Annotated in this window: 106 protein-coding genes, 2 tRNA genes, 1 other RNA gene and 3 pseudogenes (2 of these 112 cut by a window edge); 37 read left to right on the forward strand and 75 right to left on the reverse strand. The window is 62.9% G+C overall.

The genetic code is table 11. The features are described from left to right. The 3 genes from glcF to G8E03_RS13015 all read right to left on the reverse strand — a co-directional run. Positions 1-1045, reverse strand: the 5' portion of a protein-coding gene (glcF, locus tag G8E03_RS13005) for a glycolate oxidase subunit GlcF (RefSeq protein WP_166192676.1). The gene continues 245 nt to the left of window position 1, outside the view; the window shows 1045 of its 1290 coding nt (coding positions 1-1045); it begins with the start codon at positions 1043-1045; its stop codon lies beyond the left edge, outside the window. 12 nt (positions 1046-1057) lie between these two features. Then, positions 1058-2164, reverse strand: a complete 1107-nt coding sequence (gene glcE / locus G8E03_RS13010) for a glycolate oxidase subunit GlcE (protein WP_166194239.1) — start codon at positions 2162-2164, stop codon at positions 1058-1060. A gap of 91 nt (positions 2165-2255) precedes the next feature. Continuing rightward, positions 2256-3731, reverse strand: a complete 1476-nt coding sequence (locus G8E03_RS13015) for an FAD-linked oxidase C-terminal domain-containing protein (RefSeq protein WP_166192678.1) — start codon at positions 3729-3731, stop codon at positions 2256-2258. 188 nt (positions 3732-3919) lie between these two features. Here G8E03_RS13015 and G8E03_RS13020 point away from each other — a divergent pair, with 188 nt between their 5' ends. After that, a complete protein-coding gene (locus G8E03_RS13020) occupies positions 3920-4615 on the forward strand; it encodes a DUF599 domain-containing protein (protein WP_166192681.1) in 696 nt (231 codons plus the stop codon). Here the strand turns inward: G8E03_RS13020 and G8E03_RS13025 are convergent. Genes G8E03_RS13025 through G8E03_RS13040 form a run of 4 tightly spaced genes read right to left on the reverse strand, consistent with a single transcriptional unit; the run spans position 4612 to position 11360 of the window. Continuing rightward, positions 4612-6699 (reverse strand): hypothetical protein, encoded by a 2088-nt coding sequence (locus tag G8E03_RS13025; protein WP_166192684.1) that lies wholly within the window; start codon positions 6697-6699, stop codon positions 4612-4614. The genes G8E03_RS13020 and G8E03_RS13025 overlap by 4 nt on opposite strands. Then, complete coding sequence (locus tag G8E03_RS13030) at positions 6696-9482, reverse strand: DUF4159 domain-containing protein (RefSeq protein ID WP_166192687.1); 2787 nt, start codon at positions 9480-9482, stop codon at positions 6696-6698. Before G8E03_RS13030 ends, G8E03_RS13025 begins: the two co-directional genes overlap by 4 nt. Position 9483: 1 nt before the next feature. Continuing rightward, positions 9484-10359: a DUF58 domain-containing protein gene (locus tag G8E03_RS13035; RefSeq protein WP_166192690.1), complete on the reverse strand. Its 876-nt coding sequence runs from the start codon at positions 10357-10359 to the stop codon at positions 9484-9486. 2 nt (positions 10360-10361) lie between these two features. Continuing rightward, positions 10362-11360, reverse strand: a complete 999-nt coding sequence (locus G8E03_RS13040) for an AAA family ATPase (protein WP_166192693.1) — start codon at positions 11358-11360, stop codon at positions 10362-10364. An 80-nt stretch (positions 11361-11440) separates the two neighbouring features. Between G8E03_RS13040 and G8E03_RS13045 the strand changes: the two genes are divergently transcribed. Together G8E03_RS13045 and G8E03_RS13050 are read left to right on the forward strand one after the other, a co-directional pair. Beyond that, complete coding sequence (locus G8E03_RS13045) at positions 11441-12034, forward strand: DUF1285 domain-containing protein (RefSeq protein WP_166192696.1); 594 nt, start codon at positions 11441-11443, stop codon at positions 12032-12034. A 16-nt stretch (positions 12035-12050) separates the two neighbouring features. Further along, complete coding sequence (locus G8E03_RS13050) at positions 12051-12560, forward strand: hypothetical protein (RefSeq protein WP_166192699.1); 510 nt, start codon at positions 12051-12053, stop codon at positions 12558-12560. Positions 12561-12617: 57 nt separating this feature from the next. Here the strand turns inward: G8E03_RS13050 and G8E03_RS13055 are convergent, their stop codons facing one another. Genes G8E03_RS13055 through gpmI form a run of 4 tightly spaced genes read right to left on the reverse strand, consistent with a single transcriptional unit; the run spans position 12618 to position 17097 of the window. Further along, entirely contained in the window at positions 12618-13106 is a 489-nt protein-coding gene (locus G8E03_RS13055) for an RNA pyrophosphohydrolase (protein ID WP_166194242.1), read from the reverse strand. 2 nt (positions 13107-13108) lie between these two features. Further along, a complete protein-coding gene (locus G8E03_RS13060; protein WP_166192702.1) occupies positions 13109-14428 on the reverse strand; it encodes a S41 family peptidase in 1320 nt (439 codons plus the stop codon). A gap of 39 nt (positions 14429-14467) precedes the next feature. After that, positions 14468-15580 carry a murein hydrolase activator EnvC family protein gene (locus G8E03_RS13065; protein ID WP_166192704.1) on the reverse strand — a complete coding sequence of 371 codons (1113 nt, stop codon included), beginning with the start codon at positions 15578-15580 and terminating at the stop codon, positions 14468-14470. Continuing rightward, positions 15580-17097 (reverse strand): 2,3-bisphosphoglycerate-independent phosphoglycerate mutase, encoded by a 1518-nt coding sequence (gene gpmI / locus G8E03_RS13070; protein ID WP_166192707.1) that lies wholly within the window; start codon positions 17095-17097, stop codon positions 15580-15582. The genes G8E03_RS13065 and gpmI overlap by 1 nt, the downstream gene beginning before the upstream one ends. Positions 17098-17276: 179 nt before the next feature. On the opposite strand from gpmI, the gene purD reads away from it, so the two are divergent. Next, complete coding sequence (gene purD, locus G8E03_RS13075) at positions 17277-18536, forward strand: phosphoribosylamine--glycine ligase (RefSeq protein ID WP_166192710.1); 1260 nt, start codon at positions 17277-17279, stop codon at positions 18534-18536. 79 nt (positions 18537-18615) lie between these two features. On the opposite strand, the gene G8E03_RS13080 is transcribed toward purD, so the two are convergent. Then, positions 18616-18939 (reverse strand): 2Fe-2S iron-sulfur cluster-binding protein, encoded by a 324-nt coding sequence (locus G8E03_RS13080; RefSeq protein WP_166192713.1) that lies wholly within the window; start codon positions 18937-18939, stop codon positions 18616-18618. A gap of 195 nt (positions 18940-19134) precedes the next feature. On the opposite strand from G8E03_RS13080, the gene G8E03_RS13085 reads away from it, so the two are divergent. Continuing rightward, positions 19135-19884, forward strand: a complete 750-nt coding sequence (locus G8E03_RS13085) for a calcium-binding protein (protein ID WP_166192716.1) — start codon at positions 19135-19137, stop codon at positions 19882-19884. Between the two features lie 38 nt (positions 19885-19922). On the opposite strand, the gene G8E03_RS13090 is transcribed toward G8E03_RS13085, so the two are convergent. The 10 genes from G8E03_RS13090 to rnpB form a co-directional block, all read right to left on the reverse strand. Beyond that, on the reverse strand, positions 19923-21407 hold the full coding sequence (locus G8E03_RS13090; protein WP_166192719.1) for a DegQ family serine endoprotease: 1485 nt from the start codon (positions 21405-21407) through the stop codon (positions 19923-19925). Between the two features lie 102 nt (positions 21408-21509). Next, positions 21510-22922: a UDP-N-acetylmuramoyl-L-alanine--D-glutamate ligase gene (gene murD, locus G8E03_RS13095; protein WP_166192722.1), complete on the reverse strand. Its 1413-nt coding sequence runs from the start codon at positions 22920-22922 to the stop codon at positions 21510-21512. 45 nt (positions 22923-22967) lie between these two features. Beyond that, positions 22968-24053 carry a phospho-N-acetylmuramoyl-pentapeptide-transferase gene (gene mraY, locus G8E03_RS13100; RefSeq protein WP_166192725.1) on the reverse strand — a complete coding sequence of 362 codons (1086 nt, stop codon included), beginning with the start codon at positions 24051-24053 and terminating at the stop codon, positions 22968-22970. Next, the gene (locus G8E03_RS13105; RefSeq protein WP_166192728.1) at positions 24053-25507 is read right to left on the reverse strand and encodes a UDP-N-acetylmuramoyl-tripeptide--D-alanyl-D-alanine ligase; all 1455 of its coding nucleotides are present in this window, start codon (positions 25505-25507) and stop codon (positions 24053-24055) included. Before G8E03_RS13105 ends, mraY begins: the two co-directional genes overlap by 1 nt. A 67-nt stretch (positions 25508-25574) precedes the next feature. Next, positions 25575-27038 (reverse strand): UDP-N-acetylmuramoyl-L-alanyl-D-glutamate--2,6-diaminopimelate ligase, encoded by a 1464-nt coding sequence (locus G8E03_RS13110; protein ID WP_166194245.1) that lies wholly within the window; start codon positions 27036-27038, stop codon positions 25575-25577. Positions 27039-27155: 117 nt separating this feature from the next. Further along, a complete protein-coding gene (locus G8E03_RS13115) occupies positions 27156-28940 on the reverse strand; it encodes a peptidoglycan D,D-transpeptidase FtsI family protein (RefSeq protein WP_166192731.1) in 1785 nt (594 codons plus the stop codon). Then, entirely contained in the window at positions 28937-29314 is a 378-nt protein-coding gene (gene ftsL / locus G8E03_RS13120; RefSeq protein ID WP_166192734.1) for a cell division protein FtsL, read from the reverse strand. The genes G8E03_RS13115 and ftsL overlap by 4 nt, the downstream gene beginning before the upstream one ends. Next, positions 29311-30315 carry a 16S rRNA (cytosine(1402)-N(4))-methyltransferase RsmH gene (gene rsmH / locus G8E03_RS13125; RefSeq protein ID WP_166192736.1) on the reverse strand — a complete coding sequence of 335 codons (1005 nt, stop codon included), beginning with the start codon at positions 30313-30315 and terminating at the stop codon, positions 29311-29313. Before rsmH ends, ftsL begins: the two co-directional genes overlap by 4 nt. After that, on the reverse strand, positions 30312-30818 hold the full coding sequence (locus G8E03_RS13130) for a division/cell wall cluster transcriptional repressor MraZ (RefSeq protein ID WP_166192739.1): 507 nt from the start codon (positions 30816-30818) through the stop codon (positions 30312-30314). Before G8E03_RS13130 ends, rsmH begins: the two co-directional genes overlap by 4 nt. A 472-nt stretch (positions 30819-31290) precedes the next feature. Continuing rightward, an RNA gene (gene rnpB, locus G8E03_RS13135) (RNase P RNA component class A) lies at positions 31291-31668 on the reverse strand. 157 nt (positions 31669-31825) lie between these two features. Between rnpB and G8E03_RS13140 the strand changes: the two genes are divergently transcribed. Next, positions 31826-32602 carry a sulfite exporter TauE/SafE family protein gene (locus G8E03_RS13140; RefSeq protein WP_166192742.1) on the forward strand — a complete coding sequence of 259 codons (777 nt, stop codon included), beginning with the start codon at positions 31826-31828 and terminating at the stop codon, positions 32600-32602. A gap of 82 nt (positions 32603-32684) precedes the next feature. Here the strand turns inward: G8E03_RS13140 and putA are convergent, their stop codons facing one another. Then, a complete protein-coding gene (gene putA / locus G8E03_RS13145; protein ID WP_166192745.1) occupies positions 32685-36170 on the reverse strand; it encodes a bifunctional proline dehydrogenase/L-glutamate gamma-semialdehyde dehydrogenase PutA in 3486 nt (1161 codons plus the stop codon). A gap of 133 nt (positions 36171-36303) precedes the next feature. Here putA and G8E03_RS13150 point away from each other — a divergent pair, with 133 nt between their 5' ends. The 4 genes from G8E03_RS13150 (at position 36304) to G8E03_RS13165 (ending at position 41888) form a co-directional block, all read left to right on the forward strand. After that, on the forward strand, positions 36304-36762 hold the full coding sequence (locus G8E03_RS13150) for an Lrp/AsnC family transcriptional regulator (protein ID WP_205793135.1): 459 nt from the start codon (positions 36304-36306) through the stop codon (positions 36760-36762). Between the two features lie 121 nt (positions 36763-36883). After that, positions 36884-39271, forward strand: coding sequence for a heavy metal translocating P-type ATPase (locus G8E03_RS13155; RefSeq protein ID WP_166192751.1), 2388 nt, complete (start codon positions 36884-36886; stop codon positions 39269-39271). Beyond that, positions 39268-39717: a Cu(I)-responsive transcriptional regulator gene (cueR, locus tag G8E03_RS13160; RefSeq protein WP_166192754.1), complete on the forward strand. Its 450-nt coding sequence runs from the start codon at positions 39268-39270 to the stop codon at positions 39715-39717. The genes G8E03_RS13155 and cueR overlap by 4 nt, the downstream gene beginning before the upstream one ends. A gap of 218 nt (positions 39718-39935) precedes the next feature. Next, the gene (locus G8E03_RS13165; protein ID WP_166194248.1) at positions 39936-41888 is read left to right on the forward strand and encodes a DEAD/DEAH box helicase; all 1953 of its coding nucleotides are present in this window, start codon (positions 39936-39938) and stop codon (positions 41886-41888) included. 50 nt (positions 41889-41938) lie between these two features. Here the strand turns inward: G8E03_RS13165 and G8E03_RS13170 are convergent, their stop codons facing one another. The 5 genes from G8E03_RS13170 to G8E03_RS13190 are packed head-to-tail and all read right to left on the reverse strand — an operon-like array spanning position 41939 to position 46493. Beyond that, positions 41939-42238, reverse strand: coding sequence for a DUF4387 family protein (locus G8E03_RS13170; RefSeq protein ID WP_166192757.1), 300 nt, complete (start codon positions 42236-42238; stop codon positions 41939-41941). Further along, a complete protein-coding gene (locus G8E03_RS13175) occupies positions 42235-43581 on the reverse strand; it encodes an acyclic terpene utilization AtuA family protein (RefSeq protein WP_240910360.1) in 1347 nt (448 codons plus the stop codon). The genes G8E03_RS13170 and G8E03_RS13175 overlap by 4 nt, the downstream gene beginning before the upstream one ends. Further along, entirely contained in the window at positions 43581-45086 is a 1506-nt protein-coding gene (locus G8E03_RS13180) for a tripartite tricarboxylate transporter permease (protein WP_166192760.1), read from the reverse strand. Before G8E03_RS13180 ends, G8E03_RS13175 begins: the two co-directional genes overlap by 1 nt. 1 nt (position 45087) lies before the next feature. After that, positions 45088-45525: a tripartite tricarboxylate transporter TctB family protein gene (locus tag G8E03_RS13185; RefSeq protein ID WP_166192763.1), complete on the reverse strand. Its 438-nt coding sequence runs from the start codon at positions 45523-45525 to the stop codon at positions 45088-45090. After that, positions 45525-46493, reverse strand: a complete 969-nt coding sequence (locus G8E03_RS13190; protein WP_166192765.1) for a Bug family tripartite tricarboxylate transporter substrate binding protein — start codon at positions 46491-46493, stop codon at positions 45525-45527. The genes G8E03_RS13185 and G8E03_RS13190 overlap by 1 nt, the downstream gene beginning before the upstream one ends. 98 nt (positions 46494-46591) lie before the next feature. Between G8E03_RS13190 and G8E03_RS13195 the strand changes: the two genes are divergently transcribed. Genes G8E03_RS13195 through G8E03_RS13205 form a run of 3 tightly spaced genes read left to right on the forward strand, consistent with a single transcriptional unit; the run spans position 46592 to position 49655 of the window. Then, entirely contained in the window at positions 46592-47257 is a 666-nt protein-coding gene (locus G8E03_RS13195) for a response regulator transcription factor (protein WP_166192768.1), read from the forward strand. Then, positions 47254-48636: a sensor histidine kinase gene (locus tag G8E03_RS13200; RefSeq protein ID WP_240910361.1), complete on the forward strand. Its 1383-nt coding sequence runs from the start codon at positions 47254-47256 to the stop codon at positions 48634-48636. The genes G8E03_RS13195 and G8E03_RS13200 overlap by 4 nt, the downstream gene beginning before the upstream one ends. Next, positions 48606-49655 carry an ABC transporter substrate-binding protein gene (locus G8E03_RS13205; RefSeq protein WP_240910362.1) on the forward strand — a complete coding sequence of 350 codons (1050 nt, stop codon included), beginning with the start codon at positions 48606-48608 and terminating at the stop codon, positions 49653-49655. Before G8E03_RS13200 ends, G8E03_RS13205 begins: the two co-directional genes overlap by 31 nt. Before the next feature lie 42 nt (positions 49656-49697). On the opposite strand, the gene G8E03_RS13210 is transcribed toward G8E03_RS13205, so the two are convergent. The 10 genes from G8E03_RS13210 to G8E03_RS13255 all read right to left on the reverse strand — a co-directional run bounded on the left by G8E03_RS13210 (position 49698) and on the right by G8E03_RS13255 (position 58953). Continuing rightward, positions 49698-50153 carry a deoxycytidylate deaminase gene (locus G8E03_RS13210; RefSeq protein ID WP_166192771.1) on the reverse strand — a complete coding sequence of 152 codons (456 nt, stop codon included), beginning with the start codon at positions 50151-50153 and terminating at the stop codon, positions 49698-49700. Positions 50154-50155: 2 nt separating this feature from the next. After that, positions 50156-51619 (reverse strand): aldehyde dehydrogenase family protein, encoded by a 1464-nt coding sequence (locus G8E03_RS13215; RefSeq protein WP_240910363.1) that lies wholly within the window; start codon positions 51617-51619, stop codon positions 50156-50158. Positions 51620-51643: 24 nt separating this feature from the next. Beyond that, complete coding sequence (locus tag G8E03_RS13220) at positions 51644-52528, reverse strand: dihydrodipicolinate synthase family protein (protein ID WP_166192774.1); 885 nt, start codon at positions 52526-52528, stop codon at positions 51644-51646. A gap of 8 nt (positions 52529-52536) precedes the next feature. Beyond that, entirely contained in the window at positions 52537-52884 is a 348-nt protein-coding gene (locus tag G8E03_RS13225; RefSeq protein ID WP_166192777.1) for a 4Fe-4S dicluster domain-containing protein, read from the reverse strand. A gap of 10 nt (positions 52885-52894) precedes the next feature. Next, the gene (locus G8E03_RS13230) at positions 52895-53671 is read right to left on the reverse strand and encodes an enoyl-CoA hydratase-related protein (RefSeq protein ID WP_166192780.1); all 777 of its coding nucleotides are present in this window, start codon (positions 53669-53671) and stop codon (positions 52895-52897) included. Next, on the reverse strand, positions 53668-54834 hold the full coding sequence (locus G8E03_RS13235; protein WP_166192783.1) for a CaiB/BaiF CoA transferase family protein: 1167 nt from the start codon (positions 54832-54834) through the stop codon (positions 53668-53670). The genes G8E03_RS13230 and G8E03_RS13235 overlap by 4 nt, the downstream gene beginning before the upstream one ends. Before the next feature lie 9 nt (positions 54835-54843). Continuing rightward, positions 54844-56208 carry an FAD-dependent oxidoreductase gene (locus G8E03_RS13240; protein ID WP_166192786.1) on the reverse strand — a complete coding sequence of 455 codons (1365 nt, stop codon included), beginning with the start codon at positions 56206-56208 and terminating at the stop codon, positions 54844-54846. 78 nt (positions 56209-56286) lie between these two features. Beyond that, positions 56287-57093: an ABC transporter permease gene (locus G8E03_RS13245; protein ID WP_240910364.1), complete on the reverse strand. Its 807-nt coding sequence runs from the start codon at positions 57091-57093 to the stop codon at positions 56287-56289. Beyond that, the gene (locus G8E03_RS13250) at positions 57093-57902 is read right to left on the reverse strand and encodes an ABC transporter ATP-binding protein (RefSeq protein ID WP_166192792.1); all 810 of its coding nucleotides are present in this window, start codon (positions 57900-57902) and stop codon (positions 57093-57095) included. The genes G8E03_RS13245 and G8E03_RS13250 overlap by 1 nt, the downstream gene beginning before the upstream one ends. Before the next feature lie 7 nt (positions 57903-57909). Next, a complete protein-coding gene (locus G8E03_RS13255) occupies positions 57910-58953 on the reverse strand; it encodes an ABC transporter substrate-binding protein (protein ID WP_166192795.1) in 1044 nt (347 codons plus the stop codon). Between the two features lie 147 nt (positions 58954-59100). On the opposite strand from G8E03_RS13255, the gene G8E03_RS13260 reads away from it, so the two are divergent. Beyond that, a complete protein-coding gene (locus G8E03_RS13260; RefSeq protein WP_166192798.1) occupies positions 59101-60006 on the forward strand; it encodes a LysR family transcriptional regulator in 906 nt (301 codons plus the stop codon). 42 nt (positions 60007-60048) lie between these two features. Here the strand turns inward: G8E03_RS13260 and G8E03_RS13265 are convergent. From G8E03_RS13265 to G8E03_RS13320, 12 genes are all read right to left on the reverse strand, one after another. Next, positions 60049-60123: transfer RNA gene (locus G8E03_RS13265), tRNA-Phe, on the reverse strand. An 82-nt stretch (positions 60124-60205) separates the two neighbouring features. After that, positions 60206-60385 (reverse strand): DNA gyrase inhibitor YacG, encoded by a 180-nt coding sequence (locus tag G8E03_RS13270; protein WP_166192801.1) that lies wholly within the window; start codon positions 60383-60385, stop codon positions 60206-60208. Continuing rightward, positions 60382-61425: a ribonuclease E/G gene (locus G8E03_RS13275; protein WP_166192804.1), complete on the reverse strand. Its 1044-nt coding sequence runs from the start codon at positions 61423-61425 to the stop codon at positions 60382-60384. Before G8E03_RS13275 ends, G8E03_RS13270 begins: the two co-directional genes overlap by 4 nt. After that, positions 61422-62003: a Maf family protein gene (locus G8E03_RS13280; RefSeq protein ID WP_166192807.1), complete on the reverse strand. Its 582-nt coding sequence runs from the start codon at positions 62001-62003 to the stop codon at positions 61422-61424. The genes G8E03_RS13275 and G8E03_RS13280 overlap by 4 nt, the downstream gene beginning before the upstream one ends. 10 nt (positions 62004-62013) lie before the next feature. Continuing rightward, on the reverse strand, positions 62014-62232 hold the full coding sequence (gene infA, locus G8E03_RS13285) for a translation initiation factor IF-1 (RefSeq protein WP_097927999.1): 219 nt from the start codon (positions 62230-62232) through the stop codon (positions 62014-62016). An 83-nt stretch (positions 62233-62315) separates the two neighbouring features. Next, complete coding sequence (locus G8E03_RS13290) at positions 62316-62930, reverse strand: LysE family translocator (RefSeq protein WP_166192810.1); 615 nt, start codon at positions 62928-62930, stop codon at positions 62316-62318. 194 nt (positions 62931-63124) lie between these two features. After that, the gene (locus G8E03_RS13295) at positions 63125-63571 is read right to left on the reverse strand and encodes an arsenate-mycothiol transferase ArsC (RefSeq protein WP_166192813.1); all 447 of its coding nucleotides are present in this window, start codon (positions 63569-63571) and stop codon (positions 63125-63127) included. Beyond that, complete coding sequence (locus G8E03_RS13300; RefSeq protein ID WP_166192816.1) at positions 63571-64035, reverse strand: UPF0262 family protein; 465 nt, start codon at positions 64033-64035, stop codon at positions 63571-63573. The genes G8E03_RS13295 and G8E03_RS13300 overlap by 1 nt, the downstream gene beginning before the upstream one ends. Then, positions 64032-65333: a histidinol dehydrogenase gene (gene hisD, locus G8E03_RS13305; RefSeq protein WP_166192819.1), complete on the reverse strand. Its 1302-nt coding sequence runs from the start codon at positions 65331-65333 to the stop codon at positions 64032-64034. Before hisD ends, G8E03_RS13300 begins: the two co-directional genes overlap by 4 nt. A gap of 86 nt (positions 65334-65419) precedes the next feature. Then, complete coding sequence (locus G8E03_RS13310; RefSeq protein ID WP_166192822.1) at positions 65420-65896, reverse strand: DUF2948 family protein; 477 nt, start codon at positions 65894-65896, stop codon at positions 65420-65422. Further along, positions 65893-67158 (reverse strand): UDP-N-acetylglucosamine 1-carboxyvinyltransferase, encoded by a 1266-nt coding sequence (gene murA, locus G8E03_RS13315; RefSeq protein ID WP_166192825.1) that lies wholly within the window; start codon positions 67156-67158, stop codon positions 65893-65895. The genes G8E03_RS13310 and murA overlap by 4 nt, the downstream gene beginning before the upstream one ends. Positions 67159-67171: 13 nt before the next feature. Beyond that, positions 67172-67348 (reverse strand): hypothetical protein, encoded by a 177-nt coding sequence (locus G8E03_RS13320; RefSeq protein WP_166192828.1) that lies wholly within the window; start codon positions 67346-67348, stop codon positions 67172-67174. 82 nt (positions 67349-67430) lie between these two features. Between G8E03_RS13320 and G8E03_RS13325 the strand changes: the two genes are divergently transcribed. Further along, a tRNA-Thr gene (locus G8E03_RS13325) sits at positions 67431-67505 on the forward strand. A gap of 547 nt (positions 67506-68052) precedes the next feature. On the opposite strand, the pseudogene G8E03_RS13330 reads toward G8E03_RS13325, so the two are convergent. The 6 genes and pseudogenes from G8E03_RS13330 to G8E03_RS17600 all read right to left on the reverse strand — a co-directional run. Then, a pseudogene (locus G8E03_RS13330) lies at positions 68053-69048 on the reverse strand (recombinase family protein); the annotation flags it as partial. Positions 69049-69065: 17 nt separating this feature from the next. Beyond that, positions 69066-69392: a hypothetical protein gene (locus G8E03_RS13335; RefSeq protein ID WP_166192831.1), complete on the reverse strand. Its 327-nt coding sequence runs from the start codon at positions 69390-69392 to the stop codon at positions 69066-69068. Between the two features lie 92 nt (positions 69393-69484). Then, the gene (locus tag G8E03_RS13340; protein WP_166192834.1) at positions 69485-69763 is read right to left on the reverse strand and encodes a hypothetical protein; all 279 of its coding nucleotides are present in this window, start codon (positions 69761-69763) and stop codon (positions 69485-69487) included. Beyond that, positions 69763-70119, reverse strand: coding sequence for a hypothetical protein (locus G8E03_RS13345; RefSeq protein WP_166192837.1), 357 nt, complete (start codon positions 70117-70119; stop codon positions 69763-69765). The genes G8E03_RS13340 and G8E03_RS13345 overlap by 1 nt, the downstream gene beginning before the upstream one ends. Beyond that, entirely contained in the window at positions 70116-71798 is a 1683-nt protein-coding gene (locus G8E03_RS13350; RefSeq protein WP_166192840.1) for a type IV secretory system conjugative DNA transfer family protein, read from the reverse strand. Before G8E03_RS13350 ends, G8E03_RS13345 begins: the two co-directional genes overlap by 4 nt. Positions 71799-71866: 68 nt before the next feature. Beyond that, entirely contained in the window at positions 71867-71995 is a 129-nt protein-coding gene (locus G8E03_RS17600; protein ID WP_283811444.1) for a hypothetical protein, read from the reverse strand. An 80-nt stretch (positions 71996-72075) separates the two neighbouring features. Between G8E03_RS17600 and G8E03_RS13355 the strand changes: the two genes are divergently transcribed. Next, entirely contained in the window at positions 72076-72357 is a 282-nt protein-coding gene (locus G8E03_RS13355) for a hypothetical protein (RefSeq protein WP_166192843.1), read from the forward strand. 133 nt (positions 72358-72490) lie between these two features. Here G8E03_RS13355 and G8E03_RS13360 read toward each other — a convergent pair. After that, a pseudogene (locus G8E03_RS13360) lies at positions 72491-73831 on the reverse strand (IS3 family transposase). A gap of 334 nt (positions 73832-74165) precedes the next feature. Between G8E03_RS13360 and G8E03_RS13365 the strand changes: the two are divergent. From G8E03_RS13365 to G8E03_RS13380, 4 genes and pseudogenes are all read left to right on the forward strand, one after another. Beyond that, positions 74166-75067: pseudogene (locus G8E03_RS13365) on the forward strand (ArdC family protein). Between the two features lie 32 nt (positions 75068-75099). After that, the gene (locus G8E03_RS13370) at positions 75100-75363 is read left to right on the forward strand and encodes a hypothetical protein (protein WP_166192846.1); all 264 of its coding nucleotides are present in this window, start codon (positions 75100-75102) and stop codon (positions 75361-75363) included. A gap of 726 nt (positions 75364-76089) precedes the next feature. Then, positions 76090-76170, forward strand: coding sequence for a hypothetical protein (locus tag G8E03_RS17715; protein WP_430693247.1), 81 nt, complete (start codon positions 76090-76092; stop codon positions 76168-76170). Further along, on the forward strand, positions 76167-77105 hold the full coding sequence (locus G8E03_RS13380; protein WP_166192852.1) for a hypothetical protein: 939 nt from the start codon (positions 76167-76169) through the stop codon (positions 77103-77105). Before G8E03_RS17715 ends, G8E03_RS13380 begins: the two co-directional genes overlap by 4 nt. A gap of 55 nt (positions 77106-77160) precedes the next feature. Here G8E03_RS13380 and G8E03_RS13385 read toward each other — a convergent pair whose 3' ends face one another. Continuing rightward, entirely contained in the window at positions 77161-77340 is a 180-nt protein-coding gene (locus tag G8E03_RS13385; protein ID WP_166192855.1) for a hypothetical protein, read from the reverse strand. Between the two features lie 187 nt (positions 77341-77527). Between G8E03_RS13385 and G8E03_RS13390 the strand changes: the two genes are divergently transcribed. Beyond that, positions 77528-77857: a hypothetical protein gene (locus G8E03_RS13390; protein ID WP_166192858.1), complete on the forward strand. Its 330-nt coding sequence runs from the start codon at positions 77528-77530 to the stop codon at positions 77855-77857. A 29-nt stretch (positions 77858-77886) separates the two neighbouring features. Next, on the forward strand, positions 77887-78117 hold the full coding sequence (locus G8E03_RS13395) for a hypothetical protein (protein ID WP_166192862.1): 231 nt from the start codon (positions 77887-77889) through the stop codon (positions 78115-78117). A 31-nt stretch (positions 78118-78148) separates the two neighbouring features. On the opposite strand, the gene G8E03_RS13400 is transcribed toward G8E03_RS13395, so the two are convergent. The 10 genes from G8E03_RS13400 to G8E03_RS13445 all read right to left on the reverse strand — a co-directional run bounded on the left by G8E03_RS13400 (position 78149) and on the right by G8E03_RS13445 (position 91574). Continuing rightward, entirely contained in the window at positions 78149-79471 is a 1323-nt protein-coding gene (locus G8E03_RS13400; protein WP_166192867.1) for a relaxase/mobilization nuclease domain-containing protein, read from the reverse strand. Next, complete coding sequence (locus tag G8E03_RS13405; RefSeq protein ID WP_166192870.1) at positions 79468-79890, reverse strand: hypothetical protein; 423 nt, start codon at positions 79888-79890, stop codon at positions 79468-79470. The genes G8E03_RS13400 and G8E03_RS13405 overlap by 4 nt, the downstream gene beginning before the upstream one ends. A 307-nt stretch (positions 79891-80197) precedes the next feature. Continuing rightward, the gene (locus G8E03_RS13410) at positions 80198-82093 is read right to left on the reverse strand and encodes an acyl-CoA synthetase (protein ID WP_166192873.1); all 1896 of its coding nucleotides are present in this window, start codon (positions 82091-82093) and stop codon (positions 80198-80200) included. 212 nt (positions 82094-82305) lie between these two features. Next, positions 82306-84084 (reverse strand): ABC transporter transmembrane domain-containing protein, encoded by a 1779-nt coding sequence (locus G8E03_RS13415; protein ID WP_166192876.1) that lies wholly within the window; start codon positions 84082-84084, stop codon positions 82306-82308. 70 nt (positions 84085-84154) lie between these two features. After that, positions 84155-85912, reverse strand: a complete 1758-nt coding sequence (locus tag G8E03_RS13420; protein ID WP_166192879.1) for a DNA polymerase III subunit gamma/tau — start codon at positions 85910-85912, stop codon at positions 84155-84157. A 179-nt stretch (positions 85913-86091) separates the two neighbouring features. Then, positions 86092-87015 carry a DMT family transporter gene (locus G8E03_RS13425; RefSeq protein WP_166192882.1) on the reverse strand — a complete coding sequence of 308 codons (924 nt, stop codon included), beginning with the start codon at positions 87013-87015 and terminating at the stop codon, positions 86092-86094. A gap of 159 nt (positions 87016-87174) precedes the next feature. After that, a complete protein-coding gene (gene metG, locus G8E03_RS13430) occupies positions 87175-88839 on the reverse strand; it encodes a methionine--tRNA ligase (RefSeq protein WP_166192884.1) in 1665 nt (554 codons plus the stop codon). 151 nt (positions 88840-88990) lie between these two features. Next, a complete protein-coding gene (locus G8E03_RS13435; RefSeq protein WP_166192887.1) occupies positions 88991-89665 on the reverse strand; it encodes an HdaA/DnaA family protein in 675 nt (224 codons plus the stop codon). Then, positions 89662-90732 carry an AI-2E family transporter gene (locus G8E03_RS13440; RefSeq protein ID WP_166192890.1) on the reverse strand — a complete coding sequence of 357 codons (1071 nt, stop codon included), beginning with the start codon at positions 90730-90732 and terminating at the stop codon, positions 89662-89664. Before G8E03_RS13440 ends, G8E03_RS13435 begins: the two co-directional genes overlap by 4 nt. Positions 90733-90881: 149 nt before the next feature. Continuing rightward, positions 90882-91574, reverse strand: coding sequence for a metal-dependent hydrolase (locus G8E03_RS13445; protein ID WP_166192893.1), 693 nt, complete (start codon positions 91572-91574; stop codon positions 90882-90884). Between the two features lie 53 nt (positions 91575-91627). Between G8E03_RS13445 and G8E03_RS13450 the strand changes: the two genes are divergently transcribed. The 3 genes from G8E03_RS13450 (at position 91628) to rpoD (ending at position 96365) form a co-directional block, all read left to right on the forward strand. Beyond that, entirely contained in the window at positions 91628-92284 is a 657-nt protein-coding gene (locus tag G8E03_RS13450; RefSeq protein WP_166192896.1) for a ceramidase domain-containing protein, read from the forward strand. A gap of 73 nt (positions 92285-92357) precedes the next feature. Beyond that, positions 92358-94304 (forward strand): DNA primase, encoded by a 1947-nt coding sequence (gene dnaG / locus G8E03_RS13455; protein ID WP_166192899.1) that lies wholly within the window; start codon positions 92358-92360, stop codon positions 94302-94304. Positions 94305-94406: 102 nt separating this feature from the next. Beyond that, positions 94407-96365: an RNA polymerase sigma factor RpoD gene (gene rpoD, locus G8E03_RS13460; protein ID WP_166192902.1), complete on the forward strand. Its 1959-nt coding sequence runs from the start codon at positions 94407-94409 to the stop codon at positions 96363-96365. Between the two features lie 178 nt (positions 96366-96543). On the opposite strand, the gene G8E03_RS13465 is transcribed toward rpoD, so the two are convergent. Beyond that, the gene (locus tag G8E03_RS13465; protein WP_166192905.1) at positions 96544-97218 is read right to left on the reverse strand and encodes an SDR family oxidoreductase; all 675 of its coding nucleotides are present in this window, start codon (positions 97216-97218) and stop codon (positions 96544-96546) included. Between the two features lie 85 nt (positions 97219-97303). Here G8E03_RS13465 and G8E03_RS13470 point away from each other — a divergent pair, with 85 nt between their 5' ends. The 4 genes from G8E03_RS13470 (at position 97304) to ribD (ending at position 100137) form a co-directional block, all read left to right on the forward strand. After that, on the forward strand, positions 97304-97720 hold the full coding sequence (locus G8E03_RS13470; RefSeq protein WP_166192908.1) for a secondary thiamine-phosphate synthase enzyme YjbQ: 417 nt from the start codon (positions 97304-97306) through the stop codon (positions 97718-97720). A 196-nt stretch (positions 97721-97916) separates the two neighbouring features. Continuing rightward, entirely contained in the window at positions 97917-98390 is a 474-nt protein-coding gene (locus G8E03_RS13475) for a hypothetical protein (RefSeq protein WP_166192911.1), read from the forward strand. 177 nt (positions 98391-98567) lie between these two features. Further along, positions 98568-99044 (forward strand): transcriptional regulator NrdR, encoded by a 477-nt coding sequence (nrdR, locus tag G8E03_RS13480; protein ID WP_166192914.1) that lies wholly within the window; start codon positions 98568-98570, stop codon positions 99042-99044. Further along, positions 99037-100137 carry a bifunctional diaminohydroxyphosphoribosylaminopyrimidine deaminase/5-amino-6-(5-phosphoribosylamino)uracil reductase RibD gene (gene ribD, locus G8E03_RS13485; RefSeq protein ID WP_166192917.1) on the forward strand — a complete coding sequence of 367 codons (1101 nt, stop codon included), beginning with the start codon at positions 99037-99039 and terminating at the stop codon, positions 100135-100137. Before nrdR ends, ribD begins: the two co-directional genes overlap by 8 nt. Here the strand turns inward: ribD and G8E03_RS13490 are convergent. The 3 genes from G8E03_RS13490 to G8E03_RS13500 form a co-directional block, all read right to left on the reverse strand. Then, positions 100115-101992 (reverse strand): capsule polysaccharide biogenesis protein, encoded by a 1878-nt coding sequence (locus tag G8E03_RS13490; protein ID WP_166192920.1) that lies wholly within the window; start codon positions 101990-101992, stop codon positions 100115-100117. The two genes, ribD and G8E03_RS13490, sit on opposite strands and share 23 nt — an antisense overlap. Before the next feature lie 14 nt (positions 101993-102006). After that, positions 102007-103143 carry a polysaccharide biosynthesis/export family protein gene (locus G8E03_RS13495; protein ID WP_166192923.1) on the reverse strand — a complete coding sequence of 379 codons (1137 nt, stop codon included), beginning with the start codon at positions 103141-103143 and terminating at the stop codon, positions 102007-102009. A gap of 88 nt (positions 103144-103231) precedes the next feature. Then, complete coding sequence (locus G8E03_RS13500; protein WP_166192926.1) at positions 103232-104518, reverse strand: capsule polysaccharide biogenesis protein; 1287 nt, start codon at positions 104516-104518, stop codon at positions 103232-103234. Between the two features lie 140 nt (positions 104519-104658). On the opposite strand from G8E03_RS13500, the gene G8E03_RS13505 reads away from it, so the two are divergent. Genes G8E03_RS13505 through G8E03_RS13525 form a run of 5 tightly spaced genes read left to right on the forward strand, consistent with a single transcriptional unit; the run spans position 104659 to position 108116 of the window. Further along, positions 104659-105267 carry a riboflavin synthase gene (locus G8E03_RS13505; RefSeq protein WP_166192929.1) on the forward strand — a complete coding sequence of 203 codons (609 nt, stop codon included), beginning with the start codon at positions 104659-104661 and terminating at the stop codon, positions 105265-105267. Positions 105268-105277: 10 nt separating this feature from the next. Then, positions 105278-106378 carry a 3,4-dihydroxy-2-butanone-4-phosphate synthase gene (gene ribB, locus G8E03_RS13510; RefSeq protein ID WP_166192932.1) on the forward strand — a complete coding sequence of 367 codons (1101 nt, stop codon included), beginning with the start codon at positions 105278-105280 and terminating at the stop codon, positions 106376-106378. A 1-nt stretch (position 106379) separates the two neighbouring features. Continuing rightward, positions 106380-106922 (forward strand): 6,7-dimethyl-8-ribityllumazine synthase, encoded by a 543-nt coding sequence (locus G8E03_RS13515; RefSeq protein WP_166192935.1) that lies wholly within the window; start codon positions 106380-106382, stop codon positions 106920-106922. A 1-nt stretch (position 106923) separates the two neighbouring features. Beyond that, positions 106924-107409, forward strand: a complete 486-nt coding sequence (gene nusB / locus G8E03_RS13520; RefSeq protein ID WP_166192938.1) for a transcription antitermination factor NusB — start codon at positions 106924-106926, stop codon at positions 107407-107409. Then, positions 107406-108116 carry a hypothetical protein gene (locus G8E03_RS13525; RefSeq protein WP_166192941.1) on the forward strand — a complete coding sequence of 237 codons (711 nt, stop codon included), beginning with the start codon at positions 107406-107408 and terminating at the stop codon, positions 108114-108116. The genes nusB and G8E03_RS13525 overlap by 4 nt, the downstream gene beginning before the upstream one ends. Here the strand turns inward: G8E03_RS13525 and G8E03_RS13530 are convergent. The 3 genes from G8E03_RS13530 to parC are packed head-to-tail and all read right to left on the reverse strand — an operon-like array spanning position 108113 to position 112747. Continuing rightward, positions 108113-109222, reverse strand: a complete 1110-nt coding sequence (locus G8E03_RS13530; protein WP_166192944.1) for a M48 family metallopeptidase — start codon at positions 109220-109222, stop codon at positions 108113-108115. The two genes, G8E03_RS13525 and G8E03_RS13530, sit on opposite strands and share 4 nt — an antisense overlap. Beyond that, positions 109222-110418, reverse strand: coding sequence for a DUF898 family protein (locus G8E03_RS13535; RefSeq protein ID WP_166192947.1), 1197 nt, complete (start codon positions 110416-110418; stop codon positions 109222-109224). The genes G8E03_RS13530 and G8E03_RS13535 overlap by 1 nt, the downstream gene beginning before the upstream one ends. Positions 110419-110434: 16 nt before the next feature. Further along, the gene (gene parC, locus G8E03_RS13540; RefSeq protein WP_166192950.1) at positions 110435-112747 is read right to left on the reverse strand and encodes a DNA topoisomerase IV subunit A; all 2313 of its coding nucleotides are present in this window, start codon (positions 112745-112747) and stop codon (positions 110435-110437) included. A gap of 135 nt (positions 112748-112882) precedes the next feature. Between parC and G8E03_RS13545 the strand changes: the two genes are divergently transcribed. The 3 genes from G8E03_RS13545 to G8E03_RS13555 form a co-directional block, all read left to right on the forward strand. Further along, positions 112883-113089: a twin transmembrane helix small protein gene (locus tag G8E03_RS13545; protein ID WP_166192953.1), complete on the forward strand. Its 207-nt coding sequence runs from the start codon at positions 112883-112885 to the stop codon at positions 113087-113089. Next, on the forward strand, positions 113089-113661 hold the full coding sequence (locus G8E03_RS13550; RefSeq protein ID WP_166192956.1) for a cob(I)yrinic acid a,c-diamide adenosyltransferase: 573 nt from the start codon (positions 113089-113091) through the stop codon (positions 113659-113661). The genes G8E03_RS13545 and G8E03_RS13550 overlap by 1 nt, the downstream gene beginning before the upstream one ends. 180 nt (positions 113662-113841) lie before the next feature. Then, positions 113842-113887 carry the beginning of an electron transfer flavoprotein subunit beta/FixA family protein gene (locus G8E03_RS13555; protein ID WP_166192958.1) on the forward strand. Its footprint extends 716 nt past the window's final position, so 46 of the gene's 762 nt are visible here — the first part of the coding sequence; its start codon is at positions 113842-113844; its stop codon lies off the right edge, out of view.

Consider the following 113887-nt stretch of genomic DNA (forward strand, 5'->3'; position numbering starts at 1 on the left):
CGCGCGGCTCCACCACGGCAAAGCCCGCCTTTTTCAAAAGCTTCTTCGGCGTGTCCTTGATCTGCTGCCCATGTTGCAGCGAGCAGGCGGAATGATAGGTGACGCGCAGCGGTTCGGCGCGGGCGTTCAGGTCCAGTCCCTCCAGCACCTCCGAGATGTCGCGCGCGATGGCCGACACCCGCGCCGCATTCGCGGCCAGCGGATCGTTTCGGAACATGTGCCCATAATCCTTGACCGTCGTGCCACAGCCGGAGGTGTTGATGACGATGGCGTCCAGGCCCTCGCCGTCCATCTCCGCCACCCAGGCCTTGATGTTCGCGGCGGCGGAGGCATGGCTCTGTCCCTCGCGGCCCATGTGGTGGGTCAGCGCGCCACAGCATCCGGCACCGCGCGCTACGACAACCTCGACCCCGTGCCGGCGCAGGATACGGATCGTCGCGTCGTTGATATCGGTGTTCAGCGCCTTTTGCGCGCACCCCGTCATCAGTGCCACTCGCTTGATCCGGGGCCCCTGCGCGGCGAAGGTCTGCGGCCGATCGTTGGGCGAGGGCGAGGGAATGTCGCGCGGTGCCATGTCCAGCATCGCCCGCAAGCGCGGGTCCGGCATGAAGCGTCGAAATGGTCGCCCCAGTCGCGCCAGCCCCAGTGCCGCGCGAAACCGCCCCGAATGGGGCAGCACCTGCGCCAACGTCCAGCGCAATGCCCGGTCCATGAAGGGGCGTCGGTAGTTCTTTTCGATATAGGCGCGGCCATGATCGACCAGATGCATGTAATGCACCCCCGAGGGGCACGTGGTCATGCAGGCAAGGCAGCTGAGGCAGCGGTCGATATGTTTGACCGTCTTCGCGTCCGGGGTGCGCTCATTCTCCAGCATGTCCTTGATTAGGTAGATGCGTCCGCGCGGGCTGTCCAATTCATCCCCCAGCACCTGATAGGTCGGGCATGTCGCGGTGCAAAAGCCGCAATGAACGCAACTGCGCAGAATCTCGTTCGAGCGTGCGATGGCCGGATCGGTGAGCTGCTCGGGGGTGAAGCTGGTCTGCATGTGACGCGATCCCTAGATCATCTTGCCGGAATTGAGGATGCCGCGCGGGTCGAATTGCGTGCGCAGACCCTGGCTGAGCCGTGCCACCGGCATCGGTTCGGGCTGGAACGCCCGCTTGTCGGTGCCGCGAATCAATGTCGCGTGGCCGGGATATTCAGCGATGCGGTCGCGCAGCACGGTGCCCTGCGGCATGCGCAGCCACACCAGCCCGCCCTGCCAGTCGTAAAGGGCCGGATGCCCCCCCGCCGCCGCGACGACACGCGGTCCGTCGGATGGCTTTACGCAGATCCGCCAGATATCGCCCTGCCCGTCGCATAGCGGCCTTGCGTCCCGAATATCCGCCCATATCGCGGCGCTGTCATCCTCGACGATTTGCGCGGCACCCCGGCTCGACAAATCCTGTGACAGTGCCTGCGCACGGTAGCTGACGGATTGTTCCAGCCCTTCGATCCGAACCAAAGTGCGCCCCGAGGCCGGATCATGCGCGGCACCTGAAACGTCGTAGGGGGACCGCATGGCCGCCGCCAGCAGGGCCACCGCCGCCCCGTCGTCCAGACCCGACCAGACCAGCGTGGCGACCGATTGCGGTCTGGGCAGAACCTTGAACGAAACCTCGCTCAGCACCCCGAGCGTGCCGTGACTGCCCGCCATCAGCTTGACCAGATCGTAGCCGGTGACGTTCTTCATCACCCGGCCCCCATTCTTGACCACATGCCCCTCGCCGGTGACGAAGCGCACGCCGATAAGGCTGTCGCGACAGGCGCCGACCTTCAACCGGCGCGGACCGGAGGCGTTCGTTGCCACCACGCCGCCGATGGTCGGTGTGCCCGTGATGCCTAGGATGCCACGATGGTCCATCGGTTCGAAGGGCAGCATCTGCCCCTCCGCCGCCAGCGCGGCCTCGACCTCGGCCAAAGGCGTTCCGGCCCGCGCGACCAGCGTCAGCGCCCCCGGATCGTAGAGAGTGATGCCGCTGAGGCCGGATGTCTGCATCACCGCGTCCGACCGAACCGGATTGCCATAGGGGCGCGTGCCGCCGCCCCGGATGGCCAGCCGGGTCCGCTGCGCGTGGGCGGCGCGCACCATCTCGGCCAGCTGCTGTTCCGTATCGGGGGTCAGAACCGTGTCGTTCACGTCGTTCATGTCAAACTCCTGTCCCCGACCGCCCCGGTCCCGGAATCGCCAGAAAGGGTGTGGAAAGCATCGCGCATCAAGCGATCGCCGCGTCCTGCGTCTGGCGCTGCGGAACATCCCGCGCCGCGCGCCGCGCCTCGGTCACGTCCAGCGGAAACACCTTAGCCGGGTTCAGCAACCAACCGGGGTCGAAAACATCCTTCACCCGGACCTGCATTTCCAGATCGGCGGCGTCGAACTGCACGTGCATCAGGTCGCGTTTCTCGATCCCCACACCATGTTCGCCGGTCAGGCAGCCGCCGACCTCAACGCAGAGCTTCAGGATCTCGGCCCCCAGCGCCTCGCAGGTGTTCAGATCGCCGGGTTTGTTGGCATCGAACAGGATCAGCGGATGCATGTTGCCGTCGCCCGCGTGAAAGACATTGGCCACGTCCAGCCCGAACTCGGCTGACAATTCGCGGATGCGGCGCAGGACGAAGGGCAGTTCGCTGACCGGAATGGTCCCGTCCAGGCACATGTAATCGTTGATCTGCCCCATCGCGCCGAACGCGGCCTTGCGCCCGGCCCAGATCGCGGCGGATTCCGCCTCGGACTTGCTTTCGCGCATCTCGACCGGATCGTGCGTGGCGGCGATGGCCTTGATCTTCGCCAGTTGATCGTCGATTTCGGCGTCCGAGCCTTCGACCTCGACGATCAGCAGGGCCTCGCAATCGGGGTAGCCGGCCTTGGCGAACCGTTCGCAGGCCGCGATGCAGGGGCGGTCCATGAATTCGATGGCGACGGGCAAAAGGCCCGCGCGGATGATGTCGCTGACGCAGGCGCCCGCCACCTCGTTCGCGTCGAAGGCCAGCAGGATCGGGCGCGCGCCCTCCGCCTTCGCGATGATGCGCAGGGTCGCCTCCGTCACCACGCCCAACTGACCTTCCGAGCCGCAGATCAGGCCCAGCAGGTCGTAGCCGCCGGAATCCATGTGGGCACCGCCAATCTCAACGATCTCCCCCTCCATCGTGACCATTGTCACCCCCAGCAGATTGTTGGTCGTGACCCCGTATTTCAGGCAATGCGCCCCGCCGGAATTCATCGCGATATTGCCCGCGATGGCGCAGGCCAGCTGGCTGGAGGGATCGGGCGCGTAAAAGAACCCATCCTGTTCGACCGCGCCGGTCACGCTCAGATTGGTCCGTCCGGTCTGCACGCGAATGAAGCGGTTGTCGTAATCCGTCTCGATCACCTCGGTCAGCCGGGCCACGCCCAGAATGACCGCATCCGCCGTTGGCAAGGCCCCGCCCGCCAGTGAGGTGCCCGATCCGCGCGGCACGACCGGCACGGCCTCCTCATGACAGATGCGCAGGACCGCCGCGACCTGCGCTGTCGTGGCGGGCAGAACGGCGGCCATTGGCGGGCACTTATATGCGGTCAGCGCATCGCATTCATAGGCGCGAACCTCATTGTCGGAATGGATCACGGCCCCATCCGGCAGAACCTGCTTCAGACGCGCGACCAGATGCGCCTTGCGCGCGATAATGGCCTGATTTGGGTCCGGCATCTGCATGTTACATTCCCCCGTTCCGCGAATTGGTCCAGATGTATGACCAATTCCAGCACACGACCAGCCATTTCCGGCCTATGCCCGGCCCATTTGCGGCCCAATTCCGGTGCAGGCCAGCTTTGCGCGCATCGCCGCTTTCCGACGCGCTTTGCGCAGCTTACTGTCAAACCGATGTGAAGGAAGGTCAGACAATGCAAATCGACGTGAATATCCTGCTGAACAGCTTCGATCTGCTCGACCTTGTGGCACTGGCGCTCTTCTGGTCATGCTGGCTGACAACGACGTTCCTGATCGAGAGGGACAATGCGAAGCGCCCCTCCGTTCACGTTCTGATGAAGCGTCACCGGTATCGCTGGATGGAGGAGATGGCCGCCCGCGACGTGCGCATCTTCGACAGCGCGATCCTTGCCAGTATCCAGCAGAGCACCGCGTTCTTCGGCTCCACCACCTTGCTGGTGATCGGGGGGATCGTCGCGATTCTGGGTAAGCCCGAAACCTTGCTCTCTGCGGGTGAGGGCCTGATGCCGGATTGGTCCAGCCAGACCTTGCAACTGGAATTGCTGATGGTTCTGGGGATCGCGTTCTATGCGTTCCTGAAATTCGTGTGGTCCAACCGGCTGTTCAGCTATTGCGCCGTGGTCATGGCGTCCATGCCCAATGACGGCACCGTGCCCGAGGCCGGGCGTATCGCGATCCGCGCCGCGCGCCTCAATTCCTACGCGGCCCGCAGCTTCAACCGGGGTTTGCGGGGAATCTACTATGCGTTGACAGCCATGGCCTGGGTGCTGGGCGCGGAGGCGTTGATCGTGGCGACCGTGGTGACGACGGCTGTCCTGATCCGGCGGGAGTTCTTCTCCCGCTCACGCAAGGCGCTGATCGCCAGCTAGCGGCTCTCGATCCGCCATGCGCCCAGGATCAACGTGGCTGTCAGCAAGAGCATCAGCCATGCCGGGGCAAGGGGGGTCAGGCTGACATTCTCAACCGTGTAGGCATCGCGGTCGGCCAGCCCCAGCCAGCCGCGCCCGGCGGCGTTGCGCCCCTCACGCACCCGCCGCAGATCGGGAACACCGTCCGACACGCGGATCGCACCGCCATCGGTCGCGTCGATCAACGGTTTCAGAACCTCGTCGGTGGACAGGGCGTTCTCGAACTCCCGGGGTGCGGCATTGCCAACCGCCGCGACGCCGGTGACATCGCCATCGCGCAATCGCCAGAGCCCTTGAACTGGGTCCTCGACCCGGACCTCCCAGCGACCGGGCCCGACCTCGACCATTTGCGGCGTTATGATTGTTTCGTCCGGGGCCGTCAGTTCCAATGTCGGCGCTACGTCACCCAAAGTGCGCCGCGTGACCAACAGATCGCCGCTCACCTCATCGCCCAACAGGACTTCTTCCTCCAGTTCAGGCTCCTGCATCAGCCAGTGAGCCAGCCGCCGCAGCAATTCCACCTGCGGACCGCCCCCCTCGTATCCGCGCGCCCACAACCATGCGTGGTCCGAGGCGAGCATCGCGATCCGCCCCTGCCCCGGCCTGTCCAGGATCAGCAGGGGCCTGCCGTCCGGACCCTCCATCACCGTATCGCCTGCGGTCTGTTCCAGGTCGATCAACCTGAACCAACGGCCCCAGCCGGGCACACCATCGACCGCCGGGCGCGGGGCGTAATCCTCCAATCCCGCCGTGACGGGATGGCGGGCACCAAGCTCGGATATACGGGGCAGATAGCCCTCCTCGATCACCCGCGCGGTGGGATCGGCCGGCAGCACCCGCGCCAGCGGCGTACGCCACAGGCTCTCCACCCCGGCAAAGGCAGGACCCGATGCGACGAGGACCGCGCCGCCGTCCTCCACATACCGGGCGATATTGTCCAGATAGGACGGCGGCAGAACGCCCCGACGTCGGTAGCGGTCAAAGATGATCAGATCGAATTCGTCGATCTTCTCCATGAACAATTCGCGCGTGGGAAAGGCGATCAGGCTCATCTCGAACACCGGTACGCCGTCCTGTTTCGAGGGGGGGCGCAGAATGGTGAAATGCACCAGATCGACCGCCGCGTCGGATTTAAGCAGGTTGCGCCAGGTTCGCCCCCCTGCGTGCGGCTCACCCGAGACGAGCAGAACCCGCAGCCGGTCGCGAATGCCGTTGATCTCTATCAGGGCGGTATTGTTGCGTGGCGTTAACTCGCCGGTCCCCTCCGCGACCGAGGCTTGCAGCACGTTCATGCCGCCCCGCGCGATCGGCACGTCGAAGGTAATGTCCTCACCTACCGGGACGGACAGGCGCAGCACATCCTCACCATCCAGGCTGATCGACAGGGTCACCGCATCGCGGTCGCGCGGAACGAAACCCAGTTCGTCGACGCGCAAGGTCATCTGCACCTTTTCCCCCACGATGCCAAAGGCAGGCCCGGCCACCACCGACAGCTTGCGATCCCATTCGCGCGGTTCACCAGTCAATACCAAATGCAACGGCGCGTCCAGTCCGGGCGCGTCGGCCATGTCGTGAACCTGTCCATCGCTAAGCAGGATCGCCCCCGCGATCCGGTCAGGCGCGACCCCGGCGACCGCGTCGGACAGCGCGCGCATGGCCAGGGTTCCGCGCCCTTCATCCGCGCCGCTTGCGTCGCCCACCTCGACCCGCCGCCATTCCAGCGGCGCATCCGGGTCCAAGGACAGCGCATCGAGCGAGGCCGAAAGCTCCGCCTCCGCCCGCGCGATCTGGTCGGGCCGCACGCCGAGGCTCTGACTGTCCGAGCGATCCACCAGCAGGAACGCGATATCGGTCAGCGGCGCACGGTCCTCCTCCTTCAGGCTCGGCCCGCTCAGCGCCAGTAACAGGACCAGCCCGCCCAACCCGCGCAGCGCCCATCCTGTAAGCCGCATCCACGCCGCGTAAAGGCACAGCGCGGTCAGCCCGCCCGCCAGCGCCACGATCACCACCATAGGAACCAGAGGGGAAAACACCACGCCGCTCATTGTCCCAACCTTTCCAGCAAGGCAGGCACGTGCACCTGATCCGACTTGTAGTTCCCGGTCATCACATACATCACCAGATTGACGCCGAAGCGCAGGGCCATTTCGCGCTGACGCTCCCCCGTCACGCCGCGCCCCACGGGGCGGATGAAATTGCCCAGATCGTCCACCGCCCAGGCGCTGGCCCAGTCATTGCCGCCAATGATAACCGGGCTGACGCCATCATTGAGGTTGCGAAACGGCACGCCGTCCACATCCTCGGGGGCGAAGGATGCCTCCGCCCAGACGGGTGCGCCGACATAACGGCCCGGAAAATCATCGAGCAGATAGAACGCCCGCGTCATCACGTGATCCGGCGGAATCCGCTCCAATGGTGGCAGGTCCAGTTGCCCGGCAAGACGGCGCAACTGCGCATTTCCGGGCCCCTCGGCCCCGACGGCCAGATGGGTGTCGCGGGTGTCGAACAGGATCATACCACCAGTGCGCAAATAGGTGTTGATGCGAGCGACCGCCTCCGGCCCCGGCGGGGCCTGCGCGTCGGTCACGGGCCAGTACAGCATAGGATAGAAGGCCAGTTCGTCCCGTTCGATATCCACGGCGACCGGCTCCGCCGGTTCGATGGCCGTACGCCGGGCCAGAACCAGCGACAGGCCCGACAGTCCGGCACGACTGATCCTGTCCACCTCGGCATCGCCGGTGCGCACATAGGCCAGAACCGTTTCGGACGTGGCATAGATCGCACGGGGATCGTCGCGCACGGCCTGCGTCTCAACTGCCTGCGTATCCACATTCTGCGCCTGCACATCCTGCGCACCCATGACGAACAGAACGGCCAATCCGCCAAGACCCGCCCGCGCGGCCGGTCGCAGCCGCCCGCCCAACGCCAGCGTCGCCAGAATATCCAGCATCACTGCCAGCATCGCCCCGCTCAGGAACAGGCCCGTCAGGTCCCGCTCCGCGCGAACGGTATAGCCGCGCGTCGCGGTGCCCGCAGGCAGATCCAGACGCTGCAGCGCTGTCGCATCGCGCATGACGTTATAGGCATGCCCCCGCACACCGGCGCGGTACAGCCCCGGTGGCGCGTCCGGCCCCGGCGCCTGCGCCAACCGGGCACCTGCGACACCTGCGATCCGGTCGGCGTCCATAACCTCACCCGTGCCGTCGAGGACCCGTTCAGGGGTCCAGATCGCTCCTTCGAGTGCGGCCTCGCCCCGCTCCCCGGATTGGGCAACCCGCGCGATCCGGTCGAGCATCTGTAGAAACAGACCTGACAACGGCAGGCTGGACCAGCGCGGTGTCGCCGTCACGTGGAACAGGATCACCCGGCCGCGCCCCTCGTCGCGCGCGGTGACCAGAGGGGTGCCGTCCTCCAGCGCCACAAGCGTGCGATCGGCCAGATCGGGATCGGGCTGCGCCATGACCTGTGAAACGACGTCCACATCCTCGGGCAAGTCCAGACCGTCGAACAGGGTTCCTTGCGGAAAGGGCCGCAACCGCTTGGGGTCGCCCCATGACATCGCACCGCCCAGCGACCGCCCCCCCTCGCGCAGGCGCACGGGCAGAAGGCTGTCCCTGACCATTTGCCCGGTGGCACTGGCCGCCATGCGGGGTCCGGCGAAGCGGACCAGCAGACCGCCCTCGCGCACCCAATCCTCCAGACCTGACCGCTCCTCCGCCGAGAAATTCGCCACATCGGCCAGCATGACGATATCGGGGCTCGCATCCAGCACCTCGGCCAGGGGTGGCTCGACAAGTTCGGCCACAGGCTGGAGCGCGGTGCGCAGATAATGCAGCGGAGCGGTCAGAGATTGCGCCTCACCGCTGCGCCCCCCTGCGACGAGGGCGATGCGTCGGCGCTGCAATGCGTCATCCGTCAGGACGGTCGCCCCCGCGGACTTGTAAGGCGCGGAAAGCGACAGCCTGCTGACCCGATTGCGCAGTTCCAGCGGCAGGTCTATCGCCACGCGCGTTACCTCATCCCCCGGCGCCAGAGTCTGCCCGACCTGATCCAGCACACGCTCGATACCCGCCGCATCGGTTCCGATCACCTGAACGGATACCTCCTGCGCGGGGGCACCGGGCGCCCGCAGGATATGCGTCACCAATTGACCGTCCTCGAACATCGCAGGGGCCAGCGCCAACGCCAGATCCTCCGGCAGGACAACCTCCACCGGGCCACGAGCGGAGAGGGCTTCGACCAGATTGTCCGCATCCCCCAAACCGTCGCTGATCCAGATGCTTGCGCCGATATCGCCCATCTCATCCAGCCGCGCAGCGAAGGCGGCGCGATCCGGGGCCCAGCCCGCAGGCCGCATGGTGTCGAGGACACCGGCCCAATCCGCAGCGGCCCTAGGCGCCAGATCAGGCGCGGCATCGGAGAGGGAGATCAGGTGCACCGCCCGACCGGCACGATCCGCGCGATCCAGGATCTGGCGAACCTCGCCCTGCCGGGCGCTCCAATCCGGGGCGCTGGCCCAGCCGCCATCCATCACGATCAGCAACGGCCCGTCCGCCCGCTCCGGTGCGGGGGCGGGGTTCAGCAAAGGCCCGGCCAACCCCAATATGGCCAGCGCCAGAACCGCCATGCGCAGCGCCAGCAGCCACCACGGCGTGCGCGCGGGTGTCCGCTCCGTATCCTTCAGTCCGAACAGCAACGATATGCCGGGAAACGCTCGGCGCACCGGCGCGGGCGGTGTCGCCCGCAGCAACCACCACAGCGCCGGCAGGGCGAGCAGAGCCGCCAGCAACGCGGGCGTCACGAATCCGATTGCGCCAAGGCTCATCATATCAGCGCCGCTCCCCCTCGATCACGCGGTGCAGCCACAACAGCGCTCGGCTGGCCGGTTCCTGCACACGGTGAGTGGCAAAGGACCACCCCGCACTGCGGGATCGCGCGCGCAGCATGTCACGCCGCGCCGCCAGTTTTGCCCGGTATCCATCGCGTAGGGCGCGCGCGCGCTCCGCCTCGAACGACAGGGCACCGGACATCGAGCGGAACTCCGTCCGTCCGTCGAAGGGAAACGTCTCCTCGCTCTCATCCGTGATCTGCAACAGAACGACGCGCTGCCCCTGCGCCGCCAATATGTCCAGCGCGGGCATTAGCAGAGCATCCGGTGCCAGAAAATCCGACAGGGCGACCAGCAGGCCTCGCCGTCCGTCAGGCATGGCGGGGACGCAATAATCCTCATGCGGCGTCATACCGCTCAACAACCCGGCGATGCGGTCCACCTGCCCCCGCCCCGCACCCGGCGGCAAATCGGGGGCGGCCAGGCCGACACGCTCCCCCCCGCGCACCAGCAGCAGCGATAGGGCACAGGCCAGGACGGCGGCTCGGGTGCGCTTGCTTTCCCCGTGTTCGGGATAGTCCATAGAGAGCGCCGGATCGACGTTCAGCGTCACGGTCTGCGCCGCCGACCACTCCGTCTGGCGGACGAATGCGGTATCGGACCGGCCCGAACGGCGCCAGTCAATCGCACCCGCGGCATCACCGGGGATCGCCTGCCTGTATTGCCAGAACTCCTCGCCCATGCCGGCCCGCCGGCGGCCATGTTCGCCCAGCACGACTGTCGCGGCCAACCGTTCGGCCCGCGCCAACAGGGGCGGCAGGGCACCTGCCGCGCGTCGTGCTGCGCCTTGCAGATTATCTGATGGACCAGATCGCATCGTCACGCTGCGGCAGCGGTGCCAAGCTCCCGCTCGACCAGACGGGCGATCAGATCGGGCAACTGCACACCCTCCGCCCGAGCGGCGTAGTTCAGTGCCATGCGGTGCGTCAGAACCGGCCCGGCGAGGGCCGCGACATCCGACAGATCGGGCGCGAGGCGATTGTCGAGCAAGGCCCGCGCCCGCACCCCCAGCATCAGCGCCTGCGCCGCCCGTGGCCCCGGCCCCCACGCGACCGCGTCGGTCAGATCGCTTGCGGCACCGGAATCCGGTCGCGCCGCGCGCACCAGATCGAGGATCGATTCAACCACCGCTTCGCCCACCGGCATCCGGCGCAGCATCGACTGCATCGCCATCAGGTCGCGCGTGTTCAAGACCGGCTCCAGCACGGCGCTTTCAGCGCCGGTGGTCGCCAGCAGGATTGCGCGTTCATCGTCACGGTCGGGATAGCCCACGTCGATCTGGAACAGGAACCGATCCAGCTGCGCCTCGGGCAGGGGATAGGTGCCCTCCTGCTCGATCGGGTTCTGGGTGGCCAGCACATGGAACGGGGCGGGCAGGTCTCGGCGCATCCCGGCCACGCTGACGTGATGTTCCTGCATCGCCTGCAACAGGGCGGATTGCGTGCGCGGGCCGGCGCGGTTGATCTCATCCGCCATCAGAAGCTGACAGAAAACCGGCCCCTTGATGAAACGGAACGCGCGGCCGCCATCGGGCGCCGTCTCCAGCACCTCCGCGCCCAGAATGTCCGAGGGCATCAGATCCGGCGTGAACTGCACCCGGTTTGCGTCCAGCCCCAGCACGGTGCCCAGCGTTTCGACCAGCAGCGTCTTGGCCAGGCCCGGCGCGCCGACCAACAGGCCGTGCCCGCCTGAAAGGATCGCCGCCAGCGCCAGATCCACCACATCCGCCTGACCGATGACCCGCCGCGCGACCATCTCTCGCACCTGCGACAGACGCGCTCCCGCCTGCTCGATCTCGATCAGAAGTGAATCGCTCATACTGCATCCCCTGTTTTGCACGGAATAAGACCTACTATGTATAGAACACGTAATCTGACTGCACCGAAAGGCACGGACCCGTGAACAGTGAAAAAGCCGAAACAGCCAAACCCAGCGCCGATGGCATCATCAGCGCCGTAAAGCGCGCCGCGCCGCGCGGAATTCCGCCGGTCGAAAAATGGGATCCGCCCTTTTGCGGCGATCTGGACATGCGCATCGCGCGGGACGGAACGTGGTTCTACCTCGGCACGCCCATCGGACGCAAACCGCTGGTCAAGCTGTTCTCCTCGATCCTGAAGAAGGAGGGCGACGACTATTTCCTCGTCACCCCGGTCGAGAAGGTCGGCATCACGGTCGAGGACGCGCCCTTCGTCGCCGTCGATTTCAGCGTTGAGGGGGAGGGCAAGGACACCTCCATCACCTTTTCTACCCATGTCGGCGACACGGCGACCGCAGGACCCGACCATGCGATGCGAATCGTTCGTGACCCCGAAACCGGCGAACCGTCGCCCTATATCAACATCCGCCGCAATCTGGATGCGCTGATAGATCGCAAGAGTTTCTATCGCCTCGTCGATATCGGGGTTGCGCATCAGGTCGAAGGCGAAGACTGGTTCGGGGTCTGGTCCGAAGGCGTGTTCTTCCCCTTCATACCGGTGTCGGAACTGAAATAGATTTTACAGGTGTATCATGCGTTCTTTCGTCGTGCTTATGGCAGCCGCCGCGCTTGCGGGGTGCGCTGTACCGCGCCAGAACACCGCGACCCCCAGCCGTGAGGTTGCGGGCACAGTGTTGCTGGCCCGATCCGGCCTGATCGTGGAGGATTCGCGCGACAGCCTGCTGGCGTTCGGCACGGCTTTGCCGTCAGTCGAAATGCGCGTGACCCCGATCCTGGGTCCGGTCGTGACCCGCACGACCCGTGTGGATTGCGGCCCCGCGCCGGTGTCCCTGATCGCGTTCGAGGATATCACCCTCATCGCGCGCGACGGGCAGCTTGCCGGCTGGATGACCGATGAGGACGGCTTGCGCACAGATGCGGGCATCGGTCTGGGCAGTACCGAAATCTCCCTCACCGCCGCTTACAAGACAGAATACACCCTGGATGCGCTGGATCGGGAGTTCGACGCGGAGGGATTTCACGGCACCGTCCGGAACGGTCTGGTCAGCAGCATGTGGGCCGGAACGTCCTGCCCGTCATGATGGCGATGAGCGGTGGGGGGCATATGCCCCCCACCCTCGCAACGCCACCATCCCTCTTCAGCGGTCGAGATATTCGGAAAATTCGTTCAGAACGGTCTTGTAGACAGGGCGTTTGAACGGAACGATCGCGGCGATCATCTCCTCTGGCGTCATCCAGCGCCAGTCGGAGAATTCAGGATGATCGACCGCGATGTCTATCACATCCCCCCCCGCGTCCAGCCGGATCAGATACCAGATCTGTTTCTGCCCGCGAAACCGGCCGCCCCAGCGGTTGGGAATCACATCGCGCGGCAGATCGTAGAAATGCCAGTCGGCTGTCCGGGCCAGAACCGTGACATGCTGCGGTTGAACGCCGGTTTCCTCCTCCAACTCGCGCAGGGCGGCGGCCTGAGGCTCCTCACCGTCGTCGATGCCGCCCTGGGGGGCCTGCCATGCGCCGGCGGCGCCGTGCATACGTGCGCCCGCGAATAGCCGTCCCGCACCGTCCGTCAGCATGACGCCGACGCACGGGCGATACGGCAGAGCCGCGATATCATCGTCGCTCAACATCACCGATCCGAATACACGGACAACCCCTTGAGGATGTCGAGTGCATAGGCGAGCTGGAAATCGTCATCGCGCAACAATGCGTCCGCTTCGAGACGCGCGCGTTCCTCCTCCAGCTGTTGCAGTTCCTCGGGCGTCAGGCTGTCATTGCGGATCGAGCCGCGCAGGTCAGCCTCGGACCGGCGGGGGATCACGCCGTCTTCCTCAACCTCGCTGGCCAGACGTTGTCCGACGATGACGTCCGGCTCGATGCCCAGCGCCTGAATGCTGCGCCCCGACGGGGTGTAATAGCGCGCCGTGGTCAGACGCATCGCGCCGTTCCCCTGCAACGGCATGATCGTCTGGACGGACCCTTTGCCGAAGCTCTTCTCACCCACGATGATCGCCCGCCGGTGATCCTGCAACGCCCCTGCCACGATTTCGGAGGCGGAGGCCGAACCGCCGTTGATCAGCACGACCATCGGCAGGCCCTGCGCCAGATCGCCCGCACTCGCATTGTAGCGGTCGCTGTCCGCCGCGGTGCGCCCGCGGGTGGAAACGATCTCACCCTGCTCCAGAAACGCGTCGGAAACATAAACCGCCTGATCCAGCAAGCCGCCGGGATTGTTGCGCAGATCCAGAACGACACCGCGCACGTTGTCGATGCCGCCCAGTTCCTCGACCTGTGCTGCCATCTCCGCCTCCAGATTGGCGAAGGTCTGCTGGTTGAAGGTGGTGACGCGCAGAACGATCGCCCCCGACTCTACCCTGCCGCGCACGGCGCGGATCTGGATGGTGTCGCGGATAATGCTGACCTCAAATGGTTCGACGCCTTCACGCACGACGGTGATGACGATCTCCGATCCGACGGGGCCGCGCATCAGATCCACCGCCTCGTTCAGGTTCAGGCCGAGCACGCTTTCACCATCGACATGGGTGATGAAGTCGCCCGCCTCGATCCCGGCCTCCGCCGCCGGGGTGTCGTCGATGGGAGAGACCACCTTGACGAAACCGTCCTCCTGCGTGACCTCGATGCCCAGACCGCCAAATTCACCGCGCGTCTGTTCGCGCATGTCGGTGAAATCATCCGGCGGCAGATAGCTGGAATGCGGGTCGAGAGAGGTCAGCATCCCGTTGATCGCACTTTCGATCAGCTCACGGTCATCCACTTCCTCGACGTAATCGGCCCGAACCCGTTCGAAGATATTTCCGAACAGATCGAGATACTCGTAGGTCGAGCGCGGTCTGGTGTCATCTTGCGCCAGCAGGGGAGCGGCCAGTTGCGTTGTCGCCAGTACACCTGCCAGCGTCCCCGCGACCCCCGCTACGAACATCTTGTTCATGGATTTCTTCCCCAATGTCTTTTTTCTCAATTTTCTCACTCAATCGAAACCGAACCACGGGGTCGGATCGACGGGTACGCCCTCATGGCGCAATTCCACATATAGAACCTGGCGCTGATTTGGGCCGGATTCGGTGGCAGGTTCAACCCCAAAGCCCGCGACCCCTCCGCGCGATTGCGTGAGGGTGCCGACAGGTTCACCCGCCAGGATGACCTCTCCGGCCTGTCTTTGCACGTCGTTCAACCCGGCGAGGATCATCAGCCAACCCTCCGCCGGTTCCAGCACAGCGATCTGGCCGTATTCCAGAAACGGGCCGGTATATCGCAGGGAGGCGGTCCACGGCGCCGTGACCTGACGGACGCCCTCAACCCCCAGAACGATGCCGGGGCGCACGGTTCCATCGGCATCGCGCGCGCCATATGCCCGCAGGACATGGCCCGGCGCGGGCAAGGGCAAGGTTCCGCGCGCCTCCTCAAACCGTTGCGGCGATCCCGTGGCCATGGCCGCGCTCTCACGCGCGAGCAGCCGGGCGAAGGCCTGAAGGTTCTGGCTGTCCGCACGCAAACGCGCAACCAGCGCGGGTTTCGGCTCAGGCGGAACGGTTCTGGCGTTCAGCGCGTCACGCAGCGCGATCCGCGCCTGTTGCACGCCCGCCAGCCCGTCCCGCATCAGGTCTTCCGCCCGATCCTGCTCGTTGGCGACGATATCGAGTTCGATCATCATGGCCCGCAGCTCGTCCGCCTCCGCCTGCAGGTGGGGCACGATGGCGGCCATCATCTGGGCTGCCCGCGCGGCCCCCTCCGGTCCCGAAGGATGCAGCAACAGCAGCGGCGCAGGTGCCCGGCTGACCCGATGCAGCCCCCCCAGCAGGCGCGCCAACCGATCCCGATCCTGCGCCATGCGCGCGCTCAGAACATCCGCGCGCAATGCCAGATCGCGGCTGGCAGCCCGCTGCGCGGCCAGTCCCGTCTCGTATCCCTGAACCACCTGCCCCAGCACAGAGAGCCTCCGCTCACCGCGCGGCGCGGATGCCAGCCCCTCAGCCGCGTCGCCGATCAGACGCGCCGCCCGCTCCGTCTGCTGCACGGCATCCGTCTGTGCCAGGGCACCGGTGGCCACCACCACGCCCAACAAGGCCGCGACGATCCGCATCAGGCGATCAGGCTCCGCCCCGTCATCTCCTGCGGTTTCTCAAGGTTCATCAGGTCCAGCAGGCTGGGCGCGAGGTCGGCCAGACGGCCGCTCGACAAGGTCGCGCCCTTGGGACCGCCGACCAGGATAACCGGCACGGGGTTGAGCGTATGCGCCGTGTGCGGCTCACCAGTGGTGGGATCCACCATCACCTCGCAATTGCCATGATCCGCCGTGACGATCATCGCACCGCCCGCGCGTTCCAACGCATCCACGACACGGCCCAGCCCGGTATCCACCGCCGCGCAAGCCGCCATCGCCGCCTGCAAATCGCCGGTATGTCCCACCATGTCGGGATTGGCATAGTTCACGACGATCAGATCGTATGTGCCGCTTTCAATGGCGGCGACCAGCTTGTCCGTCACCTCAACCGAACTCATCTCCGGCTGCATGTCATAGGTCCGCACGTTCGGAGATCTGGGCATGGTGCGATCCTCACCCTCGCTGGGAACCTCAACCCCACCGTTGAGGAAAAACGTCACATGCGGATATTTCTCGGTCTCCGCGATACGGAACTGATGTTTTCCCTGTGCGGCAACCCACGCGCCCAGCGTGTTGGGAATGTCTTCGGACGGGAACATCACGTCCAGATGCGCGTTCAGGTCCTCGGAATATTCGACCATGCCACATGCCGCTGCCAGATCGAACTTGTCCCGCTCGAACCCGTCGAAATCCGGCGCGACGAAGGCGGACAGGATCTCGCGTGCACGATCCGCACGGAAGTTCAGGAACAGCACGCCGTCCCCATCCGCCATGCCGGAATATCCGCCAAGCGCGGCGGCGGCGATGAACTCATCCGTCTCCCCCCGATCATAGGCAGCGGCAATGGCGGTGTCGGCATTGGCCATCGCATCGCCGGTGCCCTTTGCGATCAGTTCATAGGCCGCCTGAACCCGGTCCCAGCGATTGTCGCGGTCCATCGCATAGAACCGCCCGATCAGAGTTGCGATCTGCACGCCCTGCGGCAGATCACGCTCCAGCGCATAAACTTGCTCACGCGCTGATTTCGGGGCCACATCGCGCCCATCCGTGAACAGATGCAGCTTTACCGGCACACCCGCTGCGGCCACCACCTTGGCCGCTTGCAGGATGTGACGCTGGTGCGCGTGAACCCCGCCCGGGGAGGCCAGCCCCATCAGATGCGCGGTTCCGCCGCTGTCCTTGAGCTTGCGTATGAATCCCGTCAACGCCGCGTTGGTGTCAAAGGAACCGTCCTCGATCGCCTTGTCGATCCTGGGCAGATCCATCCAGACGACGCGACCTGCACCGATATTGGTGTGGCCAACCTCGGAATTTCCCATCTGTCCGTCCGGCAGGCCGACGTCCCGCCCATGCGCGGCCAGCGTCGCGTTGGGACACTCGGCCATCAGCCGATCGAAGACCGGCGTCTCGGCCAGGGCCACGGCGTTCGCTTCGGTCTGCTCGCTTATTCCCCAGCCATCGAGGATACACAGGATCACGGGGCGCGGTGTGGACATGGGGCAACTCCTAAATGCTGCACATGACATAGGACGCTACCCATATGTCGGGCAAGCCTGTGGCTCACTTTCGCCAAATATCCCCGCCTACACCCCCGGCGGTGGCATCCTTTATCCAGACTTGCGAAAACAGGCCTCCTTGGCCTAGATGCGCGAAACCGAACACAGGGGCGCATTGCATGAACATCCTCATCCTCGGCGGCGGCGGGCGTGAACACGCGCTGGCATGGGCCATATCGCAGAATCCCAAATGCGACCGGCTGTTCTGCGCGCCCGGCAATGCCGGAATAGCCGAGATTGCGGAATGCGTCCGCATAGATCCTGAGGATTCCGCCGACGTCATCGCCTTCGCCGGGGAACACGCCATCGATTTCGTGGTGATCGGGCCGGAGGCCCCGCTTGCCGCCGGTGTGGCCGACGAATTGCGCGATGCGGGCTATCTGACCTTCGGTCCGTCCAAGGCCGCGGCGCAGGTCGAGGCGTCCAAGGCCTTCACCAAGGAGCTGTGCGACGCAGCCGGCGCCCCCACCGCCGCTTATGCCCGCTTTACCGATGCCGCCCCGGCGAAGGAGTACATCGCCGCCCAGGGGGCACCGATCGTCATCAAGGCGGACGGCCTCGCCGCAGGCAAGGGCGTGACCGTCGCGATGGATGAGGCCACCGCGCTCACCGCCATCGACGACTGTTTTTCAGGTGCCTTCGGCGCGGCGGGCGCGGAAGTCGTGATCGAGGAATTCATGGATGGTGAGGAAGTCTCGCTGTTCGTACTGACCGACGGCACCGCCATGCTGCCGCTCGCCTCGGCGCAGGATCACAAACGGGCCTTCGATGGCGACGAGGGGCCCAATACCGGCGGCATGGGCGCATATTCCCCTGCCCCCGTGCTAACGCAGGAATTGCTGGATCAGGCGATGTCGCGCATCGTCGCCCCGTGTCTGGCCGAACTGCGCGACCGGAGCACACCGTTTTCAGGCGTGCTCTATGCGGGATTGATGATCCAGAACGGTCAGGCGCGGCTGGTGGAATACAACGCCCGTTTCGGGGACCCGGAATGCCAGTTGCTGATGGCGCGCATGGGTGCACAGGCGCTGGACCTGCTGATCGCCACGGCAGAAGGCAACCTTGCCGAAGCTAAGGTCGCCTGGGCGGACGATCACGCCATTACCGTCGTGCTTGCCGCGCGAGGGTATCCCGGCAGCTATGCCAAGGGTGAGGATATCGGTCTGCCCGACCTGACCGGCCAGCCGCTGGTGCAGATATTCCATGCCGGAACGAAGGATGTGGAGGGGCAGCTCGTCTCAAACGGCGGGCGCGTGCTGGCCGTCACCGCGCGGGGGGACACCCTGCGCGCAGCTCGCGATCTGGCCTATTCCGTGGTGGAACGTATCGACTGGCCCGGCGGATTTTACCGAACCGATATCGGCTGGCGCGCGCTCTGAGCGCACGGAAATAGCTGAAAGACCGGGAAGACCTGCGCCACGAACCTGCGGCGCAGCCATGTGGCCCCTGACGTGCGTGTCAGATCTGCTTTTCAGGCATCCGAACGACCAACCCGTCCAGCGCGTCCGTCACCTTGATCTGGCACGTCAGCCGCGAGGTCGCGGGATCGGGCTGCCATGCGAAATCGAGCATGTCTTCCTCCATCGGATCCTTGGCCGGCAGTTTCTCGGCCCAGGCGCCATCCACGTAGACATGACAGGTCGAACACGCGCACGCGCCGCCGCAATCCGCCTCGATGCCGGGGATGTTGTTGTCGCGCGCGCCCTCCATAACGGTCAGACCGTTGGCCACGTCCACGACGTGCTCGGTGCCGCTATGCTCGATATAAGTGATCTTGGCCATGTCGGTTTCCTCAAGAAATTCTATCCGTGTCGCACGGTTTCTAGCGCCAAGCGTGAAGCGGCCACAACGCATAACTTTGCGTCGCGTCAGATCGGCGTCCCCACCGCCGTTAACCACTTTTTCAGCAATTATTAGGATTTTATACAAATATGGATCATATGTATCGAAACAGTTTAGTAAAATTGGAGCGGTTTCATGGAGTGGACGATCGACCTACCCGACAGCGATGCGGAACAAGCAGTTCAGCAGAGCCGTACCGTTCTGACCTCCGATATTCTGGTGGGGCACGTCATGGACACGCCGTTGCAGGGCAATCGCGAAATCGGTGAGGGCGATGATACGGTTGAGGCCCTGGCCACCGCCGACAGCTTCGACTTCGCATTTGAAACGCCTGAGATTGACATCACCGCACCGGCGGACTTCACCCCCATCCCCATGGACCGTACCCGCTTGGATGAAGCGCCGGTGAACTCCGTTCGACAGGAGACACCGACGCCGGACGGAACCCCCTGGAATGTTGATGTTTTCGAGGAGGGCCGTCAGGTCATGACGCCTGCAAACGATCTGATGCAGCAGGCCACGGGCAACCGTATCGACGGCACCGAACTGTTCGGAACGCGCCATGGCGACATTCTGACCGGTACAATGGGTGACGACGTCCTGAACGCTGCGAAGGGGGATGACGTGATGACCGGCAGCGCCGGTGCGGATGTGTTCGTCTTCAGCCAGAGCAGTACCGGCAGGGATCGGATCACCGATTTCACCACGGGTGAGGATCACCTCTACTTCGCGGCGGAAACGATCTTCGATCTGGGCGAAATCACCATGACGCAGGAAGGTGACGATGCGTTGCTGAGCTGGCATCGCGGCAATTCCGAGCTGCTGTTGGAGCAGGTCAATCTTGCCGATCTGAACGCGGACAGCTTCATCCTCGCCGCCGCGTAATCACCGCCCCGCGATGCGGGACGGTGTAGCGTTAACCCTTATTGGTCCAGATCGAGCGCGACGAAGCGCGGCTCACCGCCGTCGCGCACCAGCATCAGGACCGATTTGCGACCTGCCGCTTGCACTTCCTCGATGATCGCGACCACATCCGACGGCGCCGCAACGGTTCGCTGGCCGACCTCTGCGATCACTTGGCCCGCACGCATGCCGCGCTCATAGGCATCGCTGAGTTCATCGACCGCCGTGACGACGACGCCATCCACCGAATCGGGGATGTCGTACTGCTCCCGCATCTGGGCCGTGATGCCGCTCAGGGTCATGCCCGCGATCTCGGCCTGCTCAGGCTGGGTGGTCTTTCCGTTCGGCCCATCGGAATCCGCCTCGACGGTGGAGCTGTCCTCCAACCGACCCAGCGTTACCAACAGGGTTCTTGTTCGTCCGTCGCGGAACACGATGACACGCACTGCCTTGCCCACCTGGGTCGCGGCAACCACGCGCGGCAGTTCCCGCATCTCATCGATTTGCTGACCGTCGAAGCTCAGAATGACGTCGCCAGCCTCAATTCCGCCCTCGGCAGCGGGGCCGGGGGGTACATCCGCGACCAGGGCGCCCCGCACATCCTCCAGCCCGATCGCCTCGGCCACGGCCTCATCCACGGGTTGAATGCGCACGCCCAGCCAACCACGACGGGTTTCACCGAACTCACGCAACTGATCCACCACGCCCGTGACGACAGCCGAGGACATCGAGAATCCGATACCGATCGACCCGCCATTGGGCGACAGGATAGCGGTGTTTACGCCGATCACCTCCCCTTGCATGTTGAACAACGGGCCGCCCGAATTGCCCCGGTTGATCGCCGCATCCGTCTGGATGAAATCGTCGTAGGAGCCTGAAAGCTCCCGATTGCGCGCCGACACGATACCGGCGGAGACGGAAAAGCCTTGCCCCAGCGGATTGCCGATTGCCAGCACCCAGTCCCCCACGCGGGCCAGATCGCTGTCACCGAACGCCACGAATGGCAGGGGGTCCTCCGGCTCGACCTTCAGCACGGCGATATCGGTACGGGGGTCGGTGCCGATCAGCTCAGCCGGCAGTTCACTGCCATCCAGAAACTCGACCATGATCTCATCCGCCTGCTCAATCACGTGGTTGTTCGTAACGATGTAGCCATCAGCGGAAATCACGAAGCCGGAGCCGAGAGCCTGCGCGCGGCGCTGCTGGGGCGCACCTTCCTGCCGGTCCATGAAATCGCGGAAGAAATCCTCGAACGGCGAACCCTCAGGGATCATCGGGGACAGGCCGGGGTTTTGCGCAGTGATGGTCTGACTGGTCGTGATATTGACCACGGACGGGCTGAGCCGCTGTGCGAGATCGGCGAAACTGCCCGGGCGCGATTGTGCCTGAACCGGGCCAACATCCGCCGCGATCACGGCAAGGCCCAGACAGGTCGCGAACACGACATGGCAACTCTTGCGGATCACGTTTCTTACTAGGGTCAAATTCTGTCCTCCTGAACGCATTTGGCGAGCCCCGTTCAAGGCCCTCGCCTGTAATAATATCTGTCCGCTGACTGTGGCAAAGACAACACAGGGTTCATCGCATCGTTTCACACTTGCGTGAGATTACGTAGTCCGCGCCTGCAATTTCGCAACCAGGGCCTCGAACGCTTCGCCGCGCGCCTCGAAGCTGGCAAACTGGTCGAAGCTGGCGCAAGCGGGGGCCAGCAGGACCGTATCGCCGGATTTCGCAGCGGCGTGAGCCTGCGCGACCGCCTGATCCAATGTGCTGCTGATCCGGTGCGGACATGCGCCCAGCGATCCGGCGAAATTCTGTGCGGCCTCTCCGATCAAATAGGCGCTGCTGACCCGGTCCATCAGGGGCAACAGGGCCTCGATGCCGCCTGCCTTTGCCACTCCGCCCGCGATCCAGTGGATGTTGTCGAAGGCCAGCAGAGCCTGCGCCGCCGCATCCGCGTTCGTGGCCTTGGAATCGTTCACATAGCGGACGCCATCGATGGTCGCGATCACCTGACAGCGATGGCGCAGGCCGGGATAGCTGCGCATTCCGCCCTCGATCTGCCGTGGCCCCAAACCGAGCGCGCGGCCCACCGCAAACGCGGCGCAAGCATTCTGATGGTTGTGCGCACCGGGCAGACCGGCAATGTCGCGCAGATCGAAGGACGCGACCTGACGGCCCTTGCGCCATTCGGCAAGGTGCCCCTTGCGCGCGAAGACTGACCAGTCGTCCCCCGTCAGCCGCTGTCCTGAGGAGACTCTGATAACCGGATCGCCCGTCGCGGCCTCCTCACGCAGTTGCTGCACCAGATACCTGCCCTCGACCTCATCCACCCCGATGATCGAGCGTTCGGGACCGCCCTCCGCGAACAGGCGGCGCTTTGCCGCGAAATATCCACCCATGCCGCCGTGGCGGTCCAGATGATCGGGCGAAAGGTTCGTGAACACCGCGATATCGGGGGACAGGGCGCGGGCCAGCTCGGTCTGATAGCTTGAAAGCTCCAGCACCACGACACCGCCATCGCGGCCCGGATCCAGGTCGAGCACACCACGCCCGATATTGCCGCCCATTTGCACGGACATTCCGGCAGCTTGCAGGATATGCGCGATCAGTGCCGTCGTGGTAGACTTGCCGTTCGAGCCGGTGACGCAGACCACGCGGGGGGGCCGCTCGAACTCATCCCAATCGGGGGTGGCGAAGCTGCGAAAGAACAATCCGATATCGTTGTCCACGACCGCATCGTGCCGCCACGCCTGCTCGATCGCGGGATGCGGCGCGGGATACAGATGCGGAATACCGGGTGAGGTTATCAGCGCGCCGATCCCGTCCCAGACATTGTCGCGGGTCAGATCGGCGATGGCGAACCCCTCGGCCTGCGCGGCTGCACGAGCCACCTCACCATCATCCCAGCAGATGGGAATCGCATCGCCTGCCGCCAGCGCACGCGCCGTGGTCAGGCCGGAGCGGCCCAATCCCAGCACCGCGACCTTGCGCTCCGCATAACCACGCACTGGAATCATGATCCGCCCCCAATTTTCTCAATAAATATCCCCGATGAAGGCGGTTTAACGCAGCTTCAGCGTGGCCAGTCCGATCAAGGCGAGAATCAGCGCGATAATCCAGAACCGAATGACGATCGTGCTCTCGGCCCAGCCCTTTTTCTCGAAATGGTGGTGGATAGGGGCCATCAGAAACACCCGCTTGCCGGTCTGCTTGAACACCGCGACCTGAATGATAACGCTCAACGCCTCCACCACGAACAGGCCGCCGATGATGCTCAGGACGATCTCGTGCTTGGTGGCGACGGCAATCGCGCCCAGCGCGCCCCCCAAGGCGAGCGAGCCGGTATCGCCCATGAACACCGCAGCCGGTGGCGCATTATACCACAGAAAGCCGAGGCCCGCGCCGATGACGGCGGCACAGAAAACCGTGATTTCGCCGGTCCCCTCGACGTAATGCACATCCAGATATTCGGTGAAGTCAGTCCGGCCAACGAAATACGCGATGACCCCGAACGAGGCGGCCGCGATCATCACCGGCATGATCGCCAGCCCGTCCAGCCCGTCTGTCAGGTTCACTGCATTCGCGGCCCCGACGATGACGATCATCGCGAAGGGGATGAAAACGAACGAAAGGTTCAGCAAGACATCCTTGAAGATCGGAAAGGCCAGTTGGCCTGACAGCTCCGGCGTATGCAGATACATCGCCCAGATCGCCGCAGCACCTGCCACCGTGAATCCGATCGCCAGCCGCACCTTGCCCGAAACACCCTTGTGATTGCCCGCGCTGACCTTGGCATAATCGTCCGCAAAGCCGATTGCCCCGAAGCCGAAGGTGACCATCAGCACCATCCACACCCAGCCGGAATCGAGCCGCGCCCACAGCAGGGTGGAGATCAGCAGCGCCAGCAGGATCAGCACGCCGCCCATGGTGGGGGTTCCTGCCTTTTCGATGATATGACGTTCAGGTCCGTCCGCGCGGATTGGCTGGCCCCGTTTCTGCCGTCTGCGCAATTCGTCGATCAGCGGGCGACCGAAGGCGAACCCGATGATCAGCGCGGTCAAAAACGCGCCACCGGATCGAAAAGTCAAATATCTGAACAGGTTGAAGACGTCGCCGCCGTCGGAAAGATTGGTAAGCAGGTAAAACATTAAGCGTCCTCATCCTCGGTGCTCTGCGCTGGAACCGCCTGCCCCAGTTTCAGTACCGCGTCAACGACCCGCGACGCGCGCGAGCCCTTCGATCCCTTGACCAGTGCGACATCGCCCGCATCCAGCAATCGTCCGGCCCGCGCGGCCAGCTCGTCCGCTGTGGCGTACCATTCGCCGCGTCGCGCCGGCGGCAACGCCTTGTGCAAAGCGCGCATCAATGGACCCGCACAGTGAATCCGGTCGATCCGCTCGATGGCCCGCAGGTCCGCCAGTGCGGCGTGATGCCGTTCGGCATCCGGTCCCAGTTCGAGCATATCTGTCAGAAACGCCACCCGGCGCCCCTTGGCCACGCGCCCGATGCCGTTCTTCGGCTCGGCAGCATCCAGCACATCAAAGGCCGCCGCCATCGAGGTGGGATTGGCATTATAGGCGTCGTCGATCAACAACAGCGATCCGTCGATGGCCGCCTGACCCAACCGGATGCGCCAACGCGCGCCGCGCCCGTCAGGCGCGCTCCACCGGCCCAGACGCATCGCGGCCTGTGCGACATCCGCGCCGACAGCCTCCACCGCGGCAAGGACCGCCATCGCGTTCATCGCAAGATGTCGCCCGGGCGTGCCAAGCTTGAACAACAGCCGATCCCCGCGCACCCGCGCAATCGCGCAGGTGGTGGCGCCGCGCAACCGGGTGGAGATCAGACGGAACATCGGGCGACCCGCCCCGCCGAAGGTCACGATGCTGGCCCCCGCCCGCTCCGCCCGCCGGCGCACCGTACGGTAGGTCGCGTCATCTCGATTGAGGATCGCCGTGCCCCCCGGTTCGAGACCCGCCACGATGGAGGCCTTTTCCCGCGCGATACCGCGAACATCGGTGAAGGCCGCGGCGTGAACCGCGGCGACTGTGGTGACTATCGCCACATGCGGGCGGGCCAGACGCGACAGCGGTGCGATCTCTCCCGGTGCGTTCATCCCGATCTCGATCACGGCGAAATCCGTCTCTCGCGGCATGCGCGCCAGAGTCAGCGGCACGCCCCAGTGGTTGTTGAAGCTGCGCTCCGCCGCGTGGACGATGCCGACCTCACCCAGAACCGACCGGAGCATGTCCTTGGTTCCGGTCTTTCCAACCGATCCGGTGACAGCGATCACCTTGCCGTGCATTCGTGCGCGTGCGGCGATGCCCAGTTCCTCCAGCGCCTTCAACACGTCCGGCACGATCAGCAGGGGCGCATCCTCGGCCACGCCCTCGGGCCGATGGCTCACCAGCGCGGCCGCAGCGCCTGCGGCAAGCGCCTGCGCCACGAATTCATGCCCGTCGCGCACGTCCTTGAGCGCGACGAACAGATCGCCGGACTGCAATTCGCGTGTGTCGATGGACACGCCGGTCGCGCTCCACGCCTGGGGGCCGGTGCCGCCGGTGGCCTGTTGCGCCTCCTGTGCTGTCCATAGAGGTGTCATGACGGCTCCCCGCCGTGCTGGGCGTGCTGGTCGTGGGAAATATTCCCGCCGGATGCATAAGACGCCATCATTCCGCCGTCACCGCCGAACGTCGCGCGACCTCCACATCATTGAACGGCAATGTTTTATCACCCACGATCTGGCCCGTCTCGTGACCCTTTCCGGCGATCAGCAATGTATCGTGCGGACCCAGCATCGCCACCCCGGCGGCGATCGCCTGCGCCCTGTCCCCGATCTCCCGCGCGCCTGGGGCCCCGGCCATGACGGCGGCGCGGATGACGGCTGGATCCTCGCTGCGCGGATTGTCGTCGGTGACGATCACCACATCCGCAGCCTGCGTCGCGGCCTCACCCATCAGGGATCGCTTGCCCGGATCACGGTCGCCCCCGGCGCCGAGGATGCAGATCAGCTTTCCCTCGACATGCGGGCGCAGCGCGCGCAGCGCCGTGGCGATGCTGTCGGGCGTGTGGGAATAATCGACGTAGATCGCCCCGCCCGAGGTGGCATGGGCGGCCAGCTGCATGCGCCCGGCGACCGGCTCCAAAACCTCCAGCGCGGCAAAGACATCCGGCGCGGCACCGCCGCATGCCAGCGCCAGTCCGGCGGCCAGCAGCGCATTTTCCGCCTGAAAGGAGCCGATCAGCCGCAACGATGCGGTATGCTCCGCCCCCGCATAGGCGAATGTCACGCGCTGGCCGGAAGCCTCAAACGTCGTATCGCACAGGCGCAGGTCCGCTGTCGAAGTCCGACCAACGGTCAGAACCTTGCGCCCCGCCCCCTTGGCGCGCGCGATCATGCGCTCACCCGCGTCGGTATCCAGATTTATCACGGCGGTAGCGCCCTCGGGCAGGACGCGGTCGAACAACAGGCCCTTCGCGGCCTCATAATCCGCCACGGTCGCGTGATAGTCGAGGTGATCGCGGCTCAGATGGGTGAAGGCCGCAGCGCGCAAGCTGACACCGTCCAGCCTGCGCTGCGCCAGGCCATGGCTCGACGCCTCCATCGCGCCGTGGGTGACGCCGCGCCCGGCCAGATCGGCCAGCAGGCGGTGTAAGGTCACCGGCTCGGGGGTGGTGTGGCTCAACGGTGCGCTGACCGCGCCCTCGACGCCTGTCGTGCCGAAATTGACCGCACGAAGACCCATCGCGGACCAGAGCTGTCGTGTGAAACTGGCGACGGAGGTCTTGCCGTTCGTCCCCGTCACGGCGACCATCGTTTCGGGCTGCGCACCGTACCAGCGCGCCGCAACCCCGGACAGGGCCGCGCGGGCATCCTGCGCGACCAGCCACACGGCACCGTCATCGGGCGTCGCATGGGCGTAGCCATCCTCATCCGTCAGGATCGCCACGGCTCCCGCGGCGAGGGCGTCCGATGCGAAACGGGCACCATGGGCGTTGACCCCCGGCAGGGCCGCGAACAAAACGCCCGGTCGCACATCGCGGCTGTCCACCGCCAGACCCGTGATCTGCGGCGAGCCGGAACCGCGGCGCAGACTCGTCAACCCCAGCGAGTCCAGCGTTCTGGGCGTCATGTTCGGTGCTTCGGTCACGCTATCGTCCATTCCTTCAGGTCATCGGCGTGCCGCCGAATTTCCTGCGAGTTGTAGCCCTGCGCCATGCCCGAAAGACAACGCGCAAGCCAAGTTGTGTCACTGTGCAACGCGCGCCAGTGTGGTGGTCCCCTGATCCGCAACGATGACCTCAGGCGTCGGCCGCATCCCCAGGATCGGCGCGATGCGCGTCACCAGCATTCCCATCGTCGGCGCCGCCGTCCAGCCAGCCGTGCGTCGGATCATTCCGGCGGCAAATGTCTCCGGCTCATCCAGCGAGACGACGACGACATAACGCGGATCGGAGGCGGGGAACATCCCCGCGAATGTGGCGATCACCTTGTCATCGGCATAACCGCCCGCGACGGGCTTGTCCGCCGTACCGGTCTTTCCGCCGACCTGATAGCCTTCGATATCGGCGTAGCTGGCCGTGCCGCGTGACACGACGGCCCGCAGCATCTGGTTCAGCGCCTGTGAGGTTTCGCGGCTGACCACGCGGTCCTCCTCGGTTGGGGCGGGAGCCCCTGCCAAGAGCGTCGGGCGCACGCGCAATCCACCGTTCACGATGGACGCATAGGCAGAGGCCAGATGCAGCGGGGTCGCCGCCAGCCCGTGCCCGTAGCTGATCGTCATGGTGCTCAGTTCGGACCAGCGCGGCGGCAACAGCGGCCTTGCGCTGCGCGCCTCGGGCAATTCGACGGGGGAGGCATCGAAGAAGCCCAGTTCGCGCAGAAAATCCTGCTGCGCCAACGTTCCCGTTTCCAACGCGATCCGGGCGGACCCGATATTTGAGGATTTGACCATGACCTCCGTCAGGGTCAGTTCCGGCCCGTAATTGTGAAAATCGCGAATGCGAAACCGGCCCCAGGTCAGCGGCCCGCGCGTGTCGATGATCGTGCCGGGGCCGGCCACTCCGCGTTCCATCGCATTGGCCGCCGCGAACGCCTTGAAGGTGGAGCCGAGTTCGTACACGCCCTGAGACGCCCGCGAAAACAGCAGATCGCCCTGCGGCCCGCGCGGGGCCGGGCGATCGTTCGGATCGAAATCGGGAAGCGAGACCATCGCCACGACCTCACCGTTTTGCGCATCCATCACGATGGCGGCGGCACCGATTGCTGTAAAATTCTCCATCTGGGCGTCCAGCACGTCGCGCACCGCGTTCTGGACGCGCATGTCGATGCTCAGTTGCAGCGGAGTATTGACCTGCGCCGGATCGCCGAGGCGTTCGTCATACTGGTATTCGATGCCAGCGACGCCTTCCAGCTCTGCCGCGCGCGCGCCTTCCCGTTCGTATCGCGAGCCGCCCAGAATGTGCCCGGCCCGCTGCCCCTGCGGGTAGACGCGCGTCTCACGCGGGCCGAAATAGACGCCGGGCTGGCCCAAGTCGAACACCGCTTGTTGCTGCTCGGGACTGATCTCGGAGCGGATCCAATGGAAATTGCCGGGGCGCTCAAACTTCTCCAGCAGGGTTTCGGCGCTCAGATCGGGAAAGATCGCGGCCAGTCCCTGCGCCACGCCGGCCTTGTCCACCATTTGCCGGGTTTCGACATAGATCGCGTTCGTCACCATGTTCGTCGCCAGCAGGACACCGTTGCGATCAACGATATCCGCCCGGTGCGCCCGGATCGGATCGCCCGCGATTTCGCGCACGGGCTCCTCGGGATCGGTTGCGGCGATCAGGGCCATCTTGCCGCCCACGGCAGAAAACCCCATGACGAACACGGCGCAGAGCAGCCATAGCCGCCATTCGGCACGGCGCCGCTCCTCGGACCGGCGGTTGCGCAGGACCGCTGCGCGGCGTTCAGCCTCGGCCAGATCGGGATCCAGCCCTTGCGACCGGGCCGCGATTACCCGTGCCAGCGGTCTGAGGGGAACCCGCATCATTGCGCCAGCCCCGCCTCTTGCAAGGTCATGGGTAGACGCCCCTCACCCAGTGCCACGGCCCGCGTCGGCGCAGGAACGAAGATATCATGCACGGGATAGGCCACCATACGCAGCTCCCCGAAATGATCCGGGTGCAGCGGCATCAGGCCCAGCGTGGCAAGGTGCAGTTCGACCAGAGCCTCCAGCCGCTCGGGCCGGTTCAGCCAGGCCCACTCGACACGCAGCACCGAAATGGCCTCACGCTCCGCCGCGATCTCCCTTTGCAGGGTCGCCACCTGCTCCAGCGCGGATTTCGTGCGGTAGTTGACCTGATAGGCCCAGAACGCCACCCCGACGACCAGAGCGATGGCCAGAACGTAGATCGGAGATTTCATTTCGACCCTCCTTCGGATGACAGCAAAGTCCGGTCCAATCCCGGCAGGCCGAGGCCCGCCACATCCGCCGCGAACGGCGCGGCGTCCGTACGGCGCGCGGCGCGCAGTTTGGCGGAGCGGGCACGCGGGTTGCGCTCCAACTCATCGCGCCCTGCCGTCACGGCCTTACGCGTTATCATCTCGAAACTGGGGGGCGTCACGTGCTGGACCGGCGCGTATCTGCTGCCGCCGCCGCCCTTGCCCGCGCGATCCGCCAGGAACCGCTTCACGATCCGATCCTCCAGCGAATGGAAGGTCACGACGATCAGCGTGCCGCCGGGTGCGAGCATCCGCTCCGCCGCCAGAAGGCCGCGCACCAGTTCGGCCAGCTCCTCATTCACGGCGATGCGCAGCGCCTGAAAGGTGCGGGTCGCGGGGTGCGGCTGACCCGGTTTGCCGCGCGGCACTTCCTTGCTGATGATCTCAGCCAGAGCCAGGGTCGAATCCGCGACCGGCCGGGCCGCGACGATGGCCTTCGCGATGCGGCGCGAGGCGCGTTCCTCACCATATTGAAAGATGATGTCGGCCAATTGCGCCTCGGTCGCGTCATTCACCAGATCGAACGCGCGCAGACCGTTGCGGCCCATGCGCATGTCCAGCGGGCCGTCCTTTTGAAACGAGAAGCCCCGCTCTGCCTCGTCGATCTGCATCGAGGAAACGCCAATGTCCAGAACCACGCCGTCCAGCGCGTCGGCCCCGGCATCGCGGGCCAATATGTCGAGTTGCCCGAAGGTTCCGGGCAGAAAGGTGAACCGGTCGGCATAGGGCTGCGTCCAGGTGCCCAGCTCGGCCTCCGCCCTGGGATCACGATCCACGCCCATGACCCGTTGCGCGCCGGCGTCCAGCAATGCGCGGGTGTATCCGCCCGCGCCCAGAGTTCCGTCCAGCCAGACACCGCCGACCGGGGACGCGGCGGCGATGACCTCATCCAGCAATACGGGTATGTGCGGTGCGCCGGTCATGCCAGATACTTCTGCTGCGCCGCGCGCATCAGGACGAACAGATCATCCGGGGCGGGTTCGGCCTGCAACCATTCCAGCATGTTCGCCTTGTGCGCGGCATATTCGGCTGGCGACCAGATCTGAAAGCTGTCGATGAGGCCGACGAAAACCGCCTGATCGGTGATGTTTGCCTTCGCCTTCATCTCCGCCGTCAGGCCGAATCGGCCGTTGTCGTCCAGCGTCAGGTTGTCCGATCCCGCGGCCAGCAGCGCCGACAGGGCGTCACGTTCCTTGGCGAATCGCGGAAGCGCCGCGACATCGTCGTCGATCTTGGCCATTTCATCGGTGGTATAAACGTTGAGACATTTGCGGCGGTCCTGATTCTTGACCACGACCATCGGCACGGGCGCGCCTTCGGCCCATCCCTCGACACCTTCGAGAACCCGGCGAAACGGCGCAGGTACGGAGACGCGACCCTTCGCGTCCACCTTATGCGTCGATTCTCCACGAAACCTCAGCGCCACGCAACCTGTCCCCTGTTAGCACGCACAGTATAGGGCTTTAATAGAAACGGCGGGTGCGCCGCTCGATTGCACACCCGCCGACTGTCCCTCGAAGATCTACCGACGCATTGGCTGCATTGGTTCGGTTTGCGCCTTATTATACTGCTGTCGTGCCTTCTTTTTGTCTCAGACGAGAGCTTGCCTGTATGAGTTCTGCCAACTCCCGGCCGAATTCTTTGAACGATCCGATCCGGTTCTGCTCTCGTCTGTGAATGTTTTAACATGGGAAGACATGGGAAACAAACAAATTTGATGGGATTTGAGCACAATCTGGCAGGGAACAGTTTACCGGAGAAGCAGGCGAAGCAGGTTAAACACAACCTGTCGTCATATAAGACCGCCACACCCACTACATATAGCGAAGTCTCGCGCCCCGTATCGGTGGGAGAAAATTGCACGTCTGCCCATATGTGCCCGCAAGCGCCGGAATTTGATGTGCGGAGGGTCTATAAGCCGGATTCTGTCCAGGAGGGCCTGAGGCCTTCCCTGAATGATCATTCCTCTGGGCACACGTTTACACGTGGCCTCAAGCAGCCAACCCGAATCGTCGGGGCGAAAGCAGCCCCGGACCCGAAGGCCCACGCGATTCCTATTCGGCCTTGCTCCCGGCGGGGCTTGCCATGCCCGGTCTGTTACCAGCCCGGCGGTGGGCTCTTACCCCACCGTTTCACCCTTCCCCGGCCGCAACCGGGGGGTCTGTTCTCTGTGGCGCTGTCCCTCGGGTTACCCCGGCCGGGCGTTACCCGGCGCCGTGTCTTTCTGGAGTCCGGACTTTCCTCGACGTTGCCGCCGCGATCATCCAACCCTCCGCACGCCATCCTGATAGCGCCGCCCGTGCCACGACGCAAACCACTTCGCGCGATCTGCGCCGGTAATCTGGACGTTCCGCCCGTTTGGACGTAACGCAGCCAAGTGGCGTCGCCACCTGATCCCATTCGCACCCCGAAAACGAAGGCACCCCCAACTCCATGTTCGCAGAACCAATCGCCTATCTGGCCCGCATCACCGATCTGCCACCGGGCGATCTGCTGATCCTGTGCGCCATCGCGGCATTTGCGGGCGTGGTTCGGGGATTTTCGGGTTTCGCACTGTCGGCATTAGTGATGGCCACAGGCACGGCGATCCTGCCGCCGGTGGCGTTGATCCCGTCGCTGTGGTTTCTGGAAATCACGGCGAGCGTGCTGATGGTGCGCGGCGGCATCGCGGAGTCGGATCGGGGGGTCGTGACGGGTCTGGTGGTCGGAGCCTTGGTCGGTACGCCCATCGGCCTCTCCATCACGACCAGCGTATCCCCTGCCCTGTCCGCAATGATCGCCCTCTGCGTCATCATCGTGCTGGCGGCAACGCAGCTCGCGCGGATCCGCTTCGCGTTTCTGTCGACGCGGCCCGGTCTGCTGATCGCGGGCATCGTATCGGGGGTCGTAACCGGGTTGGCTAGCGTCGGCGGCATGGTGGTGGCGCTCTATGTGCTCGCCCGCGACGCACCGGCACGGCAGATGCGAGCGTCGTTGGTGATGTATCTGTTCATCTCCTCCGCCGGGTCCGCCGTGTTCATGGTGATCTACGGCCTGTGGGATGCGACGACCGTTTCGCGCGGTCTGGTGTTGAGCGTTCCGACAGGGCTGGGCGTCGCATTCGGGCAGCGGATCTTCATTCCGTCGCTGGAGCGGTTCTATCGCCCGCTGTGCCTGCTGCTGCTGATCGGGCTGGCGGCCACTGGGCTGTTGCACCGGTTGCTCGGCTGAGGGGGCTGGGCTGCTGACGGGATGTTGCGCCCCGCCGACGGCGCGGTGACTCCGGCGGGGATATTTGGTGAAAGTGAACCGGTCAGGCGGATTCGGCCAGCAGGGCCGCGTTGCCGCCTGCGGCGGTGGTGTCGATGCAGACATGGCGTTCCATCACGCTCCGCTCCGCCACCTGGGCGCTGCCGACCAGCGGTACGATCGGGCCGGCGCGTTGTGCCAGGGCCTTGCGCAGCGCGCGTCGCGGCTCCGTCGTCACGTCGGAGGCCACGACGGCGACGTTTCGCAATTGGGTCAACGCCTTCGCCGGTAGAACGCCGTCGATCCCCTCACCGGCTGTCGCTCCGGGTGCGACGATGACAGCGCGGCAACCGGACTTTGCCGCCTCGGCCACCTGCGCCCGCGCCGTTTCGATGCTGGGGCCAAGACACAGAACGACACCGCGGCCCAACGTGGAAAGCCGGTTCGATTCGCCCGTCGGACCGGGCAGATCAATCTGCTTCAGTTCGACCTTCGGTCCGACGGCCTGGTCGAGCGCGCGCTGAACATCATCGAGGGAGGCAACCCTGCCCGCCCCCTGCGGTTCATGTGCCTTCGCGGTGGCGGTAAAGCGTGGCAGGTAATGAGGTCCGCCCGCCTTGGGCCCCGTGCCCGACAACCCCTCCCCCCCGAACGGCTGCGATCCGACGATCGCGCCGATCTGGTTTCGGTTGATGTAGATGTTTCCGACCTCCAGCCGGGCGCAGACCTGCTCGACCCTGTCGTCGATGCGGCTGTGCATCCCGAAGGTCAGGCCGTAGCCTCTGGCGTTGATCACATCTACGACCCTGTCCAGATCGCGCGCATGGAAGGTGGCGACATGCAGGACGGGACCGAAGATTTCCTCCTCCAGCGCCTCGATCCCCGACACCTCGATCAGGGCGGCGCTGGTGAAGGTGCCGGATGCCGGCTTCGACAGACGCTTGCGCAGGCGGCCCTCGGCCTCGGCCCGGGCCACGTGCGCCTCGATCTTCCGACGTGCGGCGTCGTCGATCACGGGGCCGATATCGGTGGACAGGTTCCACGGATCGCCCGTGACCTGTTCGTCCATCGTGCCTTCGAGCATTCTCAGGAATGCCGGGGCAACATCCTGTTGCACATAGAGCACCCGCAGAGCGGAGCATCGCTGCCCTGCCGACTGGAACGAGGACATCACGATATCGCGCACCGCCTGTTCGGGCAGAGCGGTCGAGTCCACGATCATGGCGTTCAGGCCGCCTGTCTCGGCTATCAGGGGGGCGTCGGGCGCCATACCGTCAGCCATTGCGCGGTTGATCCGCATCGCCGTAGCGGTTGAGCCGGTGAAACAGACACCGCCGATACGCGCATCGGAGCTGAGGGCCGCCCCCACCACAGACCCCGCGCCCGGCAGGAATTGCAGCACCGCGCGGGGCACACCGGCCTGATGCAACAGCCGCACCGCCAGCGCCCCGATCAGCGGGCTCTGCTCCGCCGGTTTGGCCAGCACACCGTTGCCGACAGCCAGCGCGGCGGAGATCTGACCGCAAAAGATTGCCAAAGGGAAGTTCCAGGGGGAAATGCAGGCGAAAATACCCGCAGGTGCCATCCCCTCGACCGCTTGCCCGGCATAATATCGCAGGAAATCCACTGCCTCTCGCAGTTCCGCGACGCCGTCGATCAGGGTCTTGCCGGCCTCACGGGTCAGCAGGGCGAAGATCTCTCCGAATGCGCCCTCCATCAGGTCGGCGGCGCGCAGCAGGACGGCCGAGCGCTCGGCCACTGGGGCGTTCCAGGTCGTCGCATGTGCGATTGCCGTCTGCGCATCCGCGAAGCTGGCATCGCGCACCGTGCCGACAATATCGTCGGGCCGCGCCGGGTTCACCCGCTCAACCGCCTCGACCGGGGCGGTGGCCACAGCCAGTATCGGCGCGGCCTGCCACCTGTGACTTGCGAAGGGCGTGCGGGCCGCCTCGATTTCGTCGAGCGTCGTGAGGTCGCGCAGATCGAAGCCCCGCGAGTTCGCCCGGCCCGGAAAGATATCCGCCGGGTCCGTCACCGATGGCTGGGTCCGCGCGGCCTGCCATGCCGCGAAGGGATCTGCGGCAACCACGGCGGGGGGAACGTCCGCGTCCACGATCTGATTCACGAAGGAAGAGTTCGCGCCGTTTTCCAGCAGGCGCCGCACCAGATAGGCCAGCAGATCGCGATGCGCCCCGACCGGAGCGTAGATACGGCACCGCGCGCCCGGCTGACGCAGCACGATGTCATAGAGCGCGGCCCCCATGCCGTGCAGGCGCTGAAACTCGAACGTCTGATCCGGCTGCGCCATTTCCAGAACGGCGGCGACCGTATGGGCGTTATGTGTCGCGAATTGCGGATAGATCCGGTCGGTCAGGCCCAGCAGTTTTTGCGCCACGCAGATGTAGCTGACATCGGTGGCGGGTTTGCGGGTGTAGACCGGAAATCCGGGGCGGCCCTCGACCTGTGCGCGCTTGACCTCCGTGTCCCAGTAAGCGCCCTTGACCAGACGGACCATGATCTTGCGGTCCAGATTTTCTGCCAGCGCATACAGCCAGTCGATCACAGGGGCTGCCCTCTTGCCATAGGCCTGAACCACGACGCCAAAGCCATCCCACCCGGCCAGTTCCGGATCCGACAAAACCGCCTGGATCACGTCGAGCGAGATGTCGAGGCGGTCAGCTTCCTCGGCATCGATGTTCAGGCCCATGCCTGCTGCGCGGGCCTGTCGCGCCAGATCGGTGGTGCGCGCGACCAGTTCGGTCATCACCCGCTGCCGCTGCGCCACCTCGTAGCGCGGATGCAGGGCGGACAGCTTGATCGAGATGCCGGGATTGTCGCGGATGTCGTCGGCGGTGCAATAGGGGGCCAGCTTCGTGATGGCATCGCGATAGGCTTGCATGAAATTGTCGGCGTCGCGGGCAGTAAGTGCTGCCTCTCCCAACATGTCATAGGAATAGGTGTAGCCTTCGGACTGGCGCTGTTTGCCACGCTTCACCGCCTCCTCAATGGTGCGGCCCAGCACGAATTGATGGCCCAGTTCCTTCATCGCGCGGCCGACGGCGGTGCGGATCACCGGCTCACCCAACCGCTTGACCGCGCCGTGCAGCGTTGCGGCAACGCCCTTGCGGCGATCCTCCTTCAGCACCTTGCCCGTCAGCATCAGTGCCCAGGTGGATGCATTGACCAGCGAGGAGGACGATTTTCCCAGATGTTCCCCCCAGGAGGACGGCGCGATCTTATCCTCGATCAAGGCGTCTATGGTCTCAGGATCAGGCACACGCAACAGCGCCTCGGCCAGACACATCAGGGCCACGCCTTCGTCCGTCGACAGGCCGTATTCCGCGAGGAACACCTCCATCACTCCGGGTTTCGCGTCAGTGCGGATCGCCTCGACCAGCGCGGTGGCACGCCTCACGGTTCGGACACGCATGTCGTCGCCCAAGGGCTGTTCACGCATCAGAGCGTCCAGCGCCGCATCATCGGGGGCGACATGCAAGGTACGGATCGTGGCGCGCAAGGCGTCCAGACGGGGCGTGCTCTCAACGTTCATTGAGGAAAATCCTTGATCAGGTTACACTTGCAGTCTACCCCCCTTCGGAAAGTTTTTTCGCCTGCGTTTGCAGTTTATGAAAGCAAATCGCCTGAGATTTCGGCCCATCTGCGGGAAAGTTGAGGTTATATCCATGAATGACGGTCAACTGGATGTTTTCGACCGGAAGATTCTGACGATCCTGTCGCAGGACGGGCGGATCGCGGTCACGGACCTCGCCCGGCATGTGGGCCTGTCCAAGAGCCCCTGTCAGGTGCGGATGAAACGCTTGCAGGCCGATGGCTACATCCAGGGATTTCGCGCCCAGCTCGACCCAGGCAAGATGGGGCTGGAGCATGTCGCCTTCGTCGAGGTTCGCCTGACGGACACGACCGAAACCGCGCTGAAGGCTTTCGCCGCCGCCGTTCTGAAAGTGCCCGAGATCGAGCAGTGCCACATGATCGCGGGCGCGTTCGACTATCTGTTGAAGGTGCGCACGCGCGACATCATGGGGTATCGGCAAGTGCTGGGGGAGAAAGTCTCCGCTCTGCCCTTCGTCGCCAGCACCTCCACCCATGTTTCGATGGAATCGATCAAGGACGATGGGTTCTGAGGGCCACGCCGGTCGTGCCCCGATAGCTTGCGCAAAACGTCGCGGTGCGAAATGGCGCCGAAACCGCCCCTTGACCCTCCAGTCACTGGAAGCCTTATGTGACAGGGCGAAGGAGTTCCCCATGCCCAACATTACGCTGCAAATCCAGAACATGACCTGCGGTGGCTGTGTCGGCCGGGTCGAGGCCGCATTGGCGAAAATGCCATCCGTGCAGGATGCGCACGTCAACCTTGCGACGAAAACCGCCAGCATCACCACGACGGATATTGCCGGCACGACCGAAGGTCTGGCCGCTGCCGGCTATCCCGCGCAGGAGACCACGACGGAGCTGACCATCAACGGAATGCATTGCGGATCCTGTGTGGGGCGTATCGAGCAGGCGCTGTTGGCATCGCCCTATGTCGTCGGGGCGAAGGTCAACCTCGCGGCGGAAACGGCGCAGGTGCGCCATGTCGGTGAGGTCGATCTGATCGGCATCGTGCGCGACGCCGGATATACAGCCGAAATTGCGACGGACGACCTGCATATGGAGGAGAAGGCGGACGAGACGGCGCAGATCCTGCGTCAGGTCATCATTGCCGCGATTCTGGCGGTGCCGGTTTTCATACTGGAGATGGGTGGGCACCTGATCCCCGCATTTCACATGGCGATCGAGCGCAGCATCGGCCTTCAGACCAGTTGGATCATCCAGTTCGTGCTGACCACCGCCGTGCTGGCCGGTCCGGGGCGGGTCTTTGCCCGGTTGGGATGGCCTGCCTTGTTGCGGGGCGCGCCGGACATGAATTCGCTCGTGGCACTGGGCACGACGGCGGCGTGGCTCTATTCGACCGTGGCCACTTTTGCGCCCGGATTGCTGCCGGAAAACAGCCGCGCGGTCTATTTCGAGGCCGCCGCCGTCATCGTCGTGCTGATCCTGCTGGGCCGCTGGATGGAGGCGCGCGCCAAGGGCCGTGCCGGGGCCGCGATCTCCGCGCTTGCCGGATTGCAGCCGCGCACCGCGCGGGTCGAGGTGGACGGAAAGGTCGAGGAACGCGACATCGCCCGCATCGTCACCGGCGATCTGGTGCATGTCAGACCGGGGGAACGCATCGCCGTCGATGGTATCGTCACCAGCGGCAACTCGCATGTGGATGAAAGCATGATCACCGGCGAACCGATGCCCGTGGACAAGAGCGACGGGGATGCCGTGACCGGCGGCACGGTCAACGGCAATGGCGCATTGGTGGTTCGGGCGCAGGCGGTCGGGCGCGATACGGTTCTGGCCGGGATCATGCGCATGGTCTCCGACGCGCAGGCCGCGCGCCTGCCGATCGAGGCGATGGTGAACCGGATCACCCTGTGGTTCGTGCCGGTGGTGATGGGCATCGCGGCCTTGACCGTCGTGGTCTGGTTGCTCTTCGGCCCCTCGCTGGCCCATGCGCTGGTTGCCGGGGTTGCGGTCCTGATCATCGCCTGCCCGTGCGCCATGGGCCTGGCAACGCCCGTGTCGATCATGGTGGGGACTGGCCGCGCGGCCGAACTGGGCGTTCTGTTTCGCCAGGGCGACGCGCTGCAAACCCTGCGAGAGGTCGAGGTGGTGGCCTTCGACAAGACCGGCACCCTGACGCAGGGCCGCCCGGAACTGACAGATTGCGAAACCGCAGATGGCTGGACCCGCGAGGAGGTCCTGGGACTGGTCGCCAGTGTCGAGGCCGGGTCGGAGCATCCCCTGGCACGCGCGATCCTGCGCGCAGCCGATCCCTTGGCAAAGGCAGAGGCATTTCAGGCGCTGACCGGGCTGGGCGCACAGGCCACCGTTGCGGGCAAGACCGTTCTGGTCGGCGCGGATCGCCTGATGGCGCAGCAGGGCATCGCGCTGGGTTGGGCCGAGGCGAAGGGTGCCGAGATCGCGCAGGCAGGCCGCACACCGCTTTATGCTGCAATCGACGGCGTTCTGGTCGCCGCACTCGGCATCGCGGACCCGGTCAAGGAAACCGCCCGCGCCACGGTCGAGGGTCTGCGAAAAGATGGTCTGCGGGTCGCCCTGCTGACCGGCGACAACCCCGTCACCGGGCAGGCCGTCGCCGCCCAGCTTGGCATAGAGGAGGTTCACGCCGGTTTGATGCCGGATGACAAGGTGGCGGTGTTGCGCGACATGAACGCCCGCGTGGCCTTTGTCGGCGACGGTATCAACGACGCCCCCGCCCTCGCCGTGGCGGATGTGGGCATCGCACTGGGTTCCGGCACCGATATCGCGATGGAAAGCGCCGATGTCGTCCTGATGTCCGGCGATCCGCGCGGGGTCCGGGATGCGCTGCATCTGAGCGAACAGACCTTGCGCAACATCCGCCAGAACCTTGGCTGGGCCTTCGGCTACAACGCTCTGCTGATCCCGGTGGCGGCGGGTGTGTTCTATCCGCTGGCGGGGGTATTGCTGTCGCCTGCTCTGGCGGCGGGTGCGATGGCGCTGTCCAGTGTGTTCGTTGTAACAAACGCGCTGCGCCTGCGGCGTGTGGGAGGGGTGCGATGAACATCGGACAAGCCGCCGAGGCGACAGGACTGCCCGCCAAGACCTTGCGCTATTACGAGGAAATCGGGCTGGTCAAACCCGCAAGGGATCGCAACGGATACCGTCGCTTCGCCACGGTGGATGTGCACAATCTGACCTTCGTGGCGCGGGCGCGGGCGCTGGGGTTCACGATCGAACAGTGCCGCACCCTGCTGGCACTGTGGCAGAACAAGAGCAGGGCGAGCGCTGACGTGCGCGCCCTCGCGCTGGAACATCTGGAACACATCGAGGAAAAGATCGCGGATTTGACGGCGATGCGCGACACCCTCTCCGTTCTGGTGACGGAATGCGCGGGGGACGACAGGTCCGACTGCCCGATCCTGACCGATCTGGCACAGCCGGACCGCCGGGGCCCCGAAGCTGCATCGCAGGCGTCATCACCCCGGTCGTCCCGCGTCAAAGCTTGAACTCCCCGTCCGACAACGCAGGTGAAATTGCCGGGCACGTCACGTAATCGGGGGCACGCCCTCTCGACAAGCGCGGCCTGAGCGCATAGTGCACCTGCTTTGGTATCGTTTTGCCTGTCCAAGCTGCTCTCTGGGGTGCGGCGTCCGGGTGAAAGCGTGAGGGGCTGACGCCCCGCCTTCATCCCGACCTCTGCGTCGATAGAATTGAGAGAATGCTCGTGAAACAAGCTCTTGCCGATGCGCTGGAACAGCGCGGCTATACAGATTTGACCCCCGTTCAGGAGGCCGTGACCAAACCCGAGCTGGAGGGCGCGGATCTACTCGTCTCCGCCCAGACCGGATCGGGAAAGACGGTGGGCTTCGCGCTCGCCCTTGCTCCGACCCTGCTGGGTGAGGCTGAAACCTTCGATCAGGCGCAGGCCCCGCTGGCCCTGATCATCGCCCCGACCCGCGAGCTGGCCTTGCAGGTCAAGCGTGAGCTGGCCTGGGTGTACGAGAAGGCCAATGTGGTGATGGCGTCTTGCGTCGGCGGCATGGACATGCGCGATGAGCGTCGCGCCCTCGCCCGTGGTGCGCATATCGTCGTCGCCACGCCGGGGCGTCTGCGCGACCACATCCAGCGCGGCTCCATTGATCTGAGCGCGGCCCGTGCCGTGGTGATGGATGAGGCGGACGAGATGCTCGACCTCGGCTTTCGCGACGATCTGGAGTTCATTCTGGAGCACGCCCCCGAGGAACGCCGCACGCTGATGTTCTCCGCCACCGTGCCCAAGGCGATCGGTGAGCTGGCCAAGCGCTATCAGAAGGACGCGGTGCGCGTCACCACGCTGGCCGAACGCTCGCAGCACGCCGACATCACCTATCACGCGATGGGCGTGGGCCAGCGCGATGCCGAAAACGCCGTCATCAACGTGCTGCGCTATTATGAGGCGCCCAGCGCCATCGTCTTTGCCAATACCCGCGTCGTGGTGAACCGCCTGACGACGCGCCTGTCCAATCGCGGTTTTTCCGTCGTCTCGCTGTCGGGTGAGTTGTCGCAGAATGAGCGCAGCCATGCCCTGCAGGCGATGCGCGACGGCCGAGCGAAGGTCTGCGTGGCGACGGACGTGGCCGCGCGCGGCATCGACCTGCCCAATCTGGAACTGGTCGTGCACGCCGAACTGCCCTCGAACCATGAGACGTTGCTGCACCGCTCGGGCCGGACGGGCCGCGCCGGGCGCAAGGGCACCAGCGCCTTGATCGTCACCCCCAAGGATCGCCGCAAGGCCGAGCGCATCCTGAAATTCGCCCGCCTGAACGCCCAGTGGGGTGAGACCCCTTCCGCCGAGGCCGTGATCGCCAAGGATGAGGAGCGGATGCTGGGCTCCGACGCATGGCGCGAACCGATCCAGGAAAACGAGGCGGAGATGGTCGCGACCCTGACCTCCAGCTACGATCCCGATCAGATCGCGGCCGCCTATCTGCGCCTGTACCGCGAACGGCAGTCCGCGCCCGAGGAACTGAGCGCGGCGGGCATCGACGCGCCGCGTCAACCGCGTGAGGCCTTCGGCCCCAGCACCTGGTTCGCCATTGCGGGCGGTCGTGCCGCCGGGGCCGAGCCGCGACGCCTGTTGCCGATGCTGTGCAAGGCGGGCGACCTGACCAAGAACGATATCGGGGCGATCCGCATCCAGCAGGACCAGTCCTATGTCGAGGTGCGCCAATCCAGCGTTTCGAAATTCATGAACGCTCTGGGTTCCGGCATGACGGTCGAGGGCGGGGCCAAGGTCTCGAAACTGGACGGCGCACCGGATCTGGGCGCCCGCCCGCAACGTGCGCCGCGTCCTCCACGCCCCAAATACGACCCTGACGCCCCCCGGACCGACAGCGCCCCCCGTGCGGAGCGTGCCCCCCGCGAGGAACCGCAGGTGGCCGTGGATGCCAAGCCGACCGACTGGAACGACGCCCCCGCGCCGCGCCAGCGCAAGCCGAAGCCCGAGGAACGCCGCCGGGCCGAGGCCGCGCGCGGCAGCAAACCCGCAAAGCCGAGCGGCACCCCGGTCGGAAAACCTAACTCCAAGAAAAACAAGGCTCGCGCTGCCGCTGCCGCCGCAGAGGGCAAGCCCCCCGGCCGCCCCGGAGCGAAGTTTCGCGCAGGCGGTCCCGGCTTCAAGAAGCGCGACAAGCGCTGAATCGTGACGCCGCCCCCTCACTTCGGTGCGGGGGCGGCACACTCGATTTATTAAAGCGGCAATTCCGCGATCAGCACCGCAAAGGACGCGCCGTGCATGTCGCGATCCGCACGCGTGCCCTGAATGGCCGGGCGCGGCGCGCTGAACTTGACGACGTTCAGGTTTGCCAGATCGAAACGTTTCAGAACCCCGGGATCGACCTGCAAGGCCGCCGCCACATCCGCACTGTCCAACCCCTGACTGATCCGGGCAAAGGCATCGGGCGTGCCGCAGAACACATCCACGGTCAGCCAGAACGGGCCGGCATTCTTCGACCGGACCTTGTGGGCTATGTCCCCGACCGTGCTCATACGCCCACCTCGATCACGTCCAGATGGAAGGCTTCCATCGGATCGTCCAGCGACAGCACGTGGTTCAGGCAGAACTCATGTATCGCGCCGCGCGGCATTTCAGGGGGGGAGAACGGGAAGGCGAAGGTCGGCATTTCCTCATCCTCGCTCAGCGGATGGTGCAACAGATAGGGGTTCAGCATCTTGGCGACTTCCATCGACAATGCCTGGGTTCCGGCGGTGACGATGCCCATCACTCCGACCTCCGTCCCGGATTTTGCCGCAGTGTCGAGCGGGCCGAGCGTGGAATCCAGACCGATAACGCGCAGCTCGATCCCGAAATCGCCCTCTACGCGGGCCTTCGCCTTCGCCGTGCACTTGACCACGATGTCGTCGCACCAATTGCGGATATTCGCGACATATCGGGGATCGCGGATCAGCGCGATGCTGACCGTCTGGAACCCACTGCGACACGCGCCCTCCAGCTTCACGGTATAGGGGCCGGGCACCCAGGCGCTGCCCTCGACCCGGACGGATCGGTCGTCACAAGCGGTATAGACGGCATCGCTGACGTCGAGATATCCGCCCGGTTCGAACAGTCGGATCGGATCGCTGTTTTCATACAGCATGTGGGCGGACACGGTGTGCGGCGTGGCTCGCACCCCCTCGCCCATCGGCTGCATGGTAAAGCCGGTTTCGTCGAAATCTATCAGGATCGTCCCGGAATTGGGGTGGGTGGTCGCCAGCGCGCCACACTCCCCGATCTTGGCCCCGTGCCACGCCCCACCGGGATGGCAGCCCCGTTGCAAGGGCAATGCCGCGATGATCGCCGTGTCCGTCGTGCGCCCCGCGATGACGATATCCGCGCCGGTCTGCAAAGCGGCGGCGATCTGCTCCGCCCCGGCCAGTGCGACGATATTGGTGCAGGCATCCAGCACATCCGGGTCGAGAGCGGAAGCAGGCGGCAGGGGCGCGATGCGTCCCACCTTCAGCGCCGATTTTAGCATTTCAACATCCTGACCGCTCTTGAGCACGGCGATCTTCAGCTTGCTGTCTGTTTCGGCAGCAATCTCCCGCGTTATATCGACCAGCCAGTCCACCGCGTTGTCCGCGCCGCAGGTTCCCGCGGTTCCGATCACCAACGGCACCCCGGCCTCGGCACGTGCGGCCATCAATTCGCGCCACTCCGCCTTTGTGGAATTGCGCGAATATTTCGACGTGCCCGTGCCCAGATAATGCGGACCGCTGTCAGTGGAGCCGCCGTCGATCGCGATCACGTCGGGCCGCATCGCGATCCCACGTGCGAGGGCCGCCCGGTCATATCCCAGACCCAGCGCGCCCGATGGTATCAGAACCCGCACCATCAGTCCGTCACCGCCTGCGGTTTGCGCAGCACGCCGCGCAGGAACATCGGCGCGATGAACCCGGCGATTGCCGCGACCCACAACCCGATCGAGATCGGGCTGGAGAACAGATACGTCATGTCGCCGTCGGACAGGACCATCGCCCGGCGCAGCGCATTTTCCATGTTTCCGCCCAGCAGGATGCCCAGGATCACCGGAACCGTCGGGATATCAAGCTTGCGCAGGATATATCCCAGCCCCCCGAACCCGATCATCAGCAGCAGGTCGAAATAGCTGCCGGACAGCGAGTATATCCCGACGAAGGAGATCATCGTTACCCCCGGCAGCAGCACCCAGGCCGGGACCATCAGGATCTTCACGAAGATCTTCACCATCGGCACGTTCATCAGCAGCAGCACGAAGTTGGCGATCAGCAAGGAGGCGATGAGGCCCCAGACGACCTCCGGCCGGTCCGTGAACAGGGTCGGGCCGGGTGTGATGTTCAGCGTCATCAGCAGCGCCAGAAGCACCGCAGTCGTGCCCGACCCCGGAACGCCCAGCGTCAGCATCGGCACCAGTGCCCCGCCTGCGGCGGCGTTGTTGCCTGCCTCGGGGGCGGCGACGCCCTTGGCCACGCCGGTTCCGAACCCGCCCTTGGGTCCGGCGATGGATTTCTCGACCATGTAGGTCAGGAACGATCCCAGCGATGCGCCCGCCCCGGGCAGGATACCCGCGATGAAGCCCACACCCGAGGATCGCAGCATGGTCGGCGTCGTTTCACGAATGTCCTTCCACGGGATGCGGACCTTTTCCAGCTTCACCCCGATGGACGACCCCTTGCCGTGGCTCTCGATAAAAAAGAAGACCTCGGCGATTGCAAACAGACCCACGATGGCGACGAGGAAGTCGATCCCGTCCATCAGGTGCAGATTGCCCCCCGTCAGGCGCGGCAGGCCCGAATTGTTGTCCACACCGATCATCGCGATGCCCAGACCGATGCAGGAGGCCAGCGCGGCCTTGGCCTGATTGTTCGAGGCCATGCCCCCCAGCGTACAGAACGCCAGCAGATACAGCGCGAAATATTCGGATGGCCCGAACAGATAGGCCACGCGGGCCAGCATCGGCGCCAGCAGCATCAGGCCTATGGTCGCCAGCAGCGCCCCGACGAAGGAGGCGACGCCCGACAGGACCAGCGCATCGCCCGCCCTGCCCGCCTTGGCCATGGGATAGCCGTCCAGCGTGGTCATCAGCGCAGGCTCGTCGCCCGGAATGTTGAGCAGGATCGAGCTGATCCGCCCCCCGTACATCGCGCCGTAGTAAACCGCCGTCATCAGCACCAGCGCCTGCGTTGCGTCCAGGCCCAGCGTGAAGGTGATTGGAATCAGGATCGCCACGCCGTTCGACGGGCCCAGCCCCGGCAGTGCACCAATGATCGTGCCCAGAAAACAGCCGATAACCGCCAGCATCAACGTGTAAGGCGTCAGTGCGACCGAGAATCCCAGCGCAAGGTTGGCAAGAATGTCCATGTCAGAACAATCCCTTCGGCAGCGGGATCAGGCCGAGACCCAGCGCATAGCGAAACAGAACGAACAGCCCGACCGACAGGGCGACACCGGTAACGGCGGCCGCAACGGGCCGGGGCGATAGCTGATAGCTCAACACGCCAGCCGCGATCGCGGTGGGCACGATGAAGCCGAGAGGTTTGAGCGTGTAGGCATAGCCGACCAGAACCAGCACCGCGACGACCAGCGAAATCCATGTGCGACCTGTCGGCCATGCCGGATCGGGATCGGGGCGCACGATCATGGCCAGCGCGCTCAACGCCGCGACCGCACCCACCAGAATGGGGAAGGCTCTGGGACCGACGGGATCTGCTAGGAAACTGGTCTGGATCTGTGTGGCGCTCGCGATATAAGCGAGCGCCACGAAGAGTGCCACCAGACCGAAAATACGGTCTGAGGCCATTACTGGATCACTCCGATTTCCCGGCTGAGCGTGTTGATCTCAACCACCAGGCCATCGACATAGGACTGGAACTGATCGCCCACCATCGTGAACGGCGCCAGTCCGTTCGCGGCCATCGCCTCGGCCCACTCATCCGAATCCGCCACTTGCTGAAGCTTGTCGGCCCAGCTTGCGAATTCCTCGTCCGAGATACCGCGCGGCACGTACAGCCCGCGCCAGTTGACGGCGACGACATCATAGCCCTGCTCACGCGCGGTCGGAATATCCTCGAAGCCGGGCACGCGTTCCTCGGTCAGGACGGCCAGCACGCGGATCTCGTCTGCCTGAAGGAAGCCGACGATTTCGGACATATCGCCGGTCATGGCCTGCGTGAAACCGCCGACGGTCTGGGTGATCGCATCCGCGCCACCGTCCACACCGATATATTTCACGGCGCGGATGTCATCGAATCCGGCGCGCTGAAGGATCATCAGAGGCTTGAGGTGATCGAAGCCACCGACGGCGGATCCACCGGCAAACGCGACGGAGCCGGGATCGGCCTGAATTGCGGAAACCAGATCGTCCAGCGTCTGATACTCACTGTCGGCGGCGACGACGATCACACCCGGATCGGCACCGATGGCCCCGACGAAACGAACCTGATCGGCCGTGGCACCGGCATAGGCGTTTTGCGCCAGACGTGTCGTGGTGGCAGAGGAAGCCGCAATGATGACATCGGCATCGTCGTTCCGCTCGTTCACCACGTGGCTATAGGCCAGACCACCGCCGGCCCCGGCCATGTTGGTGACCTGCACCGGCTGATCGACCGCGCCGATATCGAACATGATCTTGCCGATCTGACGGCATGTGAAATCCCAGCCGCCGCCGGGGTTTGCGGGTGCAATGCACTCCGCCGCCGTGGCGGCAACGGGGGCTGCGAATCCCAGAACGGCACTCGCAACGAACGCCTTGAACAGACGGTTTGTCATGTGATCCTCCCATTTGACTTGGCTTATAAGAATGCCAATGCTGGACTGAGACCCCTTCAACCTGACACCAACCTGTCACGCTGGCCAAAAAGTGAACCATGCGATTCTTGCTGATCGAGGATAATGCAAAGCTGGCCAGCGCCATAGTCGAGCGGTTGCGCCTCGACGGTCATGCGGTGGATCATGCGGGAACGCTGGACGCGGCGCAGGCCTGTCTGGATGTGGCGCAATACGATCTGATGCTGCTCGACATCATGCTGCCCGACGGCGACGGGCGGGCCTTGTTGAAAAGCCAGCAGAACGTCAGCGACCGCTGCCCTGTGATCGTCATCACCGCGCGCTCCGCCGTGTCGGATCGGGTCAGCCTGCTGGACCTCGGCGCGGACGATTACATCACCAAGCCGTTCGATTTTTCCGAACTGGAGGCCCGGTGCCGCGCCGTGATGCGCCGTCAGGGCCGCGCCACCGACAACCGGATCAGCATTGGCGGCACGACCCTGGACTGCACCGCCGCCGAACTGTCGTTCGACGGGCAGACCATCGCCCTGCGCAACCGCGAGCTGCGCTTGCTCGAAGTGTTCTTCAAGGCGCCGGGCCATGTGTTTTCAAAGTCTCACCTGCTCGACCGGATGTTCTCCCTCTCGGACGAGGCTTCGGAAAACGCGATCGAGGTCTATGTCGCGCGTCTGCGCAAGCGGCTGGACGGCTCCGACACCCGGATCGAGACGGTTCGCGGCCTTGGCTACCGGATGGTCCCTGTGTGAGGGCTCCAACCGTCACCGGTTCGATCCGGCAAAGACTCTTTTTCCAACTCGCCATGGTGGCGGCAATCCTGTCGGTAGCCTTTTTCGTGATCGTGCGCAGCGTGGCGGAACAGGCCGCCGAGAGCACGCAGGACGACATCCTGTCCGCCTCCGCCACCGCTATCGCGGATTCGCTTCGTTCCGAGGGCAGCAACGTGATGCTCGACCTGCCCTATTCGGCGCTGTCGATGCTGGGCACGTTGAGCGAGGATCGCGTATTCTACCGTGTCTTTACCGGTGACGGCACGCTGACAGGCTATGACGATCTGCCACTGCCGGACCGCACGCCGCACCGGGGGCAGCCGGCCTTCGCCACGTTCGATTATCGCGGCGATCCGGTGCGCGCGGTGTCCGTCGTGCGCCCCGTGGGAACGGGCACGTCCGCGCGCGACATCATCGTCACCGTCGCACAAACCCGGCTGGGGCTGGAGCAGACCTCACGCACGATCACCACCACGGCGATGGGTGTCGGGGCCGGGTTTTTCCTGGTGGCCACGGGGTTGAGCCTGTGGGCCGCATCCGCCGCACTGGCCCCGATCGAGCGCCTGACCGGAGCGGTGGCGCGGCGCGGGCCCCATGACCTGCGGCCGGTCACGGCGGATACTCCGGCCGAACTGATGCCTCTGGTGAACGCACTCAATTCCTTCATGGCGCGTCTGCGTGCATCGCTGTTGCGCAACGAGGATTTCATCGCCGAGGCAGCTCACCGGGTCCGCACCCCGCTGGCGACGGTGCGCGCGCAGGCGGAAATCACGCATCGCAAGCTCAACAAGCCCGAACATCGACGCGCCATGAGGGAAATGATCCGCGCCATCGATGAAAGCGCCCGCTCCGCCGGGCAGATGCTGGATCACGCGATGGTCAAGTTTCGCACCGATACGCTGGCTGGCGATACGCTGGACATGCGTGCGTTGATAGGTGAGGTCTGCGACAGGCTGGGGGCGACCGCCGACCTGAAGGACATCCAGATCGTGCGCAATCTGCCGGATGAACCGATCCCCGCGCGGGGGGACGGCATCTTGCTGCAGGCGGCTTTGCAAAACCTGCTCGACAATGCGATCAAGTATTCACCCGAGGACAGCCGGATCGTCGTGCGGGTCGAACAGGGCTTCGATCTGAAAGTGTCGATTCAGGACGAGGGGCGCGGCTTCGGCGATGCCGATCTGACCCGGCTCAAGACCCGTTACACCCGTGGCACCAATGTCGGGGACATCGTCGGTTCCGGTCTGGGATTGACCATCGCGGATGAGGTCACGCGCGCCCATGGGGGGCGGCTAGAGATCGTCACAAACCAAACGGGGGTCGGTGCATGTATCTCGCTCATACTGCCCAGAATCTGATCGCGGGCCTGATCGCCGCCGCACTGCTGGCGACGCCGGTCGCGAGCTATGAGATACAGGAGCGCAGGATATATCCCGCGCAGAACGAAACCTCCGTCCTGCGGGTAATCTCCACCGCTGATCTGGACGTGTTCGATCCGATTCTGACGGCATTCCAGGCGGACAATCCCGGTGTCAGCGTCGATTATACCGTGACGGAAACTGCCGACCTGATGCAGGCGCTTTATGAGGAAGGCGCATCCTTCGATCTGGCGATCTCCTCTGCAATGGATTTGCAGACGAAGCTGGCGAATGACGGCTTCGCGCGGACCTATACCTCCCCCGCGACGGAGGCGTTGCCCGATTGGGCACGTTGGCGCGATCAGATTTTCGCCTTCACACAGGAACCCGCCGTGGTCATCGTCTCGGATGCCTTCTTCGAGGGGCAACAGCCCCCCGACAGCCGCGACGCCCTGATCGCGTTGTTGCGGGAAAGCCCGGAACGGTTTCGCGGTCGCATCGGCACCTACGATGTCCGCCGGTCGGGCTTTGGCTATATGATGGCCACGCAGGACAGTCGAAACAGTGAATCCTACTGGCGATTGATGGAGGTGATGGGACGGCTGGACGCGCAATTGTACTGCTGCTCGGGTGAGATGATCCGCGATGTCGCCAGCGGCCATCTGGCGCTGGCCTACAACGTTCTGGGCAGCTATGCGCAATCGCGGCTCGCCACGACGGACGGGTTTCGGATCGTTCAGTTTGGCGATTACGTCAACGTCATGCTGCGCACCGCGCTGATCCCGCAAACCGCCGAAAACATTGACGACGCGCAGGCCATGGTCGATTTCCTGACCCTGCTGGGCACGCGCCCCGATCTGGTCGCGCTCTCGGAACTGCCGGCAATCGCGCCGGATAGCTTTCAGACAAATACCGCCCTGCGCCCGATCCGTTTCGGCCCCGGTCTGCTGGTCTTTCTCGATCAGCTAAAGCGGGAGGCGTTCCTGCGCAACTGGGAGGATTCCCTGCTGCAAGATTGAACAGCGCCGGACGCCAGAATCGAAGCGAGATCAGGGCTGCACTCAGGTTCGGTCAGGCCGAAACAGTATTTTCGCTTCGTGTATCATTATCTCAGAAGCATCAAAGCTGTTATCGAGCGCGCCGTCATATTTGGGTTTTTCTGGGCAGACAATCTTGTCCATACCGCATTGAATGATGGCCCTCGTGCAATCGGCGCAAGGGAAGCGGTTTATATAGATCGTGCAGCCTCTCAGCGGCACACCGATCCGGGCGGCGTTATAGATCGCATTGCGTTCGGCATGTTCGAACCAGAGGAATTTCTCACCACTTACACGGTCGAAGCGGGCAGGCTCATCCGAAGCGACGCCGCGCGGCAGGCCGTTATAGCCCGTCGCGCGGATTTCATGGTCAGCCCCGACAATGACCGCGCCCACATGGAAATCGCGGTCTTCCGACCAGCGGGAAATTGTCTCGGCCAGTTGCAGAAAGCGCGCATCCCATGTGGATTGATCTGCCATGTTCAGCCCGCAAAGACATAGGAGGTTTTCACAGTGGTATAGAACTCCACCGCATAGCGCCCCTGCTCGCGCGCTCCAAAAGAAGAGCCTTTGCGACCGCCAAAGGGCACGTGATAATCCACCCCGGCGGTTGGCAGATTGACCATCACCATGCCGGCCTCGATACGGCGTTTGAACTCGCGCGCCGATTTCAGGCTGCTGGTACAGATCCCGGCAGAGAGGCCAAATTCGGTGTCATTGGCCACCGCCAGTGCCTCGTCGAAATCGGCCACTTTGATGACCGAAGCGCAGGGGCCAAAGATTTCCTCCCGGTTGATGCGCATGGAATTGTCGGTGCCGACAAACAGGGCCGGTGCTTGATAGAAGCCGGGCTTGTCGAGATCCAAGCGCTCACCGCCGATCACCTCATCCGCCTCGGATTTGGCCAACGCGATATAGTCCAGGTTCGATTTCAATTGCTTTTCGTCAACCACCGGGCCGATCTGCGTCTCGGGATCAAGCGCGTCTCCGACCTTGAGCGCCTGCATCTGCCTGGTCATCTCGGCCACGAACTCATCGTGAATACCTGCTTCGACGATCAGACGCGAAGAGGCGGTGCAGCGCTGGCCGGTGGAAAAGAAAGTGCCGTTCAGACAGGCCGGAACCGCCACGGAAAGGTCCGCGTCGTTCAGCACAACCATCGGGTTCTTGCCGCCCATTTCGAGCTGCACTTTCTTCTTCATCTTGCCGCAGACCTCGGCAATGTGATTGCCGGTCCCGACAGAGCCGGTGAAGGAGATGGCAGTGATATCGGGATGGGTAACCATGGCCTCCCCTACGGTCGAGCCGCGGCCCATAACCAGGTTAAAGACACCGGGAGGGCAACCGTTTTCCTGCAGCAGTTCGGCAATGGCATGAGAGCAGCCGGGGGTCAGATCAGCGGGTTTAAGGATAACGCAATTGCCGTAGGCCAGCGCCGGGGCGATCTTCCATGCCGGGATGGCAATGGGGAAGTTCCACGGCGTAATCAGCCCAACGATGCCCACCGGTTCGCGGGTCACTTCCACATCGACCGCCGGCCGGACCGAGGCTTGCAGATCGCCGACCTGGCGCAGCGCTTCTCCGGCAAAAAACTTGAACACCTGGCTGGCGCGCATGGTCTCGCCAATGCCTTCGGCGAGGGTCTTGCCCTCCTCGCGGGCAAGCAGGCGGCCGAACTCTTCTTTGCGGGCGGCCAGCGCATTGCCGACAGCGTCCAACAGATCGTAGCGTGCTTGCGGGGTACTGTCGGCCCAAGCGCTTTGGGCAGCCCTGGCAGCCTCTACCGCCTGTTCAACGGAACCAGCGTCGCCATAAGAGTAGCTACCGATAACGTCGTTGGTGTCAGAGGGGTTCACGTTGTCCTTGTAGTTGTCAAAGCTAACCCAAGTGCCGTTAATGAGGTTGTCGTGCTTGCCCAGGTGGGACAGGTTTTCATGTTTGGTCATATGCTTTGCTTTCTGTCTGCTGTGTCAATTGGTCAGGGCTGGCGCCGTAAGGTCGATCTGGTCCAATCGGGCCATCTGCGCATCAGTTAGGCTGGTAAAAGGCGGGAGCGTTTCCGACCAAAGGGCCGCTCCCGTTCGCCGGGCCACAAGGTATTTCACCGCCGGAATCAGCGGTTCGCTGGCAATTGCAGCCCGGATTGCGCCGATCCGCGTCAGCATCTCCGCGTCCGGTGCCGCGCACGCCTGCCAAACCTGAGCGCAAAGAGGCGCGGTCTGATTGACGCTGGCCGAGATACATCCCGCAAATCCCGATGCCGCGGCTTCGGCCAGCGAAGTTTCAGAACTGGGAAAGACCGCGAAATCCGGCATCATTGTTTTCAGGGTCCGGCAATAGGCCATATCCCCGGAACTGTCCTTGATGCCTGTAAAACGCTCCGGATAGGCGCGGTGCAGCCGTTCAATGAGGCGCGGCGACAGGGTGATCCCGGTCATCTGCGGAAAGTTGTAGAAATAGATTTCGATCCGGCGCGGCCCTAGGTCGTGGTGCAGCGTTTCGTACCAGCGAAACAGCCCGTCTTCGTCGGCGGGCTTGTAGTAATAGGGCGGCAAGACCAGTGCCACGCCGTAACCTGCCGCATCCGCATGCGCTGTCAGCGCAAAGGTTTCCGCCAGAGCGGGGGTGCCGGTGCCAACCATGAGACGGGCGGTGTCGAAGGCCTCTGCCGCCCAGGTCATGATTTCCCTGCGGGTGGCCGCGTCAAATGAGTTTGCTTCCCCGGTGGAGCCCAGCACGTTGAGCGCGTCGCAGCCGTGCTCAAGCGCCCAGCGGCAATGGTCAAGAAATGGTGCCTTTTGCGGCACGCCTTGTGCATCCACAGGCGTCGGCACGGCGGCGATGATACCTTGCATTGATAACCTCATTGATCCTGTGTTTCTGGGATATGCGCCTCATAGGCGGCGACCTCAGGGTGATCCTTGATGGGGTCGGCGCCTTTGTACCACCCGCCGGGCTCATCGACCGCGCCCGAGGCGTCGTGAAAGACTTCGGCATTTATCCGAACGAATTTCGCCTCCACGCCGGTGGCTTCGTCATCATAGCGGATTGCATCAACCGGACAGATGCTTTCGCACATGCCACATTCGATGCATTCGATCGGGTGGATGTAGAACATCCGCTCGCCTTCGTAGATGCAATCGACCGGACAGGAGGTGGTGCAGATCCCGTCTTTGACGTCGATGCATGCGCTGGTGATGATCAAAGGCATGGCCGCTTCCTTATTTGCCGCGCCAAACCGGAGCGCGTTTGTCCCGAAATGCGGCCACCCCCTCATCGGCATCCTCGGATTGAAGCGCGGCGATCAGCTGGGGTGTTTCGTGCTGATAGGCCTCATGGATCGACATATGCGCTGTCTCACGCGCAGTCGCCTTGATTGCCTTTACGCTCAGCGGGGCCGAAGCGAGGATGTCGGCGACCCAACGGTTGACCTCGGCGTCGAGATCTGCGGCAGGGACCACCGCGTTCACCAGCCCATAGCCGGCCATGTCCTGCGCCGAGACCATGCGGCCCGTCATCATCATGCCCATGGCGATATTGCGGGGAATCAAACGGGGCAGCGTGACCATGCCGCCGTCCAGCGGCAGCCGCCCCACCTTGGCCTCGGGCAGGCCAAAGCGCGCGGTGTCGGCAGCGATGAGAATGTCACAGCCCATCGCCATCTCCAGCCCCCCGCCAAGCGCCAGTCCGTTGATCCGCGCGATCACCGGGGTGGTCAGGGTGCCGCGCAGGGCGATCCGGCCAAACCCGGTTGCACTGATGTCCTTCCAGTAGTCGACACCGGACATGCTGCTGTCGTCCTTCAGGTCCGCCCCGGCCGAGAAGGCCCGATCACCACTGCCGGTCAGGACCACGCAGCGGATCTCGGGTGTGGCCTCAATCTCCTCCCATATCTCAGCCAGCCGGGTCTGAGTCGCGCTATCCATCGCGTTCATCCGGTCGGGCCGGTCGATGGTAACGCGCGCCACATGATCCTCGACGTTGAAGAGTACGCTCATCCTGCGATCCTTTCCTTCTGCCGCAGGCCAAACTCTTCGATGACCTCTTCGGTATGCTCCCCCAGACGCGGCGGCATCCGGCGAATGCCCAACGGCACGTCGCTGAGATGCACCGGCGAGCCGATAAGCTGCATCTGGCCCAGAATCGGGTGATCAATGTCGAGCAACATGCCGTTGATCTCGGTTTGCGGATCTTCCAAGGCGCTGCTTAGGGGGCGCACCGGGGCGCAGAGCAGATCCTGAGCCTCCAGACGCTCCAGCCAATAGGCTGTGGTGTTGGTAGCAAAGCGTTCGCCGAAGGTTTCTTGCAGGAACGGCTTGTTCTTACGCTGCGACGGAAGGGTCGGATATTGCGGCGACAGGTCTTCAATCTCCAACGCTTTGCAGATGTCCTGCAAGGGGTTGAGCTTGAACGCCCCCACAACAACGACAGCGCCATCGGTGGTGTCGAACACTCCGGTTAAGGGCATTGCGGCCCAGTTCAGAACCTCGCGGTGTTTGCTCCACTGCGCGGCCTCCTGCATCTGCATCGCAATCATCGAGTCGTAAAGCGAGACACTGACCTTCTGGCCCTGCCCGGTCTTTGTCCGTAACAGCAGCGCTGCCAGCACGCCCTGCACCAAATGCATACCGGCGGTGTAGTCACACAGCGTCGTCGGGTAGATCGACTTGGGGATCGACGGGTCCGACGTCTTCTCCATCACGCCGCTCATAGCCTGGGCCAGCACGTCCTGACCGCCTTTGTGCGCATAGGGGCCGGTTTCGCCAAAGCCGGTGCCCGAGGCGCAGATGATGCCCGGGTTGATCTCTCTCAGCTTGTCATAGCCAAAGCCCAACCGGTCCATCACACCGGCGCGGAAGTTATCGACCACCACATCGGCTTCACGCACAAGGTCATAGACCATCTGCTTGCCTTCCGCCGATTTGGTGTCGATCTCTACCGAACGTTTGTTGCGGTTGAGCGAGGCAAAGACGGCGTTGTTCATCGCCTCCTCACCGTCCTCACCATAAAAGTCGCGCGACAGGTCGCCTGCACCGGGTCGTTCGATCTTGATAACGTCCGCGCCAAAATCGGCCAACATCTGAGTGGCACAGGGGCCGAGCATCACTTGGGTGAAATCGATTACTCGAATGTTATCGAGGGGAAAAGTATTCTGCTTCATGGGGTCCTCCTATGCGTCCACTGTTTCTTCTACGAGGGCGTTGGCCGAGGGCACATCGCCCGGGTCAGCGCCCTGCGCGCGCATTTGTTTTTGGATGGCGGTCACATCGACGTCGCGCAGCGCACAGTTGCCCTGTAGCGCCTTGGCTACCGCCACACCGGCGGCCTCGCCCTGGGACATGCATGGCGGGATCTCGCGGGACATTTTCTGCGCCTCGCTTTCGACCGAATAGTGACGGCCAGCGACGATCAGGTTGTCGACGCCCTTGGGCAGCAACGCGCGGTATGGGGTGTAGTAGTCGCGGCCCCGGCACACGCTGTCTGCAAAGTGGCGGCGGCTTTTCACATCGTCCTTGGTGACCACATATTCACCCTGAAGCAGACGGGTTTGGCGTACGCCCATCTGCTCGGCCGCGCCCAGCATCTTGGCGTTTTCAAAGCCAGGGATGTTCGCGCGGGCAAAGGCCAGCAGCTTCATCATCCGCTCGCGGCCTTCAAACTCAGCCTCAACCATATGTTCGGGCGATAGCCCGTCATAGCCCGGCATATGCGGACAGTTGCACCAGACGATACCCGGCAGCGGCGTCTTCAGCCACCACATGCCCCACGCACCGCCGATGATGCGGCGGGCCTGACGGTCAAGTTTCTTGTACTCCTCAGGGTTGGCATACTCAAAGGCTTCGGCCTTGTCGGTATCCACATCACAAAGGCGAAAGACGGTGGTCACGATGAACTGGCCGTCGACGAAGGACGCCCCGGCAGAGGAGGCCACGTCCAGATCGCCACTGGCGTCGATCACCATATCGGCCTTGATCGCCTGACGGCCCAGCTTGGTCTGGCAGATCACGCCGGTGACGCGATTGCCTTCGACCAGTGCCTCAGAGAACCAGCTGTGCAGGCGCAGGTTGATGCCCGAGTCCTTGACCAGATCAAGGCTGACCCGCTTCCAGGCGTCCGGATCAAAAGCCACGGCATGGATGATCGGCTGCGGCATCCCGGTTTTGTGGAAGTCGATGCAGCCCCAGCGGGACCACTTCTGCCACATGTCCCAATTGGTCAGGCAGTCTTCCGACGGCGGATAGACCGCGCCGTCCTGTTTCACCATCCGGTCGACATATTCGCTGACGATGCCAGTGGTGACGATCTCATTGCCCTCGTTGACCATGTCGTCGAGCACCAGAACCATGCCCCCAGAGGCCATACCGCCAAGGTGGTGGTAGCGTTCCAGCAGGGTCACAGAGCACCCGTTGCGGGCGGCGGAGACCGCGGCGGAGACCCCAGCCGGGCCAGCGCCGATGACAACCACATCGGTGTCTGCCACCACCGGCACCTGTTCGCTGCGGGTTTGGACGTGATCTTTGATTTGTGCAGTCATGAGCGTACTCCTCTCGATGCGCTGCCCGGCCCTCAAGCCTGAAGCAATGCAATTCACGTTTTTTTTCAGTATGTTATCTTACCAGCGCACGACCAGTCGTTCGACAATCGACACGGTGGCGAACATCAGCACCGACAGTCCCGAGGACATAAAGACGGTGGCGTAGAGCAAGGGTGAGTTGAAGTTGAAGGTGGCATCGATGATCAGCGCTCCAAGCCCCATATCGGCCCCGACCCATTCTCCGACAATCGCACCGATGACACTGGTGGTCGCTGCGATTTTCAGTGCGGAGAACAGAAAGGGCAGCGAGGAAGGCAATCTGATCTTCCAGAAAACCTCGGATTTCGAGGCCGATAGGATGCGGGCCAGTTCTAACGCCTGCGGGTTCACGGCCTGCAAGCCGCGGACCATATTCACCAGCGTCGGAAAAAAGCAGATCAGTGCCGCGATCACCACCTTGGCAGTGACGCCCGGCCCGAAGATCAGCACCAAGATCGGCGCGATGGCCAGGATCGGGATGGTGTTTACAAAGACCGCGATGGGAAAAAAGGCGCGCTCAACCGTGCGACTGTGGACAAAGGCCACAGCAATCAGCACCGCCGCGATGTTGCCTACGATGAACCCCAGCACACTTTCGTAAAGCGTCGGCCAGAAATTGGCCAGCAGGAGCGGAAATTTGTCCACCAGTGTATAGGCCACATCCGTCGGCGCAGGGGCGATATAAGTGGGCACGGCAAACAACCGGACACCGATTTGCCAAAGCAGGATCAAACCCGCTGCGGTGCCCAAAGGCACGGCGATGGACAGCATTTTCTGGCGCCTTTCAATGGCGCGTTCGATGTCGATCTCCGGGTCCGCAGTCTGAATGTTCTCGATGGCGGCCATCAGCATGTCTCCAGCAGCTTGCGCATATAGGCGGAATACTGGACGAATTCCTGCGTATCACGCTGTTCGATTGTGCGCGGGCTCGGCAAATCAATGTCGACCACCTCGCGCAAGCGCCCGGGATGGGCCTGCAACATCATCACCTTCTGCCCCAGAAACACTGCCTCGGGGATCGAGTGGGTAACAAAGAGGATCGTTACCCCGGTCTCTTCCCAGATTTTCAGCAGTTGCAGGTTCAGGTGATCACGGGTCATCTCATCCAGCGCGCCAAAAGGCTCATCCATCAGCAACAGCTTGGGCTGGCAGACCAGTGCCCGGGCAATGGCCACCCGCTGGCGCATCCCGCCCGACAGCTCATGCGGCAGTGCGTCTTCGCGGCCTTCCAGCCCGACAAGTTTCAAAAGCTCGCGGGGGGTTTTGTTGCCGACGGGAAGCTTGATGCCCCGGCGGCGACCGATCTCAAGAGGCAGTTCAACGTTCTTCAGCGCCGAGCGCCACGGCAGCAAAGTCGCATCCTGAAAGACAAAGGCGAATTCACGCGCCAGCCGGGCTTCTTCTGTGGATTTGCCAAAGATCGACACATCGCCTGCGGCGGCCGGGATCAGATCCGACACCAGCCGCAGCATCGTGGATTTGCCGCAGCCCGACGGGCCAAGAATGGTATAGAACGCGCCCTCTGCGATATCGATCGAAATCCCGCTAATGGCCGTGAAGGAACCGAATTTGACGGAGGCGTCTTTCAGCGAGGCGGCGATTGGTCCGGTCGGAGATCCGACTGGCGCTGCTTGGGTTTCAACTAACGATGACATTGTTCAATCATCCATATTTAGGGCGTGCGGCCTCGGTGGCTTCAAGCACGGAGAGGGTCATTACGTCTTCAAGCGAAGGCGCGCCGTTTTCAAACTGGTCGAGCTGGTCGTAGATGGCGATCTGTGCTTGCCAGTTTTCCGAGGTCATCGTGCCCCAGCCCTTGGCGGCTGTCTCTTCGTTGAAGGAATAATCGAGCACCAGATCGACCGTGGCCAATTCCATTTCGCGGTCCATGTTGGGATAGCGCTCGACAAGAATATCGACGGCCTCTTCGCGGTTTTCATAAGCGTAGCCCCAGCCCTTGGAAATCGCACGGATCATCCCATTGACCTGCTCAGGATGTTCGTTCAACGTTTCGTCGTTGACGTAATAGGGGTTGGCATAAAGCTGGATGCCCGCGTCCCAGAGCGTCATGTCGTTGCGCTGATCGCCCAGTATGGCAAGGGCGCTGGTGTTGGTCTTCCAACCGGTCACTACATCGACCTGACCGGTCATCAGCGGTGCCATATCCGACCCCATGACCATGACCTCGACATCGTCCTCGGAAATACCGTTCTTGGCCAGCATGGCGCGCAGCAAGATGCGGGCGGTGCCGTTGGTTGCAACCCGCTTGCCGATCAGATCCTGTGGCGTATTGACCGGATTATCCTTGAGCGAGAAATAGGTAAACGGATGCTGCTGGTACCCGGCGGCGATACATTTGATGGGCAACCCGGCGGAACGTGCCAGCATCAGCGATGGGCTGGAGGAGATTTGACCAAGATTGGCACGCCCGGAAGCGACCGATGCGACCCCATCCACATTCGGACCGCCCGCGACGATATCAAGGGTCAAACCCTCTTCGGCAAAGAACCCTTTCTTGTCGGCGACCACCTCGCCCAGAATGCCGTTGGTCGCCAGCCAGCCCAGTTGCATGGTCACGTTGAACGTATCCTGCGCAAAGGCCTTTTCGATGCCCACAAGGGTGCCGGTTGTCGCGGCACCGCCGAAGGCAACCATAGATTTCAGCAACGCGCGGCGGTTCATCTCAAGGAAAGAAGGTCGTGTCATTGATGATCTCCCGTTGATCGTATTTCGGTTGTTTGTCTCTGTTTGCCTTCACATTTGACTCTACGTCAGTGAACGGCGATGCAGGAAGAAACAAATACGACCAACAGCGGTGCAAAAACTGCACCACCTTAATTTTGGAGCGTCGCCTTGCACACTAACTTCTTAAAATACTTTGATGAAGTTGCGCGCCAGGGGTCGATCCGAAAGGCTGCGACGGTCCTGAATGTGTCGTCAACCTCGGTAAATCGCAAGATACTCAGCGTTGAGCAGCAACTTGGGGTTGCCATTTTTGACCGCACGCCAGAGGGGGTAGAACTGACGGGAATCGGCAGCATCCTTTTGGAGCACTGCCGCAAGACCCTTCACGACTATGAGCGCACCCGGGTCTTAATCGATGACCTGCGCGATCTGCGGACCGGCCACCTTAAAGTCGAAACGATCGATTCTGTGGCCTTTGGGATTTTGCCTCAAGCCCTGCATCAGTTCAGCCAGACTTTCCCTGACATCTCCATTTCTGTCACCACCGCGTTGCCTGACGACGTGATGAAATCCGTGGCCGAGGGCGACACAGATATCGGCATCTCATTCTTGCTGGACCTACACCCCGATGTGCGGGTGATTTCCGAAAAATCTGCGCCTTTCGGTGTAATTGTCCGCAGCGACCACCCGATAGCCGAACGCAACAGCGTTACCATTGACGATATCGCCAGCTATCGTTTGGTGCGCACTCTCGACGCCCGCGGTCGTAATTCAATCGTCGATCAGGTCGTCTCGACCATCGCCTCACCGTTATCGACGCATGTCTTTACCAACGCACTGATCATTGCGAAACAAATGATCCTCGATAATCAAGGCATAGGTCTCTACACAAAAATTGGCTTTATTGATGAGATAGAGGCGGGGAAATTAAAGTTCATCCCTTTGGTTCAAGAAGGGCTCAATGATATGCGGATAGGACTGCTGGTATCCGTAACTCATGGCATTGATCCAGCGAAGCGTCACCTTTGCGATGTAATTGGTCGCGATCTTCGCCTGATGCGGCTCGACTCTTAAAGCGTTTCAAAAATATTTAAAGACCAGCCGGGCTGTTTTTAGTGGTGCCCGGGGGCGGATTTGAACCACCGACACGCGGATTTTCAATCCGCTGCTCTACCCCTGAGCTACCCGGGCATCGGGTGAGGTTTCCCTCGGGTGAGGCGGGTTTAGAACAGGCCCAGCGGGGTGTCCAGAGGCTTTTTGACAAGCTGCCGCATCAGACGTCGTCCCCACGAAAAACCGGGGTCGGGGGCGTGTTCTCCGCCGTATCGGCCCCCTCGTCGGGAATGGCATAGCTGCCGTCCAGCCAGCGCGCCAGATCCAGGTCCGTACAGCGTTTCGAGCAGAAAGGACGGTATTTCTGGTCGCGCGGGCGACCGCATATCGGGCACTTCACGGCATTACCTCCCGCAGGGGTTGACGTTCCCGCTTTCGCAGCAATTCCAGATGGCCCAGAGGAGTCCAGCCGACCACTTGGGTATCGACCGTATCACGCTTGAAGGCGCGGCGGGCCGCAGCCTCGACATCCAGTCGTTGTTTCTTGGAGATCGGCGCACAATCGACGACGATTTGCCCACCAAGACCGCGAAGGCGCAAGGCGCGTGGCAATGCCTCCACCGCGGCCAAATTCGCCTTCAACCCGGCGGCAGGTGAGGTATCGCCGCCCGTGTTCACATCGACCGCCACCAGCGCCGAGGTCGGCTCGACAGCCATCCATGCAGCCCCGCCGAGGTTGACCCGGATCGCGCGCAGATCCTCCAACACATCCGTGACGCCGTGATCGTCGAAAGCGGTCGCCCCTTCGGCCACCATGTCCGGCTGCGGCCAGTCGCGCCAGGCCCGCGTGGCCACGTCCGGCGCGTCCACCAGCAATTCCGGGCCCTTGCCCTCATCGCCCAGAACAGCCTCGGCCAGTTGGCGCATATCCGCGATATCGGCGGCGATATCCTCATCCGATGCACCCTCGCAAGAGGTCCGCAGGACCAGACCGATCCCCTCGGCCCCATGCATCCCCTCCCGCGCGAGCAGGTCCAGCCGGTCGCGTTCTTCCTCATCCCGAATGGAGCGGGCGACATTCAGGCCCGGTGCACCGGGTGTGACGATGGCGTAGCGCGACTTGAAGGTCAGGCGCAGCGTGACCGGGATTGCCTTGCCGGGTTCCGCGTGGGTGGAGATCTGAACGAGGATGGACATGCCGGGAGAGATGCCCTTCGGCTCCCGCAACCAGCCCTTCTGCCCGTCGGGCAAGCGCACGATTGCCGCGCCCTGCCCCTTGAGCGGACGCTCCATCACGCCACGACAGATCGCACCGGGTTGCAGGCCGGAGCCGTCCGCCGGATCGACCAGCAGATCCTCCAGTCGGCCATCCTCGATCAGGGCGGCAATATTGCCTGCGCCGTCGGATCGGGTCTGGATGGCGACGATGCGACCCTTCATGCGGCAATCCCCTGATAGCTCAGCGGATATCCTGCCGCGTTCAAAAGGCCCGCCACCTCGGTCAGAGGCAGGCCGACCACGTTGGTGTAACTGCCGCTGATCCACGGCACGAATGCGGCACCGATCCCCTGAATGGCATATCCGCCCGCCTTGCCCTGCCATTCGCCACTATCAATATATGCGTTCAGTTCGGCGGCGGACAAACGCTTGAGCTTCACGGAAGTCTCTACGGTTTTCGCGGAAACGAAGCCATCCGTTCGCCGCAAGGCGATACCGGTCATGACGCGGTGCCGACGCCCGCCCAGCAGGGTCAGAAAGCGCGCCGCCTCATCCGCATCGGTGGGTTTGCCGAGGATGCGACGCCCCACGCAAACCACCGTATCCGCGGCCAGCACCAATCCCGGCACATCCACCGCCGCCGCCTTTTCCCGCGCCAGACGCAGGGCATAGGGGCGCGGTTGTTCACCACGCTGTGGGGTCTCATCAATATCGGCGGGCATGATCGCGTCGGGCGTGACGCCGATCTGCGCCAGCAGCTCCCGCCGGCGCGGGGAGGCTGACGCCAATGTCAGGCGCATCGGGGCGCCATCACTTGAAGCGGTAATTGATCCGACCCTTGGTCAGGTCATAGGGGGTCATTTCGACCTGAACCTTGTCACCCGCCAGCACGCGAATGCGGTTCTTGCGCATCTTGCCTGCGGTATGCGCAATGATCTCATGGTCATTTTCGAGCTTCACCCGAAACGTCGCGTTCGGCAAAAGTTCGATCACGACCCCGGGAAATTCAAGCAGCTCTTCTTTGGCCATGCTCACTCCAGAGTTGTTAATCATGGGCAGGCGGTTGCCTGCGCGAGGCCGGATATGGGCCTAAAATGCGGGGAAATCAAGTCCTACACCGCGCGACGCGTCAGTGCAGTGACCATCCCCGCCAAAATCAGGAAGCTGCCACCGACCCGCGCGATATTGCGCTGCGCGCGGATCGAGGCCAGCCTGTCGCGCATCGTACCGGCCGCAATCGCCCAAAGCGTCGCATTAATGGCCCCCATCGTCACGAATGTCGCGATCAGGATCGCGGTCTGGGCCAATATCGGCCCGTTCGCGTCAATGAATTGCGGAACGAATGCGATGAAGAAAACAATGCCCTTGGGGTTCAGCAACGTCACGGTAAAACTGTTGCGAAACAGCCTGCGCCCGGTGGCGGGCTGTGCCTCGAACGTCCTGGGCGCGCTGCGCAGCAGGCCGATCCCCAACCAGATCAGATAGAGCGCGCCCAGCAGTTTCAGCACCGTGAACGCCGTCGCAGACGCGGCGAGGATCGCCCCCGCCCCTGCGAGAGACACCACCATGGCGAACAGATCACCCAGCGCCACGCCCGGCACGGTCGCCCAGGCGGTCCGGCGGCCCTGTCCCAGCGCGAAGCTGACGACCAGCAAAACGGTCGGCCCGGGAATCGCCACGAGGACGGCGGACGCCACGGTGAAGGCAAGCCAGGTTTCAAAGCTCATCAGATCAGCACCCTTCGAACAGCGGGGTGGAGCCACCCCGGATCATGCGCTTGCCATCGAACGGCATATCCACACCCCCCGGAATCAGGATCGCTCGGCATTTTCCGGGTGGCAGCAACCGGAAACCCGTGAGCGGAGCGCATTCGACCTCCCGCCTCGACACCATGAAGTCAGAGGAAGCGGGGTCTGCAAGCTCAGGCTGTTCCGAAGAGCTCTTCGATATGTTTGAGGATCTGATCGCGGGCGGTGCGGTAATGTTCCAACCGCTCCTCGCGCCCCTCGGCCAGGCCGGTCGGGTCCATGATGGGCCAGTACAAGACCTCGACGGCGGAATTTCGGGTCAACTCATGCGCATGGCGCAGACTGGCCGGGCTGAGAGCGACAATCAGGTCGAACGCGTCCAGATTGTCGCCCCACTCGGACATTTCCTCGAAGGACCGGGAACGGTGGCGCGCCAGCTCCACCCCGACCTCAGAGCAGACCTGGATCGCGAACCCGTCGATTTCCTGATCGTGGCGCACCCCGACCGATTGCACATAGATCGAGTGGCCAAACTGCTGTTTCAGGATCCCCTCCGCCATGGGGGAGCGGACAGCGTTGTGATCGCAGCAGAACAGAACAGATGTCGGACGATCGGCCATCACCCCTTGAAATGCAGAACGCAGATCAGCGTGAACAGACGACGCGCCGTCGCGTGATCGGTCTGAACCTTGCCCTCCAACCGCTCTGCCAGGATGCGGCTGCCCTCATCGTGGATCCCGCGACGGCCCATGTCGATCGCCTCGATCTGGGCGGGGGGCAGTCGTTTGACCGCCTCGAAATAGGCTTCGCAGATTTGGAAGTAATCCTTGATGACCTGCCGGAACGGGCTGAGGGACAGGTGAAAAGCCCCGACCGCCGCATCGTCCTGATCGCGGATATCGAATACGAGGCGCCGATCCTGAATGGACAGGTACAGGTGAAACGGTCCGTCCGGCGCGCCGGTGGGCGCGAAGGAATTTTCCTCAAGCAGATCGAACAGCGCGACCTTGCGTTCCTGCTCGATTTCAGCCGTCGGGGGCGGCAGACCCGTATCGTCCAGCTCGATTTTCGTGAGACGGCTCATGTGTTCAGCCTTTCGAGACGGGCGCGGACAGACAGGCCATGCGCCTCCAGCCCTTCGGAGATGGCGAGGGTTTCCGCCGCAGGCCCGATCGCTGCCAGAGCGTCGGGCGTCATGCGGGCGAGGGTCGTGCGCTTCATGAAATCGAGGACAGACAGCCCGGACGAAAACCGCGCCGATCGTGCCGTGGGCAACACGTGGTTCGGCCCGCCGACGTAATCCCCGATCGCCTCCGGCGTCCATGCGCCGATAAAGATCGCGCCCGCGTGGCGGATCGTGTCCGCGATATCCTGAGCATCGGCACAGGCGATCTCCAGATGCTCCGGCGCGATGCGGTCGGACAGCGCGACAGCTTCCTCCACATTGCGCACGGTGATGACCGCACCGAAATCCGCCCAGCTCTTGCCGGCAATCTTGCGTCGTTCCAGCGTTTCGAGGCGCTTGTCCACAGCCTTTGCGACCGCTTCGCCAAACGCACGATCCGTCGTGATCAGGATCGACTGCGCGCTCTCGTCATGCTCGGCCTGACTCAACAAATCGACGGCGATCCAGTCCGGGTCGTTGTCCGCGTCAGCGATGACCAGAATTTCCGATGGGCCCGCGATCATGTCGATCCCGACCTGCCCGAACACCCGCCGCTTGGCCGCGGCGACGAAGGCATTGCCCGGTCCGGTAATCTTGTCCACCGGCTGCACGCTATCCGTTCCGTAAGCCATCGCGGCGATGGCCTGCGCCCCGCCAAGGCGGTAGATCGTCTCCACCCCCGCCAACCGTGCGGCGAGCAGAACCAGAGGGTTCGCAACCCCGTCCGGTGTCGGCGCGCAGATGCACAACCGCTCCACCCCCGCGACCTGCGCCGGGATGGCATTCATCAGCACCGACGAGGGGTAGGAGGCCAGCCCGCCGGGAACATACAGCCCCGCTGCGGACACGGCGGTCCACCGCCACCCCAACTGCGCACCGGCCTCATCAGTCCACAGCGCATTCTCGGGGCGCTGCCGCTCATGATAGGCGCGGATGCGGGCAGCGGCCAATTCCAGCGCGGAGCGTTCCTGCGGCGGTACGGTGGCGATGGCCGCGTCGACCTCCTCCACCGAAAAGACCAGCGTTTCAGGCGTCAACGTCAGGCGATCATAACGGGCGGTGTAGTCGATCAAGGCCTGATCGCCGCGCGCGCGGACGTCGGCGATAATTGCGGCGACGGCCTTGTCCACGTCCTCATCCGCCTCACGCTTCATTCCCAGAAGCGCCCTGAAATTCGTTTCGAAATCGGGATCGGTGGTGGATAGGAACTGGGGCATGGGTCGCTCGTCTTGTTGCATGTCTGGCTTAGCCGCCGGAGGGTCGCTTCTCAACCCGGCAAATTGGCGCGCGATATGCCGAAGCCTTATAGCTTGTGATCAGGCGCCTTGCGTGAGGGGGCCAGATACGGGCGGGTCACGTCGGTCAGCGTCAGGTTGAGGCTTTCGACATCCAGCGCGATCTCTCCATCCCCGGCGAGAACAAGCGTCAGGACGCCCTGCCCGTCCTGCGTCGGCGCGAATTCCAGCTCCAGCAGCGACAGGACCAGATCGCGGTCCTTAGGGTCGACGCCGTTCGCGCGCACCCGCTTCACATCGTTGATCACCAGCGTCGATTGCACGCGTTCGGCTGGTTGGCCGGGGCGACCGACGTGATATTCCCACCGGAACCGGTTCAATAGCAGGGCAAATTCCCGACGACTGACATTCCACGACGTCTCCGCCGTTTGCGCGACAGCGTCCTGACACAACGCCGACATCACGCGCAGATCGTCGGCATCCGCCGCCATCAACCGCAGGGGGCTTTCCTGCCCGTCCGCGAAACTTGCATCTTCTCCGTTCATTCCGTCACCCGTTCGATATCGGCACCACATGCGGACAGCTTCTCGACGACGTTTTCATATCCGCGGTCGAGGTGATAGACCCGGCTGATCGCGGTTTCACCCTTCGCGGCCAATCCCGCGAGGATCAGAGAGACCGATGCCCGCAGATCGGTGGCCATGACCTTTGCGCCCTTCAACGTTTCACCGCCATGCACATGCGCCGTGCCGCCGCGCACAACAATGTTCGCGCCCATGCGCTGCAATTCGGGGGCGTGCATGAAGCGGTTTTCAAAGATCCGCTCCTCCAGCACGCTTTCGCCATCTGCCAGCATCAGCATCGCCATCATCTGCGCCTGAAGATCGGTGGGGAATCCGGGATACGGCTCCGTCACGACGTGCAGCGGCTTGAGCGGCGTATCCTCACGCGTCACGCGCAAACCTTCGGGGGTTTCCTCGATGGTGACGCCCGCTTCCTCCAGCTTGTCGGCGAAGCTTCCGACCAATACACGCGACCCGCCCAGCAACTCGACCGAACCGCCGGTCATCACCGGGGCCAGCATGTAGGTTCCCAGTTCGATCCGATCCGTGACGACGCGGTGGGTGGCGCCGTGCAGCTTCTCGACGCCCTCGATGGTGATGGTGCCGGTATCCTCACCCGTGATCCGCGCCCCCATGGCGATCAGACAGTGGGCGAGGTCGACGATCTCCGGCTCCCGCGCGGCGTTGTGCAGGATGGTCGTCCCCTGGGCCAGGGTCGCGGCCATCAGGGCGTTCTCCGTCGCGCCGACGGACACAACGGGGAAGGTGAACTCCGCCCCCTTCAGGCCGTCTGGCGCGGTGGCATGGACATATCCGTCGCGCAGGTCGATCTGCGCCCCCATCGCCTCCAGTACCTTGAGGTGCAGATCCACGGGGCGCGCACCGATGGCGCAGCCGCCGGGCAGCGACACGACGGCATGACCGTCACGCGCCAGCATAGGCCCGAGCACGAGGATCGAGGCCCGCATCTTTCGCACGATGTCATAATCGGCGGTGTGGTTCGTGATCTGCTTGCACCCCAGCGCCAGAACCTGACCGTCCTGAAGGCTCGCCACCTCGCAGCCCAGCGATTGCAGCAGTTCCGTCATGGTGCGGATGTCGCTGAGACGCGGCGCATTGGTCAGCGTCAACGGCTCCGCCGACAACAGCGCCGCCGGCATCAGGGTCAGACAGGCGTTCTTCGCACCCGCTATCGGGATACGACCGTTCAGGCGATTGCCCCCCCGCACGATGATCTTGTCCATATGTCGGCCTCTCTCAGTCCTGTTCGGGGGCGGAATTGTGGGATCGGGGGGGGTCGGCATCCGCCGCCTTACGCGCCCGGCTCTGCGACTTGCGCCGGCGCAGGTTTGCGCGCAATTGCTCGGCCAGCCGTTCCGCACGGGCGGCATCGGCGCGTTTGGTCTCTTCCGATCGGGTATCCTTGCTGCTCATGCCCTGTGACATAGTGACGTTCTGCGGATTGGTCCAGATTGGGGTTGCGCACCGGGGTGAATCGGATAAAAGACGCGCCAACGCTGCCGTGGCTCAGGGGTAGAGCACTCCATTGGTAATGGAGAGGTCGTGAGTTCAAATCTCACCGGCAGCACCATCTCACTTTTCGACCCCGAAATTCCCTCTAAGTACTTGAAAGGGAACGATAATTCGGGAGTTCCATACTCCCCATTTTGACCGTATTTCAGTGGCTCTGAAAAGACCAATCTAAGCACCGTCTGGCGCATGGCGAAGTCACCATTTTTATAAATATCCCAAGGGCTTGCCAAGAATTTGAGAGCGAGTTCAATACAGTCCTCCAGCCGTCCCTTCGGCGGCACGGTTGTTTCAACTCTCTCGGCAAGCACGATCTTTTGCCGCTCCAGCTTCTCAATACGGGCTTCATAGGCACTGACGACCGAAACACTCGTAGCGTCAACGATCCGATCCAAGAGGCTCCCGATCTGCCGATCCACCTCCTTGAACTGCTTCTGGAGCTCAACCCTCTCACCGTGGGAAATCGCGAGCCGCATATCCCATGCATCGCGCAGCATGGCCTTTGCCAGATCGAACAGCCCGCGAGCAGGTTGCAGGCCTTCCATGATCTCCTCAAAAGCGCTTTCCATTTTCGCCCGAGGGACGGACTTGCTCTTGGCTTCGCAGCCGCGCGTTTCACAACGATAGTAGGCATAATGTTTGCGGCAGCCCTTAGACCAGGCAGCAGTCATTGCGTTGCCGCAGCATCCGCATTGCACGAAGCCACGAAGCGGGAAGTCTTCGTTGAAGTCTTTCCGAGCGGCAGGGAGCCGCTTGCGGCCTTCTAGATTGTCTTGAATGCGTTCGAAGGTCTCGAAACTGATGAGACCTTCGTGCTGACCTTTGCGCAAGCTTACGCCCCACTTAGGGGCTTCCACATATCCTGCATATACCACCTTCTTGAGAAGGCGTGTCACGGTCATGGGGCGGAGTGTCCCGTCCTTACGATCTTTCGGGAAGTGTGGATTGCGCTCCAAGAAACGCTGTACTTCCGCCTGCGAGGCGAAATGCCCCGTGGCAAACCCTTCAAGCGCTTCGCGCACAACTGGGGCAAGTACATCGTCAGGAACAAGTATTTTGCCGCCACCTGAAGGCGCGTTGACATAGCGATAGCCGACAGGGGCTCGAAAGACCCAAAAGCCACCTTCAACGCGAGCTTGCATCTTTTGCACCACCTGACGACGGTTTTGCTCTCGTTCAAGCTCGCCTTGCGCAGCAATAACGGTTTCAATGAACTTACCTTCGGGAGTGTCTTCGAAGCGGAAATTTAGACATTCGATCTTTGCACCGCGCCTTGAGAACTCACGGCGGAGCTTCAAATGGAATTCAGTGTCTCGGGCAAATCGCTTCAGGTCGTCAAAGATAACTACATAGGGCTTGCCCTTCTGCGCATCGAGATAGGAGAGCAGAGCGACCATGCCAGGGCGGCGCATGAAATCGCCGCCCCCGCTTACGTCATCGGGGAACACAGCCTCAACGTCATAGCCTTTGTCTTCGGCATGGGCGCGACAACGCTGCTCTTGGCTCTCTAGCCCGCTACCCTCAATCCGTTGCTTCGTGGAAGACACACGGCAGTAGATCAGTGCTTGGGTGGCCTGTCCTATGATGTTGTTATTTTTATTCATGTGACCTCCACGCCTAGCTACGAACTGAATTTGTCAGTGTTATCTTTATTGTCTGGATCATCAGAAGATACCGCACCGAAGGCTCCTTTGGCACCCTCACCACCGTTCAGAGGAGTTTTTCCACAGACTTCTTGGAGCGGATGAACCTCGAAGCCGAGGGCAACGAAGGTGAACATGATCGACCACAGCGCTTGCAAAAACTCTTCCTTCTGCGCCTGAGTCATATCGACACCATCGAGGTACGACTGGTACCTCTCCGCGTCTACGGTCAGGATGCTCTTCGGGGACGAGCGATCCTTGCCGCAAAGGTCGTGTTGACCTTCCGTATTAAATTCATCGCGCATATACTACATCTCCCACTTTGGGGATGGGTATCTCTAAATACCCATTTTAATTTTATCAGAATTTATCTAAAAACCGCAAGTTTCTGCGGTTTTTAGAAGGGTAGTTCATCCTCGCAGAGCCCTTTCGAATTCTGGAATTCGTCGATGTATTGATCCCAATCTCGACGCGCTTTGTCTTCAAGTTCGTTGATCATCCGCTCATGTTTCGAATAGAGATCGGAATTCATCCACATTTCAGCTTTCAGGATCGCGTGGATGAATAGGTGGAGGGTGAATTCATCCTTGTTCGTGTGGCCGAAATATTCAGCAACCCGTTCGAACTTGTTCCAGTAGTATTTATCCATGTCGCGGGCGAATGTGTAGTTGCTCATCACAGAACTCCTTCGATCATTTTGTTGATATCCAGCGGCAGGAACGTCACGAGCTTGCAGCGCTCGCCGTAAGCAGGCCGTTCTTCGCGGCGGCCTTGGATGCCGTAATAGGCGCACCAGGCAACTGAATTGCAGGAGCCGAAGCCGCGCATCGGATGCCTGCACTGGTAGTCCCAGCCGACATGAGGCGTGCCGACGAAGATGAAAAAGCCAGCGATACCCGTTAGAACGATCAATCGCGGGCGCAGCAGCACGGCTTTGATCGTCCCGCCGATACGGCGGCGCAGCCGCTTGATTGCCCGTTCAGGGCGTTTGGTCGGCGTGCCGTCCACAACTTTGACTTCAAACTTGCTCATTGCTTCCCCTCACTTTTGTCTTCGAGCTGATAGCTGAGCCGCACCAGCGGCTTCACATTCGGGTAGTCACCTTCGACAGGGTTCACCGCCGCCCATTCCCGCCACGGCGAGAAGAACCAGAACGGCATCCGTTCCCCGAGGATCGGGTTTACGTTCTTGATCAGCAGCAATTGCTGATCAGGACGGAGCTGCATGATCTCTTCAGGCCGCATGAGCGGCTGACCCGTCTCGGACAGGCTTTCGCCGATTTCATCGGTCTCGAAGCGCCCGAGATTGAAATTCTTGGTTTTGACGATCTTCTGGCCGACCTCGCGCGACAGCGATTGCGCCAGCTCAGGGCTATTGACTGCGAAGTACTGGCGTACTTCGGCCTGCGACTGGATCGTCTTGGCCGTGTGCGGCCCGTAAAGGCGCACAAGTTCGGCCATTTCCTGCACGATCATCCAGACCCGCACACCCAGCCCAGGCAGTGCGGTCAGGCTTTCGGCAAGCCCTGCGAGCTTGCCGATATTGGCAAACTCATCGAGCATGAACAGAACTTCGCCCTTGTCCTTCGAGCGTGCGACCGCCGTAATCGCCTGATTGATGATCAGGCCGAGCGCCGCGCCGTGCGAGGCGATGCGATCAGGCGGAAACGCCAGATACAGCGTGACGTTGCCCGTCTTCAGATCGGCCAGCGATACGTCGGAGGCGCTGACGGCATCGGCAAGATAGCCGCCAAGCTCATAGATGGAGAGGTGCTGAAGCGCACCCGCACGGAAGTCACCGAACAGGTCGGGGTTGTCTTCCATCTGATGGGCGAGATCATCGCCGAGATCGGCAAGGATACCGCCTAGAACATCTTCACGGCGCATCGCATCAACCGTGCGCTGAAGGCGCAGCGGGTTCGCGATGATCCGCCACATCTCGGGCAGCGTGCAGCGCTTTGGCGCACAGACGGCGAGATACAGGAGGACAGCACGCATGATGCCCCGCGAGCCTTCGCGGAAATACTGGTTCCGCGTATCTTCGGGCTCGGGATAGAGCTGCATGACGATGACCTTCACTTCATCGGTCAGGCCGCGCTGCAATGCTGGATCGCTCGCTATGGCGATCAGGTTTTCGAGCGGGTTGATGCGGTCTTGTTGCAGCCCGTGCAGACCCCACGGGTTGAAGACCGCCACATCCTGACCCAACCGTTCGCGACGATGCGCCGCCGTCATCCCCGCAAGTTCCCCCTTGGGATCGGTGACGACCATCGAGCCAGGATAATGCTCCGCGTTCGGCGTTACGATGCCGACGCCCTTGCCCTGTCGGGCAGGCGCGACCAGCAGCAGGTGCGCCTTGCCGCGATAGAAAAGAGGCCGACCATTCAGGAGACCGAGATACAGCCCTTTGGGATCGAGCAGGCCTTTGTTCTCGCACTCTTCGAGCGTGGCGAAGGCCGCATCGCCAAAAGTACCGGAAGTTTCTTGACTGGCTTTGCGCTTCTCGCGCTGTTGCCAGCCCTTGTAGTACCCGCCGAGGCCGCCAAGCATGGCGATCCCGCCGATAACCTTGAACATCCCTGTATAGAGATCGTCGGCAGCGTCACCCGCGACCATCAACTGTCCCCAGAGATGGGCGAGGCCGTAGAACGACGCGCCGAGCAGCAGAGCTGCGGTCGGTGATCCGCCGTTGGGATTTGTGCCGTTGTTCATCTTGGCTCTCGCGGGTTCAGGAATTCGGGGAAGGGACGAGGCGGCAATTGCTGCCCCGTCCAAGAGCGTCACTTGCCTTGCTTGCCGTTGTTCACGGCAACGGCGATGCGCTCGGCTTGTTGGTGGGGCATATTGTTGGTCGGAACGGTTCCGCCGTTCTTGCCAACTTCGTAGGCTTTCTGTTCATAAGGTTTCATGGTGTCAGCTCCTCTTGGTTGCTGACCCTGATTACGAAACTCGAACCCGAAAAATCACGGACACAGACTGGACAAACTACATGGCGAGGGAGTTGCCACGGTACTCGGATGAAGAACGCGAGCGTTTGCGCCGCGCTCTTCTGGAGCACGTGGAGAACAAGAAGATTCGCTATCATCGGCTTGCCCAAGACATTGCCGACAAGGCTAATTACGGCCTCGATGGCGATAGTGGGCGGAGACGAGTCGAGCGCTTCTTGAAGGGCACGCACCGCCAGAATGATGACTTTATCGACGCGATAGCTAGATATCTCGGGAGCTGTCTGACGTCAGCACCCATGGCACAGATTTGTGGATTTGAATAAGGAAGGATTTCTGGTTCATCTTATCGATTAGGAGATCGAGATGACAAAGAAACCCCAGACTGTCCGTCGTCATATAAAATGGGACATCAGAGCGGCTTGAGCATTGGAGGCTCTGGCTCGTTTGTATGATTGATTATGCTGCTTGTTTTTGATGTTGCAAGCGGCGTTGTCGGATTGTCTGTTTCTTGATCTTTGCCCTTTCCCTTAGAATGGCTTTGTCTCGCCCGAAGTAGACGTCGGCCGGTGTGACGTTGTTTAGGCTCTCGTGGTAGCGTTGGTTGTTGTAGTAATCGACGAAGGCCCCTATTTGGCGTTCGAGATCACCGGGTAGGTAGTAGTTCTCGAGCAGAACCCTGTTCTTCATGGTCTGGTGCCAGCGTTCGATCTTGCCTTGGGTCTGCGGGTGGAATGGCGCGCCGCGGACATGCGTCATTTTCTGATCCTCCAACCACTTGGCCAGATCGGCTGAGATGTAGCATGAGCCGTTGTCGCTGAGCAGACGTGGCTTGTGCCGCACAATGGCCTGGTCGCAGCCTGATGCTGTCAGAGCCAGTTCAATCGTGTCTGTCACATCTTCGGCCCGCATATTTGTGCAGAGCTTCCAGGCGATGATGTAGCGGCTGTAATCGTCCAGGATCGTGCTGAGATAATACCAACCCCAGCCAATGATCTTGAAGTAGGTGAAGTCAGTCTGCCACATCTCGTTGATTGCCGTCGTTTTGTCTGTGAACTCATCAGCGGCCTTGATCACCACGTAGTCCGGTGCGGTGATTAGATCAGCCGCTTTCAAAATACGGTAAGCCGATGACTCAGAGATAAAATACCGCTTCTCATCGGTGTATTTGACGGCAAGTTCCCGTGTGGTCAGGGCCTCATGTTCCAATCAGGTCATCACGACGGACATTAGGAATGCGGTTCCAGACCGATCCTGGGCGTGGGGACCTATCAGCCAGCCCATCCAGGCCAAAGTCGACATAGAGATCATACCATCGATAGAATGTTGTGCGTGGGATACCCAGCATGTCGAGGGTCTGCTTGACTGGCAGATGTGACCCCTCAACGGTGCGGATAATCTCAAGCTTCTCAGATGCAGGGTACCTCATTCCGCGAACTCCCCAGCCCCTGTCATGCTTTTTTTGAGCAGACGGTTTTCAAGGGTCAGATCAGCGACGCATTCTTTCAGGGCCAAAGCCTCAGAACGCAAATCCTTTACCTCAGGCGATGTGGCCTGTCGCGCCGTGTCGCCAGATAACCGGCGCTTGCCAGCTTCGAGAAATTCCTTCGACCAGCTATAATACAGGCTTTCAGCAATACCCTCCCTGCGGCATAGCACCGAGATGCTTTCCTCGCCGCGCAGGCCTGCCAATACAATGCGGATCTTTTCTTCAGATGAATAGGTTTGCCGCGTCTTGCGGCGGATGTTCTTAACCACCTTTTCGGCGGCGTCTTTCGACGTCTGGGGTTTCTTTGTCATCTCGATCTCCTAATCGATAAGATGAACCAGAAATCCTTCCTTATTCAAATCCACAAATCTGTGCCATGGGTGCTGACGTCAGACACCTGGCGGGCTGACTTTCCCTTCTCTTGTTTTGGGGTCTGCGACCCCCTTCGCCGTCAAGACCAAGCCCTTCGCATGAGCTTCGGGCGCAGTCAGCGGTCTCCCCATCCTTCCGCGCCCCTCCCTTCGGTCGGTTCTTGTGCAGGACGGGTGATCCCCCACCGCTGCCTGCGGTCTGGACGGTCTCCCCCCTCTCTTCGCCAGAGGGGCAGTTCGGTTGCATGCGCAACCAAACAAAGGAGAAAAGGAAATGAAACAAGACGTTTACCAGAAAGTCACAGACAAGATCATCGCCGATCTGGAGCAAGGCGAACTCACATGGCTGAAGCCGTGGAGCGCTGGCAACATGGACGGGCGTGTGACCAAACCCCTGCGCCACAATGGCCTAGCCTATAGCGGCATTAATGTTCTGATGTTGTGGGGCGCGGCGATGGAGGGGGGCTATTGCTCCCCGTACTGGATGACCTACCGCCAAGCCCAAGAGCTGGGCGCACACGTCAGAAAGGGCGAGCGCGGTAATTCCGTTGTCTATGCCAACACCATCACCAAGACCGAGGAACAGGACAACGGAACGGAGGAAGAGCGCACCATACCTTTTATGAAGGCTTACACCGTCTTCAATGTGGAGCAGATCGAAGGCTTGCCCGAGCACTACTACGTCACGCCCGAGCTTGTCAGCGCCCCCGCGCAGCGCATCGCCCATGCGGAAGACTTCTTCGCGGCGACAGGTGCAGACGTTCGCCACGGCGGCAATCAGGCCTTCTATAGCGGTGGCAGCGATCATGTGCAGATGCCCGTCTTCGAGTGTTTCCGCAGCCCCGAGGCATACTATGCGACCTTGGCGCATGAGCTGACGCACTGGACGAAGCACCCCAAGCGCCTTGACCGAGAATTCGGGCGCAAGAAATGGGGCGATGAAGGCTACGCCCGCGAAGAGCTGGTTGCCGAACTCGGAGCGCGTTCCTGTGTGCCGATCTTGGCCTGACCCCCGAGTCTGACACAGATCATGCCGCCTACATCCAGAGCTGGCTGAAGGTGCTGAAGGACGACAAGCGGGCGATCTTTTCGGCAGCCGCCCACGCCCAGAAGGCAGCGGATTTCCTGCATGGCTTCCAAGCCGAGACCGAAACAGCAGAAGGAGTCGCCGCGTAAGCGGCGGCTCCGCCACGGCGGAGGGCAATGCAATGGAACAAAATACAATCGTATGGCGCGGCGTTCAGATCGAGATAACCTTCACGCCCGATGCGTTCGGCATGGTCGATCACATCGAACTGCGCACCGAGAGCAAAGCGCCGTTGCCTGTCACCGAGACAGGCTATCGCTCGCACTTCTTGAACAAGGGCGCGGTTACGGAGTGCGGCGGCGCGGTCACTTTCGTCACCGCATGGCTCGACCACGAGGCCGAGCGCACAGGCTGGCGTGGAGCGCAGCTTTCCTTGTTCAGATAGGGAATAAAATTTCGGCTGGCCTCTAGGCCAGCCGACGAAGTTGTGGATGGAACGTGATACTCGCCGTCAGATCGTTGATCGACTGAAAGCATCGAACTACGCTGATGCTACCAAAGGGACAGCATGTGAAGGGCGATGAGTATTTCGGGGCAGAACCACTATGATGAGTTGCAAGAACATGGGTTTTCTAGGCTCTCCTTCCCTGATCTGGCCTACGGCGACAGCCTGTTGTCTCAGTTTTCTCAGGAACTCCAATGCGAGGCTTTCTCGAATTGGCACACATTGTCGCCTCTCAAGGAAGACTCTGCTTCTCCCGTTTCCTACAGCGGCATTTATGGCCTTTCAGAGTTTCCGATGCATACCGACATGGCAAATTGGAGGTTGCCCCCGCGCTATCTAGTGCTTTGGGCCGAGTCAGGATCATTAGACGTATCGACGCCGCTTCTTGACTGTCGTGAAATATTTGATGCCTCCGAACGCAAAATTCTGGCGCGTGCGCTAGTTAAACCACGTCGGCCCGTTAGAGGGCGTTTGCCGATTATGAGGCTAATCGAGAACTCCAACAGTACAGATTACTATCACAGATGGGACACCATGTTTCTCAAACCTGCTAGTCCCGCGGGAGATGATGGAATGAAATTAGTATCTTCGAAGCTCGAAGCTGGACGATCTTATGACGTATGTCTTTCGCGGCCTGGTGATGGCGTAATTATTGATAATTGGCGGATGCTTCATGGTCGATCATCCGTCAAGGAGAAAGATATGAAGAGACGACTTAGAAGAGCATACTTGGGGAGCGCACGATGACAGAAGCCAAAACAGATTCGTGGGACTCGGATGCACTACTCGCCAAGGCACAGCAGTATGCCGAGGTAATGAATGGATTTTCAAAGGATGATTGGCAATACGGATTGTGGTCGAGCCTCTGTCTTGAGCTTCTGGCACGTGCCGCTCTAGCGAAAGTCAGCCCCACGCTTTTGGCTGATCTTGGGAACTGGCACAATGTCTACTATTCACTTGGAAAGATACCCAATGCCAAGAAATTTATACCAAAGTCAGTTGGAATATCAGAGGTCATCAGAAGGCAAAGCGAAATAGACTCTAAATTCGACGCGGAACTTAGGGACTTTTGCTTGCTTCACGTCGAGCGGAGGAATGCTGAACTCCATTCTAGTGATCCCGCATTTGATGGCATTAAAACATCTGCGTGGCTTCCTACCTTTTTTAGAGCTTGTAATGTTTTGCGAAATTCTCTTTCGGTTCCGCCAGAGGATTTCTGGGGTGCGGCTGAGGCAAAGCTCGCTCAGGACATGATTGACGCCGCCAAAGATGAAACGGCCAAAACGGTTCTCAAAATTGTCGCAGCGCACAAGACTATTTGGGATGGCAAAGACGAGGACGAACAAAAAACGGCAGTCGCTCAGGCAGAGGTCTGGGCCACGCGGCAAGCAGGTCACCGAGTATCTTGTCCCGCGTGCGCGACTACGGCACTTGTCTATGGTGACCCAGTATCTGCTCCCCAGCAGTCCATGAGCGAGGATATGATCATTGTAAAACAGGAATATCTGCCATCAAAATTCGAATGTATAGCGTGTGGTCTTAAAATTGCGGGTTTGTCGCATCTCAGCGCGACTGGAGTTGGTGACATCTATGTTCAAACATCTCACTATACGCCATCAGAATTCTATGAATTGGAAGACCCAATGGATTATTGGGAAGATGACAATAACGAACCCATGTAATCGCTACTGAGGTCAGAAAATTCGCAGCTGACCTCACGGTCAGCCGCTTCAGGATTTAGAGACCTGGCGCACGGGTCGCCAGCTCATCTTCGATAGTTCGCATCGTCTCAAGCGCTTTGCGCTGTTCCTGCGAGCCGCGCGGCGCGGCAGCAAAGGCTTTGAACGCTTCTTTGCGCAGACCGTACAATTCAGGCGTGCTTAGCGTTGCTGCTTCAAATCGAGTGACAAGTTTCATTTCATCCTCCTCTGGCTTCAAGGAGGCTCCGAACCATTCAGAGCCTTTCGGCTCGGACACACATCATCATCGGCCAGTGAAGGCGCTGATGGTTCGGCACTGACGCTAGACGCTACAGGTGACAGCGAAACGGAACGTATCGGTTTGCGGTTGCTATCGCACAGAGCACTACAAGATGAATTGCGGTTTGATCGGAAAGAAGCGGGCATCGTCTTTGCCCGACGTCACAATGTGCTCGCCAATGGCAGCGCCAGCGTTTCCAGATGCAGATGTTCGCCAGAAGATGCGCAAGACACGAAGCAGGGCATGGCAGATGCGGCTGGCTGAAGGGCAGTCGCCATTTTCTGACCGCGTAGCTCAACCTCCTTTGATCGGGCGGACTTGCTTTGAAGACACCCATGAATCCCTGACCGAACGCGGCACGGTCTTCAATGGCCTGCCCGCACCACCTGGCTTTGCCAGCCGTGTTGACCATGAACTCCGAGCCTTTGCCTTCGGCCTGACGGGAGGGCGTTAGCAAGCCACCCAAACAAAGGAGATGAAATCATGGCACGCGAAAAAGCGAAGACTACCCCAGCACTAAACGCACCCGACTTTCTGGCTTGGCACGTCACGCAGAGGGGCGAGAAATTCTTCTGGAACAAAGTCGGCGCAGCATGGGCGCACAAGGACGGACAGGGCTACACGCTTCAGCTTGAAACCTGCCCGATCAACGGGCGGATCGTCCTGCGGGCTCCGCTCGATGATACCCCATCGCAGAACGAAGGGCGCTCCTAGAGCGCCCTTCGGCCATTCAGAACGTTTTGCCTTACGGCTCGAAGCCGCGCCTGCGATGCGGGCGTGGAGCGCGTTCACGCTTACGGTCTTCTTCTTCAGGGGTCTTCTCGCGCTTGCGCTTGGGCGTGTGATCGGAATCATGCTGATCATCACGCATATAGTGCGCTACATCCTCGCGGAGCCGCAGCAGCTCTTCTTGAGCCGCTTCCCTCTGCGCACGGATATCACGCTGAATCGCCTGCCGCTCTTCGATCTGCTTGAAGATCAGCGCGTCAGTCTCGGCGCGGTCGCGGTGCAGGGCTTCCAGCGCTTCCTGTTCATTCTGCGCTCGAACCTTGGCATATTTGCCAGTCAGGCGATGCCAGATGCCCGAGAACCCCTTTGGCAGACGTTCCGCCCGCTTGCGGGTTTCGGCCTGCCAGCGTTTCTCATGGGCTTCGGTAAGCTGGCGGCGCTCTTCCTGATGCCGTCCGACAATATCCGCCTTGCGGAAGTCGGTCTGCAAAGACCGCCGCGCCGCGTCCCGTTCGGCCTGCTTGATGAATTCTTGCAGCTTGGCCGTCATGCCACTAGCGATATCGGCCTTCACTTGATCGACCGAACCGAGGATTTGCGGATCACCAAGTTTGGCTTCTACGTCCTTTGCTTTCACGCCGCTGTAGCGGGCAACCGCATAGACCTCGCCGCGATAATCGACTGCGACAAAGCCGCGCCGATCACCCTTCGCGAGCCAGAACCCGCGCTCCTTAAGCGCCTGTTCAAACGCTGCGCGGTTTTCTGATGCCTCCCAGACAGTCTTGAAGACCGCCTTCAGCTCTTTCGCGTCAAGGCTAGCCCGCTGCGCTTGTTGCCATTCTTCCCGCGAGAAGGTGAAGGGATCGCGCAGACGGCTATCTTCCAGGCCGCGCGGCATCGCCCAGCCGTGGTCTAGGTAGAGCTGGCGCGACACATCGCGCAACTTTATTTTGTAGTGATTCAGGTTCAGCGCTCGCATCCGCTCGCTGTCGATCCGCGACCAGACGGCATGAGCGTGTCGCCGCCCGTCTTTCTCATGGAAGACGATGGCGCGTGGCTGACCTTGCAGCCCGAGCTTAGTTTCCACTTGCTCGACGGCTTTTTCAAAGTCCTCGATGGACGCATTCGCGCCACTAGGCGGGTTCAAGCTCATCGAAAACAGATGCTTTTCGCAGCGTGTGCCCCGTGCGATGGCATCGGCTTCGCCGAACGCCTCGATCAGATCATCACTGATGAAGCCGCGCACATCGTGCAGTTCGACATGATCGTTGTCCCGCATCGCCAGCAGATAGCGGGCGAGCTGCGGGGCATTGCCGCGCTCTTTGGCCTTCAAGATCATGGCTGGCTCCCTGGCGCTTTGCCGAGAGCGGCCAAGAGTTCCGCCCGCATTTCCGAGATTTCACGGCAGGCTTCTTTGATCTCAGCTTCGGTTTCGGGTGTGACAGGCAAGGAGCCCGAGTTCACCGCTTTGGCGAGCTGGTTCATGTTTTGTGACAGGCGGGACTGACCAAGCGCCCCCGCCATGCGGCCAAGGGCTTCCTTGTCCTGAACAGGGCTGTTGCCGCGCTTCTTGCGCGGTGCAGCATCAACGCCGAAAAGCCGCTCGCGGATATAGGCGGCAAGGGTCATGCCAGCCCGTTCCGCATCCAGCCGCGCCCGTTCTTCATAGGTCAGACGCAGGGAAAAGGGCGGCGGATAGTCCGCCTTCTTCGCCTCTGACTTCGCTATGTTATTGAATTCATGGCGCGAATGTGTCATCTTCGCACCTCAGACTTTTAAAGTCCGAACGGGCGAGATGGTATTCCCACTCTTGGAGAGCCTCAATCAGGGAGTTCAAGTCCTCTCCCTCTAGGCGCACCATTTTTCTCACATGTGAAATACGATCTGCGTGGGCCGATGCTCCGCTGCGGTTGCGGACCCCTGATGTTCGGGGCCCCGTCGATCGTAGGTGAGGCGTGTAGGTGATCCGCCTTCGAACAGGGCTAACAGTGTCGAAAGGCCGAATGATTCCGGGGGCAGCCATGACTGCCCCGGATAGTTCAGGCCCGGACAGGTCAGGCCCGGATCATTCCGCCCATTGCCACGGGCGCGAATAGTTGCCCAGTGCCTGCCTTACGCCGTCATCCGTGACGGAGGCATTGTCCGCGACCAGTTCGGCCACCAGACCACGTTTCTTATCCTCGAACACGCGGGTGACATGCGCCTCGACACCGGCATCGCGCAGGGCCTTGTCAAACACGCGGGTGATGGCAGACGCGCGCAGATCGGGCTTGAAGATCTTTCCCACTGCGGTTTTCGGCAGTTCGTCCATGATTTCGAGGTGTTTCGGAATCGCGGCCCGCTCCCCGATATGTTCCTCGGCATAGGCCATCAGCGCGGATTCGGTGACGGTAGCACCCGCCACAAGCTCCACATAAGCAGCTGGCAATTCGCCGGAATGGGCGTCGGGCTGACCAATTGCCCCCACGAAGGCGACCTCCCTGTGACCCGACAGGGCTTCCTCGATGGTTGCGGGGTCGATGTTGTGACCGCCCCGGATGATCAGGTCCTTCGCCCGGCCGGTGATGAAGACGAAGCCATCCGAGTCGATCCGCCCCAGATCGCCGGTGCGCAGGAAATCGCCGGCGAACAGTCCCACATTCATGGAGCTGTCGGTGTAGGTGGCCCCGACGACGACGCCCGGATTGGAGATGCAGATTTCGCCAACCTCGTCCGTTCCGCATTCCTTGATGATCTCACCCTTATCGTCGCAGTGCAGGATCTTCGCGTCCGTATAGGGAAACGGAAGTCCGACGGAGCCGATCTTGCGCTCCCCCGTGGCAGGGTTGCATGAGATCAGGCAGGTCGCCTCAGTCATGCCGTATCCTTCGAGGATCCGTACGTTCGTGGCCTCCTCGAAGCGCCGGAACAGCTCGACCGGCAGCGGTGCGGACCCGCACAACGCATATTTCAGGCTGGAGACGTCGGCATTGATCTTGCGCTGCATCAGAGCGCCGGCGGCAGTGGGAACCATCACCATGAAGGTCGCCTTGTACCGCTCCACCAGTTTCCAGAAATTGTCGAACACACCGTCACCGCGATAGCCCTGCGGGGTCGGCATCACCATGTGCGCGCCCGACACCACCGCCGTCATCAGGATGGGATAGGCGGCGAAGACGTGGAACAGCGGCAGCGGTGCCAGCAGGACGTCCTTTTCCGAGAACAGAATCTCGGTCGAGACCCATCCGTTGTAGATCATGCCGGAATGACGGTGCTGCGCGATCTTGGGCATTCCCGTGGTGCCGCCGGTGTGGAAATAGGCGGCGATCTTGTCGTTCTGCGGTTCCGCGAAATCCAGCGCCTTTGCATTCATCTTCGCGATTTCGGCGTTGAAGTTCAGGACATTCGCATCGTGCCCGCGCACCGCCTTGGGCCGGATGAGCTTCGCGATCCACGACACAGGCGGCGACAGGTAGCGGGTCAGATCGACTTCGAGGATGGTCTCGACGTTGGGTGCCTCGGCGCAGGCCAGCGCGGCCAGTTCGGCCACGTCGGATTTGGGCATCGGGGCCAGCGTGACCAGAACCTTCGCATTGGTGTCACGCAGGATGGAGGCGATCTTCTCCGGCTCCATCAGGGGATTGATCGGGTTCACGATCCCCGCCGTGGCCCCGGCCAGCAAGGTGATGACGGCCTCGTTCGCATTGGGCAGCAGATAGGCCACGACATCGTCGTCACCCACCCCCAGACTGCGAAACAGGTTCGCGGCCTGAGTAACCTTGCCCAGAAGCTGCGCCCAGGTGTGGGTTTCCGCCTTGTCCTTGGGACCGGACTTGATCTGAAACGTCGTGGCAGGGCGGTTGCCGTGGGTCTGCGCGGTCTGCGCCAGCTGTTCGTAGACCGTCCTGGCTGTCCAGCGCTTCTCGATCGGCATCACCTGTTCGATCGCAATCTTGTCGGCAAGAGTCGACATGTTCGTCATGGTCCGTATCCCTCCACTGATTGTGCGTGCCGCATTGTCCGCGGTCATCGTTGTTGCGATGCAGAATGCTCAGCAATTACGGTGACACAAGCCAGACGCCGCGTCAAAAGCGCACATCCCTCGCGGCAGGTGCCCCTTTCCGTGAGGTGCCCCTACCGGGAATGCGTTTTGTGCAGAAGTTCGCAAGGCCACGCAACAGGACCGATTCCGGCTCAGATGTCGTTCAGTCCGTCCGTGAACTGCAAGCGGGCCAGTCGTGCATACAGGCCGTCCTGCGCGATGAGCGTATCGTGCGTTCCGATGGCGACGATCTGACCGCCCTCCATCACCACGATCCGGTCCGCCTTCTTCACCGTCGCCAGACGGTGCGCGATCACCACCGTGGTCCGGCCCTGCGACAGCTCATCCACCGCCTGCTGCACCGCCCGTTCGCTTTGCGCATCGAGCGAGGAGGTCGCCTCATCCAGCAGCAGGACCGGCGCGTCGCGCAGGATCGCGCGGGCGATGGCGATGCGTTGCTTCTGCCCCCCCGACAGCATCACGCCCCGCTCCCCGACATAGGTGTCATACCCGTCGGGCAAGGCCAGCAGGAAGTCGTGGGCAGCGGCAGCGCGGGCCGCGCTCTCAACCTCCGCATCCGTGGCGTCGGGGCGGCTGAAGCGGATGTTCTCACGCGCGGAATCGGCAAAGATCACCGGTTCCTGCGGCACCAGCGCAAAACGGCTGCGCATCTGCGTGCGTTCCAGCGTTGCGATGTCCACGCCGTCCATCTCGACCGTTCCGGCATCGGGATCGTAGAAGCGCAGCAACAACTGAAAGATCGTGGTCTTGCCCGCGCCCGAGGGTCCGACGATGGCGACAGTCTCACCCGGTGCGATGTCCAGCGTCACGCCTGACAGGGCGGCAACCGTCGGGCGAGCGGGATAGTGGAACGAGACGTCGCGCAACGCCACCGCACCGCGGGGGGCGGGCAGCTGCGCAGGATGCTGCGGATCGCGCACGGGATCCTCGGCCTGCAACAATTCGATCAAACGCTCCGTCGCGCCTGCCGCGCGCATCAGTTCCCCCCAGATTTCGGACAGGGCCCCCACCGCGCCAGCCACCAGAATTGCATAGATCAGAAACTGGAACAGCGTGCCCGGCGTCATGGTATCCGCACGCACATCGCGCGCACCCAGCCACAGCACGCCGACAACCCCCGCGAAGACGAGGAAGATCACGATGGCGGTCATGGCCGCGCGCACCTTGATCCGGCGCTGCGCGGACGACAGGGCGGCATCGGTCAACCGTCCGAACGCGGTGCGGCTGGCTGTCTCATGCGTGTAGGCCTGAATGGTCTGCGCCGCCATCAGCGTTTCGCTGGCCTGCGCCGAACTGGCGGCGATCCGGTCCTGATTTTCGCGCCCCAGTCCGCGCAGGCGGCGCCCCAGCAGGACGATGGGCAGGATCACCAGCGGCACCAGAACCAGCACCGCGACCGTCAGTTTGGTCGAGGTAAAGAGCATCATCACCAGCCCCCCCGACAGCGTCAGCACATTGCGCAGCGCCACCGAAACGCTGGAGGATATGACGGAGAGGATCAGCGTCGTGTCGGTGGTCAGGCGGCTCAACACCTCACCCGTCATCAGACGCTCGTAATAGACCGGCGACATACCGATGGCGCGATCATAGACCGCCTTGCGAATGTCCGCGACGACACGTTCCCCGATGATCGTGACCAGCATGTAGCGGATCGCCGTGCCGACCGCCAACAGCGCGGCGATGCCCAAAGCCGCCGCGAAATAGGCGTCCATCCGGCCCAGATCCTCGGCAAGGAAATTGTCGATCACCCGACGCCCGGCGAGGGGCAGGATCAAGGTCAGCGCGGCCGTGAACGTCAGCGCCAGTCCCGCGCCGATGATCCAGACGCGATAGGGGGCGAGGAACGGCGCCAGACCCCGGATCGGGGATAGAGTTTTCGCGCGTGCGCGACCCTCGTTCGTCTCGGCCATTTCGACACTTTCGGTAAGCTGCGTGCTGCGATGTAACAACCAATGCGGGGCACCGCAACCGGGGGCGGGTTCAGTCGAACGGATCGACCGGTGCCCAATCGTCATCGACATCGTCCGGATCGATCGGCACGACCGTCTCGTTGATGTCCTCCTCAGGCTCCGGCACGTGGATGCGCACGAATTGCGCCTGTGGGAAAGCCTGCATCGCGGCCAGGACCAGCGGGTGCTCGCGGGCCTTCGCCTCCATCGTATCGGCCAGGGCGGCGTTGGTTTCCGCCAGCGTTTCGGCCCCGCCCTCGGACACCAGCGTCACGGCCCACCGCACGCCCGTCCACGCATGAAGACGTTGTTGCAGAACCGAGGCCAGTTGCGGCGGTGCATCCTCCGTCGGCTGAAACTCGATCCGGCCTGGGCTGTAGCGGGCGAGGCGAACGTAGCGTTCCACCTGAACCAGCAACTGCATGTCGCGCCGTTTGCGGATCAGGGCGACGACGTCCTCGAACTGCGCATAGCGTGCGAGCGGGTTTTCCTCCGCCTCCGCCAATGCCACGGTCTGCGAGACGGAGCGCATGACAGGGGTGCCGCCCAGCGCCGCGCGCGCGGTCGTTCCGCCCCCGCCGCCACCACCATTGCCAGCGGAGGTCGCTTGCGCCACCCCGCCGCCCGTCGCGCCACCATTTTGCAGCTTGCGCACCAGATCCTCGGGGCTGGGCAGGTCGGCCACGTGGGTCAGGCGGATGATTGCCATTTCAGCGGCCATCATGGCATTGGGCGCGGCGGCGACCTCCTCCAGCGCCTTGATCAGCATCTGCCACGCGCGTGACAACGCGCGCATCGGCAGCTTCTCCGCCATGTCCAGGCCGCGCGAGCGTTCGTCCGGCGTGACGGTTGGATCCTCGGCTGCCTCGGGTGAGATCTTCACCACGCTGATCCAATGCGTCACCTCCGCCAGATCGCGCATGACGGCCAGCGGATCGACGCCAGCGGCGTATTGTGAAGACAGTTCTGCCAGCGCGCCCGCCGCGTCGCCCCGCATGATCGTATCGAACAGGTCCAGCACCCTGCCCCGGTCCGCCAGCCCCAGCATCGCGCGCACCTGATCGGCGGTGGTCTGGCCCGCCCCGTGGGCGATCGCCTGATCCAGCAAGGACAGCGCGTCGCGCATCGACCCTTCGGCGGCGCGGGTAATCAGGGCCAGCGCGTCCTCTGCCACTTCGGCGTTTTCCTTGCCCGCGATCTGAGCGAGATAGGCCATGGTCTGCTCCGGCTCCATCCGCCGCAGGTCGAAGCGCTGGCATCGGCTGAGCACGGTGACAGGCACCTTGCGGATTTCCGTGGTGGCAAAGATGAACTTCACATGCTCGGGCGGTTCCTCCAGCGTCTTGAGCAACGCGTTGAAGGCGGAGGTGCTGAGCATGTGCACCTCGTCGATGATATAGACCTTGTAGCGGGCGGAGGCGGCACGATAGCGCACGGAATCGATGATCTCCCGGATGTCCCCGACCCCGGTGCGCGATGCGGCGTCCATCTCCATCACATCGACATGGCGCCCCTCGGCGATGGCGATGCACGGTTCGCATTGGCCGCAAGGTTCGGTCGTGGGGCCACCCTGCCCGTCCGGCCCGATGCAGTTCAGCCCCTTGGCAATGATCCGCGCGGTGGTCGTCTTTCCCGTACCGCGAATGCCCGTCATCAGAAAGGCATGTGCGATGCGGTCTGCCTCGAACGCGTTCTTGAGCGTGCGGACCATGGCGTCCTGCCCGATCAGATCGGCGAAGGTTTCGGGGCGGTATTTCCGCGCGAGGACTTGGTAATTGGAATCGCTCATGGGGCCTCCGGAAACGGTCGCCGCAGCCTAAGGTCCCCGTGGGTGAGGGGCAACATCGGGCGTGCGCTTCGCGCTCAATCCTCGCGGCGGAATGCACCCCGGCACTCAACCGGGGGAGCAACGCCAAGCATCGCGGCATTATCACCTGTCAGCGCGCGCCACCCGGAACTGCGGGAAAGCTACGACGCTGACGACCTCGCCCTTAAGGCGGTTACGCGGGTGCGGTGCGCGATATAGAGCGTGGACGCCACGATCATCGCCGCACCGGCAGCGGTATAGCTGTCGATAACTTCTCCGAACAGAACGTATCCGGCCCCGCCGATCAGGACGAGCCGCAGGTAGGTGATGGGCGCCAGCAAGCCCGCATCGGCATAGCGATAGGCCTGAATATCCCCGACATTCCGCGCGGCACCGCAGACCACCAGAACCGCCAATCCGATCAACGCGGAGGAGCCGTGCGGCATCTGCCAGACAGGCAACGCGATCGGCACGCTGATGACCAGCGTCACCACCACCGAGGACACGAACGCGGACAGCGCACCGTCCACGCGCGCGATGCGGCGGCTCATCGACAGGGCGATGGCGAACAGCAGGGAGGACCCGAGCGCCGTCAGCATCGCGACCTCCAACCCGATGAAACCCGGTCGTAGAATGATCAGAGCCCCTGCGAATCCCGCCAGAACCGCGCCCCATCTGCGCGGGCCCACACGTTCCCCCTGAAACACCGCCGCCAGGATCGTTGCGAAAATCGGAGCGGTAAAGAACAGCACCGTCGATGTCGCCAATGGCAAGTGGACCAGCGTGAAGAATCCCAGATGCGTCGAGAACCCGATCAGCGCCCCTCGGATCAGATGGTCGCGGGGTGAGGTAAAGCGCAGCTTGCGCCAGATCAGCGGCAGAACTGCCAGAATTATCAATGTCGTGACCCCTGCGCGCAAGGTCACGACCATGCGGCTGTCCACATCCGCCGCGACATAGCGCACCGCAACCGACATGGCTGAGGCGGTGACGACGGAAAAGAACATCCACGCCAGTCCGCGTGCATTGTCCGGTTGCTCTCGGGCGGGGTGTGGCAGGGCGCCGCCTGGGGGGGATTGTTGCACGTATCGTCCTCGACTTCGGGCCGGAAGACGCCCTGAAACGGGACTGCGCTGAGGCTGCTTCGCGGCTGTGATACGACGCACGATCGTGCGCGCCACACCGGTCTTACGCCCACACCCCGGCTTGGGGCACGGGCAAAATTGTGCGGTTACAATGCCACCTCAGCGGCCCTGGAACGTCTGCTGCCATTCCTCGCGCTGCTCATCGGTAATCTTGGCGAACAGGTTTTCAGGCACGCTGAACGCATGACCCGGCTTGAGCGTGTCGAGCGCCGATGCCACGTCGTCGGGCCAGTCGAGGTCGGTGTTCAGCGCCTCTGCCAGCATCGCGGAGGCGTCCGGGATGAACGGAACAGACAGCGCTGCGTAAAGACGGCAGAGGTTCAGCGCGAGGCGGATGATCCCCGCCGCGTGCACCGGATCCTGCTTGAAAACGGCCCAGGGGGCGGTTTCCTGCAAGTATTCGTTGCCCGCGACCCAGATCGCGCGCAGTTCTGCCGTGGCCTTGCGAAACTCCATCGCCTGCATGTGCCCCTCGTAGAGGGTGACGCGACGGGTCAGCTCCTCGATCAAGGCCTGCTCGGTTTCGCCCATCGGGCCATCGGGGACTTCCTCGCCGAATTTGGAGCGACAGAACTTGGTCACGCGGGACACGAAGTTGCCCAGAACATCGGCCAGATCCTTGTTGCAGCCCGCCTGAAAACTCTCCCACGTGAACTGCGCGTCGGAGGTTTCGGGCACGTTGCTCATCAACCACCAGCGCCAGTAATCCGACGGCAGCACGCCCAGCGCCTGATCCATGAAGACCCCCCGCCCGCGCGAGGTGGAGAATTGCCCGCCCTCGTAGTTGAGGTAGTTGAAGGACTTGATGTAATCGACCAGCTTCCACGGCTCACCCGATCCGATGATCGTGGCGGGAAAGCTGAGGGTGTGGAAGGGCACGTTGTCCTTGCCCATGAATTGAACATAAGTCACGTCGTCGGCGCCCTTGTCCGTGCGCCACCAACGCTCCCAATCGTCGAACTTCTCCGCCGTGGCGGCAATATAGGCGATGGGGGCGTCGAACCAGACGTAGAAGACCTTGCCCGGCAGATCGGGCACCGGCACGCCCCAGTCCAGATCGCGGGTGATGCCCCGATCCTGCAGGCCGTCACCGTCGTTCAACCACTTCTTGGCGATCGAGGTGGTCAGCAAAGGCCAGTCATGCTTGCCCTCGATCCAGTCGGAAAGCTCGGCGCGCAGTTGGCTTTGCTTGAGGTGCAGGTGCGTCGTCTCACGCACCTCCAGATCGGTGGCGCCCGAAATGGTGGATCGCGGATTGATCAGGTCGGTGGGGTCCAGCTGCTTGGTGCAATTGTCGCACTGGTCACCGCGCGCGGACTCGAAACCGCAATTGGGACAGGTCCCCTCAACATAGCGGTCGGGCAGGAAGCGGCCGTCGGTGACGGAATAAATCTGATGTTCCACAACCTCGGCAATCAGGCCCTGCTTGGCCAGTTGAGCCGCGAAATGCTGCGTCAATTCGTGGTTCTGCGGACTGGACGAGCGCCCGAAATGGTCGAAAGCCAGACGGAAGCCACGGGCCAGTTCGGCCTGAACCTCGTGCATCTCGGCGCAATATTCCGCAACCGGCTTACCCGCCTTTTGCGCGGCCAGTTCCGCCGGGGAGCCGTGCTCGTCCGTGGCGCAGATATGCATCACCTCGTGACCCCGCGCCCGCAGATAGCGAGCAAAGACGTCCGAGGGAAGCTGGCTGCCCACCAGATTGCCCAGATGCTTGATGCCGTTGATATACGGAATGGCGGAAGTGACGAGATAGCGGGCCATCGGGTTTCCTCATGTCGGTCGGCGCGACCTCTAGCCCATCGAGGCGCGCTTCGCCAGTGGGCGGAGGAAGGCTATGCGATAATTACCCCGGCCAAATACCCTGTCCGGCATCCGCAACCTGCGGCGGGGATATTACGGGGGAGCGAAAGCGTCACAGCCCCAGAACCTGCCGGGCGAAGGGCACGGTTATGCGCCGCTGCACCGCCAGCGCCTGCCGATCCAGATCGGCCAGCGCCCCGGCAATCGAGGCGAGCGAGCGGTCCAGCCGCAGCGCCAGGAAGGCCGGCAGGCGCGGGTCGAGGTCCAGTTGCCGGTCGCTGGCAATCTTGACGATCACCGCATGGATCAGCGCATCGTCCGGTGCGCCCAACGTTGCCAGCCCCGCCGCGTGCAGCCGAGAGGCCAGATCCGCGGTCGCGATGCGCCAGCGCGCAGGCGCGCCCTTGCCCGTGACCAGCAGCTTGCCCCCCGCGCCGGAGAGCATGTTGTGCAAGTGAAACAGCGCCGCCTCCGCCTCACGCGGGGTGGGCAGGTCGGCAATGTGATCGACATCCTCGACCGCGACGGCCCCGATTTCCGCCAGCGCGGGCAGATCGGACTGCGGCAGGTCCACGGCGTCCACCACCACGGCCCCGGCATCCGCCGCCCAGACATGGGCAAGGTGAGTCTTGCCACTGCCACCAGCCCCGGTCAGCGCCAGTTTGCCGCCGGGCCAGTCGCGCCAAGCCTCAACCATCGTGAGGGCCGCCGCGTTGGAGGCGGAGACGAAGAACGCCTCACGGTCCAGCGCGGGTCTGTGCGGCAGGTCGAGGGGTAGCTGGCTCATAAATCCTCGTCCCGCCCCTCGGTCCCGCGATACAGGCTGCCCTGAAGGTATTTTTCCAGTCCGAACCGTGCGAGCACCCCCAGGACGGCTGCGACGGGCACCGCGATCAGCAATCCGGTAAAGCCCATCAGCGCACCGAACGCCGCCAGTGCGAACATCAGCCAGACCGGATGCAGACCGACGGACCCGCCGACCAGCTTCGGCGTCAGAACGTTCCCCTCGACCGCCTGACCCAACGCGAAGATAGCGGCCACGGCGGCGATCCACAGCGGCTGATCCCAGAACTGGAACAGGGCCACGCCGATACTCACCATGCCTCCCATGATCGACCCGATGAAGGGGATGAAACTGATCAGGCCCGCGAACAGGCCGATCACAAGCCCGAATTGCAGACCGATCAGGGTCAGCGCCACGGCGTAGAAGGTCCCCAGAATCAGGCATACCGTCAACTGCCCCCGCACAAAGCCCGCCAGCACGTCGTCCACCTGCCGGGCAAGCGCGCGGATGCTGCTGCGATGCTCACGCGGCAGCCAGCCGTCGATCTTGGCCACCATGCGATCCCAGTCCATCAGCATGTAGAAGGCCACCACAGGTGCCACTACAAGAAGGAGCACGAAATCCAGCAGCGCGATGCCGGATGCCAGGATCGAGTTGGCGATGTCGGGAATGCGCGCACGGATCGTTTCCGTCGTGCTGTCGATGGCGTCGCGCACGTCCGAGCCTTCCTCCAGAAAATCGGGGAAACGTTCTTCGAGGAAATTGCGCAACGTCTCGGCATAGCCGGGTGCGGCGGCGATCAGCGATTGGGTCTGGTCGATCACCACCGGGATCAGCAGAACCAGTACGATCATCGCGCCGAGCAGCACGCCGACCGTAATCACCACGGTCGCCCACAAGCGGGAAAATCCAGCCCGCTCCAACCGGTCCGCCACGGGGTCCAGGAAATACGCGATGGTCATGCCGACCAGAAACGGCAGCAGCGTATCCCCTATAAACCACAGGAACGCGAAGAAGATCAGGGCGCCGATCCCCCAATAGCGCAGTTGTTGGCCTCGGCTCAGTGCCATCTCGAATGCTCCCGTGGTTCGGGCGCAGGTTTACAGGCCGGAATGCCCGGTGGAAAGGCGGGAGTTCGCCATGCCCGGCAACCCCCCTGCGAGGCGGACGCCGCAGGCCGCGCTTCCCCCCGGCAATCATTCGATCTGAAGTGAGCGGTCTAAAGGGTAATCGGGCGCATCACCTCCGGCTCGATCACATTCACATCCGGCAAGGCCTCGCGCAGGACATCCGCCGATTGCTCCAACAGGCCGAAGGTCTGGTAGTGGCACGGGATCACCGTTTCGAAATCGAAGAACGTCTTCGCGGCATAGGCGGCACGCTTCATGTCCATGGTGAAGTGCCCCCCGGCGGCCAGAATGCCAATTTGCGGGTGGTGCAGCGCCTGGAACACAGCCATGTCCACCATGACATCCGTATCGCCCGAGAAATAGATCGTCTTACCCTCGCCCGCGATCATGAATCCGGCCTCGCCCCCGGCATAGCGCGGCCCATCGGGGGTGGAGATGCTGGACGAATGGGTCGCGTTGACCATGGTGATCGCGACCTCGCCCAGCTTGACCGTACCCCCCTTGTTGAACCCGATGGTGGAGATGCCTTCCTTCTCCTCCCACCAGCTCATCAAATCGAAGATACCGACGACGGGAATGTCCAGTTCCTTCGCAATGCCCACGACATCCGCCGAATGGTCGCCGTGACCGTGGCTGAGCAGGATCGCGGTGGCGCCGGTGATCGCGCGGCCCCTTTCGGCGCTGGCGAAGCTGGGATTGTCGGCGAGCCATGGGTCCACCAGCAGGATTTGATCGCCGATCTCGATACGGAAGCCGGAATGGCCGAGCCAGGTGATTTTCATTTGCGTGTCCTCGTCAGAAAGTCATGGTACGGCACAGCCGGATGGGGAACAACATGGACTGGTCAGCCCAGATCGACAACTACTGCGAGCGTACGGATTTCAGCTTCTGGTCCGAGCCCGCCAATGCCGTGACGAACGCCGCGTTTTTGATCGCGGCGGTCGTGGTGTGGCGCATGGTGCGGGATCGGGCGGATCCCGGTGCGCGGTTGCTGCTGGTCATTCTGACGGCAATCGGTGTCGGATCCTTCATGTTCCATACATTCGCCACGCGCTGGGCCAGTGCGGCGGATGTGTTTCCGATCCTGCTGTTCATACTGGTATATCTGTGGTTGGCGACGGTGCGCATGCTGGACCTGCCCCAGTGGGCCGGGTTCGTCGCGGTGGCGCTGTTCCTTCCCTTTTCGGCCGTGATCGCAAGCGGCATCGCGGCCGTGACCGGCGGGCTGAACGGATCCGAGGGCTACATCCCCACCGCGCTGCTGATCGCGGGCTATGGCTTGTGGCTGCTGCCGGGCAAGCCCCGGACCGGGCGCGGCCTGCTGATCGGCGCGGCGGTGCTCGCGGTCTCGTTGATCGTGCGGTCGCTGGACCCGGCGATCTGCGCGGTGGTGCCGTTGGGGGTGCATTGGCTGTGGCATGTCCTGAACGGCATCATGCTGGGCTGGATGATCCTCGTCCTGGATCGGCATGACCGGTCGCAGCCCTGTTGAATCGCAGCCTCGTCGAGAAGACTTCGCGCCGAGGCATCTTGCCGATCCCGGCGCGAAAGCCGATATTGGGGGGATGAACCTTCCACCCTCCTTTTTCGACGAACTGCGCGCGCGCACGTCCCTTGCCGCCGTTGCCGCGCGTAAGGTCACGTGGGACAGCCGCAAATCGAATCCGGGCAAGGGCGACATGTGGGCCGCCTGCCCGTTCCATCAGGAAAAGAGCGCCTCGTTCCACGTCGATGACCGCAAGGGTTTCTACTATTGCTTCGGTTGCCATGCGAAGGGTGACGCCATCGGCTTCGTCAAGGAAACCGAGAATGTCAGCTTCATGGAAGCGGTCGAGATCCTCGCCCGTGAGGCCGGAATGCAGATGCCCGCCCGCGATCCGAAGGCTGTCGCCAGGGCGCAGGAACGCGCCGGACTCAGCGACATCGTCGAAATGGCAGTAAAGTTCTATCGCGGGCAGCTTTCCGGTGCGAAGGCCGCCGCCGCACGTGATTACATCTCCCGTCGCGGCCTGAGCAAGCAGACCGTCGAGCGGTTCGAGATCGGCTATGCCCCCGCAGGCCGCACCGTTCTGTTCGAGCATCTGCGCGGCAAGGGGATCGACGCGAAGGATATTGTCGCCTCGGGCGTGGCGGCCCAGCCCGACAGCGGTGATCCCTATGACCGGTTCCGCGACCGCATCGTCTTTCCCATACGCGACGCGCGGGGCCGCGCGATCAGCCTGGGCGGGCGCGCGATGGACCCAAACGCACGGGCCAAATACCTCAACGGACCGGAGACGGAGCTGTTCGACAAGGGGCGCGCGCTCTACAATCACGGCCCCGCGCGTGAGGCTGCGGGCAAGACGCAATCGCTGGTGGTGGCCGAGGGCTACATGGATGTGATCGCGCTGGCGCAAGCTGGAATTGGCCACGCGGTCGCCCCCCTCGGCACCGCGATCACGCAGGGGCAGCTGGCGCTGATGTGGCGGATCACGGATGAGCCGGTCATCGCCCTGGACGGGGATAAGGCCGGCATCCGCGCAGCGCAGCGCCTGATCGACGTGGCGCTGCCGATGCTGCAACCGGGCAAGAGCCTGCGGTTCTGCATGATGCCTGCCGGTCAGGACCCCGACGACCTGATCCGAGAAAGCGGCGCATCCGCAATGCACGCGTTGCTCGACGGTGCCCGCCCCATGGTGGAGTTGCTGTGGGAGCGGGAGACGGAGGGCCGCGTCTTCGACAGCCCCGAGCGGCGCGCGGCATTGGATGCAGACCTTCGCAAGTTGCTGCAAATGATCGAGGATCCGTCGATCCGCAATCATTACGCCGCCGCCCTGCGCGAAAAACGGCAGGCCCTGTTCGGCGGCAATCGCAATCGGCGCGGCGGGTTCGGAAAGGGCGTGCCCTGGCGGCCCAAGGGCGCGCCCGAACCGGCCAGCGCGGGGGCTCGTGCCTCGTTCCTGGCGCGTGAGGCGCACGCGCTGGACGATCACGTGCGCCTGCGCGAAAGCGCGATCATCGCCGGATGTCTGAATCATCCCGACATCGCGCTGAAGCTGGAGGCATCGCTGGAACGATTGCCAATGGCCTGTGCCGATCTTATCACAGTGCGCGACGTGCTCTTGTTTCATCTGACCAGCCCCCTACATCACGATGCCAGTGCGGCTGTAGAAGCGACGATGACGCAAATCGGCTATGACGCGCGGGAACGGCTGAATACGCTGGGCAACGTCCGGGTCGCGCGACATCTGGCCCCCGAGGCCGACGCAACGGTCGCACAGGCCGCGATTCTGGAGGAGATGGCCAAGCTGACCGCCGAAATGGGCATCCGCGACGAGGTGCGCGACGCAGAGGAGGATCTGCATGGCGTTGCCGACGAGGGTGTCACTTGGCGGCTGCAGCAGGCCAGCCTTGCACGCGACCGGGCATTGCGCGGTTACAAGGACGAAGACGCCGAAACCGGCGGTGAACAGGAATTGTCAGACCATCTTTCGCGTTTAATCGCGGAGCAGGTCTGGATAAAGAAACGCTAAAGCAGCACGGGCCGAATCAGTATCGATTCAGTATCGTGCAGGATATTTCGCTGATTCGGCCCTGATTCGGGTATGGAACGGCACGGTTTGACGGAGTGCATCATGGCTGCAAACGACCTCGAACAACGCAAGGACGAGGATCAGGAGAGCGGATCGAGCTCCATTCTGGACATGAGCCAGGCCGGCGTGAAAAAGATGATCACGACGGCCAAGGCGCGTGGATACATCACTTACGACGAGCTTAACACGGTGATGCCCCCCGATCAGGTCTCGTCCGAGCAGATCGAGGACGTGATGGCGATGCTGTCCGAAATGGGCATCAATGTCATCGAGCCGGAGGAAGCCGAGGAAGAGGACGCCAAGGCCCCCAGCGACGCCGAAGCATCGACCAGCCGCGAAATCGCCACCACCACGGCAAGCAATGAAACACTGGATCGCACCGACGATCCGGTGCGGATGTACCTGCGTGAGATGGGATCCGTCGAACTGCTGAGCCGCGAGGGCGAGATCGCGATCGCAAAGCGGATCGAGGCGGGCCGCAACACGATGATCCTGGGCCTGTGTGAAAGCCCCCTGACCTTCCAAGCCATCACGATCTGGCGTGAGGAGCTGATGGAAGAGGCCATCATGCTGCGCGACGTCATCGACCTGGAAACCACTTTCGGTGAAACGCTGGAGGAGGAGGAAGAGAACGAGGTCACGACCCCGACCGATTCCACAGATGATGCATCCGGGGAGCAGAAAACCGAAACCACGGATGAGGACGACGAGGAAGAGGACGAACAGGCGAACCTGTCGCTGGCCGCGATGGAGGCTCAGTTGAAGCCGCAAGTCCTCGAAACGCTTGACCGGATCGCGAGTGACTACACCCGTCTGGCCGCCATGCAGGACGACCGCATGTCCGCCGCGCTGAACCAGGCCAGCACGTTTTCCACCTCGCAGGAACTGGACTATCAGCGCCTGCGCTCCGAAATCGTCGAGATGGTGAACTCGCTGCACCTGCACAACAACCGGATCGAGGCCCTCGTCGACCAGATCTACGGCATCAACCGCAAGATCATGTCGCTGGACGGCGACATGGTGAAGCTGTCGGACCTGTCGCGGATCAACCGCAAGGATTTCATCGCTGAATATCGCGGTGCGGAGCTGGAACCCGGCTGGCTGGACCGTGTGGGTGAGAACAAGGGCCGTGGCTGGTCCACCCTCGCCTCCGTGCACCGTGAGAAGGTCGAAAACGTCCGCGCTGAAATGGGAGAGGTCGGCACCTATATCGGCGTCGATATTCCCGAATTCCGCCGCATCGTTCAGCAGGTTCAGAAGGGTGAGAAAGAAGCCCGTCAGGCCAAGAAGGAAATGGTCGAGGCAAACCTGCGGCTGGTGATCTCCATCGCCAAGAAATACACGAACCGGGGCCTGCAATTCCTCGACCTGATCCAGGAAGGCAATATCGGCCTGATGAAGGCCGTGGACAAGTTCGAGTATCGCCGCGGCTACAAGTTCTCGACCTATGCGACATGGTGGATCCGTCAGGCGATCACCCGCTCGATTGCCGATCAGGCCCGCACGATCCGTATCCCGGTTCACATGATCGAGACGATCAACAAGCTGGTCCGCACCGGTCGCCAGATGCTGCACGAAATCGGGCGGGAGCCGACGCCCGAGGAACTGGCGGAAAAGCTGCAAATGCCGCTCGAAAAGGTCCGCAAGGTCCAGAAGATCGCCAAGGAGCCGATCTCTCTCGAAACCCCGATCGGAGACGAGGAGGATTCGCAGCTCGGCGACTTCATCGAGGACAAGAACGCGATGTTGCCGTTGGAGGCCGCCATTCAGGGCAACCTGAAGGAAACGACGACGCGGGTTCTGGCATCACTGACCCCGCGTGAGGAGCGTGTGCTGAGAATGCGTTTCGGCATCGGCATGAACACCGATCACACGTTGGAGGAGGTCGGGCAGCAGTTCAGCGTGACCCGCGAACGTATCCGCCAGATCGAGGCAAAGGCCCTGCGCAAGCTGAAGCATCCGTCGCGCAGCCGCAAATTGCGTTCTTTCCTCGATCAGTAACTTTTTCGGGGCGGGGGCCAGATGCCCCTGCCCCGGTTTCAGGCTGATGGACGTCGTTTCTGCTGTGAATGGCCGATATTCTCCGCCCAGCTTCACGCAGATGTCTTGCAAAACCGAATACGTGGTGCGGTTCCGGTCTCGCTTCTTGAGACTCAAATCCCCATTCAGTCAGCGCAGCTCAATCGGTGGGGGTCAGGAAGATCTCGTTCACGTTGACATGCGCGGGCTGGTCGAGCGCGTAGACAACAGCGTTCGCGACATCCTGCGACTGCAACTTGTCCGGTTTGCCCTCATCGAAGAACGGCGTATCGACCATCCCCGGCGCGATGACCGTGCAGCGGCCGCCCCATTCCTTCATTTCCGCTGCCAGATTGCCGCCATACCCACGGACGAACCATTTCGACGCGCCGTAGACCGATCCAGCAATGTGACGTCGCCCGGCGGCCGAGCCCGTCATGACCATATGGCCCTGGGTCCGCTTGAGGTGCGGCATGGCGGCCTTCGCCGTCCACAGAACCCCCAGCACGTTGATATGGATCATTTGGTGCCACTCATCCGTATCGCCGTTCTCGGTGCCGGCTGAGGAAAGACCCGTGCCTGCATTCGCGTATGCGGCATCGAGCTTTCCGAAATGTCGCACGGTCCGTCCAATGGCTTCGACCTGCTGTTCGTAATCGGTCGCATCGCCGGGCAGCGCCAGCACACTTGCCCCGAATTCGCTGGCCATCTCCGCCAGCTTGTCCTCACTGCGCGCCATCATGCCGACGGACCAGCCAGCATCGACCGCGGCCCGAACCGTTGCCGCGCCGATCCCGCTGGATGCACCTGTCAGAAAAAGTACCCTGTCACTCATGCCGATCTCTCCGTTTTAATGTTGTGTACCAACGGCATCCCGCCGGGGCCGTTCCATGGGATGCCTGTTTGATGAGGAGAAGACGATGCAAACAACGCTGAGGATCCACACACGCGGCGCAGGGCTGACCGAGTTCACGCCTGAGGTGCAGGCATTGGTCGAAAGGCACGGGCGCGAGGCATCGCTGGCGTCCCTGTTCGTGCAGCACACCTCCTGCTCCCTTCTGATACAGGAGAATGCCGACCCCGACGTATGCCGCGACCTGCGAGCCTTTTTCGACAGGATGGTGCCGGACGCGAACGACCCCGCGATGCGCTATCTGACCCATCGTGCCGAGGGGCCGGACGACATGCCGGCGCACATCAAGGCGGCGGTGCTGCCCGTCAGCCTGAACGTTCCCATCGCAGGTGGCGCATTGGCGCTGGGCACATGGCAGGGGCTATATCTGTTCGAGCATCGTTCGGCCCCGCACGAACGCAAAGTCGTGGTGACGCTGATCTAGAGGATTGCATATTGTGAATTCATGTACACTTCGCGGGTACCTCCAAAATACATAAAGAACAGTTATTTACCGCCTCTCGGTGATGCAGTTTACAATGTGTGGGCAAGATGCGCGATCCAGTATTGCTTGCATGAAACGACGTTCAGAACGCATTATGCCCGCGAAATATAACGCACCTGACCTAGGAGACAGAAAAATGCTCAAGACATTATTGGCCACCGCCGCCATGACTTTCATCGCCGGGGCAGCTTATGCTTGCCCGAACATTGGATTTTCCGGCCCGACAATCAATGCTTCGGCGACACAGTTATACTCGGCACAGAACTATAATGTTACGGCTGGCGGCAGTTCCGATGTCTCGCGCTGCGGTATCCGCACGTATAACGGCGTCTCCCCCACGGGATGGGTCGCACAGTCGCCCGACTTCGAGCTGAACTACTACAAGGATGCGAATTACAGCCTCGAATTGCGTGTGGTCAGCAATTGCGACAGCGTTCTGCTGATCAACGATGGCGATGGGGATTGGTTCTTCGACGATGACAGCAATGGCAGCAGCGCGAACGACGCCTTGCTGCACATCAACAACCCGGCCAGCGGCACCTACGATATCTGGATCGGCACCTTTGGGCCGCAGACCTGCGCCGCCCAACTTCAGATCGAGACGTACTGAGGCGCAATGCCCTGAGCCACAGCGAAATCGGATGCCAGACCCCGGGTTCGGCATCCGATATTTGGCAGGCATCCGCGCGTGAACCCTTGCCACCCCTAGGCATGGCAGGCAAAGTGGCACGAACCACCACCGATGGCTCGCAGTGCCAAATCTGCACTGCTGGACGGAGTTCGCCACATGCGCTGCCCTTTTTGCGGAAATACCGAAACTCAGGTAAAGGATTCCCGTCCGGCGGAGGATCATGTTGCAATCCGCAGGCGACGCTACTGCCCTGCCTGCGCCGGTCGTTTCACCACTTATGAACGTGTGCAGCTGCGCGATCTGGTGGTCGTGAAGAAAAACGGGCGGCGTGAAGGGTTCGATCGGGATAAGCTGGAACGCTCGATCCGCATCGCCCTGCAAAAACGCCCGATCGAAGGGGAGCGGGTCGATCAGATGATCAGCGGCATCGTGCGGCGGCTTGAAAGCATGGGGGACAGCGATATCGCCTCGGACACGATCGGAGAGATCGTCATGGAAACGCTCGCCCGGATCGATACCGTTGCCTATGTCCGCTTCGCCAGCGTCTACAAGAATTTTCAGGAAGCCGACGATTTCGAGGATTTCGTGCAGGAATTACGTCCACCGGCCCCCGAACCCGATACGGATGCTTGAGGGGGATCGCCGCCATCTGACCCACGCGATAAGCTTGGGCCAGCGCGGACTGGGTCGGACCTGGCCGAACCCGGCCGTAGGATGCGTGATTGTCGCCGGGGACCGCATCATCGGACGCGGCTGGACCCAGCCGGGCGGCAGACCACATGCGGAAACGATCGCACTGACGCAGGCCGGCCCTGCGGCACGCGGCGCCACCGCCTATGTCAGCCTGGAGCCTTGCGCCCATCATGGCCGCACCCCGCCCTGCTGCGATGCCCTGATCGCGGCTGGTGTGGCCCGTGTGGTCGTGCCGATGCAGGACCCCGACCCACGCGTCGCGGGCGAGGGATTGCGCAGGCTGCGCGCCGCCGGGATCGAGGTCGTCATCGCGCACGACATGGCCGACACCGCGCGTGAGGCGAATGCCGGGTTCCTGATGCGACAGGCCACGGGCAGACCGCTCGTCACGTTGAAATTGGCCACATCGCTGGATGGCCGGATCGCCACGGCGCGCGGGGAAAGCCGGTGGATCACCGGGCCGGAGGCCCGCACAGCGGTGCACCTGATGCGCGCGCAGAGCGATGCCCTGCTGATCGGTGCAGGAACCGCCCGCGCCGATGATCCAATGCTGGATGTGCGGATCCCGGGTCTGGGCGATGCCAGCCCCCTGCGCGTCATTGCGGATGGCAGCCTGTCCCTGCCCCTGACGGGACGGCTGGCCCGCAGTATCCCGTCGCAACCGGTCTGGCTGATGCACCGGCGCGACGCCGACCGGACGCGGCGCAAGGCGTGGGAGGGGTTGGGTGCCCTGACCTTCGCCTGCCCCACGGACGACACCGGCGCCCTGATCCCGGCGGGTCTGTTGGACCTGCTGGGAGAAAACGGCGTCACGCGCGTGTTGTGCGAGGGGGGTGGAAGGCTGGCCGCCTCGCTGCTGCGCGCGGGGCTGGTGGACCGGCTCGTCTATTTCCATGCCGGGCTGGTGATGGGTGCTGAGGCACTCGCCTCGATCGCGGCATTGCCGGATGAGCCGCTGCCCGACATGGCGCGCTGGACGCTGGTGCGCAGCACGCCCATCGGGCCAGACGTCATGTCCGAGTGGCGTATCTGAGCAGCCGCGACAGCATCCGCCCCTGTCCGGCCAGCGGCACTGAAGGCTCCCTCCCTCCCGCCTCCAACCAACTGACGACCCGTTCCGGGCCGCAACGGCGAAGCGTTTGCGGGTCGAGATAAATCGGATAATCTATCAGCGTGGCATGGGTCAGCATATCGAGATCGGGGCGCGCCCTTCGCCGCGAAACCGAGATGTCGGCGCGGTCCTCCGTCAGGCCCCACCCGGCATAGAACGGCAGGCCCAAGCACGTGACCGGAACCCCCCGCAGCAACGCTTCGAATCCGGCGAGGGAGGTGTTCGTCCACAGCCCCTGAACTTGGTCGAGCAGGGCCGGCAGGGAGACCTGACCAACGATCATGTCGGCGCCCTCTGCTGGCGCGCCACTGCGCAGACCCGCCACAATATCCGGATGGGGCTTGTACAACAGCACCGCGTCCGGCTCCGCCTCACGTGCCATTGCGATCACATCGGCATCGGTCACGTTCGGGCCGCCGCAGCGGACGGAGGCATCGCCGGGCACCTGTCCCGCGATCAGGATGCGGCGGCCCTGCGGCAATGCAGGCAACGCGCCGGACAGGTTGTATTTTCCGATGCCCCCGGCCACCAGCCGTTGCCGCAATCTGGCAGCACGGCGCAGCGCCGCCGCAGGCAGGTCGGGGCTGGCAGCGATATACGCCTCCAGATCCGAGGGGCGCGTCGGGTCGAAATGGATGCCGCGCCGATCATGGATCAGAGAGACCGGCGGCACCAGCGCCGCGCCCAGACCGCGGGAACGGATGAACCCGTCCTCGATCCTGACATCCGCCGTGTGATCCGGCCCCCAGCCCACTGTGACGGGCGCACCTGTGCGTCCCAGCATGCGTGCCACACGGGCGCGTTTCCAGGCCGAGACGTTGCGCAATCTGCTGCGCCCATTCGTCCGCCGATGCGCCTCCACCACAGCGGCCAAATCCTCCACCGCGCGCAACAGGCCACGGTCCCGACCCGTCACGGGATCGGGCCAGATGCTGGCATCACGCATCAGACCGGCAAACAACTGCGCCATGTCGAGTTGGGCAGTCCGTCCAGCGGGGGGATTCAAATCTTCGCTCAACCCCCATCCGGCATAGATCGGGCGTCCATGCACCACAGGACGATGACCGGCGAGGACCGCCTCCAGCCCCAATTGCGAGGAATGCACGTGCACTTCGGTCACTCTAGACCAAATGTCCCAGGGGTTCACGGCAAAGGGCAGCGCGGGCGCGGGCGTCAGCAATCCACGCCCCGATGGATGGGGTCGGACCAGCACCGGCGTTTCAGGATTGCGCTGGCGCGCGACCGCCAGCATCTGCGCGAAATCCGACCGCCCGGCCCCCGATAGGGCCGCATCGCCCGCGATTTGATCGACGACCAGAACGAAGCGGTCGGGCAAGACAGCCCCTTTCGCCAAATCAGAACAGGGCAAATCCGGCCAGTGATTGTATTTCGACAGACGATGATGCCGCATCAGGTCGAGCGCGTCCGCGGTATCCCCATCCGGCACGGGGCCCGCGCTCAGGATCGCCGCGACCTGGCTGTCACTGGTCGCGTCATAATGCACGCCACCGGGATCGAGGATCAGGCCAGCAGCGGGACCATGACCGGGATGGATCGAGCGCAAGAAGCTGTCCTCGATCGTCAGCAGGGGAAGGCCGCGACGCTGCGCCATCGCGATACCGCGCGCGGCCACGCCCCCGCGCCCCCAGACACCGATCGCATCACAGTCCTGCCAACCGGGGACTACCCGCCAGCCCTGACCGCGCAGCGCGTCGCACAGCCAGCGTTGCCGCCAGAACCCCAGCGAAAGCACGCCGAGGCGGCGCAGGTCGTTCACGCCCGCGCCGCGCGTCAGCCGCCCAGACCGCCGGTCAGCAGTTGGGCCGTCGAATTCACGCTGGTGATCGGCGGTGTGATGGAGCCGATGATCTTGAGGAACTGCACGTAAGGTGCCTCGGACACGAAGATGATATCCTCGTCGCGGACCGAGAAGTTCGAGGCGACGAAGAACGCGGCGGGTTTGGTCAGGTCCATCACGTAGCCCGTGCGCACCGGACCGTCGGTGGCCTGGCCAGTGATGCGCTGATAGACCTCCGGACGTTCCTCACGCAGGACAAAGACCCCCCGTGGATCGGCGGTGGAGCTGTTGAGGCCGCCGATCGTGGCTAGGGCCTCCATCAGGGAAATGTCGCGCCCAGTAAATTCCACCTGAGCCTGCGCACCCAGTTCACCCAGAGCGATGAAGCTGCGCGGATCACGCTCGATATTGATGACGTCGCCACCGCGCAGCGCGATATCCAAAGCGGGGTCGTTGAAGATGTCCGAAACCCACACCCGCTCGACCAGATTGCCACGCCGGATGGATAATTGCGAAATGGTCGGATTGACACCCGCGGATGGCGCGTTCGCGATCAGGCCGGTCAGGGTGCGTGTGCCGGGACCGATGGGAACCTCGCCCAGCGCGCCCTCGCTTCCGAAGATGCGAACGGTGTTGGTTCCCGAGGATTCGAGACGCAGCTCCACCTGCGGCTCCGGTGTCATCGGGGCGAGGCGCGCGGTCAATTCGCGGCGCAATCCCTCGATCGTCTTTCCCGCCGCACGAACCGTTCCGACCTGTGGCATGAAGAACGTGCCATCCAGCCCGACCCGCATGTCCACCAGACCTGAGGCGCCGCCACCGGCCCCGCCATAGAGGGGAAATTCCCCGCTTTCCCAGACGGTGATGTTCAGCACGTCCAGAGGGCGGATCATCTCGATATTCTCGACCGCTGCATTCTGGAACGCGGGGGAGAAGCTGCGAGATTCGTCCAGCCGTGTCAGACGGCCGACTTCGTCAGTGATCGGCACGATTTCGACCGCAGGGCTTCCATCTGTGGGCTGAGCGGTGATTTCGTCGATCGTGGGGCCGGATCGGGGCAGGCTGTCGCAGGCGGAAAGAAAGATCAGGACGCCCAGCGCCAGAAGACCACGCGATGTGCAAGATACCATGCGAAAATTCCTCTGCCCGTCCGGAGTCACGCCGACTGATGCCGGTCTGGCTCATCCTACCATGTGCGGATCGCACGGTCCAAACGCTTTATGCCCCTTCGCCCCGCCGCAGGGGGAGAATGATCGCCTCTGAGGCCGCAAGGTCGCGGTCCAGAACGGCATAGGGCCCTTCCTCCGCCAGGATCCGGTCCACCAGACCGCGCAGCAAGGTTGCGCGGCCCGACCGTGTATAGAACCCGCCTTTGATCTGCGACGTGGCCAGCAGCATCCGGCGAAAGGTCAGATAAGCATCGTGATCGGGCGGCATCGGGTCCGCGAAGAAGTCGCGCAAGGATTGCTGCGAGACCAGCCCCCGCTTCGCGAAGATGGCCCGCCCCGAGGCGTGAACCGGCAGATTGCGCCACAGCGCCTGTTGCGCGGCGGTCGAATTGACCGTGACCACGCTGTCCGCCGTGTCGAGAAGGGAGGCCAGACGCTCCCCCTCCAGCAGATGCACCCTGCCTGTTAGGCCCGAATTGACCTCAACCCGGCGTGCGACCTTGTGCAACCCCTCACGTCCGTCCTCGAAGGGATGCAGCTTGAACACCAGATGGTGATGGGTGGGCGCCCCCTGCGCGAAGGCGGCGGCAACGTCCTGCATATAGCTCGTCATGTCCGAATAGGGGCTGTGCGCCTGTACCGAAGCGTCATGGCCCAGTTGCAGTAATGCGACGTGATAGGGCGCGCCGCTGTTGTGCAGACGCCGTTCCGCCCAGCGGCGACGTTGCGCACGGACCGGCAGGTCGATCAGCGCGCGCAGGGCGTGGCGCCCCTCCTGCCGCAGGGGGATATCACGCGCCGCAGGCGTGGCAGGCCAGTCCCGCGCCCCGCGCGCCACGGCCTGATGATAACGCAGACCGTGAAACAGGTGCCGTCCCATCGCGCCCCACTGGTCAGGCGCGGGGCGGTCGCGATCGGGGATGGCGCCTGCCAGGGCCTGAACATGCTCAATCGTCATGTCCATCAGGCACGACCCCCCGTTCACACCCTCACGCTCATACGTGATCCAGTGCGGCCGCAGATAGCCTTCCTCCAGAAAATGCAGGCGTGTACCCACCTGTTTCGCGGTCGTGACGGCGGCGCGGTGCATCCAGCGGTGATCGCCGTACAGGATCAGATCCGTTATGCCGCGATCCGCGATCCGCGTCTTCAGCCAGTCGGGAAATTCATTCGGCGGATCGCGATAGCGCAGCAGGCCCGGCCTGCGCCCCCATTCGAAGCAATCGCCCGCATTGAAGGCGACGCGGCAGACCTCATGCCCGGCGATCCGCAACTTGTCGGCCAAATTGGCGTAGAATGGTCCGTGCGGCCCCTGAAGAAGCAGAAAATGTCGCATATTCTGATCGTCATCCCCCTGCCGTATCAGGCATGATTGCGGTGTTGCCCGCGTCGGTCATCGTGCCAATCATCTTGCCAATCGGGCGTGCCGGGCATAGCTGTCGATCCCGAAGACGGCAGATAGTGAGGCACGGTGCAATGTTTACCGGTATCGTTACGGATATAGGACGGGTCGCCTCTGCGCAAATGCGGGGTGATCTGCATGTGCGCATCGCGACCAGCTATGACGTTCAGGGAATAGATTTGGGCGCGTCCATCGCCTGTGACGGCTGTTGCCTGACAGTGGTGGACCGTGGGGCGGCCGCTGGCCAGAACTGGTTCGATGTGACCATCAGCGCCGAAAGCATCGACAAGACCACAGCCGGCACCTGGGCTGAGGGCAAGCGGCTGAACCTGGAACGCGCCTTGAAGGTCGGTGACGAGTTGGGCGGGCACATCGTTTCGGGCCATGTCGATGGACTGGCCGAGGTGATCCGCATCGAGGATGAGGGGGAGAGCACCCGCGTCACCCTGCGCGCGCCCGAGCATCTGGCGAAGTTCATCGCGCCCAAGGGCTCCGTCGCGCTGAACGGCACCTCGTTGACCGTGAACGATGTCGATGGCTGCGATTTCGGAATCAACTTCATTCCCCACACAAAGCAACAAACCACCTGGGGTGACGTCACGACCGGCGATATGATCAATCTGGAGATCGACACGCTGGCGCGCTATGTCGCCCGCCTGAACGACATTCAGGCCAAAAACTGAAGGACGGCACATGACCGACTACGCCGACGTCATCTCCCCCGTGGAGGATATCATCGCCGACGCCAAGGCGGGGCGGATGTTCATCCTCGTCGATCATGAGGATCGTGAGAACGAGGGGGATCTGGTGATCCCCGCCGTTCATGCCGATGCCGCCGCGATCAACTTCATGGCGACGCACGGGCGCGGGCTGATCTGCCTGACCCTCTCGGGGGAACGGCTGGACGCGCTGGGACTGCCGATGATGGCGCAGAGCAATTCTTCGCGGCATGAAACCGCGTTCACCGTCTCGATCGAGGCGCGTGAGGGGGTGACGACCGGCATCTCCGCCGCCGACCGGGCGCAGACCGTCAAGGTCGCCATCGACCCCGAGAGCGGCCCGCAGGACATCGCGACGCCCGGCCACGTCTTTCCCCTGCGCGCCCGCGCGGGCGGCGTTCTGATCCGCGCCGGTCATACCGAGGCCGCGACCGATATTTCCCGACTTGCCGGGCTCGACCCATCCGGCGTGATCTGCGAGATCATGAAGGATGACGGCGAAATGGCCCGATTGCCCGATCTGATCGGCTTCGCCCAGACGCACGGGCTGAAAATCGGCACCATCAGCGACCTGATCGCCTATCGCCGGCGACATGACAATCTGGTGCGTCAGATCGCGACCCGCGATGTCACATCGGAATATGGCGGCGACTGGACTCTGCGCGTCTTCTCGGACGTGACCGGCGGGGCGGAGCATATCGCGCTGACCAAGGGCGATGTCACCTCCGGCCCGGTCAAGGTGCGGATGCATTCCGCAAACCCGCTGGAGGATATGCTGGCGCTGGTTCCGGGCCGCGCGCACCAGTTGGAACAGGCGATGAAGATCATCGGTGAGGAAGGCCGCGGCGTCATCGTCCTGCTGCGCGACATGTCCGCCAAGATGGCAATGGGCGACGAGGTCTCGCACCAGACGCTGCGCAATTACGGGACCGGGGCGCAGATCCTCAATGCGCTGGGGGTGCATGAGCTGGTTCTGCTCACGAACTCCGCCACGCCCAAGGTCGTCGGGCTTGAGGGATACGGGCTGAGCATCGCCGGAACGCAACCGATCCCGGACAAGGGTCAGGAGGTCTGACATGGCGAGCCACGAGGAACATTTCACCATGGCCGCCCCGCGCCTGACCCCTGCCCCGCATCTGTTGCTGGTCACGGCCCCCTTCTATCGCGGCATTGCCGACTGGATGATCGAAGGCGCGAAAACCGCGATCGCGAATGCCGGTGCGACCTGCGACGCGATCCAGGTTCCCGGCGCGCTGGAAATTCCGACCGCGATCCGCCTCGTCAGCCGCTCGCATCGCTATGACGGCTTCGTCGCGCTGGGATGCGTGATCCGGGGCGCGACCACGCATTACGAGACGGTGTGCAACGACAGCTCCCGCGCGATCACCCTGCTGGGCCTGGACGGGATTTGCATCGGCAACGGCATCCTGACTGTGGAAAACATGGATCAAGCGGTCGAACGTGCGGACCCTGCGCAGATGAACAAGGGCGCGGGCGCAGCCATTGCCGCCCTTCACCTGATTGCCATCGACCGTGAATACCATGCGCCCGCCCCTGTCGGTGACCCGCGCGACGATATACTCATGGCGGGAATGCCCGCACCGAAGGACACTGCCTGACATGCCCAGACCCGTTCCCAAACCCAGCCGCGAGGAAAAGCGGCAGATGCGCTCCACCTCGCGCCTGTTCGCCGTGCAGGCGCTGTTCCAGATGGAGCAGTCCGGCCAACCCATGCCCGAGGTGCGCGAGCAGTTCGAAACCCACCGATTTGGTGCGGAACTGGATGGTGAGACCTATAGCGAGGGTGATGTCGATCTGTTTCGCAAAACGCTGTCCGACGCGCTGGATCGCCAAGGCGATATCGACAAGGCGACGGATCGCGCGCTGGTCCAACGCTGGCCGCTGGGCCGCATCGACCCCACCCTGCGCGCCCTGTTCCGGGCGGCAGGGGCGGAAATCCTCGCCTCATCCACCCCGCCGCGTGTGGTCATCACCGAATATGTCGATGTGGCCAAGGCGTTCTTTTCCGATGGCAAGGAACCCAAATTCGTCAACGCCGTGCTGGATCACATGGCACGTGAGATGAAGCCGGAGGCGTTCGAATGAACGTGTTGCTGGCGTATCGCAGAGCATTCTCGCTGTTGCGCGAAAACTTCCTGCTGTTCTTTACGCTGGCATTTGCCGGGATCGTAGCCGTGACGGTGATCGAGGCGGTGTTGTTCGGGATTGAATACACCGTCTATGGCGCGTCGATACAGGGCGACGGCGATGAAGCGGTGATCAACCTGACCTCGGGCATGGTGCTGTGGGGTTTGTTCAGCCAGATCATCCTCAGCGCGTTGTCTGCGGTGCTACATCTGGCCGCGTGGGACGTGATGCGCGGTGCGCCGCCACACCCCATGGCCTATATCAACCGCGCCGCTCAGATGATCCTGCCGCTGTTCCTGCTGTCCATCGTCGTGGGTGTGGTGGTCGGGCTCGGCCTTATGCTGCTGATTTTTCCGGGCATCTATGCCTTCGGTATCTTCGCGGTACTGGTCCCCGTCATCGTGATTGAGGGACGCGGATTCGAGGCTCTGATGCGCTGCATCGAGATGAGCCGCGGGCGTCGCTGGCAGATCGCGTTCAGCTTCACCGGCACGATCGCGCTGCTGTTCGCGGCGATGATGGTATCGGGCGCTGTTATCGGCGTGGTCGGAAGCAGCATCGGCGCATTGCTGGCGATCAACACAGTCGTATCCTCCCTGGTGCTGGCCTTCTTTGCCATCTTCACGACGGAGGTCTACGGACAACTGGTCGCTGACGAAACCTAAAGCCGCTGCGTGCTGTCGCAGATATTGCGCAGGTCCGACCATTGCTGCGGGGTTAACACGGGGCGGGTCGGACCTGTATTCCCATGATCGCGCGCCTGTTGCGCGCGCAAATCCAGATCGGGATGGGTGGCAAAATGCTCCATGATGGCGGGCGGCTCACCTGCTTGCTGGCCGATCTTCTCGAAAAACCCGGCGAAGGCTGAAACATCGACATTCGCCCGGTCCAACAGGTCGAAGGCGAAACGATCTGCCGCCGTCTCCGCCCCGCGCGTATAGGATGCGTTGAGAAGTTGTTCCGCGGCGATCACGGCGGCGGCCCCGCCTGTCGCATCCCCCACGATCAGGCCCAGCAATCCCGCGGATCCCGCCGCCCGCAGGCTGAGCCGCAGGCCGTCGCGATGTGCGACGTGCCCGATCTCATGCGCCAGAACGCCAGCGACTTCCTCCGCCGTGTCGGATTGCTGGATCAGGTCGTTGAAGAAGATGATGCGTCCGCCAGGCAGCGTAATCGCGTTGACCATGTTCGCGTCCCAAACCTCCACTCGCAGGGGATAGGGCAGGTCCAGATCGCGGCTGATCCGCGCGACCATGCGGTCCAGCGCCTTCTGCCCCGCAGGATCGACGCAGGCCCGGGCCCGATCGTCCAGCAGCAGGGGGGAGATATCGCCAAGCCGGACGCGAACCTGATCGCCCATCGCGATTTCAACCTGCGGGTCGATCAGTACGGTCAACCTCTCCGCCAGACGCGGCACCAGACCGAAGATCATCAGCGCCAGCGCCCCCACCGCGGCACCCGCCCACAGCGCCACGCGCCCGGCGCCGCGCCGCCGGGCCGGGCCGCGCGTCAGGCCGCGCACCTGACGCCGCAGGTCATGCAACAGGGCCGCGTCGCTGCATTCGACACGGGCCGCTTCCTTCATCCGGGCCAGCGTAAACATGCCGTCCTTGACCCCGCCGGGCAGCACACGCAAATCCGCGAACGGCCATCCGGCGATCACACGCCCCGTATCGGAATCGCTGATCGCCAGCGTGGAGGTGCCCAGTGTCAGATCCACCGGCCGCCCGCGCGCCGCGTGTCCGTCGAAATACCGCCCCTTGGCCATCATCAGAATGCGCCCCCTACATCCAGCGCGTCAGCGAAGCCCTCGGCCTCCACGAAATCGTCCTGCTCGCGCTGACGCACGGTGTCGATTTCGTCCGCGTTGTGGATCGTCAGGGTCGTGACATAGTGCGCCAGCAACGGCTGCGTGATGAAGACCGCGTTCAGCGCCGACCACATGAGGAACAGCGCCAGATAGCCCAGCATCACCACCCAGAACGTCACGAAGGGCAGCAAATCGGCCAGACCGTCGAGATCTCTCGGCATCTTCAACACCTCGCCCGTCACGACGGCGGCACCGCTCATCAAGGTTGTCGTCACAAGGAATACGATGACCCCGATCAGCAGATACCCAAGCAGATAGATCGCGATCACGCTGCCGGTGCGCGCGCGGGACGTGAACGACATGCCCGCAGCGCTTTTCGTATCGGTCAGGATCCTGAAGGACGAAACGGTGTAGTGGATCCACGCAATCGGCGCGGCGAGCAGGGCCAGCAAGCTCAACCCGGCCAGAAACCCATTGTCCAGAGCCATGAAAACCGCTGCGGCGACAAACGGAAGGATCAGGGTCGCAATCACCGCCGACCAGGGCCGCATCAGCATCTGCCAGCGTCCGCCCTGCAACAGTCGCACATCGCCGTAGCAGGTGCGGTTGGCCTTGTACCTCTCCAGATACCAATGCATCCGTGGATACAGCACGCCCAGCGTCATCGCCGTCAGCAACAGATGCCCCAGCGCCCGCCAGACATAACCCAGCGCATCCCGATCCATCGCGAAGCGGATACCGCGAAGTTGCGTACGCGACAGCACATATCGACGAGAGCGGTATTGCGCGTAGTAGATCAACGGCACGACCGGCAGGGAGGTGAACAGCCCGACCAGTTCGGACCCCCCTGACAGTTGCAGACCCAGAAAGAAGAAACCGATCTGGAACAGCCCCAGATAGACCGCTAGAAAGACCACCGCGATCAGAAAGCCCAGCAGCTTTTCCAACCCCGTACCGGTATATTCCAGCGGGCTGCCGCCGACCCGGATTCCGTTCCAGAAATGCTGGCGCATCTTCGTGCGCTGCCAGAACCGATAGATCCCCAGCGTCAGAAGGCTGTAGATCGTCGTGCGCACCATCAGCCAGAACAGCGCAGCGCCGCTACCGTGATAGCTCGGCGCTGAATCGGTTGGGGCGCGGGCGACTGTAAACGTCATGTGGCCTCGTTTCGGCTCAGAACATGTTGTTGCGGGGGAACCCGCGCGGGGCCATGCGGCCCGTGCCCGCCCGTTTGCCGATCCAGTCCGTCAGATCGGATTGCGTGCGGGTGCGCCCGCCGCTTTCCTTCCATTGCAGCCCGTCGGACAGGGTGAAGGTGATCGCGTCGGACAGACCGCCATCTTTGTACTTTTGCAGCCTGACGCCCTTGCCCCGCACCATTTCGGGCAATTCGTCCAGACCGAAGACCAGAACCTTGCGGTTTTCGCCCACGACGGCGACGTGATCGCCCTGGATCGGCTTGCACACGATCGCCTTCGCATCGCGTACGTTCAATACCTGCTTGCCCGACCGGGTTTGCGCGATCACCTCAGCCTCGGGCACGATGAAGCCATCCCCGGCGGAGGACGCGACCAGCAGCTTGCGCTCCGGATCGTGTTTGAACAGGGCCAGCGCCTCCGCCTCGTTCGGCAGATCGACCATCAGGCGGACGGGTTCGCCCATGCCGCGCCCGCCAGGCAGGCTGGCGGCGGACAGGGTGTAGAACCGCCCGTTTGTCCCGAACATCACCAGCCGGTCCGTGGTTTCCGCGTGGAAGATGAAGCACGGGCCGTCGCCATCCTTGAACTTCAGCTCGGAATCGAGGGCGATATGCCCCTTCATCGCCCTGATCCAACCCATTTCGGAGCAGACGACGGTGATCGGCTCACGGTCTATCATCGCCTCCAGCGGGATATCAGCAACGACAGGCGCATCCGCGAAGCCGGTGCGACGTGCGCCTGTGGGATAGTCGGCCCCATCGGCCCGCTTCATATCGGCGAGGCTTTCGGCGGCGGTCAGGCCCTTGTACTTCGCCGGCGCGCCGAAGGTCTTGCGCGTGTCGCGAAGCTGGTCCGAGATCCGGCCCCATTGCAGATCGTCCGAGGCCAGCATCTCCTCCAGCTCCGCACGCTCCGCGATCAGGGCGTCGCGTTCCTTGCGCAGCTCCATCTCCTCCAGCTTGCGCAGGGACCGCAGCCGCATGTTGAGGATTGCCTCGGCCTGCACGTCGGTCAGCTCGAACTCCGCCATCATCACGGGTTTCGGCTCATCCTCTGTGCGGATGATCTCGATCACCCGATCCAGGTTGAGATAGGCGGTGATGTAGCCTTCGAGCACTTCGAGCCGGTGGGCGATCTTCTCCAACCGGTGGCGCGAGCGGCGCAGCAGCACGTCACGCTGATGGTCGAGAAAGGCGCGCAGCACCTCACGCAGATTGCAGACCTGCGGCGTGCGCCCGTCGATCAGCACGTTCATGTTGAGCGAGAAGCGCGTTTCCAGATCGGACTGGCGAAACAGCGCCTCCATCAAGGTTGACGGCTCCACCGTTTTCGCGCGCGGTTCCAGAACGATGCGGATATCCTCGGCGCTCTCATCCCGGATATCGGCGAGGATCGGCAGCTTCTTGGAGTTTATCAGGTCCGCGATCCGCTCGATCAGCTTGGATTTCTGCACCTGATAGGGGATTTCGGTAACGACGATCTGCCACTGTCCACGGCCCAGCTCCTCCACATCCCAGACAGCGCGCAGGCGAAAGGCACCGCGCCCGGTGGCGTAGGCGTCGCGGATGGCGGCGGGGGCCTCGACGATGGTGCCGCCGGTGGGAAAATCGGGGCCGGGGATGAACTCCACCAGCTTTTCGATGCCCGCGTTCGGCGTCTTGATGAGGTAGAGCGCGGCGTCGATCACCTCGCTTACATTGTGCGGCGGAATGTTGGTCGCCATGCCCACGGCAATGCCGGTGGACCCGTTCGCCAGCAGGTTGGGAAAGGCGGCGGGCAGCACCTCCGGCTCGCTCTCGGAACCGTCGTAGTTGGGGCGGAAATCGACGGCGTTCTCGGCCAGGCCGTGCATCATCGCGACAGCGGCGGCGGTCATGCGGGCCTCGGTGTATCGCTGGGCTGCGGGGTTGTCGCCGTCCACGTTGCCGAAGTTCCCCTGCCCGTCCACCATCGGATAGCGGACGTTGAAATCCTGCGCCAACCGCGCGAGGGCGTCGTAAATCGACTGATCGCCATGTGGGTGATAATTGCCCATCACCTCACCCACGATCTTGGCGCATTTGCGAAACGCGCCGTTGGGGTCCAGCCGCAAGCCGCGCATCGCGTAGAGGATGCGACGGTGAACGGGCTTCAACCCGTCGCGCGCATCGGGCAGCGCCCGGTGCATGATCGTGCTCAGCGCATATTGCAGGTAACGGTCCCCGATCGCCCGGGCGAGCGGTTCCGAAGTGATATGCCCGCCGTTCGCATCCGCCGGGCCGTCTGTCGTGTCGTCGATATCTGCCATGCACAAGGTCTATGGCGGCGCTACAGGACGGTAAAGTGCCAAACGCCACGCCTCACGTGATCGCGCCCGCCAAATACCTGCCCGCGACGCGATGGCCCCTTTGCATGTGCGCCCGGGAAAGCTAACTGATGGGATATGGTACAGGGACCCTTACTCTACGTGATCGGCATTGCCTGCTTGGCGGTACTTGTCGTCCTTCTCATCGGCGTCGGCGGCTTTGCCAAGGGCGGCGATTTCAACAAGAAATATGCCAACAAGATCATGCGCCTGCGGATCTTGTTGCAGTTCGTCGCCGTTGTCATCATCGTGATCGGCGTCTGGATCGCACGCGGAGGAAGCTGATGGTCGTTCTCAACAAGATCTACACCCGCACCGGCGATGCCGGCGAAACCGCCCTGGGCAACGGAACGCGGGTCGCGAAACATTCGCACCGGGTCAACGCCTATGGAACGGTGGATGAGGTCAACGCCACTGTCGGTCTGGCCAGGCAGGTCGCGCAGGGCGACATGGATACCATGCTGTCCGCAATCCAGAACGACCTGTTCGATCTGGGCGCGGACCTGTGCACCCCCGATATGGAGCAGGACGCCGAACGGGAATACCCCCCCCTGCGCATGGTCGCCGCTCAGGTGGACCGGTTGGAGCGGGAGATCGACGCTATGAACGCCCGCCTGGACCCGCTGCGCAGTTTCATCCTGCCCGGCGGATCGGCGCTGGCAGCCCAGATGCATATGTGCCGCACCGTGGCCCGCCGCGCGGAACGTCTGGTCGTGGAACTGGCCGCGGCGGAGGCGGTCAATCCAGCGGCAGTGAAATATCTCAACAGGTTGAGCGACTGGTTCTTCGTCGCAGGCCGGATCGCCAACGATGACGGACGCGACGACGTGCTGTGGGTGCCGGGAGCAAACCGCTGACGTGACGTTGAATTTGACCTATGCGCGATCCGACACGAGATCCGTAGGACGGGCGCGACATATTCGTGCGCGTTTGCATATGAAAACATCGCATTTGCCATGGTCGCGCGGGAAAGCCCCCGTTAAACAGGGCAGCGAAAGAGTCGCCGGGCAATCCGGCCCTAGCAGTGGAGAGACGCAATGAAGGTCCTAGTACCGGTCAAGCGCGTGATCGACTATAACGTTA

The sequence above is a fragment of the Pontivivens nitratireducens genome, from assembly GCF_011290545.1.
GTDB classification, from domain to species: domain Bacteria; phylum Pseudomonadota; class Alphaproteobacteria; order Rhodobacterales; family Rhodobacteraceae; genus Pontivivens; species Pontivivens nitratireducens.

Excerpts from the sequence above, each read along its gene's own strand:
- G8E03_RS13015 (WP_166192678.1), bottom strand. The coding sequence starts at position 3,731 with ATGCAGATGCCGGACCCAAATCAGGCCATTATCGCGCGCAAGGCGCAT.
- G8E03_RS13085 (WP_166192716.1), top strand. The coding sequence starts at position 19,135 with ATGGAGTGGACGATCGACCTACCCGACAGCGATGCGGAACAAGCAGTT.
- G8E03_RS13205 (WP_240910362.1), top strand. The coding sequence starts at position 48,606 with ATGTATCTCGCTCATACTGCCCAGAATCTGATCGCGGGCCTGATCGCC.
- cueR (WP_166192754.1), top strand. The coding sequence starts at position 39,268 with ATGAACATCGGACAAGCCGCCGAGGCGACAGGACTGCCCGCCAAGACC.
- G8E03_RS13290 (WP_166192810.1), bottom strand. The coding sequence starts at position 62,930 with ATGAGCTTTGAAACCTGGCTTGCCTTCACCGTGGCGTCCGCCGTCCTC.
- G8E03_RS13035 (WP_166192690.1), bottom strand. The coding sequence starts at position 10,359 with ATGCGATCTGGTCCATCAGATAATCTGCAAGGCGCAGCACGACGCGCG.
- G8E03_RS13030 (WP_166192687.1), bottom strand. The coding sequence starts at position 9,482 with ATGATGAGCCTTGGCGCAATCGGATTCGTGACGCCCGCGTTGCTGGCG.
- G8E03_RS13550 (WP_166192956.1), top strand. The coding sequence starts at position 113,089 with ATGGTCGTTCTCAACAAGATCTACACCCGCACCGGCGATGCCGGCGAA.
- G8E03_RS13405 (WP_166192870.1), bottom strand. The coding sequence starts at position 79,890 with ATGACACATTCGCGCCATGAATTCAATAACATAGCGAAGTCAGAGGCG.
- G8E03_RS17600 (WP_283811444.1), bottom strand. The coding sequence starts at position 71,995 with ATGAAACCTTATGAACAGAAAGCCTACGAAGTTGGCAAGAACGGCGGA.
- G8E03_RS13400 (WP_166192867.1), bottom strand. The coding sequence starts at position 79,471 with ATGATCTTGAAGGCCAAAGAGCGCGGCAATGCCCCGCAGCTCGCCCGC.
- dnaG (WP_166192899.1), top strand. The coding sequence starts at position 92,358 with ATGAACCTTCCACCCTCCTTTTTCGACGAACTGCGCGCGCGCACGTCC.
- G8E03_RS13105 (WP_166192728.1), bottom strand. The coding sequence starts at position 25,507 with ATGACACCTCTATGGACAGCACAGGAGGCGCAACAGGCCACCGGCGGC.
- G8E03_RS13410 (WP_166192873.1), bottom strand. The coding sequence starts at position 82,093 with ATGACGAACATGTCGACTCTTGCCGACAAGATTGCGATCGAACAGGTG.
- G8E03_RS13275 (WP_166192804.1), bottom strand. The coding sequence starts at position 61,425 with ATGAAGGGTCGCATCGTCGCCATCCAGACCCGATCCGACGGCGCAGGC.
- G8E03_RS13170 (WP_166192757.1), bottom strand. The coding sequence starts at position 42,238 with ATGAGCACGGTCGGGGACATAGCCCACAAGGTCCGGTCGAAGAATGCC.
- G8E03_RS13370 (WP_166192846.1), top strand. The coding sequence starts at position 75,100 with ATGGAACAAAATACAATCGTATGGCGCGGCGTTCAGATCGAGATAACC.
- G8E03_RS13465 (WP_166192905.1), bottom strand. The coding sequence starts at position 97,218 with ATGAGTGACAGGGTACTTTTTCTGACAGGTGCATCCAGCGGGATCGGC.
- G8E03_RS13080 (WP_166192713.1), bottom strand. The coding sequence starts at position 18,939 with ATGGCCAAGATCACTTATATCGAGCATAGCGGCACCGAGCACGTCGTG.
- G8E03_RS13255 (WP_166192795.1), bottom strand. The coding sequence starts at position 58,953 with ATGACACGACCTTCTTTCCTTGAGATGAACCGCCGCGCGTTGCTGAAA.
- rpoD (WP_166192902.1), top strand. The coding sequence starts at position 94,407 with ATGGCTGCAAACGACCTCGAACAACGCAAGGACGAGGATCAGGAGAGC.
- G8E03_RS13440 (WP_166192890.1), bottom strand. The coding sequence starts at position 90,732 with ATGGCACTGAGCCGAGGCCAACAACTGCGCTATTGGGGGATCGGCGCC.
- G8E03_RS13090 (WP_166192719.1), bottom strand. The coding sequence starts at position 21,407 with ATGCGTTCAGGAGGACAGAATTTGACCCTAGTAAGAAACGTGATCCGC.
- G8E03_RS13470 (WP_166192908.1), top strand. The coding sequence starts at position 97,304 with ATGCAAACAACGCTGAGGATCCACACACGCGGCGCAGGGCTGACCGAG.
- G8E03_RS13420 (WP_166192879.1), bottom strand. The coding sequence starts at position 85,912 with ATGAGCGATTCCAATTACCAAGTCCTCGCGCGGAAATACCGCCCCGAA.
- G8E03_RS13450 (WP_166192896.1), top strand. The coding sequence starts at position 91,628 with ATGGACTGGTCAGCCCAGATCGACAACTACTGCGAGCGTACGGATTTC.
- G8E03_RS13545 (WP_166192953.1), top strand. The coding sequence starts at position 112,883 with ATGGTACAGGGACCCTTACTCTACGTGATCGGCATTGCCTGCTTGGCG.
- G8E03_RS17715 (WP_430693247.1), top strand. The coding sequence starts at position 76,090 with ATGCTTCATGGTCGATCATCCGTCAAGGAGAAAGATATGAAGAGACGA.
- G8E03_RS13065 (WP_166192704.1), bottom strand. The coding sequence starts at position 15,580 with ATGCGGATCGTCGCGGCCTTGTTGGGCGTGGTGGTGGCCACCGGTGCC.
- G8E03_RS13195 (WP_166192768.1), top strand. The coding sequence starts at position 46,592 with ATGCGATTCTTGCTGATCGAGGATAATGCAAAGCTGGCCAGCGCCATA.
- G8E03_RS13180 (WP_166192760.1), bottom strand. The coding sequence starts at position 45,086 with ATGGACATTCTTGCCAACCTTGCGCTGGGATTCTCGGTCGCACTGACG.
- G8E03_RS13150 (WP_205793135.1), top strand. The coding sequence starts at position 36,304 with ATGAATGACGGTCAACTGGATGTTTTCGACCGGAAGATTCTGACGATC.
- G8E03_RS13115 (WP_166192731.1), bottom strand. The coding sequence starts at position 28,940 with ATGATGCGGGTTCCCCTCAGACCGCTGGCACGGGTAATCGCGGCCCGG.
- G8E03_RS13295 (WP_166192813.1), bottom strand. The coding sequence starts at position 63,571 with ATGGCCGATCGTCCGACATCTGTTCTGTTCTGCTGCGATCACAACGCT.
- ftsL (WP_166192734.1), bottom strand. The coding sequence starts at position 29,314 with ATGAAATCTCCGATCTACGTTCTGGCCATCGCTCTGGTCGTCGGGGTG.
- G8E03_RS13220 (WP_166192774.1), bottom strand. The coding sequence starts at position 52,528 with ATGCAAGGTATCATCGCCGCCGTGCCGACGCCTGTGGATGCACAAGGC.
- murD (WP_166192722.1), bottom strand. The coding sequence starts at position 22,922 with ATGATTCCAGTGCGTGGTTATGCGGAGCGCAAGGTCGCGGTGCTGGGA.
- gpmI (WP_166192707.1), bottom strand. The coding sequence starts at position 17,097 with ATGTCCACACCGCGCCCCGTGATCCTGTGTATCCTCGATGGCTGGGGA.
- parC (WP_166192950.1), bottom strand. The coding sequence starts at position 112,747 with ATGGCAGATATCGACGACACGACAGACGGCCCGGCGGATGCGAACGGC.
- G8E03_RS13250 (WP_166192792.1), bottom strand. The coding sequence starts at position 57,902 with ATGTCATCGTTAGTTGAAACCCAAGCAGCGCCAGTCGGATCTCCGACC.
- G8E03_RS13495 (WP_166192923.1), bottom strand. The coding sequence starts at position 103,143 with ATGGTATCTTGCACATCGCGTGGTCTTCTGGCGCTGGGCGTCCTGATC.
- rsmH (WP_166192736.1), bottom strand. The coding sequence starts at position 30,315 with ATGACCGGCGCACCGCACATACCCGTATTGCTGGATGAGGTCATCGCC.
- ribD (WP_166192917.1), top strand. The coding sequence starts at position 99,037 with ATGCTTGAGGGGGATCGCCGCCATCTGACCCACGCGATAAGCTTGGGC.
- G8E03_RS13345 (WP_166192837.1), bottom strand. The coding sequence starts at position 70,119 with ATGAGCAAGTTTGAAGTCAAAGTTGTGGACGGCACGCCGACCAAACGC.
- G8E03_RS13515 (WP_166192935.1), top strand. The coding sequence starts at position 106,380 with ATGGCGAGCCACGAGGAACATTTCACCATGGCCGCCCCGCGCCTGACC.
- G8E03_RS13230 (WP_166192780.1), bottom strand. The coding sequence starts at position 53,671 with ATGAGCGTACTCTTCAACGTCGAGGATCATGTGGCGCGCGTTACCATC.
- putA (WP_166192745.1), bottom strand. The coding sequence starts at position 36,170 with ATGAACGTTGAGAGCACGCCCCGTCTGGACGCCTTGCGCGCCACGATC.
- nrdR (WP_166192914.1), top strand. The coding sequence starts at position 98,568 with ATGCGCTGCCCTTTTTGCGGAAATACCGAAACTCAGGTAAAGGATTCC.
- G8E03_RS13175 (WP_240910360.1), bottom strand. The coding sequence starts at position 43,581 with ATGGTGCGGGTTCTGATACCATCGGGCGCGCTGGGTCTGGGATATGAC.
- G8E03_RS13535 (WP_166192947.1), bottom strand. The coding sequence starts at position 110,418 with ATGACGTTTACAGTCGCCCGCGCCCCAACCGATTCAGCGCCGAGCTAT.
- G8E03_RS13020 (WP_166192681.1), top strand. The coding sequence starts at position 3,920 with ATGCAAATCGACGTGAATATCCTGCTGAACAGCTTCGATCTGCTCGAC.
- nusB (WP_166192938.1), top strand. The coding sequence starts at position 106,924 with ATGCCCAGACCCGTTCCCAAACCCAGCCGCGAGGAAAAGCGGCAGATG.
- G8E03_RS13240 (WP_166192786.1), bottom strand. The coding sequence starts at position 56,208 with ATGACTGCACAAATCAAAGATCACGTCCAAACCCGCAGCGAACAGGTG.
- ribB (WP_166192932.1), top strand. The coding sequence starts at position 105,278 with ATGACCGACTACGCCGACGTCATCTCCCCCGTGGAGGATATCATCGCC.
- mraY (WP_166192725.1), bottom strand. The coding sequence starts at position 24,053 with ATGTTTTACCTGCTTACCAATCTTTCCGACGGCGGCGACGTCTTCAAC.
- G8E03_RS13300 (WP_166192816.1), bottom strand. The coding sequence starts at position 64,035 with ATGAGCCGTCTCACGAAAATCGAGCTGGACGATACGGGTCTGCCGCCC.
- G8E03_RS13435 (WP_166192887.1), bottom strand. The coding sequence starts at position 89,665 with ATGAGCCAGCTACCCCTCGACCTGCCGCACAGACCCGCGCTGGACCGT.
- G8E03_RS13140 (WP_166192742.1), top strand. The coding sequence starts at position 31,826 with ATGTTCGCAGAACCAATCGCCTATCTGGCCCGCATCACCGATCTGCCA.
- G8E03_RS13445 (WP_166192893.1), bottom strand. The coding sequence starts at position 91,574 with ATGAAAATCACCTGGCTCGGCCATTCCGGCTTCCGTATCGAGATCGGC.
- hisD (WP_166192819.1), bottom strand. The coding sequence starts at position 65,333 with ATGCCCCAGTTCCTATCCACCACCGATCCCGATTTCGAAACGAATTTC.
- G8E03_RS13155 (WP_166192751.1), top strand. The coding sequence starts at position 36,884 with ATGCCCAACATTACGCTGCAAATCCAGAACATGACCTGCGGTGGCTGT.
- G8E03_RS13355 (WP_166192843.1), top strand. The coding sequence starts at position 72,076 with ATGGCGAGGGAGTTGCCACGGTACTCGGATGAAGAACGCGAGCGTTTG.
- G8E03_RS13530 (WP_166192944.1), bottom strand. The coding sequence starts at position 109,222 with ATGATGGCCAAGGGGCGGTATTTCGACGGACACGCGGCGCGCGGGCGG.
- G8E03_RS13185 (WP_166192763.1), bottom strand. The coding sequence starts at position 45,525 with ATGGCCTCAGACCGTATTTTCGGTCTGGTGGCACTCTTCGTGGCGCTC.
- G8E03_RS13340 (WP_166192834.1), bottom strand. The coding sequence starts at position 69,763 with ATGAGCAACTACACATTCGCCCGCGACATGGATAAATACTACTGGAAC.
- G8E03_RS13225 (WP_166192777.1), bottom strand. The coding sequence starts at position 52,884 with ATGCCTTTGATCATCACCAGCGCATGCATCGACGTCAAAGACGGGATC.
- metG (WP_166192884.1), bottom strand. The coding sequence starts at position 88,839 with ATGGCCCGCTATCTCGTCACTTCCGCCATTCCGTATATCAACGGCATC.
- G8E03_RS13210 (WP_166192771.1), bottom strand. The coding sequence starts at position 50,153 with ATGGCAGATCAATCCACATGGGATGCGCGCTTTCTGCAACTGGCCGAG.
- G8E03_RS13310 (WP_166192822.1), bottom strand. The coding sequence starts at position 65,896 with ATGAACGGAGAAGATGCAAGTTTCGCGGACGGGCAGGAAAGCCCCCTG.
- murA (WP_166192825.1), bottom strand. The coding sequence starts at position 67,158 with ATGGACAAGATCATCGTGCGGGGGGGCAATCGCCTGAACGGTCGTATC.
- G8E03_RS13050 (WP_166192699.1), top strand. The coding sequence starts at position 12,051 with ATGCGTTCTTTCGTCGTGCTTATGGCAGCCGCCGCGCTTGCGGGGTGC.
- G8E03_RS13500 (WP_166192926.1), bottom strand. The coding sequence starts at position 104,518 with ATGCGACATTTTCTGCTTCTTCAGGGGCCGCACGGACCATTCTACGCC.
- G8E03_RS13395 (WP_166192862.1), top strand. The coding sequence starts at position 77,887 with ATGGCACGCGAAAAAGCGAAGACTACCCCAGCACTAAACGCACCCGAC.
- G8E03_RS13335 (WP_166192831.1), bottom strand. The coding sequence starts at position 69,392 with ATGCGCGATGAATTTAATACGGAAGGTCAACACGACCTTTGCGGCAAG.
- G8E03_RS13280 (WP_166192807.1), bottom strand. The coding sequence starts at position 62,003 with ATGCGCCTGACATTGGCGTCAGCCTCCCCGCGCCGGCGGGAGCTGCTG.
- G8E03_RS13380 (WP_166192852.1), top strand. The coding sequence starts at position 76,167 with ATGACAGAAGCCAAAACAGATTCGTGGGACTCGGATGCACTACTCGCC.
- G8E03_RS13235 (WP_166192783.1), bottom strand. The coding sequence starts at position 54,834 with ATGAAGCAGAATACTTTTCCCCTCGATAACATTCGAGTAATCGATTTC.
- G8E03_RS13215 (WP_240910363.1), bottom strand. The coding sequence starts at position 51,619 with ATGACCAAACATGAAAACCTGTCCCACCTGGGCAAGCACGACAACCTC.
- G8E03_RS13190 (WP_166192765.1), bottom strand. The coding sequence starts at position 46,493 with ATGACAAACCGTCTGTTCAAGGCGTTCGTTGCGAGTGCCGTTCTGGGA.
- purD (WP_166192710.1), top strand. The coding sequence starts at position 17,277 with ATGAACATCCTCATCCTCGGCGGCGGCGGGCGTGAACACGCGCTGGCA.
- G8E03_RS13475 (WP_166192911.1), top strand. The coding sequence starts at position 97,917 with ATGCTCAAGACATTATTGGCCACCGCCGCCATGACTTTCATCGCCGGG.
- infA (WP_097927999.1), bottom strand. The coding sequence starts at position 62,232 with ATGGCCAAAGAAGAGCTGCTTGAATTTCCCGGGGTCGTGATCGAACTT.
- G8E03_RS13060 (WP_166192702.1), bottom strand. The coding sequence starts at position 14,428 with ATGAACAAGATGTTCGTAGCGGGGGTCGCGGGGACGCTGGCAGGTGTA.
- G8E03_RS13025 (WP_166192684.1), bottom strand. The coding sequence starts at position 6,699 with ATGAGCGGCGTGGTGTTTTCCCCTCTGGTTCCTATGGTGGTGATCGTG.
- G8E03_RS13385 (WP_166192855.1), bottom strand. The coding sequence starts at position 77,340 with ATGAAACTTGTCACTCGATTTGAAGCAGCAACGCTAAGCACGCCTGAA.
- G8E03_RS13505 (WP_166192929.1), top strand. The coding sequence starts at position 104,659 with ATGTTTACCGGTATCGTTACGGATATAGGACGGGTCGCCTCTGCGCAA.
- G8E03_RS13415 (WP_166192876.1), bottom strand. The coding sequence starts at position 84,084 with ATGGCCGAGACGAACGAGGGTCGCGCACGCGCGAAAACTCTATCCCCG.
- G8E03_RS13110 (WP_166194245.1), bottom strand. The coding sequence starts at position 27,038 with ATGACGCCCAGAACGCTGGACTCGCTGGGGTTGACGAGTCTGCGCCGC.
- G8E03_RS13350 (WP_166192840.1), bottom strand. The coding sequence starts at position 71,798 with ATGAACAACGGCACAAATCCCAACGGCGGATCACCGACCGCAGCTCTG.
- G8E03_RS13525 (WP_166192941.1), top strand. The coding sequence starts at position 107,406 with ATGAACGTGTTGCTGGCGTATCGCAGAGCATTCTCGCTGTTGCGCGAA.
- G8E03_RS13040 (WP_166192693.1), bottom strand. The coding sequence starts at position 11,360 with ATGAGCGATTCACTTCTGATCGAGATCGAGCAGGCGGGAGCGCGTCTG.
- G8E03_RS13320 (WP_166192828.1), bottom strand. The coding sequence starts at position 67,348 with ATGAGCAGCAAGGATACCCGATCGGAAGAGACCAAACGCGCCGATGCC.
- G8E03_RS13245 (WP_240910364.1), bottom strand. The coding sequence starts at position 57,093 with ATGGCCGCCATCGAGAACATTCAGACTGCGGACCCGGAGATCGACATC.